The 113,319-nt window shown below is 57.9% G+C and carries 105 protein-coding genes, 1 tRNA gene and 1 pseudogene; 69 read left to right on the top strand and 38 right to left on the bottom strand.

The window, feature by feature from the left end; genetic code table 11:
* Window positions 1-292: 292 nt before the first annotated feature.
* Together dnaJ and BLS30_RS16420 are read left to right on the top strand one after the other, a co-directional pair.
* Window positions 293-1,447, top strand: a complete 1,155-nt coding sequence (gene dnaJ / locus BLS30_RS16425; protein ID WP_046476816.1) for a molecular chaperone DnaJ — start codon at window positions 293-295, stop codon at window positions 1,445-1,447.
* Window positions 1,447-2,049 carry an NADPH-dependent FMN reductase gene (locus tag BLS30_RS16420; RefSeq protein ID WP_090230456.1) on the top strand — a complete coding sequence of 201 codons (603 nt, stop codon included), beginning with the start codon at window positions 1,447-1,449 and terminating at the stop codon, window positions 2,047-2,049. The genes dnaJ and BLS30_RS16420 overlap by 1 nt, the downstream gene beginning before the upstream one ends.
* On the opposite strand, the gene BLS30_RS16415 is transcribed toward BLS30_RS16420, so the two are convergent.
* Complete coding sequence (locus BLS30_RS16415; protein WP_046476812.1) at window positions 2,046-2,984, bottom strand: AEC family transporter; 939 nt, start codon at window positions 2,982-2,984, stop codon at window positions 2,046-2,048. The genes BLS30_RS16420 and BLS30_RS16415 overlap by 4 nt on opposite strands.
* 136 nt (window positions 2,985-3,120) lie before the next feature.
* A complete protein-coding gene (locus tag BLS30_RS16410; RefSeq protein ID WP_139165388.1) occupies window positions 3,121-4,449 on the bottom strand; it encodes a penicillin-binding protein activator in 1,329 nt (442 codons plus the stop codon).
* A 270-nt stretch (window positions 4,450-4,719) separates the two neighbouring features.
* On the opposite strand from BLS30_RS16410, the gene rsmI reads away from it, so the two are divergent.
* From rsmI to BLS30_RS16385, 5 genes are all read left to right on the top strand, one after another.
* On the top strand, window positions 4,720-5,682 hold the full coding sequence (rsmI, locus tag BLS30_RS16405; RefSeq protein ID WP_244512500.1) for a 16S rRNA (cytidine(1402)-2'-O)-methyltransferase: 963 nt from the start codon (window positions 4,720-4,722) through the stop codon (window positions 5,680-5,682).
* Complete coding sequence (locus BLS30_RS16400) at window positions 5,672-6,070, top strand: YraN family protein (protein ID WP_090230450.1); 399 nt, start codon at window positions 5,672-5,674, stop codon at window positions 6,068-6,070. Before rsmI ends, BLS30_RS16400 begins: the two co-directional genes overlap by 11 nt.
* A gap of 116 nt (window positions 6,071-6,186) precedes the next feature.
* Window positions 6,187-7,137: a glutathione synthase gene (gene gshB, locus BLS30_RS16395; protein ID WP_046476808.1), complete on the top strand. Its 951-nt coding sequence runs from the start codon at window positions 6,187-6,189 to the stop codon at window positions 7,135-7,137.
* Window positions 7,138-7,228: 91 nt separating this feature from the next.
* Window positions 7,229-8,758, top strand: a complete 1,530-nt coding sequence (locus BLS30_RS16390) for a YifB family Mg chelatase-like AAA ATPase (RefSeq protein ID WP_090230447.1) — start codon at window positions 7,229-7,231, stop codon at window positions 8,756-8,758.
* 136 nt (window positions 8,759-8,894) lie between these two features.
* On the top strand, window positions 8,895-9,401 hold the full coding sequence (locus tag BLS30_RS16385; protein ID WP_197540877.1) for a GNAT family N-acetyltransferase: 507 nt from the start codon (window positions 8,895-8,897) through the stop codon (window positions 9,399-9,401).
* A 78-nt stretch (window positions 9,402-9,479) separates the two neighbouring features.
* Here the strand turns inward: BLS30_RS16385 and BLS30_RS16380 are convergent, their stop codons facing one another.
* Window positions 9,480-9,935, bottom strand: a complete 456-nt coding sequence (locus tag BLS30_RS16380; protein WP_046479923.1) for a cupin domain-containing protein — start codon at window positions 9,933-9,935, stop codon at window positions 9,480-9,482.
* A gap of 117 nt (window positions 9,936-10,052) precedes the next feature.
* Here BLS30_RS16380 and BLS30_RS16375 point away from each other — a divergent pair, with 117 nt between their 5' ends.
* Window positions 10,053-11,060: an AraC family transcriptional regulator gene (locus BLS30_RS16375; protein WP_090230445.1), complete on the top strand. Its 1,008-nt coding sequence runs from the start codon at window positions 10,053-10,055 to the stop codon at window positions 11,058-11,060.
* Between the two features lie 92 nt (window positions 11,061-11,152).
* Here BLS30_RS16375 and folD read toward each other — a convergent pair whose 3' ends face one another.
* The 3 genes from folD to BLS30_RS16360 all read right to left on the bottom strand — a co-directional run bounded on the left by folD (window position 11,153) and on the right by BLS30_RS16360 (window position 12,724).
* The gene (gene folD, locus BLS30_RS16370; RefSeq protein ID WP_046476781.1) at window positions 11,153-12,037 is read right to left on the bottom strand and encodes a bifunctional methylenetetrahydrofolate dehydrogenase/methenyltetrahydrofolate cyclohydrolase FolD; all 885 of its coding nucleotides are present in this window, start codon (window positions 12,035-12,037) and stop codon (window positions 11,153-11,155) included.
* 67 nt (window positions 12,038-12,104) lie between these two features.
* A complete protein-coding gene (locus BLS30_RS16365) occupies window positions 12,105-12,437 on the bottom strand; it encodes a DUF167 family protein (protein ID WP_046476779.1) in 333 nt (110 codons plus the stop codon).
* Window positions 12,434-12,724, bottom strand: coding sequence for a YggT family protein (locus BLS30_RS16360; protein ID WP_046476777.1), 291 nt, complete (start codon window positions 12,722-12,724; stop codon window positions 12,434-12,436). Before BLS30_RS16360 ends, BLS30_RS16365 begins: the two co-directional genes overlap by 4 nt.
* 195 nt (window positions 12,725-12,919) lie before the next feature.
* Between BLS30_RS16360 and BLS30_RS16355 the strand changes: the two genes are divergently transcribed.
* Window positions 12,920-12,995: transfer RNA gene (locus tag BLS30_RS16355), tRNA-Ala, on the top strand.
* Window positions 12,996-13,038: 43 nt separating this feature from the next.
* Window positions 13,039-13,362 (top strand): hypothetical protein, encoded by a 324-nt coding sequence (locus tag BLS30_RS18260; protein ID WP_210184059.1) that lies wholly within the window; start codon window positions 13,039-13,041, stop codon window positions 13,360-13,362.
* Between the two features lie 129 nt (window positions 13,363-13,491).
* Here the strand turns inward: BLS30_RS18260 and BLS30_RS18545 are convergent.
* The 4 genes and pseudogenes from BLS30_RS18545 to BLS30_RS16335 form a co-directional block, all read right to left on the bottom strand.
* Window positions 13,492-14,499, bottom strand: a pseudogene (locus BLS30_RS18545) (recombinase family protein); the annotation flags it as partial.
* Between the two features lie 11 nt (window positions 14,500-14,510).
* Complete coding sequence (locus BLS30_RS16345) at window positions 14,511-14,798, bottom strand: hypothetical protein (RefSeq protein ID WP_090230442.1); 288 nt, start codon at window positions 14,796-14,798, stop codon at window positions 14,511-14,513.
* A gap of 84 nt (window positions 14,799-14,882) precedes the next feature.
* Window positions 14,883-15,245 carry a hypothetical protein gene (locus BLS30_RS16340; protein WP_210184058.1) on the bottom strand — a complete coding sequence of 121 codons (363 nt, stop codon included), beginning with the start codon at window positions 15,243-15,245 and terminating at the stop codon, window positions 14,883-14,885.
* Window positions 15,211-15,684, bottom strand: coding sequence for a recombinase family protein (locus tag BLS30_RS16335; protein ID WP_090230436.1), 474 nt, complete (start codon window positions 15,682-15,684; stop codon window positions 15,211-15,213). The genes BLS30_RS16340 and BLS30_RS16335 overlap by 35 nt, the downstream gene beginning before the upstream one ends.
* A gap of 147 nt (window positions 15,685-15,831) precedes the next feature.
* Here BLS30_RS16335 and BLS30_RS16330 point away from each other — a divergent pair, with 147 nt between their 5' ends.
* Complete coding sequence (locus BLS30_RS16330) at window positions 15,832-16,167, top strand: hypothetical protein (protein ID WP_139165386.1); 336 nt, start codon at window positions 15,832-15,834, stop codon at window positions 16,165-16,167.
* 5 nt (window positions 16,168-16,172) lie between these two features.
* Here BLS30_RS16330 and BLS30_RS16325 read toward each other — a convergent pair whose 3' ends face one another.
* The gene (locus BLS30_RS16325; protein WP_090230432.1) at window positions 16,173-16,934 is read right to left on the bottom strand and encodes a hypothetical protein; all 762 of its coding nucleotides are present in this window, start codon (window positions 16,932-16,934) and stop codon (window positions 16,173-16,175) included.
* A 30-nt stretch (window positions 16,935-16,964) separates the two neighbouring features.
* A complete protein-coding gene (locus BLS30_RS16320) occupies window positions 16,965-18,392 on the bottom strand; it encodes an ankyrin repeat domain-containing protein (protein ID WP_090230430.1) in 1,428 nt (475 codons plus the stop codon).
* Between the two features lie 143 nt (window positions 18,393-18,535).
* Between BLS30_RS16320 and BLS30_RS16315 the strand changes: the two genes are divergently transcribed.
* Entirely contained in the window at window positions 18,536-18,958 is a 423-nt protein-coding gene (locus tag BLS30_RS16315) for a hypothetical protein (RefSeq protein ID WP_090230427.1), read from the top strand.
* Between the two features lie 57 nt (window positions 18,959-19,015).
* Here the strand turns inward: BLS30_RS16315 and BLS30_RS16310 are convergent, their stop codons facing one another.
* The 3 genes from BLS30_RS16310 to BLS30_RS16300 are packed head-to-tail and all read right to left on the bottom strand — an operon-like array spanning window position 19,016 to window position 20,357.
* On the bottom strand, window positions 19,016-19,510 hold the full coding sequence (locus BLS30_RS16310) for a hypothetical protein (protein WP_090230425.1): 495 nt from the start codon (window positions 19,508-19,510) through the stop codon (window positions 19,016-19,018).
* Window positions 19,507-19,731, bottom strand: coding sequence for a hypothetical protein (locus BLS30_RS16305; protein ID WP_090230422.1), 225 nt, complete (start codon window positions 19,729-19,731; stop codon window positions 19,507-19,509). Before BLS30_RS16305 ends, BLS30_RS16310 begins: the two co-directional genes overlap by 4 nt.
* Before the next feature lie 11 nt (window positions 19,732-19,742).
* Window positions 19,743-20,357, bottom strand: a complete 615-nt coding sequence (locus BLS30_RS16300) for a TRM11 family methyltransferase (RefSeq protein ID WP_090230420.1) — start codon at window positions 20,355-20,357, stop codon at window positions 19,743-19,745.
* A 757-nt stretch (window positions 20,358-21,114) separates the two neighbouring features.
* On the opposite strand from BLS30_RS16300, the gene BLS30_RS16295 reads away from it, so the two are divergent.
* A complete protein-coding gene (locus BLS30_RS16295) occupies window positions 21,115-22,107 on the top strand; it encodes a hypothetical protein (RefSeq protein ID WP_139165385.1) in 993 nt (330 codons plus the stop codon).
* Between the two features lie 89 nt (window positions 22,108-22,196).
* On the opposite strand, the gene BLS30_RS16290 is transcribed toward BLS30_RS16295, so the two are convergent.
* Entirely contained in the window at window positions 22,197-22,805 is a 609-nt protein-coding gene (locus tag BLS30_RS16290; RefSeq protein ID WP_090230416.1) for a hypothetical protein, read from the bottom strand.
* 286 nt (window positions 22,806-23,091) lie between these two features.
* On the opposite strand from BLS30_RS16290, the gene BLS30_RS16285 reads away from it, so the two are divergent.
* From BLS30_RS16285 to BLS30_RS16255, 8 genes are all read left to right on the top strand, one after another.
* A complete protein-coding gene (locus BLS30_RS16285) occupies window positions 23,092-23,442 on the top strand; it encodes a hypothetical protein (RefSeq protein WP_139165384.1) in 351 nt (116 codons plus the stop codon).
* 127 nt (window positions 23,443-23,569) lie between these two features.
* Window positions 23,570-23,854 carry a hypothetical protein gene (locus BLS30_RS16280; protein ID WP_090230411.1) on the top strand — a complete coding sequence of 95 codons (285 nt, stop codon included), beginning with the start codon at window positions 23,570-23,572 and terminating at the stop codon, window positions 23,852-23,854.
* A 29-nt stretch (window positions 23,855-23,883) separates the two neighbouring features.
* Window positions 23,884-24,015: a hypothetical protein gene (locus tag BLS30_RS18440; RefSeq protein ID WP_280140644.1), complete on the top strand. Its 132-nt coding sequence runs from the start codon at window positions 23,884-23,886 to the stop codon at window positions 24,013-24,015.
* A gap of 73 nt (window positions 24,016-24,088) precedes the next feature.
* Window positions 24,089-25,708, top strand: coding sequence for a type IV secretory system conjugative DNA transfer family protein (locus BLS30_RS16275; protein ID WP_090230408.1), 1,620 nt, complete (start codon window positions 24,089-24,091; stop codon window positions 25,706-25,708).
* A gap of 19 nt (window positions 25,709-25,727) precedes the next feature.
* The gene (locus tag BLS30_RS16270; protein WP_090230406.1) at window positions 25,728-26,039 is read left to right on the top strand and encodes a hypothetical protein; all 312 of its coding nucleotides are present in this window, start codon (window positions 25,728-25,730) and stop codon (window positions 26,037-26,039) included.
* Window positions 26,036-26,311, top strand: coding sequence for a hypothetical protein (locus BLS30_RS16265; RefSeq protein WP_090230403.1), 276 nt, complete (start codon window positions 26,036-26,038; stop codon window positions 26,309-26,311). Before BLS30_RS16270 ends, BLS30_RS16265 begins: the two co-directional genes overlap by 4 nt.
* A 39-nt stretch (window positions 26,312-26,350) precedes the next feature.
* On the top strand, window positions 26,351-26,596 hold the full coding sequence (locus tag BLS30_RS16260) for a hypothetical protein (protein ID WP_090230400.1): 246 nt from the start codon (window positions 26,351-26,353) through the stop codon (window positions 26,594-26,596).
* A gap of 82 nt (window positions 26,597-26,678) precedes the next feature.
* A complete protein-coding gene (locus BLS30_RS16255) occupies window positions 26,679-27,737 on the top strand; it encodes an FRG domain-containing protein (RefSeq protein WP_170832503.1) in 1,059 nt (352 codons plus the stop codon).
* Between the two features lie 37 nt (window positions 27,738-27,774).
* Here BLS30_RS16255 and BLS30_RS16250 read toward each other — a convergent pair whose 3' ends face one another.
* The gene (locus tag BLS30_RS16250; RefSeq protein WP_139165383.1) at window positions 27,775-28,206 is read right to left on the bottom strand and encodes a hypothetical protein; all 432 of its coding nucleotides are present in this window, start codon (window positions 28,204-28,206) and stop codon (window positions 27,775-27,777) included.
* Between the two features lie 689 nt (window positions 28,207-28,895).
* Here BLS30_RS16250 and hmpA point away from each other — a divergent pair.
* Window positions 28,896-30,101 carry an NO-inducible flavohemoprotein gene (gene hmpA, locus BLS30_RS16245; protein ID WP_090230396.1) on the top strand — a complete coding sequence of 402 codons (1,206 nt, stop codon included), beginning with the start codon at window positions 28,896-28,898 and terminating at the stop codon, window positions 30,099-30,101.
* Window positions 30,102-30,208: 107 nt separating this feature from the next.
* Here hmpA and BLS30_RS16240 read toward each other — a convergent pair whose 3' ends face one another.
* Entirely contained in the window at window positions 30,209-31,702 is a 1,494-nt protein-coding gene (locus BLS30_RS16240; protein WP_090230591.1) for a DUF1214 domain-containing protein, read from the bottom strand.
* Between the two features lie 631 nt (window positions 31,703-32,333).
* Between BLS30_RS16240 and BLS30_RS16235 the strand changes: the two genes are divergently transcribed.
* The 4 genes from BLS30_RS16235 to BLS30_RS16225 are packed head-to-tail and all read left to right on the top strand — an operon-like array spanning window position 32,334 to window position 38,652.
* Complete coding sequence (locus tag BLS30_RS16235; RefSeq protein ID WP_090230394.1) at window positions 32,334-33,047, top strand: endonuclease III domain-containing protein; 714 nt, start codon at window positions 32,334-32,336, stop codon at window positions 33,045-33,047.
* Window positions 33,037-33,918, top strand: coding sequence for an ImuA family protein (locus BLS30_RS18190; RefSeq protein ID WP_170832502.1), 882 nt, complete (start codon window positions 33,037-33,039; stop codon window positions 33,916-33,918). Before BLS30_RS16235 ends, BLS30_RS18190 begins: the two co-directional genes overlap by 11 nt.
* On the top strand, window positions 33,815-35,404 hold the full coding sequence (locus BLS30_RS16230) for a Y-family DNA polymerase (RefSeq protein ID WP_170832501.1): 1,590 nt from the start codon (window positions 33,815-33,817) through the stop codon (window positions 35,402-35,404). Before BLS30_RS18190 ends, BLS30_RS16230 begins: the two co-directional genes overlap by 104 nt.
* Window positions 35,401-38,652, top strand: a complete 3,252-nt coding sequence (locus tag BLS30_RS16225) for an error-prone DNA polymerase (RefSeq protein ID WP_090230388.1) — start codon at window positions 35,401-35,403, stop codon at window positions 38,650-38,652. Before BLS30_RS16230 ends, BLS30_RS16225 begins: the two co-directional genes overlap by 4 nt.
* Before the next feature lie 15 nt (window positions 38,653-38,667).
* Here BLS30_RS16225 and BLS30_RS16220 read toward each other — a convergent pair whose 3' ends face one another.
* Window positions 38,668-39,438 (bottom strand): enoyl-CoA hydratase-related protein, encoded by a 771-nt coding sequence (locus BLS30_RS16220; RefSeq protein ID WP_046476762.1) that lies wholly within the window; start codon window positions 39,436-39,438, stop codon window positions 38,668-38,670.
* Between the two features lie 129 nt (window positions 39,439-39,567).
* Window positions 39,568-40,467: a LysR substrate-binding domain-containing protein gene (locus BLS30_RS16215; protein WP_046479920.1), complete on the bottom strand. Its 900-nt coding sequence runs from the start codon at window positions 40,465-40,467 to the stop codon at window positions 39,568-39,570.
* A gap of 138 nt (window positions 40,468-40,605) precedes the next feature.
* On the opposite strand from BLS30_RS16215, the gene BLS30_RS16210 reads away from it, so the two are divergent.
* From BLS30_RS16210 to BLS30_RS16180, 7 genes are all read left to right on the top strand, one after another.
* Complete coding sequence (locus tag BLS30_RS16210; protein WP_210184057.1) at window positions 40,606-42,129, top strand: 3-hydroxyacyl-CoA dehydrogenase; 1,524 nt, start codon at window positions 40,606-40,608, stop codon at window positions 42,127-42,129.
* Between the two features lie 54 nt (window positions 42,130-42,183).
* On the top strand, window positions 42,184-43,380 hold the full coding sequence (locus BLS30_RS16205; protein ID WP_046476760.1) for an acetyl-CoA C-acyltransferase: 1,197 nt from the start codon (window positions 42,184-42,186) through the stop codon (window positions 43,378-43,380).
* Window positions 43,381-43,403: 23 nt separating this feature from the next.
* Window positions 43,404-44,636 (top strand): acyl-CoA dehydrogenase, encoded by a 1,233-nt coding sequence (locus BLS30_RS16200; RefSeq protein ID WP_090230386.1) that lies wholly within the window; start codon window positions 43,404-43,406, stop codon window positions 44,634-44,636.
* 47 nt (window positions 44,637-44,683) lie between these two features.
* Complete coding sequence (locus BLS30_RS16195) at window positions 44,684-46,846, top strand: acetate--CoA ligase family protein (RefSeq protein WP_090230383.1); 2,163 nt, start codon at window positions 44,684-44,686, stop codon at window positions 46,844-46,846.
* A gap of 232 nt (window positions 46,847-47,078) precedes the next feature.
* Window positions 47,079-48,065, top strand: a complete 987-nt coding sequence (locus tag BLS30_RS16190) for a TAXI family TRAP transporter solute-binding subunit (RefSeq protein WP_046479916.1) — start codon at window positions 47,079-47,081, stop codon at window positions 48,063-48,065.
* 96 nt (window positions 48,066-48,161) lie between these two features.
* Entirely contained in the window at window positions 48,162-50,096 is a 1,935-nt protein-coding gene (locus tag BLS30_RS16185; RefSeq protein WP_244512494.1) for a TRAP transporter permease, read from the top strand.
* Between the two features lie 114 nt (window positions 50,097-50,210).
* Entirely contained in the window at window positions 50,211-50,741 is a 531-nt protein-coding gene (locus BLS30_RS16180; protein ID WP_046476755.1) for a DsrE family protein, read from the top strand.
* A gap of 50 nt (window positions 50,742-50,791) precedes the next feature.
* On the opposite strand, the gene BLS30_RS16175 is transcribed toward BLS30_RS16180, so the two are convergent.
* From BLS30_RS16175 to secA, 3 genes are all read right to left on the bottom strand, one after another.
* Window positions 50,792-52,441 carry a GMC family oxidoreductase N-terminal domain-containing protein gene (locus BLS30_RS16175; RefSeq protein ID WP_052743673.1) on the bottom strand — a complete coding sequence of 550 codons (1,650 nt, stop codon included), beginning with the start codon at window positions 52,439-52,441 and terminating at the stop codon, window positions 50,792-50,794.
* Between the two features lie 3 nt (window positions 52,442-52,444).
* Entirely contained in the window at window positions 52,445-54,202 is a 1,758-nt protein-coding gene (locus BLS30_RS16170; protein ID WP_046476754.1) for a carbamoyltransferase family protein, read from the bottom strand.
* 93 nt (window positions 54,203-54,295) lie between these two features.
* Window positions 54,296-57,223: a preprotein translocase subunit SecA gene (gene secA, locus BLS30_RS16165; RefSeq protein ID WP_046476752.1), complete on the bottom strand. Its 2,928-nt coding sequence runs from the start codon at window positions 57,221-57,223 to the stop codon at window positions 54,296-54,298.
* A 458-nt stretch (window positions 57,224-57,681) separates the two neighbouring features.
* Between secA and BLS30_RS16160 the strand changes: the two genes are divergently transcribed.
* The 4 genes from BLS30_RS16160 to mutT all read left to right on the top strand — a co-directional run bounded on the left by BLS30_RS16160 (window position 57,682) and on the right by mutT (window position 61,252).
* Window positions 57,682-58,647 (top strand): peptidylprolyl isomerase, encoded by a 966-nt coding sequence (locus BLS30_RS16160; protein ID WP_244464999.1) that lies wholly within the window; start codon window positions 57,682-57,684, stop codon window positions 58,645-58,647.
* Between the two features lie 205 nt (window positions 58,648-58,852).
* Entirely contained in the window at window positions 58,853-60,100 is a 1,248-nt protein-coding gene (gene argJ / locus BLS30_RS16155) for a bifunctional glutamate N-acetyltransferase/amino-acid acetyltransferase ArgJ (RefSeq protein WP_046476750.1), read from the top strand.
* Window positions 60,101-60,149: 49 nt separating this feature from the next.
* Window positions 60,150-60,800 carry a thiopurine S-methyltransferase gene (locus BLS30_RS16150; RefSeq protein ID WP_170832500.1) on the top strand — a complete coding sequence of 217 codons (651 nt, stop codon included), beginning with the start codon at window positions 60,150-60,152 and terminating at the stop codon, window positions 60,798-60,800.
* Window positions 60,800-61,252 (top strand): 8-oxo-dGTP diphosphatase MutT, encoded by a 453-nt coding sequence (mutT, locus tag BLS30_RS16145; RefSeq protein WP_244512493.1) that lies wholly within the window; start codon window positions 60,800-60,802, stop codon window positions 61,250-61,252. Before BLS30_RS16150 ends, mutT begins: the two co-directional genes overlap by 1 nt.
* A 13-nt stretch (window positions 61,253-61,265) precedes the next feature.
* Here mutT and BLS30_RS16140 read toward each other — a convergent pair whose 3' ends face one another.
* Window positions 61,266-62,201 (bottom strand): methyltransferase domain-containing protein, encoded by a 936-nt coding sequence (locus BLS30_RS16140; protein ID WP_090230380.1) that lies wholly within the window; start codon window positions 62,199-62,201, stop codon window positions 61,266-61,268.
* 128 nt (window positions 62,202-62,329) lie between these two features.
* Between BLS30_RS16140 and BLS30_RS16135 the strand changes: the two genes are divergently transcribed.
* The 10 genes from BLS30_RS16135 to BLS30_RS16090 all read left to right on the top strand — a co-directional run bounded on the left by BLS30_RS16135 (window position 62,330) and on the right by BLS30_RS16090 (window position 71,372).
* Window positions 62,330-63,145, top strand: a complete 816-nt coding sequence (locus BLS30_RS16135) for a ComF family protein (protein ID WP_076605276.1) — start codon at window positions 62,330-62,332, stop codon at window positions 63,143-63,145.
* A gap of 96 nt (window positions 63,146-63,241) precedes the next feature.
* Complete coding sequence (gene grxC, locus BLS30_RS16130; RefSeq protein ID WP_046476741.1) at window positions 63,242-63,508, top strand: glutaredoxin 3; 267 nt, start codon at window positions 63,242-63,244, stop codon at window positions 63,506-63,508.
* Window positions 63,509-63,599: 91 nt separating this feature from the next.
* Window positions 63,600-64,472, top strand: coding sequence for a carbon-nitrogen hydrolase family protein (locus BLS30_RS16125; protein ID WP_090230378.1), 873 nt, complete (start codon window positions 63,600-63,602; stop codon window positions 64,470-64,472).
* Between the two features lie 16 nt (window positions 64,473-64,488).
* On the top strand, window positions 64,489-65,619 hold the full coding sequence (locus tag BLS30_RS16120) for a hypothetical protein (protein ID WP_090230375.1): 1,131 nt from the start codon (window positions 64,489-64,491) through the stop codon (window positions 65,617-65,619).
* A gap of 181 nt (window positions 65,620-65,800) precedes the next feature.
* A complete protein-coding gene (gene bioB / locus BLS30_RS16115) occupies window positions 65,801-66,802 on the top strand; it encodes a biotin synthase BioB (RefSeq protein WP_210184056.1) in 1,002 nt (333 codons plus the stop codon).
* Between the two features lie 41 nt (window positions 66,803-66,843).
* Window positions 66,844-68,004, top strand: coding sequence for an 8-amino-7-oxononanoate synthase (locus BLS30_RS16110; RefSeq protein WP_090230373.1), 1,161 nt, complete (start codon window positions 66,844-66,846; stop codon window positions 68,002-68,004).
* On the top strand, window positions 68,001-68,627 hold the full coding sequence (gene bioD, locus BLS30_RS16105; RefSeq protein WP_090230371.1) for a dethiobiotin synthase: 627 nt from the start codon (window positions 68,001-68,003) through the stop codon (window positions 68,625-68,627). The genes BLS30_RS16110 and bioD overlap by 4 nt, the downstream gene beginning before the upstream one ends.
* Window positions 68,624-69,895, top strand: a complete 1,272-nt coding sequence (locus BLS30_RS16100) for an adenosylmethionine--8-amino-7-oxononanoate transaminase (protein ID WP_090230368.1) — start codon at window positions 68,624-68,626, stop codon at window positions 69,893-69,895. The genes bioD and BLS30_RS16100 overlap by 4 nt, the downstream gene beginning before the upstream one ends.
* Window positions 69,892-70,896 carry a beta-ketoacyl-ACP synthase III gene (locus tag BLS30_RS16095; RefSeq protein ID WP_046476732.1) on the top strand — a complete coding sequence of 335 codons (1,005 nt, stop codon included), beginning with the start codon at window positions 69,892-69,894 and terminating at the stop codon, window positions 70,894-70,896. The genes BLS30_RS16100 and BLS30_RS16095 overlap by 4 nt, the downstream gene beginning before the upstream one ends.
* An 80-nt stretch (window positions 70,897-70,976) precedes the next feature.
* Complete coding sequence (locus BLS30_RS16090; RefSeq protein ID WP_052743670.1) at window positions 70,977-71,372, top strand: nuclear transport factor 2 family protein; 396 nt, start codon at window positions 70,977-70,979, stop codon at window positions 71,370-71,372.
* Window positions 71,373-71,401: 29 nt separating this feature from the next.
* Here BLS30_RS16090 and BLS30_RS16085 read toward each other — a convergent pair whose 3' ends face one another.
* The 8 genes from BLS30_RS16085 to BLS30_RS18345 all read right to left on the bottom strand — a co-directional run bounded on the left by BLS30_RS16085 (window position 71,402) and on the right by BLS30_RS18345 (window position 79,805).
* Complete coding sequence (locus BLS30_RS16085) at window positions 71,402-71,722, bottom strand: hypothetical protein (RefSeq protein WP_090230364.1); 321 nt, start codon at window positions 71,720-71,722, stop codon at window positions 71,402-71,404.
* 144 nt (window positions 71,723-71,866) lie between these two features.
* The gene (locus BLS30_RS18245; RefSeq protein ID WP_210184055.1) at window positions 71,867-73,066 is read right to left on the bottom strand and encodes a L,D-transpeptidase family protein; all 1,200 of its coding nucleotides are present in this window, start codon (window positions 73,064-73,066) and stop codon (window positions 71,867-71,869) included.
* 173 nt (window positions 73,067-73,239) lie between these two features.
* A complete protein-coding gene (locus BLS30_RS16075; protein ID WP_090230361.1) occupies window positions 73,240-74,133 on the bottom strand; it encodes a L,D-transpeptidase family protein in 894 nt (297 codons plus the stop codon).
* A gap of 96 nt (window positions 74,134-74,229) precedes the next feature.
* Complete coding sequence (locus tag BLS30_RS16070; RefSeq protein WP_090230359.1) at window positions 74,230-75,231, bottom strand: L,D-transpeptidase family protein; 1,002 nt, start codon at window positions 75,229-75,231, stop codon at window positions 74,230-74,232.
* A 257-nt stretch (window positions 75,232-75,488) separates the two neighbouring features.
* A complete protein-coding gene (locus BLS30_RS16065) occupies window positions 75,489-76,511 on the bottom strand; it encodes an acetyl-CoA carboxylase carboxyltransferase subunit alpha (protein ID WP_046476729.1) in 1,023 nt (340 codons plus the stop codon).
* Window positions 76,512-76,663: 152 nt separating this feature from the next.
* On the bottom strand, window positions 76,664-77,623 hold the full coding sequence (xerD, locus tag BLS30_RS16060) for a site-specific tyrosine recombinase XerD (RefSeq protein ID WP_046476727.1): 960 nt from the start codon (window positions 77,621-77,623) through the stop codon (window positions 76,664-76,666).
* A gap of 18 nt (window positions 77,624-77,641) precedes the next feature.
* Window positions 77,642-79,552 (bottom strand): hypothetical protein, encoded by a 1,911-nt coding sequence (locus BLS30_RS16055; protein ID WP_090230356.1) that lies wholly within the window; start codon window positions 79,550-79,552, stop codon window positions 77,642-77,644.
* Window positions 79,553-79,559: 7 nt separating this feature from the next.
* On the bottom strand, window positions 79,560-79,805 hold the full coding sequence (locus BLS30_RS18345; RefSeq protein ID WP_046476725.1) for a hypothetical protein: 246 nt from the start codon (window positions 79,803-79,805) through the stop codon (window positions 79,560-79,562).
* A gap of 198 nt (window positions 79,806-80,003) precedes the next feature.
* Here BLS30_RS18345 and BLS30_RS16045 point away from each other — a divergent pair, with 198 nt between their 5' ends.
* The 3 genes from BLS30_RS16045 to BLS30_RS16035 all read left to right on the top strand — a co-directional run bounded on the left by BLS30_RS16045 (window position 80,004) and on the right by BLS30_RS16035 (window position 83,322).
* Window positions 80,004-80,615 (top strand): shikimate kinase, encoded by a 612-nt coding sequence (locus BLS30_RS16045; protein WP_244464998.1) that lies wholly within the window; start codon window positions 80,004-80,006, stop codon window positions 80,613-80,615.
* A gap of 70 nt (window positions 80,616-80,685) precedes the next feature.
* Entirely contained in the window at window positions 80,686-81,843 is a 1,158-nt protein-coding gene (gene aroB / locus BLS30_RS16040) for a 3-dehydroquinate synthase (protein ID WP_046476723.1), read from the top strand.
* Window positions 81,844-81,999: 156 nt separating this feature from the next.
* Window positions 82,000-83,322 carry an HlyC/CorC family transporter gene (locus BLS30_RS16035; RefSeq protein ID WP_046476721.1) on the top strand — a complete coding sequence of 441 codons (1,323 nt, stop codon included), beginning with the start codon at window positions 82,000-82,002 and terminating at the stop codon, window positions 83,320-83,322.
* Window positions 83,323-83,346: 24 nt separating this feature from the next.
* Here the strand turns inward: BLS30_RS16035 and BLS30_RS16030 are convergent, their stop codons facing one another.
* Window positions 83,347-83,622 (bottom strand): BolA family protein, encoded by a 276-nt coding sequence (locus tag BLS30_RS16030; RefSeq protein WP_046476718.1) that lies wholly within the window; start codon window positions 83,620-83,622, stop codon window positions 83,347-83,349.
* Between the two features lie 124 nt (window positions 83,623-83,746).
* Here BLS30_RS16030 and BLS30_RS16025 point away from each other — a divergent pair, with 124 nt between their 5' ends.
* From BLS30_RS16025 to BLS30_RS16010, 4 genes are all read left to right on the top strand, one after another.
* Window positions 83,747-84,391, top strand: a complete 645-nt coding sequence (locus BLS30_RS16025; protein WP_046476716.1) for a J domain-containing protein — start codon at window positions 83,747-83,749, stop codon at window positions 84,389-84,391.
* Window positions 84,392-84,491: 100 nt separating this feature from the next.
* Window positions 84,492-85,493, top strand: coding sequence for a cobaltochelatase subunit CobS (cobS, locus tag BLS30_RS16020; protein ID WP_046476714.1), 1,002 nt, complete (start codon window positions 84,492-84,494; stop codon window positions 85,491-85,493).
* 8 nt (window positions 85,494-85,501) lie between these two features.
* Window positions 85,502-87,391 (top strand): cobaltochelatase subunit CobT, encoded by a 1,890-nt coding sequence (gene cobT, locus BLS30_RS16015; RefSeq protein WP_046476712.1) that lies wholly within the window; start codon window positions 85,502-85,504, stop codon window positions 87,389-87,391.
* 86 nt (window positions 87,392-87,477) lie between these two features.
* Window positions 87,478-88,593, top strand: a complete 1,116-nt coding sequence (locus BLS30_RS16010) for an esterase-like activity of phytase family protein (protein ID WP_052743665.1) — start codon at window positions 87,478-87,480, stop codon at window positions 88,591-88,593.
* An 86-nt stretch (window positions 88,594-88,679) separates the two neighbouring features.
* Here BLS30_RS16010 and rpmB read toward each other — a convergent pair whose 3' ends face one another.
* Entirely contained in the window at window positions 88,680-88,988 is a 309-nt protein-coding gene (rpmB, locus tag BLS30_RS16005) for a 50S ribosomal protein L28 (RefSeq protein ID WP_046479903.1), read from the bottom strand.
* Window positions 88,989-89,316: 328 nt separating this feature from the next.
* Between rpmB and BLS30_RS16000 the strand changes: the two genes are divergently transcribed.
* The 5 genes from BLS30_RS16000 (at window position 89,317) to BLS30_RS15980 (ending at window position 96,300) form a co-directional block, all read left to right on the top strand.
* Complete coding sequence (locus tag BLS30_RS16000; protein ID WP_052743664.1) at window positions 89,317-90,246, top strand: DUF3108 domain-containing protein; 930 nt, start codon at window positions 89,317-89,319, stop codon at window positions 90,244-90,246.
* A 262-nt stretch (window positions 90,247-90,508) separates the two neighbouring features.
* The gene (locus BLS30_RS15995) at window positions 90,509-93,733 is read left to right on the top strand and encodes a helicase-related protein (protein WP_090230354.1); all 3,225 of its coding nucleotides are present in this window, start codon (window positions 90,509-90,511) and stop codon (window positions 93,731-93,733) included.
* Window positions 93,730-94,179: an RNA-binding S4 domain-containing protein gene (locus tag BLS30_RS15990; protein ID WP_046476707.1), complete on the top strand. Its 450-nt coding sequence runs from the start codon at window positions 93,730-93,732 to the stop codon at window positions 94,177-94,179. Before BLS30_RS15995 ends, BLS30_RS15990 begins: the two co-directional genes overlap by 4 nt.
* 195 nt (window positions 94,180-94,374) lie before the next feature.
* Window positions 94,375-94,713 carry a ferredoxin FdxA gene (gene fdxA, locus BLS30_RS15985; protein WP_090230351.1) on the top strand — a complete coding sequence of 113 codons (339 nt, stop codon included), beginning with the start codon at window positions 94,375-94,377 and terminating at the stop codon, window positions 94,711-94,713.
* Between the two features lie 570 nt (window positions 94,714-95,283).
* On the top strand, window positions 95,284-96,300 hold the full coding sequence (locus tag BLS30_RS15980) for a CarD family transcriptional regulator (RefSeq protein WP_090230572.1): 1,017 nt from the start codon (window positions 95,284-95,286) through the stop codon (window positions 96,298-96,300).
* A gap of 111 nt (window positions 96,301-96,411) precedes the next feature.
* Here the strand turns inward: BLS30_RS15980 and BLS30_RS15975 are convergent, their stop codons facing one another.
* Window positions 96,412-97,323 carry a thermonuclease family protein gene (locus tag BLS30_RS15975; RefSeq protein ID WP_090230348.1) on the bottom strand — a complete coding sequence of 304 codons (912 nt, stop codon included), beginning with the start codon at window positions 97,321-97,323 and terminating at the stop codon, window positions 96,412-96,414.
* Window positions 97,324-97,346: 23 nt separating this feature from the next.
* Window positions 97,347-99,815: a WD40 repeat domain-containing serine/threonine protein kinase gene (locus tag BLS30_RS15970; RefSeq protein ID WP_046476704.1), complete on the bottom strand. Its 2,469-nt coding sequence runs from the start codon at window positions 99,813-99,815 to the stop codon at window positions 97,347-97,349.
* A 415-nt stretch (window positions 99,816-100,230) separates the two neighbouring features.
* Between BLS30_RS15970 and BLS30_RS15965 the strand changes: the two genes are divergently transcribed.
* From BLS30_RS15965 to BLS30_RS15950, 4 genes are all read left to right on the top strand, one after another.
* Window positions 100,231-100,821: an FHA domain-containing protein gene (locus tag BLS30_RS15965; protein WP_139165381.1), complete on the top strand. Its 591-nt coding sequence runs from the start codon at window positions 100,231-100,233 to the stop codon at window positions 100,819-100,821.
* A gap of 58 nt (window positions 100,822-100,879) precedes the next feature.
* Complete coding sequence (locus BLS30_RS15960) at window positions 100,880-101,683, top strand: FHA domain-containing protein (RefSeq protein ID WP_090230346.1); 804 nt, start codon at window positions 100,880-100,882, stop codon at window positions 101,681-101,683.
* On the top strand, window positions 101,684-102,466 hold the full coding sequence (locus tag BLS30_RS15955) for a PP2C family protein-serine/threonine phosphatase (RefSeq protein ID WP_046476702.1): 783 nt from the start codon (window positions 101,684-101,686) through the stop codon (window positions 102,464-102,466). It abuts the gene before it with no gap.
* A 162-nt stretch (window positions 102,467-102,628) separates the two neighbouring features.
* Window positions 102,629-103,609, top strand: a complete 981-nt coding sequence (locus tag BLS30_RS15950) for a DMT family transporter (RefSeq protein WP_139165380.1) — start codon at window positions 102,629-102,631, stop codon at window positions 103,607-103,609.
* A 66-nt stretch (window positions 103,610-103,675) separates the two neighbouring features.
* On the opposite strand, the gene BLS30_RS15945 is transcribed toward BLS30_RS15950, so the two are convergent.
* Together BLS30_RS15945 and BLS30_RS15940 are read right to left on the bottom strand one after the other, a co-directional pair.
* On the bottom strand, window positions 103,676-104,698 hold the full coding sequence (locus tag BLS30_RS15945; protein WP_046476696.1) for a 2-dehydropantoate 2-reductase: 1,023 nt from the start codon (window positions 104,696-104,698) through the stop codon (window positions 103,676-103,678).
* Window positions 104,699-104,867: 169 nt separating this feature from the next.
* Window positions 104,868-106,052, bottom strand: coding sequence for a succinate--CoA ligase subunit beta (locus BLS30_RS15940; protein WP_046476692.1), 1,185 nt, complete (start codon window positions 106,050-106,052; stop codon window positions 104,868-104,870).
* A gap of 347 nt (window positions 106,053-106,399) precedes the next feature.
* Between BLS30_RS15940 and BLS30_RS18240 the strand changes: the two genes are divergently transcribed.
* The 6 genes from BLS30_RS18240 to BLS30_RS15910 all read left to right on the top strand — a co-directional run bounded on the left by BLS30_RS18240 (window position 106,400) and on the right by BLS30_RS15910 (window position 113,286).
* Window positions 106,400-106,660, top strand: a complete 261-nt coding sequence (locus BLS30_RS18240; RefSeq protein ID WP_210184054.1) for a hypothetical protein — start codon at window positions 106,400-106,402, stop codon at window positions 106,658-106,660.
* Window positions 106,651-107,337, top strand: coding sequence for a GntR family transcriptional regulator (locus tag BLS30_RS15930; protein ID WP_046476689.1), 687 nt, complete (start codon window positions 106,651-106,653; stop codon window positions 107,335-107,337). The genes BLS30_RS18240 and BLS30_RS15930 overlap by 10 nt, the downstream gene beginning before the upstream one ends.
* An 81-nt stretch (window positions 107,338-107,418) precedes the next feature.
* A complete protein-coding gene (locus BLS30_RS15925; protein WP_090230340.1) occupies window positions 107,419-109,161 on the top strand; it encodes a thiamine pyrophosphate-binding protein in 1,743 nt (580 codons plus the stop codon).
* Window positions 109,162-109,248: 87 nt separating this feature from the next.
* Window positions 109,249-110,526, top strand: a complete 1,278-nt coding sequence (gene frc, locus BLS30_RS15920) for a formyl-CoA transferase (protein ID WP_046476682.1) — start codon at window positions 109,249-109,251, stop codon at window positions 110,524-110,526.
* A gap of 103 nt (window positions 110,527-110,629) precedes the next feature.
* Window positions 110,630-111,556, top strand: coding sequence for a methionyl-tRNA formyltransferase (locus tag BLS30_RS15915; RefSeq protein WP_090230569.1), 927 nt, complete (start codon window positions 110,630-110,632; stop codon window positions 111,554-111,556).
* Between the two features lie 53 nt (window positions 111,557-111,609).
* Complete coding sequence (locus BLS30_RS15910) at window positions 111,610-113,286, top strand: formate--tetrahydrofolate ligase (protein WP_046478303.1); 1,677 nt, start codon at window positions 111,610-111,612, stop codon at window positions 113,284-113,286.
* The last annotated feature ends 33 nt before the right edge of the window (window positions 113,287-113,319 follow it).

Raw genomic sequence — 113,319 nt, 5'->3', positions numbered from 1 at the left:
CGCGCTAGGTCCGCGAATCAGTGACAGTGTCCGTTGGTTATGCACGGGGACATTGATCGCGTTATCCGGATCCGAGTTGCCGGAAGGGGTTTTCGCCACACAGGGCGAACTGGTGGTAGAGGATGAGCCGCATTGGTCCGGTCCGCTATGCCAGTGAGGATATTTTCATGGAGCACTTGCGGTCATAGGCGTAGGTTCATGCGGGGTGTGCAATGCGCGGAGACGCGTACCGTGTGGGATGGGAGATCTTCTATGATTGTCTGGCTCGCAGCGAAGAAGGACGCGCGCTGAAATGAGCAAGCGCGACTTTTACGACATCTTGGGCGTGCAGCGCGGAGCACAGGATCAGGAAATCAAGTCGGCTTTTCGCAAGCTGGCGAAGAAATATCACCCTGATGCCAACGCAGATGAAGACGCCGAGCTTCGTTTCAAGGAAATCAACACCGCCTATGAGGTTCTGAAGGATCCACAGAAACGGGCTGCTTACGATCAGTTCGGACACGCAGCCTTCGATGGCAGCATGGGTGGCCGGGGTGGTCCGGGCGGTGGCTTTGGGCCGGATTTTGCTTCGTCCATGTCGGACATCTTCGACGATTTGTTCGGAGAGTTCATGGGAGGGCGTCGGGGCGGTGGTGGTCCTCGCAGCCGTACGGGCCGTGAGCGCGGTGCCGATCTTCGCTACAACATGGAGATTAGCCTTAGCGAAGCCTATACGGGCAAGACGGCTGAGATCCGCGTGCCGACGAGCGTGGCTTGCGAAACATGCTCCGGCACAGGAGCCAAGCCGAATACGAAACCCGTGGCGTGCCCGACCTGCGCAGGGCTCGGCAAAGTGCGCGCCAGCCAAGGCTTTTTCACGATTGAGCGGACGTGCCCGTCGTGCCACGGACGTGGCGAGATTATTCAGGATCCGTGTACGAGCTGCGGCGGTTCAGGACGCACCACGAAGGAGCGTACGCTGTCGGTCAATATTCCAGCCGGCGTTGAAGATGGTACGCGCATTCGTCTAGCCGGAGAAGGTGAAGCTGGATTGCGCGGCGGGCCTTCGGGTGATCTCTACATTTTCCTTTCCATCACTCCGCATGCTTTTTTCCAGCGCGACGGCGCGGACATCTTCTGTCGCGTTCCCATCTCTATGACGACTGCGGCTCTTGGCGGTCAAATCGAAGTTCCAACAGTTGCTGGCAGCAAGAAGCGGGTCAAAATCCCCGAAGGAACGGAAAGCGGTAAGCAGTTCCGGCTTAAGGGAGAAGGGATGTCCGTCCTACGTTCCAAGGTGATGGGCGACATGTACATTCAGGTTGAGGTCGAAACGCCAAAGAATTTGACCCGCCGGCAGCGTGAGCTGCTTGAAGAGTTCAGAGCGCAAAGCGGCGATGAGACGAGCCCAGAGAGCCACGGCTTTTTTGCGCGCGTGAAAGAGTTCTTCGACGGTAAGGCGGGCTGATGGGCAATCAGGCGAAATTGCTTTTTTTCGCCGGCTCAACACGGAGTGCTTCGTTCAACAAGAAGCTCGCTCGTCTCGGCGCGACGATCGCTTCGTCGGATGGCATCGACGCAACGTTCGTCGATCTCGCCGACTACGATATGCCGCTCTACAACGGTGATCTCGAACTGGACTCCGGGCAACCTGAAAATGCCAAGCGGTTTAAGAAGCTGTTTGAGCAGCACAACGGAATTATGATCGCGTGCCCCGAGTATAATTCCTCCATCACGCCGCTGTTGAAGAACACCTTGGATTGGGTGAGCCGCATCCGAGAGAATGATGGGACGGCGAAGGTCTTTAAGACACGCGTGTTTCTACTGGTGTCCGCATCATCGGGCGGTACGGGTGGACTACGTGGCCTTCATAGCGTGCGCCCGGTGCTAGAGTTGGGGCTTGGCGCTCTTGTGCTGCCGGATCAGTTCATGTTGCCGCGCGCAAATACCGCTTTCGCGGAAGACGGCAGTCTGAACGATACAGACGCGCAGGAACGTCTGAGGACGGCCATCCGCAAACTTGCACACACGGCATCCGTCTTGGATGCGGCGGGTGTGTTCCCGCGTTAGTGCTGAATTATAGCCAGCAAGATCGAGATCGTTACGGCCGACAGGACTGTGCCCAATGCGATTGCGCCCGAGGCTGAGTTGATGGCCCGGCCGCTTTTGGAGGCGAACAGAAACGCGTTGGCGCCCGTCGGTACGGACGCAAAGATCGTGATGACACCCTGCGAAACGGGGCTCAACTGGAATACCTGAGACGCCAGCAGGTAAGCGATCGTCGGCATGGCGATCAGCTTCAGCAGCACAATCGATGACAGGGTCGGCGCTTGGCCTTTGATTTCGGCTTTCACGAGAGACAGGCCGAGTGCGATCAGTGCTGCGGCGACGCCTGATTGCGCAAGCAAGGTCAACATCGTGAGAATAGGCGCAGGCAGTGTGAGGGTGGTTACGCGCCACAACGCGCCGAGAGCAATGGCTATGATAATGGGGTTGCGGCTGAGATCCCTCACGAGGTTCGAAATGAGATCGCGGGCTGATTGGTTCGCTTCGCGGTCCACCAGTCCAGCGTGAAGCGTTGCCGTCAGCCAGAGTGTTGGCGCGTGGATGGATAAAATCAGGGCGATGGTGGCGGTCGCGGCATTCCCGTACGTGGCCATCGTAAGCGGCAGGCCGAGCATGAGCAGATTGCCGAAGGCTGATGATATGGCAATCGATGGGCCGTCCTGCGCCGGGCGATGCAGGATGCGCGTTGTGGTGAGAGCGGCGAGGAGCCAAATGATGCCTACCGTGCCAAAGTAGCTTCCCCACACACCGACAACGGACAGATCGGCGAACTCGGCTGTCGCTACGGTTTTGAATAGGAGGGCGGGAATCGCCAAGGAAAAGGCAAACTCGGCGACCCCCTTTTCAGCCGCCGGGGAAAGCCAAGCCAAACGGCCAGAGAGGTAGCCTAGGATGATGAGCCCAAACACGGGGGCTACGATGGCCAATACTGCGAGCATGCGCACCGCGCCTTGTTTTAGCCGTTGATGTTGGTCTTCGATCCGGAGGTTTGATCCGGTGGCGGTGAACGCATACGGCTTTGTTGTTTCCTAGCTAAGCTCGGAGGGTTAGGCAACTAGACGAGGTGTCGGATGGTCAGTAAGCGCCGGTCCCTGGGATTGCCCAAGGCGACTCTTTCTGCTGCTGAGGGGAAAGGCCTCCGGTCGTAAGCGGTGTTGTGGGACCGCCGGGCGCGGGATCGACCACGGAGGAGCCGAACTTTTGAACTTCGAGGACTGCGAGCCCGCGCGAGGACAATCCGTCTGGCGTAAAGCGGACGATGCCGTCGACGCCGTTGAAACCAGAGGCCCGCGTTATGGCAGCTGGAGAATAGCGATTGGCGGACGGATTGGACGATAGCGTAATCGCCAAGCTCATCGCGTCATAGGCGAGGCTCGCCAGCCGTGGCGGCGCCTGTCCAAAGTTGCGTGCAAAGCGTTCTGAGAACTCCCGCCAGCCGCGCGGGTCGGGGTTCGGGTACCATCCGCCAACAAACGCTTGATCTCGCCCGATGTTGGGGAACTCCCACGCGCCTGTTCCAATGATCTTGATCTGAGATGTATCGAGGCCAGCATAGGCGATCTGCGGGCCTAGGCTCGGAAGGGTTTCTTGCCCTCCGGGGAGGAACAACGCTTCGACAGGTGAGCCCATTTGCCCAGCCTGCTTGATGATATCGAATACGCGTCGTGCGGGTTCGAGCATCTGATTTGCGCCGGGTTCGTAGCGCTCCAGTGCGACGATGGTTCCGCCCGAACGCGTCACAGTATTACGAAACGCATTTTCTATCGCTGCGCCATAGGTTCCGTTGGGGATGAGAGCGGCGAAACGGCGCTTACCCTTTGAGATTGTGTAGGTAACTATGCGCTCGACTTCAGACTCGGGAAGGTAGCTCAGAAGGTAGACGCCGTTTCCAGCGACCTTGCGATCGTTCGAGAATGCGATGATTGGCACGTTGGCTGTGCGTGCCACCGACGCAGCGCCGGTTACGGCGCTCGAGAATAATGGGCCGAGGATGATTTCGGCGCCTTCATCGATGGCTTGCTGTGCTGCGGCGCGCGCACCTTCGGGCGTGCCTTTGTCATCCTTTGCAATCAGCTGGATGGCTGGGTTATCCAACTCGAACAGGGCCATTTCGCCTGCTTGTTTCATGCTCTTGGCGACGGCGGCGGATTGGCTGAAGCCGCCGAGTGGGAGCAACATGGCGATTTTAACGGGACGGTGGCTTTTGCCGGAAGGGCCTAGCGCGGCGGCTTCGGTCGCTTGATTGGGCGTGGTCAGTCCGGGGCCGCCCAAATTCGTCGCGCACGCGGCTAGCCCCAGCGAGAGCGCGCTCAGACCGAGAATTGATAGTATGCCGGCGGGCCGGATTCGGAGCCATAGTGCTCCGATTTTTTGTATGAAGCTCGCTGCGACGGCCTTCATCATATTGTATTCGATCTCCGCGAGTAGCAGGCTTGGCCAAGGACCGCGGCAATCCGGATTGGCCAAGGGCGCCCCAGTTTGGCGCCCCGAATCGCTCGCAGCCGCCAATGCAACCCTGGATAGACGGTGATAGCACGCGTCGGAAGTCCTTTCCTGTCACTATGCAGCAAATTTGGCTACACGTTGCCCAATTCGCTGTTGAAACCAATACTTGGTGAACATGATGCTCTTGGGAAACAGCCGTACGCTTGAGCATAGGAAGGTTTTTCCAACGTGACGCGCTTGAAGGTTAATCCCGAAAGAGGCACTTCCGGCCGTGAGTCGACTCGCCACGACGGCGGTTTGGACCTTGTCGCGCCGCGTGTCGTGACTGAGCTGGAGCGGGCCTTCTCCAAGGTTACGGAGGCAGGGCTCTACCTCGTGGCGACGCCGATCGGCAATCTTTCCGATATCAGTTTGCGGGCGCTCGCCGTACTGGCGAAGGCCGATGTCATTTATGCCGAGGACAAGCGCCACAGTGGTACGTTGCTTAGCCACTTCGCGATCAAGGCGCCGTTGCGGTCCTATCATGAGCACAACGCCGAGAAAGAGCGTCCGCATATTCTCGCGGCACTCGCACACGGGGACCGGGTTGCGCTGATCAGCGACGCGGGAACGCCGTTGATCTCAGATCCGGGTTACAAGCTCGTGCGTGACGTCATTGCCGAGGGGCATGCGGTCATTAGTATTCCGGGCGCGTCTGCGCCGCTCACGGCTTTAACGGCAGCGGGTCTCCCCACGGATACATTCTTGTTTGCGGGGTTTTTGCCGACACGGAAGGATGCGCGGCGGGGGCGGATTGAGGCCCTGGCGCAGGTCCCGGCGACATTGATCTTTTTTGAAGCGCCAACGCGACTTGCGGAAAGCCTTGCCGATCTCAGTGCCTGTCTCGGGCCACGTGCCGGAGTCGTCGCGCGGGAGTTGACCAAGCTCAATGAGGATTTCGTGCGCGGGCCTCTGTCCGAACTTGCCGTTGCTTACGATGGTGAGACGGTCAAAGGGGAAATCGTCATTCTTGTCGGGCCGCCGGTTACCGAAGAGATTGCGGATACCGATATCGAGGAACGGCTGAAGGCGGCTCTCGCAGACCTTAGCTTGCGTGATGCCGCGCGTTTGATCGCCAGTGAGTTGAAGGTGGCGAAGGCGCGCGTCTATGATCTCGGACTGGCTATGAAGCGAGCGCAAGATGGCGGATGACGCGGAGGCTAGGTGCTGGAAACGTCAAAGGCGACGTCGGTATTTCAGTGGTTTGATGGCGGAGCGCGTGGCCGCAACTTGGCTGATGTTCAAGGGATACAGAGTGCTGGGCCGCCGTGTGCGAACAGCGGGTGGGGAGATTGATCTCATCGCGGTTCGTGGACGTCGTCTTGCATTCGTTGAAGTGAAACAGCGGCGGAACGTGGGCGCTGCGCAAGCGTCTATTCAGCTGCGGCAGCGACAGCGGGTGCGACGAGCCGCAGAACTCTGGCTCAGCAAACGGCGATCGTTTGAGAATCACGATGTAGGTTTTGACGTGGTGTTTCTCGTGCCGTGGCGATGGCCGCTGCATATTCAGAATGGTTTATCGGATCATGAGCTTCGGTGAACTGTCAGTACGAAAATACTGATGATTGACAAGCCCGTGGCTGGTGCCCTTCTTGTGTCGCGCAAATACCCCGGGAATTTTCCCGTTCCCTCCCTGCTTCAATGAGGAAGCCGCCGATGTCCTTGAAAATTGCTTGCCAGATGGATCCGATTGAGCGGATCGATATTGCCGGCGATTCCACTTTCGCGATCCTGATCGAGGCGCAACGGCGCGGGTACGAACTTTTTTATTATACGCCACAGAGCCTGTCGCTGCACGGCGATAAGCTCATAGCGCGCGGTGCGAGTCTCAAAGTTCAAGACAAGGCAGGTGCGCACTATCACCTGGAAGATCCGCGCACCGAGGATCTGCGCGGGCAAGACGTGGTGCTGTTGCGCCAGGATCCGCCATTCGACATGGCCTACATCACGACGACGCATCTGTTGGAGCGCATCCATCCGCAGACGTTGGTGGTCAACGATCCTGCGCATGTACGCAATGCACCGGAGAAGATTTTCGTTCTCGATTTCCTTGATCTCATGCCGCCGACGATGATTACGCGGCAGCTCGACGATGTTCTCGCGTTTCGGCGTCAGTATAAGGACATCATCGTCAAGCCGCTGTACGGCAACGGCGGGGCTTCTGTTTTCCGGTTGAAGCCGGACGACTCCAATATCGGTTCTCTCGTTGAACTCTTTCAGACGGTTTTTCGCGAGCCCTTCATGGTGCAAGAGTTCCGGCCGGAGGTTAGTGGCGGCGATAAACGGATCATCTTGGTGGATGGTGAGCCGGCGGGTGTCGTCAACCGTATTCCTGCGGAAGGTGAGACACGCTCGAACCTGCATGTTGGCGGCAAGCCCGCGGCGGTGGACCTTACAGAGCGTGACCTTGAGATCTGCGCGCGGCTCGGGCCGGAGCTGAAGCGGCGCGGGTTGTTGTTCACCGGCATCGATGTGATCGGGCCTTATCTCACTGAGATCAATGTCACGTCGCCAACGGGTATCCGGCACATTCAGGCGTTGGGCGGCCCAGACATCTCGGCGAAGATTTGGGACGCGATCGAGGCGCGGGTGAATATCGGGCAGTGAAAACCCACTTCTTGTTCCTCTTATGTTCTTGAAATGGCGTATGCGGTGCGTTAGGCTCCTTTGATCGTGAGTGTACGGATCGGGGGCTCAGATGTACGCGCAGATTTCGACGTTGGCGTTCGTGGGGATCGAGGCGCGTGCCGTTGAGGTGCAGGTTCGGATCACGCCCGGAGCCCCCGCATTTGCCATCGTTGGATTGCCGGACAAGGCGGTTGCGGAAAGCCGTGAGCGGGTCCGCAATGCCTTGCATGCCGTGGGGTTGGGGCTTCCTTACAAGCATCTCACAATCAATCTGGCTCCCGCCGATCTGCCCAAGGAAGGCAGCCACTTCGATTTGCCCATTGCCCTAGCACTGATGGCGGCCATGGGCGCGATAGCGCCGGATGCGATAGCGGATTTTGCTGCAATCGGAGAGCTTGCGCTTGATGGATCTATCCGTGATGTGCCGGGCGGCCTGCCCGCTGCGATCGGTGCGAATGCGCTGGGTAAGGGGTTGATCTGTCCAGCGGGATGCGGGGCGGAGGCAGCCTGGGCAGGCGAGGATTTTACGCTGCTGGCGCCACCGCATCTGCTTTCACTGGTCAATCACTTCAAAGGCCTTCAGACCCTGTCGCGGCCAAAGCCTAATGTCGAGGCGAACAACGAGTTGTTGCCTGATCTGCGCGATATCAAAGGGCAGGAGAGCGCCAAGCGTGCGTTGGAAATCGCCGCGGCCGGCGGGCATAATCTCCTAATGGTAGGGCCACCGGGCTCCGGCAAGTCGATGCTGGCTGCGCGCTTGCCGTCCATTCTGCCGCCGCTCGAAGTGGAAGAGATGCTAGAAGTCTCGATGGTGCATTCCCTTGCCGGAGAATTGATGGGCGGGAAGCTGGCGAGCCGGAGGCCGTTTCGCGCGCCGCATCATTCCGCGAGCATGGCGGCGTTGGTCGGTGGCGGATCGCGGCCGAAGCCGGGCGAGGTTTCTCTGGCGCATCTTGGCGTCCTCTTCCTGGATGAACTGCCGGAATTTACACCTCAGGTTCTGGACAGTCTGCGGCAGCCAATCGAGACGGGTGAAACCGTCATCGCACGGGCCAATCATCGCGTCGTTTACCCCTCGCGCTTTCAACTTGTTGCTGCGATGAATCCTTGCCGCTGTGGTGGCGGGTCTCCCGGCCAGTCGTGCAAGCGAGGGCCGCGATGCGCGAGTGACTATCAGGCGCGTGTATCCGGGCCGTTGATGGATCGCATCGACCTTCAGATCGAGGTACCTGCGGTGTCAGCGGCGGATCTCGTCCTGCCGCCACCTGTGGAAGGCAGTGCGGATGTCCGGATTCGTGTGGATGCGGCCCGTCAGCGCCAACGCGAACGTTTTCGGGCTCACGGTGCCACGCGTATTCGAACGAATGCCGAGTGTTCGGGAGAATTGCTGGAGAAGACCGCTATGCCTGACGGAGAGGGCCGGGCGCTTCTGCGACAAGCCGCAGATACCTTGGGCCTTTCCGCACGTGGTTTTCATCGAACGTTGAAGGTTGCGCGAACGCTGGCGGATCTCGACGGCGTGGAGGAGGTCGGGCAGATTCATATAGCCGAAGCTCTGTCGTACCGTGGTGAAAGCTTGCGACAGCGACAGGTTGCCTAGGACGCGTTCGTGCCGCAAACGGCTAAGGTTTGTTCTGGGTGTTGTCGGCTTCGACATGGGCGCTTTGGATGTCTCCGACTGAAGCAAGGGCCTCGCACCTGACCAGCAACCGCTCGTTTGGAGGAAAGTGGACGTGATGGACGTTTCTACGTGGCGCCCCATGACATTGGGGGACCTTGAGGGTGTCCTGACTTTGGCGGACGTCGCCTTCCCTGATCATTTCGAAGAACCGGCACGTTTTGAAGAGCGGTTGCGGCTTAGTTCTACAACCTGCTTTACGCTCATTGCCCCGCACGGCGACATCGAAGGTTACTTGATAGCCTATCCTTGGACGTATGGTAGCGCGCCACCACTCAACGGCCCGATTGGCGCAATCCCAGAGAACGCAGATGTGCTCTACATCCACGATCTCGCTCTTCTTCCCGTCGCCCGAGGCAAAGGCTATACGCGGGCGATTCTCGATCATCTGGTGGAAGCGGTACCGTTGGCTGGATGGCAAGCTGTGGCACTCGTCGCCGTCAATCAATCCGTTCCGTTCTGGGAGCGGAACGGCTTTGAAGTTCTCGCGATCCCAAGCATGAGCACGAAGCTTGCCAGCTATGGGGACGATGCGCGCTATATGGTTCGCGGGCTCAAACGCTGATTGCGAAATTGTGCGGAGCACACGCGTGTTCGCTGTCGGTCACATCGTGTGTGCTCTGCAATTATATTCGGGAAATTCTTATTCGGCGGCTTTGATGGTGGTGGTCGGCTGAGCCTCCCACAGGGCCTTGAACTCGGGAATACCGAAAACCGCGATGATGTTCAGGTCGTCGTCGAGGATTTCATAGATCGGTCCGTCGACGTTGCGATTGCTGAAGAACGCGATCACGTCCTGATCGCCTCCACCCTCGCGATGAGGCTCGCCTCCGGCTAGCGTCGACACATAACTTCCGACAGGCCTGACTTCTTTCAGCTCTCCATTGGCGCGATAGATGCGAAGTTCGCCCTGGAGCACCAACGTGATGTAAGCGGCGCCATGGCGATGCAATGCGATTTGCGAATTGGCGTCGAACTTGAACAGAATATCGACAATGCGTTTTTCTTCATCGACGGCGCAAATATGGTAGGCGACGTGAGCCAAACCTTCGAGCGTATTCCAATGGATGTTCTGAGTATCAAAAGGAAGGGTCGTCACCGTGGTTCCTTTCACTAAAATGCTCTGCGTTGAAGTGCTGGAAACCTGCCTCAGGCAGCGCAGGCCCGCTTGCCATTTTGCGCCAAGCTCCATTCGATTTTGAAGGTTGCTGGAACGATGGCGCTTCGTTTACCAGGATTTACACGTGCAAGCTCACTCGGGCCTATTCGCACATTCATGGGCGAAGGGGGCGGCTCCATTGCGCGCGTTCTTAGCGCCGTTGATCTGCCGTTCGCGATCCTTGAGCAGCGGGACATTCTCGTGCCGTTACGGGAGCAGTTTCGACTCCTGGACAGAGCCGCGCGGGAAACCGGAGATCCTCATTTCGGCGCCCGGCTTGGACAGGTGGTCAAAAGCACGGAATTGAGTGCATTCGGGGCCTGGGTCTGCGCGGCTGGGACATTGCAGCAAGCCACATGGCGTGCGCAAGTTGGCATGGACACCCTGCTGCAAACGTCTACCCCGCTGACACTTTCAGTGTGCGGGCCGATTGCGCGCTGGTCGATTGAATTTCTCGAGCCTGAAAGTGAGGGACGGCATCACAACGAGTTTCTCGCACTCGGGTACATGATAGATGTCGTGCGCGTTTACGCGGGACCGACATGGCACCCCAATGTCGTGATGAGCGCGCTTCCCCGCGGGACACCTACGCGTGAGCTCGAGGAGATCTTTGGCGCGAACATCTCTCACGGGCATGCGGTGCCGGCGATAGAGTTTTGTGCGCCGTTACTTGAGAACGCTTCGTTTGCCCATCGTTTCAATCGGCAGCTTGGGGCTCCGGTTCCAGAGCCGTCCGTGCCGCGTCCAACGGATGTGGCGGCGGCGACTGCCAGCGTCGTCGAGCTGGCTCTTCATGACGGCTATCCGCGTGTGGATTGGGTGGCGTCAAAGCTCGGGACAACCCGGCGTTCGCTTCAGAGGCGGCTGAAAGAAGAGGGGACGACGTTCAATCGCGTCGCCGAGGCGATCTTGCTACGGCGGGCCGAGCAACTTCTTCGTGAGAGCGAAGCGCCGGTGACGGACGTTGCGTTTATGCTCGGTTATGGCGACGCTGCGCACTTTACGCGGGCGTTCCGACGATGGACCGGTGTCTCACCGAGTCAATATCGCCAAAATATTCCTTAGGTTGCAGAGGGCGATCAAAAAACGCCGGGACGCTTACGATTAAGCGCCCCGGCAATTTGATGTTCTGAGATGCGGTGCCGTTTCGGCAAACGTTATGCGTCTGCGCTCAAGCCGGTCTGCATTTCGAATGCTTCGACCGTGTTCTTGAGGAGGCAGGCGATGGTCATCGGGCCGACGCCGCCGGGAACCGGCGTGATGGCGCCTGCGACCTTTGAGGCTTCGGCGAAGTTGACGTCGCCGACGAGACGACCCTTGCCGTCCGGCCCTTCGATACGGTTGATGCCGACGTCAATGACGATCGCACCCGGCTTGATCCAGTCGCCGCGAACGAACTCGGGGATACCGACGGCAGCTACGACGAGATCCGCTTTCTTGACCACGTTTTCAATGTCGCGCGTGCGCGAGTGCGCGATCGTCACCGTGCAGTTTTCGCGAAGCAGGAGGGCGGCCATCGGTTTGCCGACGATGTTGGAGCGGCCGACAACGACGGCGTCCATGCCTGACAGGTTCGGGGCGACGGATTTTGCAAGGATGACCGAGCCGGTTGGCGTGCAAGGCACCAGTGCGCGTTCGCCAATCCAAAGGCGGCCGACGTTCACGGGGTGGAAGCCATCAACGTCTTTGATCGGATCGATAGTGTTGAGAACGAGTTCGGCATCGATGTGTTTCGGAAGCGGAAGCTGAACCAGGATGCCGTTCACCTGCGGATCTTTGTTGAGAGTGTCGACAAGTGCGAGCAGTTCGTCCTGAGAGGTTTCGGCAGAAAGTTTGTGCTCGATAGAATTCATACCCACTTCGACGGTCTGAGCGCCTTTGTTGCGGACATAAACCTTGCTGGCCGGGTCCTCGCCGACGAGTACGACAGCAAGTCCGGGTACCTGACCATGCTTTGACTTGATCGCAGCCACCTTCTTTGCCATCTCGGCGCGGACTTCTGCGGCAACCGCTTTGCCGTCGATAATGCGTGGACCTGTCATTTCTTCTGTTTCCTTCCCTTCAGGTATTTAAAAAATCAAGGCTGACTGGATAGCGCGTATCTGGCGCCTATTGCGCTGCGAGGTCTTGCCACAGGCTTTCGAGGCGCGTTGCAAGTCCTTTCGGTTCGCCATGGATGGTCAAGCCCTTGACGCGAGATTTCTGGCCTTGGCTCACCGCAACGGACGTTTTGGGAACGCCGATCCATTTGGCTACGAGCTTCTCGATGGCTGCGTTGGCTGCGCCGTCAGCCGGTAGCGCGCGCACTCGGGCTTTGATGGCTGGGCCATCGGCGGTTTGTTCCAGGCCGAGGATTTCGTCGCGCGCAGCTTTCGGCGTTAGGCGGATACGCAACTCGACGCCTTCGGCGATTTGGCGCCATGGCAGGGATTTGTCCGTCACAATACCATTTTTGCAATGTTGGGCAGTACGACGCTCTGGATGAAGAAACACGCCAAGAGCAGAACAATGGGCGAAATATCGATGGCTCCGAGATCCGGTAAAATTGCACGGATGGGGCGCAACAGAGGCTCGGTCAGCGCGTTTAGAGCACGATAAATGGCCTGGACGGTGGGATTATAGCCGTTGATCACGCCGAAGCCGACGAGCCAACTCATGATCACGCTGGCGAGGATAACGTAGGTATACAGCGTGATGACATAGCTGATGAAGTTCAAGAGCTCGAGCATTCGTGCGGATCCATTTGCTTGCGGTTCGCTGACGTGTAGCGTTGCCGTGCGCTGCGGGCAAGTCGCTCTGGGTATGTATATGATGATGAAAGTCTAATGAATCCCGTGTTTATGCCAGCGGAAGGACGCGGATCACCTTACAGCTGCTTGACATGCTCGGAGTGCGGGCAGTAAATCGCCCGCACCTAATTTTCAGGGGCCGTAGCTCAGATGGGAGAGCGCCTGGATCGCACCCAGGAGGTCAGGGGTTCGATTCCCCTCGGCTCCACCATTCCTGATTTCCCGTCCTGAATCGCCTTGAGAACCCTGAAGGGATGGGTGATTCCGGCGGTTCGATAACCATCATTTTTGCGGTAGAGCATGCGGTCACCGAACATGAGTTTGGGGACCAGTCGGCGCTTCGCCAGATCGTCCGAAGCCCACTGTTTTGCTGGGTTTTCGATGAACTCCAAAGCGGTTCGATAACTCTCTTCGAAGTCGCCTGCCGCAGGGGCGGGTCCGGCGAGCTTTTCCTGCACCGCGATTCGCTGGCTGTGCAGTTTGCGGACCTGTTCCTCATACGCAGCGATGAGGGTGGCGTTGTCGGCCTCTACCAGCCTGTCCATGAGCTGAGCGGTCTTGCGTTCGATCTGGCTTAGCTCTGACTTCAGAAGCGATGTGCGGTCACCGCAGGCGCGGCGGCGCAGCTCCCACGCTGCCGTCAGCATCTCGCGCAGGGCCGCGTAGATCTCCTGGGAAGGGCGCAGCGATTCGAGCAGGTCGGTGAACTCTCCCTCCAGCTTTTCCTTGCGGATGGACTTGCGCCCTTGCTCGCAGCCTTTTGTGTGGCAGGAATAGTAGGGATAACGTCCGTTACGGCCCTTCGACCATGCCGCCGTCATCGGGCGCTCACAACAGGCGCACAGGACGATGCCCCGCAGCGGGAAGTCGTCGCGCATGTCTTTGCGCGCGATCCCGTATCGTGGGCCGTGCAGGCGCTCTAATACGCGCCGATGCGTTTCGAAAGTGATAAGTGGCTGGTGCTTACCTTGGATGCCTGTGAGCCCCCAGCTGGGCATGTCCATCACTCCGGCATAGAGTGGTCTTTCGAGAACCTCGCGCACCTTTTGCAAGCAGGACGATCTGCTACGCGCCTTGGCAAAAGCGCCATGCTGATCCATGAAGCGTTTCACTTCGGTCTGGCTGGAAAAGCGCCCTGATGCAAAGCCTTCCAGCGCTTCGCGGACGATGGATGCGGTAGGCTCATCCGGCACAAGCATCTTGCCGTGTCCGGCAACGCGTTCGTAGCGATAGCCAACCGGGCAGCTGAACACCCAATAGCCGTTCATGAACCGGGCGCGCATGCGGTTCTTCACCTGCTCGGCGTTCTTCTGGCGCTGGTGCTGGGAGACGGAGGCCAGAAGATTTTCGACAAGCACGCTGTCGGAATCCTCGCCGAATTCTATGGAGGGGCTTTCAAGCTTACCACCTGCCTGCCCGATGGCGGAGCGCAGTTCGATATGCGCTTGGAGCCCGCGCGCAAGACGGCTGATATCATCGATGATGACGCTGAGGCCGCCTGCATTCTTGTGCTGGCGAAGAAAGGCCAGCATGGCTTGCATGCCGGGCCGGTCGATCATCCCCCCGGATACGCCCTCATCCCGGAATACCTGCACGATGTCGTAGCCCTTGTGCCGCGCATACTCCCGGCAGCGCGTTTCCTGCGAAGCAAGGCCATCGCCCTCCTTAAGTTGGCGCACGCTGGATACGCGGCAATAGATGACGGCTGGGGGCATGGATGATCTGGTCATGGTCTTCTCGTGCGGGCTGATTGACCGCGCGCCTGCGCGGTTCCTTCCTCCGGTTTCCGGTTGTGTGTTGATTGCGAAGGAAAGTTTATCACATTGGAATTACACAGGGAATCATTATCGTTCGCCACCTCCGGGTGCTGTGAGGGGTGAACGCCCCATGCGAGATCGGCAACCGTCTCAGCGATGGTAATCAGCGCCTCGATCATGGCGGTTTCCTGCTCCCGCGTCAGATCGAAGTTCGCAAAGTGATGGCGGTAGTCGTCAGGGTTGAGCGGCATGATCATGTGTTTCCATATTGTCTGGAAACACCTTGCCCTGATGCGTGGCGCTGTTCGGGGGAAAGGCCGGTGGGCGGAAGTCGATGAGAACTAGCGCGTGAATTTCCCGGACCCTTGCAATCTCTGGCCCTTTACAAGTACCTCCTGACCAACTTCAAGTCGGTATGCGCCACCGAAGAAAACGGAAATCCATGCCTTCAGCGTTTTCCAATGCTGCTCAACAGAAAGCGACAACCCACCTGCGTATTGTTCCCGTAAAAAATCGTAGGCTTGGGCATCGGTGAGTCCGTCTGCTGCAAGTTCATCGATACGCTGGAATAGAGGCGTGCAGCGCAAAGTGCCGATCGCATAGGCATAAAACTGATCTTTCAAAAGGCCTTGCGGTAGGTCAAGCGCCGCGAGGTCCAGGCGAGCTGCCTTATGCGCGCTGCTTACCATGGAAGACTCGTCCATCCCGGAATAGACATCCCAAAGTCTCTCGGGCACGGGACAGGTCGATATCGCGCTGGAATTCCGCGAAGGCGGCGAAGAGATGATAGACCAGCTTGCTGCCCGGCGTGGTCGTGTTGATGCCTTCCGCCAGCGAGCAAAAATGAATGCCCTCATTCCCGAAATGCACCAGCAGGTCTGAAAGATGCTGCACCGAACGGCCCAGCCGGTCGAGCTTCAAGACCACCAGCGCGTCACCGCGCTTCAAGGTCTTGAGGGCGTTGTCCAGACCGGGGCGGCTGGCCTTGCCGCCGGAGACGCCCTGATCCTTGAATATGTGATCACACTGCGCGCTCTTAAGCGCATCCAGCTGCATGCGGAGCTTCTGGTCTTGGGTGGAAACCCGCGCATAGCCTATGCGCCTGCCCGTCACTTCGATGCTTGGGAAAAAGAGGTTCGTCATGACGTCACCTCGTCAAAATCGATCCTTTTTGCCGAGGTGCGATGCGCGCTAGTGCTAGCGCTATCAGTTGGCGGAATTCCGCCGCTTTGCAAGTGTCGTTCGATCATTCTCGTGCTAGTTTCTCCTCCTCTACAATAACGATCATTTATGTTGAGCAGAAAAGCACTAGCCCTAGCAAGCCTGTGTACCATCGTGTGCGCGCAGACAGGCACCGCCGATGAAGCGTTCAAGAGTTCGAAGTTCCTCACCTACCCGGCGGAATCGCAAACGAGCTACATCAACTCATCCGTACTGATGGCGGGGCTTGTCGCGGCTCAGAACTCTGCCGATCAAGCAAAATGCATTGGCGATTGGTCCGGCAAACATCTTTCGGGCGGATACCAGCCTGTCATCGCTGCTATGCAGCGCTTCCCGGATCACCATCCGACCGGCGTCATCATCGCCGTGTTGCAGAAGGCCTGCGGGTCGTTCAAGTACAAATAGGCTTCTTACATTGTGGGAATATCGTGTGATGTGGCAGGTCCGGCGGTCGCTAGGACCGGGGGTTGCCGGGGCATTTCTGCTTGGGCGGCTTCGGGCATGTTTTCTTGAATATCCCGCTTGAACTGCTCGATCTCCGGTGCCGATGGCGGGTTGTCGTGATCGCTCATGCGGTCGCGGATGCGGCCCAGCGTATCGATGCGATAGCCTTGAAGCGCTTCAAGGCGCGTGACTCTGTTTGTCACAGACTCACGCTCTTCCAAATACTGCTCGTAAGCGGGTTCATCGCCGCGCCATTCGATGGAGGCGGCAACCGTATCACTGACGGGTTCGCCGCGTTCGTTCCAGACTTCCCCCCGCGCATCGCGGAATACGCGCGTGCCGTCCGGCAGCTGGGCGGCGCGGGATAGGGTTTGTTCCAACTGGGCCTGCGCTTCGTCCAGTGCTGCGTGGGCTTTGGCAATGGCGCGGTCGGTGGCGTCTTCCGCATCGCCCAAGAGGGCAAACGTGTCGTTGTAGAGCTTGGCATAGGCGGCATTGCTGGCGAGAAGGGTTTGCAGGCGGGTGAAGCTCTCGCTGCGGCGGCGTTCGCCTTCGCCCGTATGTTCGGCCCGGCGTTTCTCACGGTCTTCAGCGCTGAGGAAGCGGGCCATCCTGCCGTTACTGATGCCGGAGACTTCCGCTGCGAAATCGCGCTCATCCTCGCGGCGCTCAAGCTCACGCTTGGCCTCTTTGAAAATCCCGCGCAGATCGTGCGTGTCGTAGCTCAATTCCCTTCCACACCCCGTTTTATGACTATTTTACCGCATACGGAACAACTCTGTCAAAAAACTGCGCCGTGATTTCAGAGGGTCCGCGAAGCCGGGCGGCAGGATCGCACTACGCCTCGCGGCGGCATTCCTCATAGCGCTAGATGGCTGCCAGACATCAAGGAAAGCGCCGGGCGATGCGCCAAAGAGATGGCGCGCCGTTTGCCATTCGGATTCGAACAGGCGTCGCCAGATGGTGGTCGCCACATGGTTCTCGATGGAATGGTCGGTCGATACGGGGGCAAGCGCGGAAGGAAAGCAGCCTTCGTTGTCGGTATGCAAGCAATAGCGAATTGCGCGTGCCGCGCGCCAGCGTTCGATGGCTTCGGCGTCTCCTGAATAGCGCGGGCAATAGCGCCGCAGCACGTCAGCTTCCTCTTTGATCCGGCATTCCAGTATGGACACCTTTTCAAGTGAGCCAATGGCAGCAGCCCAATGGGCAGCCGTTCGTCCTGTCGCCGGATCGACGCTGTTGATGTTGGCTCCGCTGATAAGCAAGCCTAGGACATCCTCGGCTGTACCATTCTTGGCCGCTGCAATCAGGGCCATCCCTGATGGATCGCTGCGGGGGCGCGAATACATGCTGGCATTCTGATAATCGCGATCTTCGTAAGACCATCCGGGATCGCCATTTGAGCCCGGCGGTCGCCCGGCTCCGGCCAGCGAGATATCGCGGATGTCGAAAATTTCATCGCTGTGTCCGTCTGCGCCTCTTTCGGTTTCAAGCCTGCAAAAGTGTTGCGGCTGGCCCAGATTGTTCAGGAGGGCGATCTCATTCCCCTGCACCGCGATGCGGTAGAAATTGCCGTCCCATGTTTTTTCCCTGACGCACATTTCTACGAGCGTCATGGATTGGTTCGGCATCAGGAAGATCCGGCCCTCGTAGTGCGGCGCTGGTTCCTTGGTCCTGAGAACGATAAAGGGCTGCGAGCGGCCCGGCGCTGCAATCCAAAGGCGATGCTGAGCCGAAATATCGATGTCGCCAAATTCGCCTTCAACCACGCGCCGGTATCTTTGGAGGCGCGGGTCTGAACCGGCGAGGCCTTGGAAGTGCACGCGGAGTCCGCTGTCCGGATGCTGCCCGCAGAGGACAAGCTCTCGGTCCGTCAGATATCTTTCGGCGACTAGAAATCGGGCGATCAGTTGCAGGTTTTCCGCATCCAGCACGGACGTTTTACGCGCGAGCAGGTTGTCAAGAGTGCTGAGCTTTATCGAAAAGCCGGAGTCCTGCCGTGCGCCGCTATCTGCGTCTTCATGGTAAGCGGAGTCAGTGTCCGAGTTTGCCTCGGAGAACGCTATCGCCTCAATCAGCTTGCGTAAGGAATAGGAGCGCTCGCGCGCGCGTCTCTGCGTCAGGTAACGTATCAGGCGCTCGCGGATCAGGATCGCCTGCAAGGCGTTGAATGATTGCTCTGCCACCTCGCTCCCCCCGGTCGCGGCACGCCGGTCCCATAACACATTCGCGCTGAGCCGTTCCCAACTTTAAACCCCTTGGGAGCTGGGAAGCCTCCCTCTATGCAGGCTTATCGAGAGTGTCCCCGAAGTTTTTGGAGACACGTCTCATGAGCAAGGAATTTGATGGGCTGCGCGCGAACCTTCCCGGCACAGCTGAGCCGGACGATCCGGCACGCACCGTTGTTGTGGCCTCTGATACGGCGCTCCGCAGCCTGTCCCACTTCCAGCGTCTCGCCATCGCCACGGCGGCGCTGCCCGTATCGCGCCGCGAACTTCCGAACCTGATTGCGGATACGATCTATAACTTCGAAGGCGAGATCGTCTGGCCCAACGGCACGCCCTACGGTCTGCCGGATGTAGACGATGCCTTCGGCGGAGAGGGGGCTTTCCGCTGGGTGAGCGATTTCATTCGCTTTGCGGAAGAGCCGCCGCGCCAGCACCCGCAGCGCCGCGTGCTTCAACGCCTGCGGCTGATCGATCTGTATTTCCGCATCGCGTACCCGGAGCGCGCTCGGCTCATCGCAGAGTAAGCGCCTTTAATACATAGCTGCGCCCGGCCTGAAGAGGCCGGGCGCGATTTTTTCACCCTAGAACAGCGTCAGCTGCGGCGTCCGCTCATCTTCCAGCAGCGATACCAGCTTGCTTGCCTCTACCGCCTCCGGTCTTCCGGCGGCGGCGATATGGCGGAACAGCTCCATCAGCGCGTAAAGCCCCGCGGCTCTGGCATCGTCATCGCTCAAGAAAGCAACACGGTTCCAGATGGAGGGCGAAGAACCGTTGCCGCTGGTGGCTGTCATATGGCTGGTATCCATCGCCCAGAGGCCGGACGGGGACGCAGCATAGCGGATTTCTGCGCTGCACCGCCCGGCGCGAAGGTCGATGCTCTGATAGGGCATGAACACGCCCGCATCATTGATGCACTCATGCTCCGGGCCGATGCCCCAAAGCGCCGCCACATCGCGCAGGCAATCCTTGTTCACATGGTAGGCGCGCCCATACCGGGCGCGGATGTCTTTTTGCGCGGGGCGCATGTCCAGCGCTTCAACGCCGGGCGGCACGATAATGCGGGGATGCTCTCTCATTTGGCCCCGCCTTTCCCTATTCGGTGTAGGGCAAGGATGGTTTTGCACAGCGCGGCGTGCGTTTCGAGCTGGTCCATGACGGGCAGCAACGTGCCGATAGCTTCATTGGTACGCCCGCCCTTGGCGGCATCAGAGGCTTGCCATGCGGTTTGCGATGCGGTGGTGAGGCCGTCCGCGAGATTGCCGATCATGGGGGTGAGGTTGGTTGCGTGTTTGCTCATGGTTTTTCTCCTTATTGCTGAGCTTTGTTGAAAGGGGCGGTGGACAGCCAGCGGAGCGCGGTATCTCCCTCATGGTCCTGATCCCAGATCAGCCACGCATAGCGGTGCTTGCTCGTGTGCGCGGTGGCGCGTTCGGGCTTGCCCAGCGGGAAGCACACGCATTCATCGAGCGCGTAAATTACGCTGGGCGGGCGGCGGATGAAAAAATCATGGCGCTTCGGATGGCAGAGGGAGGCGATGTTAAGCAACATCGCCACGCGCCCGCCTGTCTCAGCGGTGAATTTAAGAGCCTTCTCAACGAATCTATCCGCCATGCCCCAGCCGTAAGGCGGGTTGGTCACGATGTTGCGGGCGAAGGGCTTGTCTAATGTCAGGAAGTCATAGCCGGGATAGCCATAGCCCCAATCGGTGATGTCGGTAGCGATCACGTCATAGCCAGCATCCACAAGCGCGCGGGAAATCGCGCCGTCACCGCAAGCGGGTTCCCACACATCGCCCTCAAAGCGCTCCACCGAAAGCAGCGCCCGGATGGCTGAGGGGGGTGTCGGATAAAACTCAAACGGTGCGCGCAGCGAAGGCACGCGCGGCCTAAAGTAGGTTCGGTATTCTTGGCTCTCTAGGTTCATGGCTTGGTCCTTTCTCCCTTAAAAAAGGGGTTCGCATGAACCCTTGGCCCTCGCCGAGAGCGGGGAGCCAAGCGCAAGGAGGCTCCGCACGAGGGGACCCCGCACGAAAAAACAAAAATCAAGAACGGGCGGGGATACGGGGGGATGCCTTGCGCGCGGCAGGGGCGGACGCCCCTTAGCTCTTTCTTCGCGTCATGGGATGGAAGCCCGAAGGGCCGAGACAAGCGAACGCGATGGCTTGGCTTTAGCGACAGCCCGGCCCGAACGAAGTGAGGGAGACGCCCAAACACTGCGCTCAGCGCAGCGAGCTATGATAACTATTTATTTGTATACGGAATAAATGTATAATGGATTTAGCTGGGAATTTCCAGCCGGGGTGTCGAAACCTCGCATTTCACTCGGTTGGCATCAGCCGTTAGTTGGTGCGTCTTCCTCATAGATTATGGCGAAGCGCGCCATGGATGTCGCTTCTCGGCAGTCAGACCGGGAGGCGGCAGTGCATGTTCAGGCTCACTGCCTGCCGTCGCGCCTTATGCGCGATCAGGTGCGCGGCTAAAGACTGCCGCACCGTTTGAGTGAAATGACGGTTTCGAACTCCCGGTCACCAAGAGCTTAGGCTCTGGTGGCCGTTTCGCATTTTGACGGGGGACGTTTGCAGAGTTTCGTGCGCTATTTCGTGATTTTTGTCTTGTGCCTGCTGGTGGCTCCGCAGATAGCATCCGCAGATTGCGTTAGCCCGGTCGGCGAAGAGGGAGTGTTGCTGTACAATCCCCCGCACAAGGTTATGCAGTTCTGCGATGGTGAGAAGTGGATCTCTGCGGCGGGGGGCATATCGCAAAAGCACCTCAGTCCTGGTGTATCCCCGTGGAAAAATATGGACCTGACCGATACGGCTGATTTTGACGGTGCCTGCGAGTATCGGTTCGATATCGGCAGCGGCTGGGCTTATGCGCATACGGTTCACCCCGACTATCTGTTGTTTGATGCCTCAACTGCCGGATGGAAGTTCGGAGCCATCGAGAAGGGCGCAAAGGATCAGTACTGGCATCGGGATGATGGAAATGTTGCCGCAACCGGCGGAACCCCGATGCCGATTGCAGCCATGCAAAAGAGCTGCATGATCGATGCGGAGCCGGACGCCATCACGTTTGTTGATGTGGCGGACGCCGCGCCGGATACGCAGATAACGTCTAACGCCGTCACCCTTTCCGGCTTCAATTCCGAAGTGTTTGTAACGATAAGCGGCGATGGTGCGCCGGAGCTTTCGATTGACGGCGGGCCATGGGTGACAAGCGGAATTGTAACGAATGGTCAGACAGTGCAGCTTCGGCTTACTTCGGACAGCGGGTTCGAAGCAGCCAGAACCGCGACAGTGATATTGGGTGGCGCAAATTATAGCTGGTCCGTGACCACCGGCCCCGAACCCGGCGACTGCGCCAGCATTACTATTAACTGGTCACCCGGCTGTTCAGCTTCATCAGGCAACATGATCCATGGCGCAACCAAGAGTGTGAATAACAGCGCCTCCGGTTATTCGGGAACGCGCGATCTATCCTGCGATGATGGCACGATCAGCCAGAGTGGGGGAAGCTGTACGGCTACTGGCGGAACGTGGAAATCGCTGGCTCCTGACTATAGTTGGAATGGCTGCGGTAGCTCCGTGCCAACTCCGGGGACGCCATGCTCTCCTATCGGCAAAAAATGCACCGGCCACAATGGAAGCACGGTGCGGTCGTTTAGATGTCAATAAGAGCGCATTACACGTATTGAAGATCTGCGTCGGCACTTAATCAATCATACAGAACCGAAACCGTGATGGAGCGTCCACGGACAGACCGCTTATTGTGTCCCCAGCGGGAACTTAAGCAGATACCGCCTGTAATCCTCGTATAATCTAAGCTCAGGATGTTCGTGGGGCTTCGCGCCGGGGATGAGGTCAGCCAGTTTTTGCAGCGACTCGCGCGGGTGCAGCGCGGTGAAGGCATCACCGATTGTCGCCAGCAGACGCTCTTCAACGTCTAATCCTCTTAAATCCAGCGCGCAGAAGATGCGCACGGCTTTTTCCAGAAGAAACAGCTGCTCGCCTTCGCAAGAGGACAGGCGTGGGGCATGGCGTTTGATGTAACGGTCGAATCGGCGCGTCCGCTCGATGCTCGCAATGATCAAGCGGCCTTCGGGCGTGATCCCCATATCTCCGAACAGATAGACACCAGCATGCGCGAACCGCGCGCGCTCACGACGCGTGGCGATAGGTAGGTGCGCGCGCAGCCTGCCGTAAGTTGCGCGGATCGTTTTACCGCTCACATGGGTGGTGGGCTCCAGCGCCTGTAACGGCGTGCCGTGAGCGTAGCCGTGCAGGAGACGCAGGAACTTGTGCTCCGACATTTTAGCGCCCGCGTAATAGCGGTTGCGGCGCGGGCTGGCCCCCGCGCTTTTTTGTTTTTTCATATCCCTCAATACCCGCGCTCACATTCTATCTATGATTGCATTTGCGCGCGCGTTCTTCCCTTCGATTTTGCAGAATGCGGCGCAAAAACACTATTGTTTCGGCATGCGCGAATTAAATACTTCTACTTATGCGTGTGCATAAAGAGGGGGCGCTGCGGTTTTTCGAAACTGCCAACAAGAAAAAGAAAAGGAGACTTGAGTAATGACTTACTGCCAACGCTGCGGATGCGATGTCTGCAAACCCTGCAGCCCTAAACCCGTCAACGACAACAAGCGCACCGTTATCGTGGCGAGCGATGATGAGCTGCTGCGCCGCTCGCATTTCCAGCGCCTCGCCACTGCCACGCGTTCGCTCGGCATGTCACGCCGCGAGATCCCGAACTGGATAGCCGATACCATCTACGGCTTTCGGGGCAAGATCACATGGCCCGGCGGCAAGCCGTTCGATGTGGACGATGAGGATATCGATGCCGCCTTCAACGATGACGGATCGTTCCGCTGGCTGTCCGGCTTCATGTATTTCGATGACGTTGATCCCAAGCAGGCTCCGCAGCGGCGGATACTCACCCGCCTGCGCCTGATCGATCTCGCGTTCCGCATTTCCAACCCGGTGCGCGCGGGCTTCATTGCCAAGTAAGGCGCGAAGATTTTCCCAAGTTCGGCCCGGTCTCAATCCCGGCCTCGCATAGCTTTCCCTCAAAGTCGCCGGTTCGCATGCCTGACGCGGACCGGCAGCCAGAGAACCTTAAGAGGAAAGCGCTGCCATGCATCCCCACCGCCACCCGCATCAAAAGAGCCATGACCCGAAAGAAGGCATGACGATTGTGCTTGCCATCACGGCAGCCTTCTTCGGCGGCCCTGAGCTGTTTCATCACACCGTCGATTTCGTGTTCGCGTTCGCGCAGAGCCGCTACGGCACCGATTTGGCAGGCTTTGCCGTCATCGGCTGGGCCGTGATCATCGCGGCTTTCACCTACTACGCCGCGCGCATCACCTTCGACATCGCCCTTGTCAGCGCCCTGCTGGCGCTGGCGACCCGCTTCTTCTGAAATCCCAACCACAGATAAGGAGACCTCACATGGCAAAGTACAAGAAAGTCGGCGAAGGCAAGATCGAAGTCTACGAGAAGCAGAAGTCGGATTGGGGCAACGTGGTTGTCTGGGTCGTCATCGCCTTCTTCGCCTACGCTGCGTTCTTCGGCGGCAAGTAAGCGACAGGCAGACGGTAAGGGGCCGTGAGCAACGCGGCCCCTTTTTGCTTTTTCAGCGATCAGAGGACCCGCCATGCATTCTTCCTCCTTCAACGAGCACTACCGCTTCGGCAGCGCTGCATGGGCGGAAGCGCATCAGCTGCGCGCCGCCGGGCTGTTCGAGCCGAAGGGTCCGCAAATCGGGTTCTTTGACCGCAGAGCGATTTATCTCGCAGGCGATGCGCCGATGATCACCATCGGCGGTGCGGGCAGCGGCAAGCTGCGTGATGTGCTGGGCTATGTTGTTTGCCGCTCGCCCGGCGAGCGCATGATGTTCTTGGACCCGCGCGGGGAGCTTGCCGCCATCTCATGGCATGTCCATGCGATGTACGGCGAGCAGGCATATTTCTTCAATCCGTATGGGCTGCACTTCCTGCCGCAGCTGGCCTGCAACCCGCTCGATATTCTGGATCTGAACGGCCCCAGCTTTCATGCCGACTGCAAGTTCATCGCGCGCTCCCTCATCACTGTCACCAGCACATCGGACGGCAAGTATTTCGAGCAGCGCGGTGGCGGCTGGGTTGAGGCGCTTCTCAAGATCGATGTCGAGAAGAACGGCTTCACAAGCCTGCCGCGTCTTATGCGCCTTGTGAACCTCGCGGAGTCGGGGAGCCCGGCATGGATTGACGTGATCGAGGCGATGTCCCGTTCGCGCTTTGAGGATGTGCGCCGCACGGGCGGTGAGATGATCACCAAGCAGCAGGACAGCCCGCGTGAATTCGGCTCCATCATGGGCGAGATTTACGCCAGTCTCGGCTTTCTGGATGATCCGGTCTTGCAGGCGTCATTAGAGCGCTCCGACTTTTCGCTCTCAGCCCTCTGCGATCCTGACAAGGCCTGCAAAATATTCATCATGATGCCAGCGGAGACGCTCAAAATCGCAGCGCCGCTGCTGCGCCTGCTCTTCACCGTCACCATGCTGCACAAGGGCCGCACGCCGTTATCACCCCGCGTGAACCTCATCGTCGATGAAGCGGGGCAGCTGGGAGCCTTCGAGGATCTCCTGCGCGCCTTTACCTTCGGGCGCGGCGCGGGCATCCGCGCTTGGGCCTTCTTTCAGGATGTGGGGCAGATCATCCGTCATTACGGGGCGCCGGGTGTGCAGGGCTTTCTGGGTTCGGCGCAGATGCGCCAGTTCTTCGGCGTGCGCGATTATGAGACGGCACGGCTGGTCTCAAACATGCTGGGCACCGAGACGCTGGAATACGACGATCTCAAAGCGCAGGACGCAGCTAGGCGGCACAAGGCGCAGGCCGTTCACCGCGCGCTGTCCGGCGAAGATCTGTTCGCTGCCATGCTGGATGCCGCGCATTTCTCCCGCGCGGAAAAGCACCGCACCAAGCAGGCCCGCAAGATCATGACGGAAGATGAGATCCTCGGCCTGCCGGAGGACCGGCAGATTCTTTTCATTTCCGGCAAAAACCTGCCGCCCGTCTATGCCGCGAAATACCCGTACTACATGCAGCGCGCGATGGCAGGACTCTACCTGCCGAACCCCTATCACCCGCCGCATGACAGCGTGCGCATCGCCGGACGTTTCGGCTCCAAGTGGGCGGCGCGCGTGATCCGCGAGGCAGTGCCGGAAAACTTCGCGTCTTTCGCCCAGTATCGCGATGGAAAATGGGCATATGTGGAAGGCTACAAACCAACCTGACACTTAAGGAGATCAGACCATGAGCAACGACAACGACACCAAACGCCCCTCCCACATCGCCTATCAGGTGCGTGAGGGTGAGGAGAACAAATCCTACTTCAACCGCATCGGTTCGGTGTGGCCCCACAAGGATGGCGAGGGCTACAACATCCAGCTTGATGCGGTCCCGGTAGACGGGCGCATCACCATCCGCTCGGTGCAGGACCGCATTCAGGAAGCGAAGGATACGCCGCGCGGCGGTGACCGCCGTGACGAGCGCCGCAGCGAGACGAATCGTTCCGGCAGGGAGGATCGTCAGCCCCGCGATAACGCTCCCCGTTACGAGCGATGACCAAAGAGTTCGGTCGTGCTGCCGCCGGATTAGTCACGAAGGCGGAACGCGACCAACGCATCGCAGCTCGGCCCAAGCCGCGGGCCGAGCTGCACCTTACCCCGAACGGGTGGGAAGCAAACGAAGTACGGCGGCAGATCGATCAAGAATCGGAACGCCGCATCCGCCATATCGATGAGCGCCTCAAGACCGCGCGCGACAATTTCAAGAACAATCACAACCGCGCGCTGAGCCGGGGCCGCGCCAAACAGGATTTTGACCGGGGCCGGTAACGCCGCCCCGGCTCCTTCAATCAGATCACGCGGGGCCCCATGAGCAAATTCACAAAGCTGGATGCCATCCGAAAACATCTCCGCCTGATACCACCACCGGAGCCGCACGCACCGGCCCGCAAACCCGCGCCCGCTCCCGCAACCAGCAAGCGCGTGCAGAAGAACCTCTCCATTCTTGAAAGCGATGCAGAGCGCCTCAAGGCGCTCGCCAAGCGTGACGGTATCAGTCAGGCACAATTGATCTCAGCCGCGTTGGATGCGTATGCGTCTGACGGAGTGGATTGATCTGTCCGCCGCTATTGGAAGGACGGGAGCAGATGTGTACGCTAGTCAGTATTGATGGGTAATGGATTTGCTGAGGGCTTGATTGGCTATTGACTGGGGCGATGCGGAGCGCGGCATCCAAACCGCTGTTGCAGCGGACGCGCAAGAATTCATTGACGCACTAAGGCGGTCCAATCCGCACTGGTGGGAGGATGAATCCTGCCCGTGGGTTTTTCGCGGTCATGCCCAAGCGGACTGGCCTCTACTGCCATCTGCTTGGCGGCCCGGAAACCCGATCATCGAGAATGCTACCTTGGAAGCTACCCGGCGTTTCGAAGCCGTAGCGCCGAACCAAGAACTGAAGTGGATGTGGGGCAATTTTGTTTCGGGGGCAGCGGAGTTCGGCCCGAACGATCAGGAACTAAGTAAGCGCCTTTCGATAGCAACAACTACCGAGTACCTGCCGCTTTGGGAGTTTACCGCGCGGTGCGATGCTCTTGGTATGCCCGTTCCCCTGATGGGCGGGCCAGGTCCGGACCCCGATCAAGATCCTGATTGGCTGGCTGACGCTCAGATCCCATTGGTGGGCGATGAACTGCTGCGCTTTTCGGATCTGCCCAATGCCTTGGCGCTCGCTCAGCACCACGGACTTCCTACCCGTTTGCTAGACTGGACGTCTGATCCTATTGCGTCTGCATTTTTCGCAGTCGAGGCGCTGAACGAGCCTGAAGCAGAGCACGATCTGGTCGTGTGGGCGCTACACAAGCGCCGTGCAAGGGACACAACGACAGAGGGCATAACGTTTCCGAATGGTCTGGACGGCGCAGGGCCGGTGACGCCTCGGATCGCGGTGTTCAGACCATTAAGCCGGGATAATCCCTATCTTGCAGCTCAGTCGGGGCTATTCACAACAATCGCGGCTTCGGGTGTCTATTATCTGAAGCACAATGGCGAGCGTCCCAGCCTTGAGACGTTTGTCCACAACGCGAACCCGGCTCAGCCAGTGCTACGCCGCCTTCTGCTCAGCCACGAGCATGCGCCGGACCTAATCAACATTCTCCAACGAGAGCGTGTTTCCCGCTCCGCTCTGATGCCCACGATGGACAACGTCGCCGCTGACGTGCTCCGGAAATGGCGGCAGTTTAAGCTTGTCGATCCCTGAGCGGGTATTTCTGTGCGGCGGCAATTGATGCGTGTGACTAGTACAATAATTCATCATCGTCATCATAGCCTTGTATGCCGCGCCGCACGCACCAGAATTCATGCTTGATGAACCATGCGTGCGCGGTGCGGCGGCTGATGCCGAACTGCTTGGCGAAGTTCTCGAACTGGGTATGGCAGAGCATGCGAGGCTCCATGCCGAAGCGCTCAGCCACGTCCTTTCGGATCACGGCCATCACGGCGGGCGGCAGGATACCTGTGTCCGTCAGATCCAGTATTTCTTCGTAGTAGCGGTAAGCCGTCACGACCCACGGCATGCTGATATCGGCAATGCGGAAGACCTTCTTTTCTTCCGGGGTGATCTCACACCAGTCAGTCCCCTCGTAGTTGACCGTGCGCTTTACGTCCCTGCGATATGCCTCGTGCAATGCCTGCCATGCTGCTTCCGTGCTGATTTTGGTTTCGCTCATCGGCCTCACCTGCTGCATCGGTTTGTCAGTCCCTCATATTTGCGGCAGCAAGCCGGATAGGCTGGGGGGATCTCGGCGGCGCGGGTAGCGCGAATGTTCCCCCAGCCCTGCCGCCAATTCGTGGTCCCATAACCACCCTCTGCAAAGGAAGGTGGTTGGAACGTGCAGGCTCTGATTTCGATGGCGGGGTCCGCCGCCGCGCTCGTGCTCTGCGCGGTATCGGCGGCGATGAATTACCTCAGATCTCGGGGGAAACATCACCAGCACTAGCGCAATTCCGAGATGGGATTGCCTAACAGGCTTTGCTCCCTAAGAGTTCGGTTTGCCACCTGGCCGGACACCAATCGCATCATCGCGATGTGGTGCCGTCAATCTGTCGTGTGACCGGTTACCTTGCCGACGTCTATTCGAATGTGCGGTCCGCATTTCGGGTCCAAAGATTTGTAACTGCGGTATCCGGCCCAGCGTTCCAACTGAACATGCTCGAGGTCGTCGCCTCCTTATACCTATCCTAGCCCATTCGGCATGCGGCTCCTGCTTCGCAGAGGCCGTGCTCTTCATCACAAGCAACAGAGCTTTACGTCCGAAGCGTGGGGGATGCGGCAGCGCGCCGCTTTGTCTTTTAAGATGCATATCTTGTACATCTTTTGCTGGCAGGTCGCCCTAAGCTCAATGGAGAACATAAGAAAATGTCTGCTCAGCTCGCACCTGAGACTATTCAATTGGTCAAAGCCACCGTCCCGGCCTTACGTCAGCATGGGTTGGCAATCACGCAGAAGATGTACGAACATCTCTTCAAGAATGAAGAGATCCGGGATCTCTTCAATCAGTCTCATCAGGGTGCAAACGGTTCCCAACCCAAGGCTCTCGCGCAGGCGATCCTTGCGTACGCGGAGAACATTGAAAATTTGGGCGCACTAGCGCTTGCAGTGGAGCGGATTGCTCAAAAGCATGCAGGGCTCAACATTCTTCCGGAACACTACCCGTTTGTCGCAAATGCTTTGCTCCAAGCGATCAGCGATATTTTGGGCGATGCGGCATCGGACGATATCTTGAAAGCTTGGGGAGAAGCTTACTGGTTTCTGGCAAATATTCTGATTGGCCGTGAGGCGGAGATTTATCGGGAAACGGCCACGGTGCCAGGTGGTTGGGCCGGATGGCGGCCGTTTGTGATCGAAAAGGTTGAGCCCGAAAGCTCCGTCATCTGCTCCTTCTATTTGCGGCCGCAGGATGGGGGAGCAGTTATCTCCCATAAGCCCGGTCAATATCTGACAGTGCTGTTACAGGGGGATGGGTTGCCACCTCTGAAGCGTAACTACACGATCTCCTGTGCCCCTAATGGCAGATATTACCGCATCACCGTAAAGCGAGAGGGGCGGGCTTCCACTTGGCTTCATGAACATGCGGCGGCTGGTACGGTGTTGGAGGTCTCACCTCCTGCGGGCGATTTCCATCTCGATGTTGGTCAAAGTGAACCCATCGTGCTGGTTAGCGGCGGGGTTGGACTGACGCCTATGGTCAGCATGCTTGAGACTGTTGCTGAAAAGCGGCCGGATCTCCCAACCTGGTACGTGCATGGCGCATTGAATGGGGCTGTTCATGCGATGGGGAGCCACGTGCGGGGCCTTGCGCAAAGGTCACCGAACATTGATGTGAAGGTGTTTTATGCGGACGCCACGAGCGCTGTTGGAGAGGCTGGCGGTTGTGACGAGGAGGGGTTGATTTCGGCTGATTGGCTGCATCGAAATACGCCATCCGATCGTGCGACGTATTTCCTCTGTGGGCCAAAGCCGTTTCTACGGGATATCGCGGTTGGGCTCAGAGACGCTGGCGTTTCGCCGGATCGGATTCGCTATGAGTTTTTCGGTCCAGCCGATGATCTTTTAGCTGCCTAAGGTCGGCACGGAGTGAGACGGCGCCAAGCAAAAGTTAAGGCGCCGTCTTTTTTCACTGCAGAATGCTGTGGTGCCCCAAAAAACGATCAGCTTTTAGCTGTACTTTTTCATTGGATGGCCATGCTTGGTGTCAGCTCGATTTTTTGGAAGTCAGGCAATCCCCAGGACTTGTCGAAAAACGGCTCGGTTGGACCATAGAACCGGAAGTAGGCGAACCAGCCCTTGTCCGGATTGGTCTGTACCCAGTTCGTTTCCTTGCCTTTCGGCGCGCTGGGGCCGAAGTAGACATCCACAGAGCCATCGCTGTTTTTCGCAATGTCTGACTTGCGCGAGGAGATGTCAGGGCGCCCTTGCTCGGTGACGGGCATCTGTCGCGTATTCTCGTCGTACGCGGTGACGGACCAGAATTGCTTGGCCGGAGGATTAGGAGGAACGTGCAGCTTGTAGGTGTTGCTGCCGTTGAGCCAATTGCCGTCAGAGTCTTTGTAGGACGCGATGTACCTTTGCCCAACACCAGGGGTCTGCGTCAGCATGGCTTTGGAGATAACCACCGCCTCATAGAACCATGCGGCGCGTTCGTCGAGCTGGTCGTAAGTCAGGGCTCTCTGGTCGGTGGAAACGACCAACGCGTGCTTCCAGTGAGTACCCTCCCAGAACGGCGGCTCTACCCGTTTGTCGGTCGTGTTAGCCTTCGCCATCGCCTCGCCCACGACAACGCCGTCCTCAAGCAGCTTCGTCTGCCGTTCGTCGGGCTTGTAAGGTTTTCCTCTCTCAATGCCGAGGAATTTTAGCTGCGCCAGGATGAACCGGTCGCGCTCGTCGACGGGGTTACGCTGGATGACCTCGTTGAGACTGTCCCAATAAGCCATGCCACGTGGCGGCATCTGGCTCCACTTCTTGTCGCCTGCGTCACGCGCGGGCATCGCCTCTCCGGTGCCTGCAACCGTCCATCGATATGTCTTGATTTGCGGAACCAGCTCCGCAATCGCCTTTTCCTTGTCGGCGCCCAGCAGTCTGAACCCGGCCAGGACATCACGACTCGTCGCTTCCACAACGTAATAGCCTTCGGCTTCTACGGGCCCGTATCCCGGCGGCATGATCAGGTATTTTCCGCCTTGCCCCTTGTCAGGTCCGACAACACCTAAATCAGCTAGAACGCGTTGCCAGTTGTCGAGGATCATGCCTGCGATCAGTCCCGCGGGGACTTCGACGACAAAGGGGCCAGTTTCCTTCAAATCGATGAACGTCGCGATGTAGGGTGTTGTGTAGTTTGGAGTCAAAATGCCCAGCTTTTCGGTGAAGTCGAAATAGTTCAGCATCTCGCCGCTTTTTCCACTGAAGACGTTGTAATGAGCCCGGCGCCACTCGTTGAGCCCGACCGCGGGGATGCCCCAGATGTACGCCTGAGCTGCGCGCTGGAAGTCCATTTCGTCATAGAGCTTCTTCACCGTTTCTTTTGACGGATAGCCGCTTTCGAACGTGAGCTTGCCAATGCGGGTGTTGATGGTCTCTTGCGCAAGGGCAGGCGATGACACGGGGTAAAATGCGAGACTAGATAGAAGTATTAGTGAGGGCGTTGAGAACCGGCTTTTCCTTCTCAATTTCAGTGAGTGCTTTGGTTTGCTGAGGCGCAAAGTCATGCTCGCTACTCCATGATGAAATTTGTCGGGGGGAATGTCTCGTTACCTCGCGTTGCACCGGGCTCATGCCCACAGCAAAAGCCGAACGTTGTCGGACACGTTTCGTAGATTTTTGCGCAGATTGACTTTGAAGGGTGGGCTCCGAATTGGGAGCCAACTTCGGCTCGGTGGTGCAGCCGCAAGCGTTGATACCCAAGGGCATCGATAGAGAAATGTCTGAAACTTCGCGATTTTCAGAATGCGGGCTATGCCGTCTGAAAGACGAAGCGAAGGCAACATGTTGCCCTCGGGAAATAACCACCCCGGCCATCGTGGACTTGCTCCTTCAGAGAAGTCCCTCAGCCACCCGTCGTGACAAAGCGATGCTATTGGCTTCTCATCTCAATCACAACCTTAAAATTATTCAATACGTCATTGATTGAATTGCTTTTATTTCTTTTTTTTAATCAGGTTTCGGCCAGTGGTATGTATTAACGGAAACCGGTCCAGCAAGAATACAGCTTTTTCTATTGCGGTCGGAGAATTGACGGGTGGTTATGCTCTCCGCCTCGTACCTCTTGCGTATGTTCACTTTTTGTTCTAGCATTCCAAAATGCAGTTTGACCTCGCATTTATGGAGCCAAATCCCTTGGTGGAAGTCCATTTCCGCCTGCTGAAAGCGCATGTGAGAACGTATGGTCCGCTGGGTCGATGGATCACCTTCGATCCCATAACGCAGATGGTTCATGCGGTTCTCGATGGGCGAACGCGTGAGGACATCTCCAAGCGGGCCTTCCGCAAACTTTGTTGGCGTTTCACCAGTTGGGACGACCTGCGTCACGTCTCACCTGACGCGATTGCGTATCTTATTCAGCCTGTCACCTTTGCGGACAACAAGGCTGCGCAGATCTCCGCAGCACTTCATAGAATTCATTATCTTCGTGGGGCCTTGAGCCTCGACTTTCTCGCCGGCTATTCCGTGGAAGCGGCGCGTGCGTGGCTTGAAGCTTTGCCTGGTGTTGGCCCTAAGGTGAGCGCAGCAGTCGTCAACTTCAGCACGCTAGGGATGCCGGCTCTGGTCGTTGATAGTCACTATCAGCGCATTGCTAAACGTCTTGGGGTTGTGGCGTCAAAAGCTAGCGACAGGGCGGTAGACAGGTCGCTCGCTCGTCTGGTTCCGGGTTGGATGACAACGGACGATCTGCAACAGAACTATTTTCTTGTGAAGCGACATGGGCAGACGGTCTGCCATCATTCTCCGAACTGCCGCGTCTGCGTCCTAAAAGATCTTTGCCTTTTTGGCAGGAGGCGGTGCGATGGGTTCTGAGCTTTCACCCAAAGACGTTCTTCTGCGTGACAGGTTTCAGCACGCCGCAGAGACGTCTTCGAAGATCACGGCTTTGCGCGGTTTGATCGCGGCTACCGAGCGGCACGCGACCCGAAAATACGTTCACCCTGAAAGGGAGGCCCGCCTTCCTTCATCAATCTGGTGTACCGGGGTGCCGGATATCGACGGAGCTTTGCCGGAAGGTGGTTTAAGCCGGGAGGGCGTGCATGAATTTTCGGGTGAGAAGTATGCCGACATGCCTGTGGCATCAGCCTATCTTCTTGCGGTTCTCAGGAGGTTTGCGGATTTAGAGCCGGCGTCTCCATCTCGATATGTCCTCTGGTGTCAGACTGTGAGGACTGAGCGTGAATTCGGTGCGCCTTACGGAGCAGGATTGAGGGAATTTGGGTTTGATCCGCAGCGTTTCCTCTTCGTCAGTTCGGCTAAAAATAACGATGTGCTTTGGGCGCTTGAAGAAGGTGCGCGTGCTGGCAGTCTTCTCGCTGTTATTGGCGAAGTCGACACGATTTCGTTCACACAAACTCGTCGCCTGTCGCTAGCAGCAGCGGCGGCTGGCACGCCGGTCCTCTTGCTCAGATCCGATCAGGATCGCGCAGCTAGCGCGGCTGAGACTCGTTGGCGTGTGCAGGCGGCTTCGGGTGTCAGTGACCGTCTTGTGTCGACGGTTCCGGGGCATGCACGCTGGCAGATCGCCCTCAACCGTTGTCACGGAGGACGGCCGGGCAATTGGACTGTGGAGTGGGAGAATGAAGCGCATTGTTTCCGTTTGGTTGAAGACCTTTGCGCTCGATCATCTGAAATGGCAGAGGCGCAGTTCCCGAGGCCCTGCATGCGACTTGCATCCGGTTGAGGCCGATCCTTTTGCGCTTGTCTGCAAGGACGCAAGTGGTGTCCGGATCAGCGCGCCGAATGCGATTGCCCGTAAGGGCGGTGTGTCAGAAGGCATGCGCCTTACGGATGCGCGCGCGCTCCTGCCTACACTCGTAACAGAAATCAGAGATTTTGAAGCTGAGGCGCGCGCCTTGCAGGGTTTGGCTAACTGGTGCCGACGTTATGCGCCGGTTGTCAGTGTTGATGGCGTTGATGGCCTTTGGATCGATATCACGGGTGCGGCGCATCTTTGCGGGGGTGAGGATGCCCTGCTCTCCGATCTTGGCAAGAGACTGCGCACCATTGGTTTTGCGAGCAGGCTCGGGTTGGCTGATACTCCAGGAGCGGCGTGGGCGATTGCCAGATTTCACGGGGTTCGCGAGGCTCAGAGCGTGCCGTCGGGGGATGTGAAGACAGCCCTTTCTCTGTTGCCTTTGGCGGCGCTCCGTCTCGATCCGGATGTCCTGCTTCTCCTCAGGCGATTTGGCTTCAAAACGATTGGCGCCCTGTGTGAAATTCCACGTGCCAGTCTCTATCGCCGGTTTCCAGCGGGTGAGGCTGGAGAAGCGGTTTTACATCGCCTCGATCAGGTTCTTGGGCTGGCTTCGGAACCTATCGTCCCTCTTCAAGCCGCGCCGGATTATTTCGAGCGTATTTCCTTTCCAGATCCGATCCTCGCAACAGAGAGTTTTTATCGTGGCCTCCACGAACTTCTGTGCCGGCTGTGCCGCCGTATGGAAATGGATCACAAGGGGGCAACGCGTCTGACGTTTGCCGCCTACCATGCGGATGGCGGCGTTTCGCAAGTCAGCATTGCGACGGCACGGCCTTCGCGAGATGCCAAACATTTGGAGCTTCTTTTCCGAGACCGGATCGAGACGCTTAATCCCGGTTTCGGAGTCGATGTTCTCATTTTATCGGCAGATGCCGTCGCTCGGCTTGGCACAGACCAGTTGTCGCTTTCGCGCGGTGCAGCCATGGAGCGCGCACGGGTGGATGTGTCGTCATTGGTCGACCGCCTGTCGAACCGTTTGGGAGCTGGAAGCGTGCAGCGGATACTCCTTCACGAGAGTCATATTCCGGAGCGGGCGGAGATACGCGTGCCGGCTCTCCGCGGGGGGGCTTCTGCGGTGACGCGGTGCCCCTCAAAACCGCCTCGGCCCTTCCGTCTTCTGGCGCGGCCTGAGGTGGTTCAGGTCCTTGCGGAAGTTCCAGAGGGGCCGCCTCTGCGGTTTACGTGGCGGCGTGTTGCACACCGCGTCGTTCGCGCCGAAGGACCGGAGCGGATTGGCCCGGAATGGTGGGATCAATCATTCGGGCCAGTTCATCGCACACGTGACTACTACCGTGTCGAGGACGATAGGGGACGGCGGTTCTGGTTGTTCCGCGAGGGGCTTTATCGCGATCAGGGAAGTTCAAAGGAAGAGCCTCTGCCGACCTGGCATATGCATGGGCTATTCGCATGAGTGGCGTACTATCCTTCTCTCCGCGTTATGCTGAGCTGCAGGTGTCGAGCAATTTCTCGTTTCTGCGCGGAGCGTCGCATCCGCAAGAGTTGGTGGCAACGGCGCGAGAGCTGGGACTTTCGGCTGTTGCGTTGACTGACCGTAATACTCTTGCCGGAGTGGTGCGCGCGCATACTGCGGCTAAGGACGCTGACATTCCTTTTATCGTGGGGTGCCGGCTCGATCTCGTCGATGGTGTAAGCCTTCTTTGCTATCCGATGGATCGTGCTGCTTATGGACGCTTGTCGCGGCTTTTAACGCGCGGCAAGCGTTTCGCCGACAAGGGTGACTGCCACCTCACTCTTGAAGATGTTTACGTTCATGCCAAAGGGCAGATTTTTGTTTTCCTGCCACCGGAGCGTTGGGAGCACGATGTGCTCGTCCGAGACGTGGCGACGATTTCAGACCGGCTCGGAGCTCCATGTTTTTTAGCCGCGCATTACACGTATCGCGGTGATGATCGGCGTCGCATTGCGGAACTGAATGCGATTGCTGAGAAGACTGGGGCGCCGCTCGTGGCGACGGGGGATGTGCTCTATCACCGTCCGGAACGCCGCCCGCTTCAGGATCTCGTCGCTTGCATTCGGGAGCATTGCACCATTCAGGAGGCTGGATTTCGCCTGGCGGCGAATGCCGAGCGGCATCTTAAATCCCCCGCAGAAATGGTCCGGCTTTTTAATGGGTATGAGGCCGCGATTGCGCGCAGCCAGGAGATTGCTCAGAGTTGCCGTTTCTCTCTTGATGATCTGCGCTACAACTATCCTCGTGAGCCGGTGCCCCTCGGAAAGACGCCTCAGCAGTATCTCGAGGATTTGACTTGGGAGGGAGCGCATCAGCGGTATCCGGAGGGCATTCCGGATAAGGTGCGAGAGGCGTTGCGAAAAGAACTCGTGCTTATCGCCGAGTTGAACTTTCCGCTCTATTTTCTCACGGTGCACGATATCGTTCGCTGGGCACGCAGTCAGGATATCCTGTGTCAGGGGCGAGGCTCTGCAGCTAACTCGGCTGTTTGTTATTGCCTCCACATAACCTCCGTAAATCCCACTGAGATCAATCTGCTATTTGAGCGCTTTATTTCGCGGGAGCGTAAGGAGCCGCCGGATATCGACGTGGATTTCGAGCACGAGAGGCGGGAAGAGGTGATGCAGTACATCTATGCCCGCTATGGGCGCGAGCATGCCGGCATCGCTGCAACGGTTATCAGCTACCGTTCCAGGAGCGCTATCCGCGAGGTTGGAAAGGTGATGGGGCTTTCCGAGGATGTGACGTCTGCGCTCTCCGGTACGGTGTGGGGGACTTCCAATAAAGGAATTGCTGAAAAGCGGGTGCGCGAAGCAGGGCTAGATCCGACCGATCCGCAGCTTTATCGAACGCTGGAGCTTGCCACGGAATTGATTGGCTTTCCGCGGCATCTGTCTCAGCATGTGGGCGGGTTCGTGCTGACTGAAGACCCGCTTTGCGAGGTTGTTCCCATCGGGAATGCTGCCATGGAGGATCGCACCTTCGTTGAGTGGGACAAAGACGATCTCGATGCGCTCGGGATACTCAAGGTCGATGTGCTTGCGCTTGGCATGCTGACCTGCATTCGCAAATGTCTCGACCTTTTGAAACGTCACTACGGTCAAGAGCGGGATCTCGCGAGCTTTTTTCCAGCTGATGACATTCCCACCTTTGAGATGATCCAGGAAGCCGACACGCTCGGTGTTTTTCAGATCGAGAGCCGGGCGCAAATGAGCATGCTACCGCGTCTCAAGCCGGCAAACTTTTATGATCTTGTTATCGAGATCGCAATCGTACGGCCCGGCCCAATCCAAGGTGGAATGGTGCATCCCTATCTGCGCCGCCGGAAGGGGCTGGATAAGGTTCAGATTCCGTCACCTGATCCGAAATATGGGGATCGCGACGAGCTTAAGGACATTCTCGGTAAAACGCTTGGCGTGCCTCTGTTTCAGGAGCAGGCCATGAGCCTTGCGATGAAGGCGGCGCAGTTCACGTCTTCGGAACTCAATGGATTGCGTCGAGCGATGGCAACGTTTCGGCGTTCCGGCACCATCCATGTTTTCGAAGACAAGATGGTGTCGCGCATGGTGGCGCGGGGGTATGACGAGACGTTCGCGCGCCAGTGCTTCAGTCAGATCAAAGGGTTTGCTGAATACGGTTTTCCCGAAAGCCATTCGGCGAGTTTCGCGCTTCTGGCTTATGTATCGTCTTGGCTGAAATGTCATCGTCCTGAGGTGTTTGCCTGCGGGCTGCTCAACTCGCAACCGATGGGATTTTATGCCCCGGCGCAAATCGTGCGCGATGCGCGTGACCACGGTGTCGAGGTGCGCCCGGTCGATGTCAACATGAGCGAGTGGGACAATACGCTTGAGCCTGCCGAGGAAGATCGATGCGCTTTGCGGCTCGGAATGCGTCAAGTGGACGGCCTGCGCGAGGAGCATGCAAATAAGATCGTTGAAGCCCGCGAGCTTCCTTATGAAGACATGGAACAAATTAGATTGCTATCCGGCGTTCCTGTGGGTGGCCTTCAGAAACTAGCGGAAGCGGATGCATTCCGATCTCTCGGACTCGATCGCAGGGCGGCGTTGTGGAACGTGCGGGGACTCGCTCAGGCAAAGCCGTTGCCGTTGTTTGCCCATGCTCACACCAGCGCCGCTGGGCCAGATCCCGATATCAGACTGCCGGAGATGCCGCTATCGGAGCATGTTATCGCCGACTATCAAACGCTCCGTCTTTCGCTCAAAGCGCATCCGATGGCTCTTTTGCGTGCGCACTTCACGGAAGCTCGATGCGTGACGACGGAACGATATCGGGACTTAAAGGATGGAACGCGTGTTTCGGTGGCTGGTGTCGTGCTTGTCCGGCAACGTCCTGGAACGGCTAAGGGCGTGATGTTTATGACGCTTGAAGACGAGACGGGCATCGCGAACGCGGTCGTCTGGCCGAAGACGTTTGAAGCTTATCGCAAGGTCGCAATGGGGAGCCGGCTCGTTGTAATACGTGGGCGCATCCAGTCGCACGATGGCGTTGTTCACCTAGTTGCGCAACGGCTTGAGGATCATTCGGCCAAGCTGGGTCTCCTCTCCGATTCCGATGTCAAATTACCGCTTAGTTCGGCGGACGAGGTGATGCATCCAAATTATGAACGCTCACCTCGCCGTCATCCCCGGACAGTCCGCATCATTCCTAATTCGCGGGACTTTCATTGAGGTGCAGAACGTCTTCTAGCGGCCCGCGAAATCTGGTTTACGCTTTTCAATGAAGGCATTCATGCCTTCCTTCTGGTCGGCCGTGGCGAACATCATTTCGAACAGGCGCCGTTCCATCAGGAGGCCCGTGTCCAGTGCTGCGTCGGCCCCTGCCAACGTGACTTCCTTCGTCAGGCGTATGGAAATCGGTGGTAAGCTCGCGATCTTGCGAGCCATCTCTAACGCGCGATCCAAGACCGCATCATCGGGCACGACTTCGCTAGCTAGTCCCATGGTGAAGGCGTCCCGCCCTGAAATCGGTTCTCCAGTCAGAACGAGTTTCATCGTTTGGTATTTGCCGATAGCGCGGACTAGACGCTGCGTGCCGCCGCCGCCCGGCATGACGCCGACACAGACTTCCGGCTGGGCGAACCGCGCGTTCTCGCCGGCTACGATGATATCTGCGTGCAATGCAAGCTCGCAGCCTCCGCCGAGTGCAACGCCGCGGACTGCAGCGATGACCGGTACCGGGCATGATGAGATGACGTTCCAGAAGCGTCTCACATTCCGGTTCATAATTTCTACCGGCGTGTCGTCGACGATCTCCTTGAGGTCGGCACCCGCCGCGAAGGCTTTGTCATCTCCGGTGATAACGATGCAACGCGCGGTCTCGTCGGAGCTGAGTTCCTGGAAATGGCTTGCGAGTTCTTTTCTCAGCGCAGTGTTGAGCGCGTTTCGTGCATCCGGGCGGTTCAGCCGCAGCAGCTTCACACCTTCGGATGGTTCTTCGCGTAGCACGAGCGCCATAGTTTATTGCCTCCCAGCTTATGATTTATCGTGATGATATCGCTTTCGGGCGAGGCTATCGGTCCAATTTTTATTCAGCCAGTGGATTTGCCGAATATTGTCCATTCGATTTGGTGATGATGCGGGAAATTAAAGCCTCTGGCAGAGATCGAGCAGGGACTGCCGCAGCCATTGGTGGCCGGGGTCCTTCTCCATATTTTTGCTCCAGATCAGGAAGATCGGGATCTTGGGGAAGTCTATTGGCGATTTGAGAACTTTGACCCGGAAGTGCTCCATGTAGAGCATGGCCATCCGGCGCGGCAGGGTGCAGATGAAGTCCGTGCTTTTCACGATCAGCGGCATCGAGATGAAGTGTGGGACGTGCAAGGCGCGATTGCGGGTCAGGCCGCGCACGGCAAGCTCCCGGTCCACCATCGGGGATTTCTGTTCAAGGACCACGTGGGGCAGCGAGATGTACTGTTCCAAGGATAGCGTGTCACGAATGGTTGGGTGATCGACCCGGACCATGGACACCAGTTCGTCCGTCATAAGATGCTGATTTGTAAAACTATTGTCCCTGATCCGGAAGTAGTCGATCACGAGGTCGATCCGTCCATCGCGCAGTTCGTCCTGCAGGGCCAGGCTCTGTTTGAGCCGCACATGCGCCTTGGTATTTGGTGCGACGCCAGTCAGCCAGTCCATGAAGCGCGGGGTGATGACGGCTTCCCCATAGTCCTCAGCAGCGATTGTGAAGACGCGGTCTGATTGGGCGTAGTCGAATTGCTCAGGGCGGTCGCGTAGTGCGCTTGTGATGAGGTCGAGGGCTTGGCGCACCTCCTGGATCATCTGCCGGGCACGTAGCGTTGGGGTCATCCCTCGCGGGGTCCGGAGGAAGAGTTGATCATCAAGAGTGGCGCGCAGCCGGGCCAATGCGTTGCTTACGGCAGGCTGACTCATCGCCAGCTTATCTGCAGCGCGCGTCAGATTTCCTTCGCTGTAGATGACCTCGAAGACGAGCAGAAGGTTCAGGTCGATCGCTCTTAAATTCATGTGCTGAATAATGGTGATTATGGAGTTCAATTAGATTTATAGCATGGCCGCTCCTACGCTCCTTTTCAACCGACAAAAATATGTCGTCCCAGCCAAAAGAAAACGCGGGCGACGCAAAGGGATGAAGGGAGGGTTGGCGTGGCGGAAGCGATTTCGGCTGTAGGTGTCGTTGGTGCGGGGGCCATGGGCCGGGGCATCGCGCAGGTCGCTGCAGTCGGCGGCTACGAAGTTATCCTGATTGACTCCAAGCCGGGCGTTGCGGAAGACGCCAAAGGTTTCATTGCGAAGCTTCTCGCGCGGAGCGTCGAGAAGGGCCGGATGGAGCAGAAAGATGCCGAGATCGTGGTTGGACGGATCACGACCGCGGAGAGCCTTTCCCAATTGAACGGCTGCGATCTCGTCGTTGAGGCGGTGATCGAAGACCTAGATGTGAAGCAGGCGCTGTTGGCTGAATTGGAGGGGATCGTTCGCAGTGACTGCATCCTCGCGAGCAACACTTCGTCTCTATCTATCGCAGCGATTGCCGCTAAGGCCAAGGCGCCTGAGAGAATTGCGGGCTTCCACTTCTTCAACCCTGTTCCGCTCATGCGCCTTGTGGAGGTCATTGACGGCATTCGCACCGCGCCATGGGTTTGCGAAGCGCTGATGGAAGTCGGCCGGCGGATGGGGCGTGAGCCGGTACGGGTGAAAGATGCGCCGGGCTTTCTCGTCAACCAGATTGGGCGTGGATACACCATTGAGGCAGCGCATGTGGTTGATGAGAGCATCGCGACGACCGAAGATGTTGATCGGGTCATGCGCGATCTCGTCGGCTTCAGGATGGGCCCGTTTGAGTTGATGGATCTGACCGGGCTGGATGTAACGCATCCGGCGACCGAGCTGATCCACCAGCAGTTCTTCTTCGAACCGCGGTACCGTCCTTCGCTATTGATGGCGCAGCGCACGGCGGCCGGCATTCTCGGACGTAAATCGAATGGTGGCTTCTATCTCTACAAAGATGGCCAGCCCATTGGACAGGACGAGCCGGCCGCGCCATCGACGCTCCCTTCCAGCGTCTGGATCAGTCAAGCCAACCCGGATGGTGCGCGTGCGATTTTGGGCGCACTCGAAGCAAGTGGCGTTAAGGTTGAAGCTGGAGAGCGTCCCAGCGATAGCGCGCTGTGTCTGGTTGCGCCACTTGGTGATGATGCCACGACAACCGCTCTTAAAGAAAACCTCGATCCGGCCCGGACCGTTGCGGTCGAAACGCTGTTTGCGATGGGTCGCCGGCGCGTCATCATGCCAACACCCGCAACGACAGCAGAGATGCTGGAGGCAGCTCAGGCCGTGCTTGCAGCCGGCGGGATATCAGTGACCGTTCTTCGTGATAGTCCGGGTTTTGTCGCACAGCGCATCGTGGCGATGATCATCAACATCTGCTGTGCGATTGCGCAATCAGGCGGCGCTTCTCCTGAGGATGTCGATAAGGCGCCGACCCTTGCGCTCAACTATCCGGCTGGTCCGCTCAGTCTTGGTGACCGGATCGGGCCTCAGAAGGTCCATCAGATTCTGAGTGCGTTGTTCGCGACCTATGGCGATCCGCGTTATCGCCCGAGCCCTTGGCTGACACGCAGGGCGCGGCTCGGCCTCTCATTGAAAGCACCGGAACGGATGCCCGTCTAAACGACGGCGAGAATAGCTGACTGATTGAAACAGGGAACGACCCAGGAAACGACTATGCTGGATGCCTATTTATACGACGGATTGCGGACCCCTTTTGGACGCCATGGTGGAGGTCTTGCTCCTGTCCGACCTGATGATCTTCTAGCGGGCGTGATCCGCGATCTTGCTGAGCGCAATAACGGTGCTGTCTCCAAAGTGGAAGACGTTGTCGTCGGGTGCGCTAATCAGGCGGGCGAAGACAGCCGGTGCGTTGCGCGCCATGCGTTGTTGCTTGCTGGATTGCCGATCGAAGTAGGTGGCACTGTCTTGCAGCGCAATTGCGGGAGCGGGCTTGGTGCTATTGCAAGTGCCGCTCATGCGATCACTGCTGGAGAGGGTGACCTTTTGTTGAGCGGTGGCGTTGAGAGCATGAGCCGTGCTGCATTCGTCATGAGCAAGGCCGATTCTGCTTACAGCCGGAACATTCAAATCTTTGATTCAGGTGTCGGTGCGCGGTTTCCGAACAAAGTGATCGAAAAGACCTTCGGCGCGGATAGCATGCCGCAGACGGCGGATAATCTCGCGGAAGAGCATCAGATCTCGCGCGAGCAATGCGATCGCTTCGCGCTTCAATCGCAACAGAACTATGCGCGCGCAGAGGCTGAGGGATACTTCGAGGGCGAAATCGCGCCCGTAAAGATTCCACAAAGGCGCGGAGATCCCAAGATTGTCGCCAAGGATGAACATCCGCGTGAGACGACGATGGAAGGGCTGCAAAAGCTCAATGCGATACATGCTGGAGGCGTTACGACTGCCGGCAATGCCTCGGGCATCAACGATGGCGCGGTGGCCTTGTTGTTGGGGAGCCGGGACGCGGGCGAGAAGCTGGGGCTTACGCCGAAAGCGCGCATTCTCTCGTCAGCTGTTGCCGGCGTCGCTCCACGGATTATGGGGTATGGTCCCGTGCCAGCGTCAAAGAAGGCGCTCGAGCGCGCGGGTCTCACCATCAACGATATGGATGTCATTGAAGTCAACGAGGCGTTTTCCGCTCAGGTGCTGGCATGTCTCGCCGGCCTCGGCGTGGACTTTGAAGACAAGCGTGTCAATCCGAACGGTGGCGCGATTGCGCTGGGACATCCGCTCGGTGCATCGGGACCGCGCATTCTTCTGACTGCGGCACGTCAGCTTGAACGTACCGGTGGCCGGTACGGCCTCATCTCCATGTGCATCGGCGTCGGTCAGGGCATTGCCGTCGTTATTGAGCGCACCTGACGCCGATACCGGGAGGATCGACCATGACAGTGACGGACGCCGTAAAGCCCGAAGCCTCAGAGAATTTCTCCGAGTTCACCAATCTTGGGGCAGCATTTCAGTGGGAAGACCCCTTCCGACTAGACGAAGAGCTTAATGACGAAGAACGCTTAGCTCGCGACAGTGCTCGGCAATACGCGCAGAAGTCGCTGATGCCGCGCATTCTGGAAGCCAACAGGACTGAGACCTTTGATGTTTCCGTCATGCGGGAGATGGGCGAACTCGGATTTCTCGGCGCGCCTATCGACGGCTACGGATGTGCGGGTGTGAGCTACGTCACGTATGGCTTGATCATGCGAGAACTGGAGCGTGTGGACACTGCTTTTCGCTCCGCGTGCGGGGTGCAGACCACGCTCTCTATGACGCCGATTTACGCCTATGGCAGTGAAGCGCAGCGGCGGAAGTATCTGCCGAAGATGGCGACTGGCGAATTGCTCGGCTGTTTTGGATTGACGGAGCCCGATCACGGCTCGGATCCGGGCAGCATGAAGAGCAGGGCGAAAAAGGTCGCCGGCGGATATAGGCTCAGCGGCAGCAAGATCTGGATCACACACTCTCCGATTGCGGATTTGATGGTGGTGTGGGCTAAGGACGATGACGGCGAGATTGGCGGCTTTATTCTCGAACGCGGCATGACCGGGCTCACGACGCCGAAGATTGAAGGCAAATTCTCGGTTCGCGCATCGCCGACAGGCGAGATCGCGATGGACGATGTTTTCGTTCCGGATGAAAACCGCTTGCCCTACGCCAAGGGGCTCAATGCGCCGTTCGGCTGTCTCAACAATGCAAGATTCGGAATCTGCTGGGGCTCGATGGGGGCTGCCGAGTTTTGCTGGCATGCTGCCCGAAGCTACGTGCTGGACCGCAAGCAGTTCGGGCGTCCGCTGGCGGCCAATCAACTCGTACAGAAAAAGCTCGCCGACATGCAGACGGAGATCACGCTCGGTCTCTTGGCGTGCCTTCATTTGAGCCGGTTGCGCGACCGTAAGCTGGCATCACCCGAAATGCTTTCGCTGCTCAAGCGCAATTGCGCCGGGAAGGCCCTGGAAATCGCGCGGGTGGCGCGTGACATGCACGGCGGAAACGGCATTTCGGACGAATACCACGTCATCCGGCACGTCATGAATATGGAGACTGTCAACACGCTCGAGGGCACGCACGATATCCATGCCTTGGTGCTGGGTCGGGCGCAAACCGGCATTCAAGCCTTTCGCTGAAGAGAAACAGCAATACTGACCGTTGGTCCACAACCGGCAGGGGAAACATGAAGACGTCATTGAAGCCGTTGGTGAAGCCAAACGCGATTGCCGTGGTCGGCGCTTCCTCGGATTTTCGCAAGGTGAGCGGCCGGCCCGTCAAATGGCTGATCGAGAAGGGCTACAAGGGGAAGATTTATCCGGTTAATCCGAAGGCGCAGGAGATCGGCGGGCTTCCGGCGATCGCGTCGATCGATGACTTGCCGGATGGTGTTGACCTTGCTGTCGTTGTGTTGCCGGCTAGCGGTGTCGTGCAAGCGATCCGCGATCTCGGACGAAAGGGCGTTCCTGCTGCGGTCGTCTTCGCCTCTGGGTTTTCCGAGATTGGGGAAGAGGGCTGCAAGCTTGAGGCCGAGCTACGTGAAGCGGCGCGGGCCTCCGGCGTCAGGATCTGTGGTCCCAACTGCCTTGGTCTCTTCAATGCTTTCGAGCGCGTGATTGCATCCTTCAGCCAGTACGTGAATGGCGAAGTTCCGGCTGGTCCGATCGCGTTCGTTTCGCAGTCGGGTGCGTTTGGTACGGCGATTTCCGCATTGGCACGCTCGCGCGGTTTGGGGCTTGGGTATTTTGTCAACACGGGCAATGAAGTCGATGTGACCTTTGTCGATGCAATGCGCGAGGTGATCGAAGATGAACGTATTCGCGTCGGTGCGGGATATATCGAGGGACTGAAAGATGGTCCCGGGCTATGTGATCTTGCCGATCGCGCGATGGAGCTCGGTAAGCCGCTCGTGCTGACGAAAGTGGGCCGCACGGGAGCTGGCGCGCGAGCGGCGGCCTCACATACGGGATCTCTTGCGGGCGAAGACATCGTTTTCGATGGTGTTGTTCGTCAGAAGGGAATAATCCGTGCGCGCAACGAAGAGCATATGCTCGATCTTGTCGAGGTGCTCTCTTGCTGCGACCTGCCCGAAGGGGCGGGTATCGGTATTGCTACCCAGTCCGGTGGTGCCGGTGTGCTAATGGCTGATCGTATCGAGGAGCTGGGGCTTTCCGTTCCGCGCCTCAGCGATGCGACCCAGGCGAAGATACAAGAATGCATTCCTGGCTTTGGTGCGACAGCCAACCCTGTCGATGTGACTGGGCAGTTTGTTGCCGATCCCAAGATCCTGAGTGAAAGCGTCCTGCATATGCTGGACGATCCGGACGTTGATGTCGGTATCGTGTGGCTCCAGCTTATGGAAGGGTTTGCCGATACGTTGGTCTCGCTGTTCGAAGATATCAAAGCGCGTGCGACCAAGCCCTTCATTGTGGCGTGGGTTGCGGCACCGGATGAGGCTGTGAAGGCTTTACGCAAACGCGGGATCGCCGTGCTGCGTGGTGCGGAGCCGGCTGTTGATGCCGTTGTCGGTTTGATCCGTTTTGCTGAAGCGCGACGTCAGTGGTCTGCGGATCGTGAGGTGCGGGCGAAGCAGCAGCTTGCGCAGGTGGTTATTCCCTCGGGGGATGGTCCTTTGTCGACCGTCGATGCCGTTCGCGTTCTGAAATCTGCCGGTGTTTCGATTGTTCCCACCGAGTTCGCAGCGAGTGCGGAAGAGGCGGTGCATGCAGCGGAAAGTGTCGGCTTTCCGGTCGTTATGAAAATCGAGTCTGCAGACATCCTGCACAAAACGGAAGTCGATGGCATTCGTCTGGGGCTCAAGACGGCGGAGGATGTGCGTAGCTGCTTTGCGGATCTGGTTTCGTCGGTTGCACAGAAGCGCCCCGATGCAAGTATCGATGGCGTGGTCGTGCAGCCGATGTTCAAGGGCGACGTCGAGGTCGTTATCGGTCTGCAAGATGATCCCGTCTTTGGAAACGTCATCATGGTTGGTCTTGGTGGCGTGCTCGTTGAGGTGCTCAAGGATGTGGCGTTCCGCAAGTGTCCGCTCACGCCTCGCGATGCTTCCAACATGATCGATAGCCTGATGGGCGCGGCGATGTTCGGCGCGTTTCGTGGACGCCAGGGGATCGACCGGGATGCGCTCGTCGCGATGCTCTGCCGCGTTTCCGAGCTGGGTGCGGCGACGGAAGGCGTTCTGCGGGAGTTAGACCTTAATCCGGTGATGCTGACAGGCGAGGCTGCTGCCGCCGTGGATGTCGTGATGGTGCGCCATCCTCGCCAAGTGACTTCAGTGTCGGATAGCAAAGCATCGTCTGGGCTTTCCGCCGCCGCTTTGATGGAGAAATGACGCAAGCTGCTTGGCCAATGAGGTCGAGGATGCTTAGGGCTCACTTTATGTGGCTGCACTATTCATCAATTGCATGAGGCAGATATCGATTATCGATTAGACCAATGATGTGACCAATTTTATGGTTGGATGTAATCTTATAGAATTGGAGGTTTTTACACGGACGCGCTGAAATCTTTCACACAATAGGAGATTGGACGAAGAAGCCAAAATCTCCACGGAGGAAACCCAAATGACGAATGCAATTAAGACAATGATTGCGGCTGGTGCTCTTTTATTGGGCGCAAATGCAGTCCAAGCAGAGAATTACAGTCTGATCTCCGCGCCATTTGGCAGTGGCTCTTATATCCTAGGCTCCGCTCTCGAGCAGATTGTCAGTAAAAACCATCCAACAATTCGCATTAGTCACAGCGAGAGCCCAGGCTTTGCGTTTAATCACGTGAAGCTGCAGAAAGAGCCTGATCTCCGTAAAACCATGATCATTGGATCAGGACGTGGCGTCAGTACACTGGCTGTGCGTGGTGAAGAGCCGTTTAAAGAAACGCTTCCGCCCGTCAAAGCTATCGCGAACTACAATCTGGGCAGCTATTTCCTCGCCACTCTCAATCCCGATATCAAGTCGGTGGCCGACCTGAAGGGAAAGCGGGTCGCTCTGGGCCGCAAACCGCAGATCAACTGGACCATTCAGCCTGAGCGGTTGATGCGCGTCGGTTGGGGTTTGGGTAAGGACGTTCAGATTGAGTATCTAGGTGTGCAGGAAGCCGCCGCCGCGCTGCTCGATGGACAGGTGGAAGCGGCTATCGTTGGTGGCTATTTCGATCCGCTCACGAATACTATGGTTCTTTCTCCGCAAACGACCGAGTTCCTCGCTTCGGGACGCAAGGTCTATTTCCTTCCGTGGGGTGGGGATGCTGTGAAGAAGGCACAGGATTCCGGGATGCCCATGGTGGCTGTGACTATCCCAGCGGAAGCTCTGCCTGGTCGCGATGAGCCGCTTGACGGTTTTGCTGACACGATTTCCTGGACAGCTTCGGAAGAGTTTCCTGAGGAAGCGATTTACCAGATTACGAAGCTGATCATCAATCATGTCGGGGAGTTCAAGAACTACCACGCACTCGGCAAGCTGATGTCGCCAAAGGCTCTCATGTATGGCTGGGAGCCGAGCGAACTGCATCCTGGTGCGCTGCGGGCTTACAAAGAAGCCGGACTGATCGACTGAAGCGCTTCTGATGGGTTGGACCCGGCAATAAGCCCCGCCGGGTCCAGTTGATTAGCCTTCGCCCATTCCGCTCACCTTCGCCGAAAGGGCAAGCTGATGAGCATGTCAAAAATACTCGACTACATCATCGTCGCCGTAGGGATTGCCGCGTTCGGCTATCACATGCTGACGACGCAGGTGCTGATGGTTGGCTCCTATGAGCATCAGACAATCCATCTGATGTTTGTGGTGACGCTTATTTTTCTCGGTGCCGTGCGATTGTCGACATCAGTATCGGCGCGGCTCTGGTATTTGAGCATGCTCGGATTGGGGTTGTTTGCGACGGCCTACATCTATTTGAATTTGTCTCACCTGGAAATGGTGATCGGATTTCCAGAAACAATAGACGTGATCGTCGGCGTCATATTGATGTTGGTGGTTTTGGAAGGGACGCGTCAAGCGTGGGGAAACATTATGCCCTGCGTGATTGTTTTCTTTGTTGCCTATTTCTTCCTCGGTCAGTATTTGCCCGAGCCGTTTTATCATCGTCCGTTTAATTTCAGCTATGTCGTCTCTTATTTGAGTGTTGGTCTTTCTGGTATCTACGGGAATTTTTTATCTATTTCCGCAAACTATGTTTTTCTTTTTGTTATTTTCGGAGCGCTGCTGGAGATTCTCCGAGTTCATGGCCTGTTTCGCGAACTGGGGCAGGCCGCCGGACGCGTATTCCGGGGCGGGCCTGGCCAGACCGCGGTGATATCGAGTGCCATGGTTGGCACGGTCACCGGCGCGGCCGTGGCGAACGTCGCGATCACGGGCGCCTTCACGATCCCTTATATGAAACAGACGGGCTATAAGCCCCACATTGCGGCAGCGATTGAGGCCACGGCGTCAACCGGCGGCCAGCTCATGCCTCCCGTGATGGGCGCTGCGGCGTTTCTGATGGCCTCGTTTATCGGCGTGTCCTACGCAAGCGTGATGGCAGCCTCGCTTATTCCAGCGTTGCTCTATTTCTGGGGTTGTATGCTGAGTGTGCAGCTCATTGCTGTCCGCGAAAATATCCGTGCTCCGCGCGCACCGATCGACGTGCGGCTCATCTTTCGACGGTTACCGCTATTCTTAATCCCTCTCGGCGTTCTTGTCGTTATGCTGCTTATGCAGTACTCGGCAAACCTCGCCGCGTTTTGGGCCATCATCGTTGCCGTTGTGTTGAGCTATATCTCGAGCGACACGCGTCCGACCTTCAAGGAGCTAGCGGAGTGTCTGTCGCGAGGTGCTGTAATCGGCGCGCAAATTGGTATTGCGCTAGCGGGCGTCGGCATGATGGCGCAAGCGCTTATCACGACCGGCATGGGCACCAAAGTTGCGAGTGTGGTCGAAATGTTGAGTGGCGGGAGCCTCGCGCTCGCCCTGGTCATCACGATGATCGTGTCTATTATTCTCGGACTCGGTATTCCAACCAGCGCAGCTTACGCGCTTGTTGCGATTGTGGTTGTGCCCGTGCTGATCGAGATGGGAGTAACCCCCATCAGTGCGCACTTCTTTGCGTTCTACTTCGCGGTCGTATCTGCCATTACGCCACCTGTTGCGCTGGCATCGTTGGCTGGTGCGGGCATAGCGGGGGCCGACTATGTGAAGACGTCGCTCTACGCGTTTATGATTGCCCTGGCGGGATTCATCATTCCGTTTCTGGTGGTCTATAATCCCGTGCTCGTTCTTGAGCCGGATGATTGGGCGCACGGTGTATTTGCCCTGATCGCTGTGCCGATTGGTATGTCGACATTGGCCATGGCCATCTTTAATTGTGCGCTTACGATGTTCAGTTTGTACGAGCGCGTGTTGGCCATCGTCTCAACGGCCCTGATCGTAGCATTCCTGGTTCTTCGCCACGACAGCGGTTTGCCGTTCGAGTATCCAGTGCTTGGGATTGGCTTGTTAATTTTTGCTGTCCTCATGATGGGGCAGATGCGAAAAAGGAAAGCTGAGACCACTGCTTTGCCAAAAGCGCAGCCTATCGGTCAATCTTATGCAGAGCCTGATCCCACACGGTAGACGGTACAACGAAGTTCGTACCGCTAAGGCTATAGACAGACACGTGTTTCTTGCGTTGAGATGGGCGACATACGGGGAAACCTGTTGCCCTCTCTCTTAACGTGGAGCTTTTCTATGAGACTTGTGTTCGCTGCCGCCGTCGCGCTGTCATTGGTTCTGGGTGTGACGCAAAATGTATTCGCTGCTGACGATGAGCTTTCTCCGTACGGAAGTTCGAAGAGTGATATGCATGAGTATCCTATGATCAATGCGGTGTTTGATGCCAACTACACCGATCCCAACAATCTCAACATGCTCTATGCCTTCGTGAAGAACACGATGAAGCCGCTCAAGGGCAAGATGGTCGTCGTGACTCACGGTCCCGAACTCCGGGCGTTCGCTAAAGAGAACTACATCAAGTATCAGGGCCTTATGGATAAGATGAAGGAGCTCGCCGACGCGGGTGTCGAGTTCCGTATGTGCAGCAACGCACTAAAGGCAGCAGGCTACAAGCCAGAAGATTTCCATGGGTTTGTGACCGTTGTTCCGGCCGGTTTTCCTGAAATCGCTTTGCTGCAATCAGAAGGCTACCGCTACATCAATCCGCTTCCCTATTCGCCCAGGGACGTTCGGTATCTTGATCACCCCGAAGCGAAAGCACAATGAGTGCGGATTGATGCCTGGTGCGCTTCGTACCGGGCATCATCCTAAATTACTTATGAAGCTTTGGCTGGTTCCGCGCTGAAGGACAGGTCGTGGTCGGTGGCGAAATGAGCCATCGCCCGTTCGGCCAGCGCTGTAATGGTCAGGAGCGGGTTGACGCCTAACGAGCGGGGAATAATCGATCCATCGATGACGTAGAGCCCCCGATGGACGTCGGTTGAGCCACTTGCTCCTGCGTCGAAGACTTGCCCCTTGTGATTTACGACGCCTGTGGTGCAATCCTCCGCCATTGAGCATCCCCCAAGGGGATGTGCCGTCGCCGGCTGGTGGCCCATGACTGTGCCTGCCAAAGGATTCTTTACGTATGATCCCCCGGCGTCGCCCACGATTTGCGCGAGCGCGGCATCGATGCGGGTGTAGACGGGTTCATCCTTTGCGCCAGGCCACGAGAGGCTCAGGCGATCAGAGTCCAGGATAAAGCGGCCGGAAGCGCTGTCATGCGATACGGCGAATATTGTCTGTAGGTGCGCGAAGGGACCTCGATATACTCCGCTGACCAAGCTTTTCAACGCGCCGAGGATGCGGCCATTCGGAACGAACATCACGGGTAGGATTGGAGCTAGCGCTGATGGCAGGGCTCCGTCCTGAACTGTGAGTTCGTTTTCGAGGGTTTCAGCGTCGCGGACTTCAAGCTGCCCGGTTACGGATGGTCCGACGGCAAAGTCCTCAAGCTTGGGGGGATGGCCAATCCCCACGGCATTTACTTTCGCCTTCAGCCCATAGCCAAAGGCGATGATGTCGCCATTCGCCGAGAAGCGGTGACCCAGGCGGTCTGACACGGCGAGGCCTTTGGCTGCTGCACGGAGTAGAATTTCTGTAGAGCCTAGAGTGCCGGCTGCAAGGATGATGACCGGGGCTGAAAGTTTGAAGCCTTCCTTCTGTCCGTCCTTGCGAAGGTCTTCGACATGCAGTTGCCAAGTGCCGTCTGACTGCTTTTCCAGGCTACTAACCTTGGCGTGCGTAAAGAGTTCGGCGCCATGCGCGACGGCGTCTGGTAGATATGTGACGGCCACAGTCGTTTTGGCGCCAACATTGCAGCCCGCGCAGCAGTCGCCGCATGACGTGCAGGCGGCTTGCGTTCGTCCCGCAGCGTTGATGGTTTCTGAGAAACTCACAGCGACCGGTGTCTCCACCATCGCGTGCCCGAGGCGGTCTGCGGCGGTTTTGAGTGCGTTGAATTTGGTCATGCTTGCGGCGCGAGGATCTTTGGCTGGGCGCAGCCAGTTTTGTGCGCGGACATAGCCCTCCTGCAGCCAGCCGTCCTGCCGAAGCTCTTCGGGCCATGCGTGATCTTCGAAGACACGCGCGGTTGGGCGCAGGGCGACGCCCGCGTTGACAAGGGAACCGCCGCCGAGGCCGCATCCCACAAGTATGTGCATGTGCTCGCCGAGGCGCACGTCATAGAGGCCCGTCGGCGAGCCCGTGCGCACACTTTTACCGGTGACTTGGAGTTCGTTTTTTAGGTCGGGAAATCGGTTGGGAAATTCCCCCGTCAGCACTTCGCGTCCGCGTTCCAGAACGGCGACGCGCTTTCCTGTACGGGCTAAACGGGAGGCCGAGACGCCACCCCCGTAACCGGAGCCGACGATGATGACATCGTAGCAGGGTTTGATTTCGCTGAGGGGTTTGGAAAGACGTGTCATTCGTCAAATTGGTCCTGGTCGGAAGAGCGACTTGGCGCGCGAAACCGCCGCCTTAGGACGCTCATTCACATAGTGTTTGCCTATTGCGAGAACATCCATCCCGGTGCGTAGGAAGCAAGAGATGGCATGTTCAGGCCGTGCAACAATGGGCTCGTGCCGGTTGAAGCTGGTGTTGAGCAGAACGGGTACGCCTGTGATCCGTTTGAAGGCATCGATCACGCGATAAAAATGGGGGTTGTCTGTGGCGGAGACGGTCTGGATACGCGCTGTGCCGTCAACGTGAACGGCAGCGGGGATGATGTCGAGCTTTTCTTCGCGGACCCATGGCGCCATCGTCATGAATGGGTCGGGTTGATCGATGTGGAAGTACTCTGATGCGTGCTCTTCCAAAACTGCGGGTGCGAATGGACGGAAAGGTTCGCGGTGTTTTATTTTCCCGTTGATGACAGCCTTTATCTCTGCACGCCGAGGATCGGCCAGGATTGAACGATTGCCGAGGGCGCGGGGGCCGAGTTCGAATCGTCCTTGAAAGAAGCCGATGATTTTACCGTCGGCGAGATCGCGGGCGAGGCGTTCGTAAAGCTCGGTTTCTTCCATGATCTCGGAGGGCACGCCCGCCTCTTCGAGTTCGTGGGCGATATCGGCGTCGGCATATTCCATACCGAGTGATGCGTGGCGTAATTCGTAAGAACGCGGTTTTCCAAGTGTTTGGTGGTAGTGCCACAGAGCGCTGCCGAGGGGAGCGCCGGTATCCGACGCGCAGGGTGGAACCCAAACGCGCTTCATTTCCGTATGTTCGAGGATGCGGGCGTTGGCGACACAGTTGAGCGCAAGGCCGCCTGTAAAAACCAGGTTGCGCGAAGGGAAGCGCTTTTCCATCTCGCGTACGACATGGATGATCGCTTCTTCAGTTACGGTTTGTAGCGCATGGGCAATCGCCAGGTGGCGGTCTTCCAGTAGTTCGCCGGTTTTGCGCGGTGGGCCGAAGACATCAAAGAAGCGCTGCTTGAATGGTTTCAGCTCGCCGAACGTTCGATAGCTGAAATAGTCGAAGTTGACGCTATAACGTCCGTCCGGTTTCAGGTGGATGACGTCGCGAAAACGCTCCACGTAGCTGTCGTCGCCGCAGGCTGCGAGCGCCATTACCTTGCCTTCGTCGGAAAAGCCACCGAAGCCCAGGTATTGGGTCAGAAACGTGTAGACGAGGCCCAGCGAATTGGCCATCGGCTCATGCCAATGACGCTCAATGTTATTGTTCCGTCCAGTGAATATCGTCGTGGCAGCGTCATCGCCGAAGCCATCCATAACGAGGATGCTCGCCTCTTCGAACGGTGAAACGAAAAAGGTCGCCGCGTGCGACTCATGGTGGCCAACGCCGATAATCGGCGGCAAGGGAATGCGGTCTTGTGTGAGCCGTTTGAGCTTGCGACGGAGAACGGCAGAGACGCGCACGATTTCATTACGCTGGGGCGTATGAGAACGCTCTAGCAACAGTGCTAGGCTCATAGGAAGATGGCTGGTGATGGCGCGTGCAAATGTTCTGCGCAGGCGCTGTTCATCCCAGGGCGTTGTGATGACGTCGATGCTGCGGAGATCGGCGATATCATCGCCAAGAGCTTCAACAAGAGCGTGCCGTGGAAAAGCTTTCGTGTGCTTTTCGCGGTTGAATCGTTCTTCCTCGACGACAAGCAATGGCTTGCCATCCTCGATCAGGGCGAGGCCGGTGTCGTGAGTTGCTGCAACTAGCCCCAGGATTCGCAAGCCGCTGTCACACCGTCGTTCACATGGTTTCCCGGTGCCGGATGTTGGAGCGTTTCACTATGCTCGCGTCCGGCTGCCGGCGAAACGAGCTTCTCAATCGTGCTTACCGTGGCAGTGCTTGTACTTTTTGCCCGAACCGCATGGGCACGGTGCGTTTCTTGCGACGCGTCCCCACGTTGCAGGATCGGACGGATCAATATCGCGCGAGCCTCGGCGTGTTTGTAAGGGCGCGCGACGTTCTTCTTCGCCGTATCCATCCCGGCCACCAGCTTCGATCGCGGCATCGGCCATTGCGAACTCGTCCAGGCCAGTCGTTGCATCGATATGATGAGCGTGCATGGGTGGTAGTTCTGTTGGCTGCAGGTACTCGTCCTCAGCTTCCTGAGCGAGCTCGATGTGCATGAGCTGACCGGTTACGGCTTCACGCAATCTCGACAACAGGGCTTCGAATAGAACAAAGGCTTCGGACTTGTATTCATTCAGTGGGTCGCGTTGCCCGTAAGCTCGGAAGCCGATGACCTGACGCAGATGCTCAAGCGTCACAAGGTGTTCACGCCAGAGATGATCCAGCGTCTGAAGGAGCACCATCTTTTCGATCTGACGGAACAGGTCGCTTCCGATGTCGGCGGCTTTGTAGGCGGCCTTTTCTTCGACGGCCTTCGAAAGGCGCTCGCGAATTTCTTCGTCGGCGATGCCTTCTTCGTTGGCCCAGTCGGCAATCGGCAAATCGAGGCCGAAGGTGTTGGAAACCGCTTCGGTCAGGCCGGCAACGTCCCATTGTTCCGCATAAGCGTTTTCAGGAATATGTTTCGTAATCAGCTCGTCGATGACCTGGTTGCGCATCTCCTGGATGATTTCAGAGACGTCGTCTTCGCCCATGATTTCAAGGCGTTGCTCGAAGATGACCTTACGCTGGTCGTTCATCACGTCGTCGTATTTGAGAACGTGCTTACGGGCATCGAAGTTGCGCGCTTCAACTTTGCGCTGCGCCATTTCGAGTGATTTGTTCATCCAGCGATGGGTGATCGCCTCGCCTTCTTGAAGGCCGAGAGACTTCAACACGCTCTCCATGCGATCGGACCCAAAGATCCGCATGAGGTCATCGTCAAGAGCGAGGTAAAACTTTGAGCGTCCGGGGTCACCCTGGCGGCCGGAGCGGCCACGCAGCTGGTTATCGATACGACGGCTTTCGTGGCGTTCGGTTGCAATAACGAAAAGGCCACCGGCATCGAGCGCACGTTGCTTGTCTTTGGCGACCCGCGCTTCGATTTCCTCGAATTTCTTCTTCTTTTCGGTCTCTGTCGGCTCGCGACCAGCTTTGGCTTCTTCTGCCAGCCAGTCCTTGAGTTGATACTCGGCGTTGCCGCCCAACTGAATATCGGTACCGCGGCCTGCCATGTTGGTCGCGATGGTGATCGCGCCGGGAATACCCGCTTGGGCGATGATGCTCGCTTCCTGCTCGTGATAGCGGGCATTCAAGACATTGTGCGGAATGACAGCCTCGGAGCCCTTTGCGTTGCGGGCGCGGTCGATGAGGAAGTTTCCAATATCTGTCAGGTAGTTTTTGAGTTCGCTCTCCTTCTCCTTGAGGGGCTTTGCCTGCTCAATGAGTTTATGGCCGAGTTCGGAGATCAACTTCTTGTCTTTGAGCAACTCCGAGAGCTGTTCGGATTTCTCAATGGATACCGTACCGACAAGTGTCGGCTGTCCGCGTCGTACGCTGTCGGCAATGGTTGTTACGATGGCAGAGAGTTTTTCTCGCTGCGTACGATAAACCTCATCATCTTCGTCAATGCGCGCGATGGTTTTGTTGGTCGGGATCTCGATGACATCGAGCCCGTAAATGTCCATGAATTCCGAGGCTTCAGTAAGCGCCGTACCGGTCATGCCGGCCAACTTTTTGTAGAGCCGGAAGTAATTCTGGAAGGTGATCGAGGCCAGCGTCTGGTTTTCAGGCTGGATCTCGACGTGTTCTTTGGCTTCGAGCGCCTGATGCAGGCCTTCCGAGTAGCGACGTCCAGCCATCATACGGCCGGTGAACTCGTCGATAATGACGACCTGGCCACCTTTAACAATGTAGTCCCGGTCGCGCTGGAACAGCTTGTGAGCTTTTAGCGCCTGATTGACGTGGTGGACTACGGTGACGTTATCGATGTCATAAAGCGAGCTGCCCTTAAGCATTCCGGCGGCTTCGAGCAGCTGCTCGATGTGCTCGTTGCCGACATCGGTCAGCGAGACCTGTCGTTGCTTTTCATCGAGTTCATAATCTTCCGCGTTCAATTGCGGCATGAAGCTGTCGATGGCGTTATAAAGTTCGGCGCGGTCGTCAAGCGGACCAGAGATAATGAGTGGCGTGCGGGCTTCGTCGACCAGGATTGAGTCGACCTCGTCGACGATCGCAAAGAAATGATCGCGTTGGACCATTTCATCGCGGCTCATCTTCATGTTGTCGCGTAGATAATCGAAGCCCAGCTCGTTATTGGTGGCGTACGTTACATCACAATTGTAAGCGTCTTTGCGTGCATCATCATCGAGTTCATGGACGATGCAACCGACAGTTAGGCCTAGGAAACGATAGATCTGGCCCATCCAGTCGGCGTCGCGTTGGGCGAGATAGTCGTTGACCGTAACGACGTGGACGCCTTTGCCAGCCAATGCGTTGAGGTAGACGGGTAGTGTCGCCACAAGCGTCTTACCTTCACCGGTCTTCATTTCGGCGATATTGCCACCGTGCAGGACCATGCCGCCGATCAACTGGACGTCGAAGTGACGCTGGCCTAGAGTTCGCTTTGCGGCCTCGCGCACGGTTGCGAAAGCAGGAACCAAAAGGTCGTCGAGTTTGGCCCCTTCTTTGATCTGGCGGCGGAACTCTTCGGTCCGGGCTCGCAGGGCGTCATCCGATAGGGCCTCGATTTCCGGTTCCAGAGCGTTTATTGCCTGAACGCGGGGGCGGTAGCTCTTTACGCGCCTCGCATTGGACGAGCCGAAAATCTTGGTTGCCAGCGTGGCGATTGGGAGCATTCGGTCCTCAAACGTTTTTCAAACGGGAGCCCCTCCGGACATCCCAAAAATTCTCAGCCCCGCTGCCGTCATACGCATCGCAAGCCCGTTCACGCGATGCTCACACCGGTGGTTGGGCGCGATCTTCAACCTTGGGTGGAAGAACGGCCGAGAGTGCGAAGCCGACACGACAAAGTGCGGCCAGACGAACCGGTCCATGCCGTTAGAGGCAGAAATAAGGACCGGCAAGCGTAAATGTCAACGGATCGCCGTGGCTGAGACGGGTCGAAACGCGATCAGCGGTTGACCAATCTATCGAAATCTTCACTTGGCAGCGTCGCATGGGCTGGTCTATCGATGCCGGCAACACATTGAGTTTTAACACTCCTACGATGGCCGGGCCGGTTCAAAAGTCACAACTAAGAGCCGTGGCGGTAGAAGCCAATCGACCGGGAAAGGAACAACGCGTGAAAGTTTCCATGACATCCAAGTCCACAATGAATTTACTCGCGGCGGCCATGCTTGGCGCCCTCGTCTGGCTGCCTGCTGGGCCAATCGCCGCCGAAGATGCACCGCTGGCAACCGTCAATGGCAAGCCCGTTACGGATCGGGATCTGCAACTAGCAGAATCTGAAATCGGCTCCGACCTCGGCAATCTGCCGGAGTCCACGCGACGTCGCGTTTTAGTTGAATACATTATCGAAACGCAACTTATGGCGGATGCCGCGCTTGGCGAAAAGATGGATCAGGCGCCGGGCTTCGATGAGCGGATGGCCTACTACAAGCGCAAAGCGCTACGCGAGGCCTACTTCGATAGCAAAATCAAGGACTCTGTGGGTGAAGCGGCCGCTAAGGCATTTTACGACGACCAGATCAAAGGCATGAAGCCGGAGGAAGAGGTCAAAGCGCGTCACATTCTGGTGAAAACAGAAGAAGAGGCGCGTGATATCAAGGAAAAGATCGCTCGCGGAGCCGACTTTGCGGAGATGGCTAAGGAATTCTCTCAGGACCCTGGGACGAAGGACAACGGTGGGCTTCTTGGCTTCTTCTCGCGCGGTCAGATGGTTCCACAGTTCGAGGAGCCTGCGTTCATGCTAGAGCCGGGCGATATTTCCGATCCGGTCGAGAGCCGGTTCGGCTGGCACCTGATCAAGGTCGAGGAGCGCCGCAAGAAGCCGCTGCCGACATTCGACGAGGTCAAGGACCGCATTCTTAACTCAATGATCCATCGCAAGGCTCAGTCCGTCGCGGAGGATCTCCGTAAAAACGCGAAGATTGAATACGTCGATCCGGAGATCAAAAAGGAAGTGGCGGCGCAAGAGGCTCAAGCCGAGCAGCAGCGCCAAATGATCGAGCAGCAAATCAAGCAGCTTGAGGCGAAAGAAAAGGCAGGCGAGGCGGACAAGAAAGATGCCGAACCGGCTGAGGGCAAGAAAGCCGAATAAGCCGGCGCTCGCTCTAATCTTTGCTGATGTCTCGGGCCGCTTGTTTTTTTGCGGCCCGAACTGTTTTCTGTGCCGGGGTTTCAGTCCTTTCACCTTTTGTTGAATCGCGGAGCCCCCCTTAGCTCTTTGTTTGGTTGTGCTTCTTATCGGAAAGCCGGTTTCCACTTTTCCGGATGCACGCCACCTTCTCATTCGGAGATCCGAGATGGGTTCACCACCACCGCTTTCGCCGTTCGCCCCCAAATCATTGCCGCAGGCTGCTCCGGTGGAAGGCGTGCGTTTGGCGGTCGCTGAAGCGGGTATTCGCTATAAGGGCCGAAAGGATTTGATGGTGGCAGTACTGGACCCTGGCACGGTGGTGGCCGGCGTCCTCACGCAGTCCAAAACAAGATCTGCGCCTGTCGATTGGTGCGCGGCTCAATTGCGTCACGGATGCGCGCGGGCATTGGTGGTCAATTCCGGTAATGCGAATGCTTTTACGGGTAAGCGCGGGCAGGAAGCTGTCGAGATCACGGCAGCCGCAGCGGCGGAGGCGGTTGGGTGTGCTCCAGAAGAGGTGATGCTGGCTTCGACGGGTGTCATCGGAGAGCCGATGGACGCCGGTGCGTTTTCACACCTGCTGAAAGGGCTTGCTACTGAAGCGGCGCCTGATGCGCTGTTGCCGGCGGCGCAGGCTATCATGACGACGGACACCTATCCCAAGCTCGTGTCAGTGAGCGTTGATTTGGATGGGGTGCCGGTGCGCATTGCTGGTTTCGCCAAGGGGGCAGGCATGATCGCGCCCGACATGGCGACGATGCTGAGCTTTATTTTTACCGATGCTCCGATCGCACACCCGGTCCTGCAAGCTCTCGTTTCAGAGCTCGCTGATCAAACCTTCAATTGCATCACCGTGGATGGCGATACTTCGACTAGCGATACGGTTCTTGTGTTCGCAACGGGTAAAGCTGCGGAGCGCGGTGCGGCGGAGATTGCGGACGCAATGGATCCTCGCGTTCCGGCGTTTTCTGCTGCGCTCAAGGGCGTGATGCATGACCTCGCGATGGCGATCGTTAAAGACGGCGAGGGATTGAGCAAGTTCGTGGAAATCGAGGTGACGGGTGCTGAGAGTGACAAGGCAGCCCGAACAATCGCTTTTTCTATTGCCAATTCACCAATCATGAAGGCCGCGATCGCCGGTGAAGATCCGAACTGGGGACGCGTCGTCATGGCGGTGGGCAAATCCGGAGAGGCTGCTGACCGCGACCGGCTTTCGATCTGGTTCGGGCCGCATCTCGTCGCGAAAGAGGGGGAGCGCGCGCCGGAGTATGTCGAACAGACCGTGGCTCAATATATGAAGAACGCTGAGATTAAGATCTGCGTCGACGTTGGTATCGGCGGCGGTCACGCACGTGTGTGGACTTGCGATTTGACGCACGCGTACATTTCTATCAATGCGGATTATCGCAGCTAGAAACAAACGAGAGGGATGCTGCACGCATCTCCGCGATGAGGTGAGAGCGATGGAACCAGAATTCTGGATCAAGCGCTGGGAAACGGGTGACATCGGCTTTCATCGTGACGAGGTGCAGGCGGGGCTATCCGAATTCTGGCCGCAGATCGCCCAGAACACTGAAACCCGTGTTTTTGTGCCTCTGTGCGGTAAAAGTCTCGATATGCGTTGGCTTGCGGCGCGCGGGCATTCCGTGCTCGGCGTGGAACTCAGTGCACAGGCGGTTGAAGCCTTCTTTGAGAATGAGCGGCTTGAGCCTGAGGTGCGCCGGGAAGAAAGTTTCTCGGTTTATTCTGCGGGGCCATTTGATATCTGGTGCGGCGATCTGTTTCAATTGCCCGAAGGCGTCCTTGCAAATGTCTCTTATTTTTATGACCGGGCGAGCCTTGTGGCACTCCCTCCCGACATGCGGGCCAAGTATGCGCGGAGGCTGGGGGAGGTGTTGAAGCCTGAGGTCAGTGGGTTGCTCGTTTCGCTTTCCTATAATCCTGCCGAAATGTCTGGCCCGCCTTTTTCGGTGTCGAAGGTCGAAGTGGAAAAGCTGTTTGGCGACCGTTTCGCGATAGATCTACTATCTGAGCGTGATGCTCTTGCAGGAAATGCCAATCTCATAAAACGTGGCCTGACGGGTCTCGTTGAAACTTGTTACAGGCTGCGCTGATGGCTCTTACTACTTTACGTCCTTCATCCGAGGGAGATGCGGCACCGCAGTCCAAAATGCTGCTTGTTGTGGCCGCTGCGCTTGTCGATCCGAACAACCATGTGCTTATCGCGCGACGTCCTGCAGGCAAAAATCTCGCTGGTCTGTGGGAGTTTCCCGGCGGCAAGGTGCACGTCGGGGAAACGCCCGAGGCGGCTCTCGTGCGCGAATTGCGTGAGGAACTGGACATCGAGGTCTGTGAAAGCTGCCTCGCACCGTTCACCTTCGCCAGCCACACTTACGAGCAGTTTCATTTGCTGATGCCCCTTTACCTCTGTCGGAAATGGGATGGGGACATCGTCGCGCGGGAAGGCCAGGAGTTGGCTTGGGTGCGTGCCAGTCGACTCGGCAAGTATCCGATGCCGCCAGCAGACATTCCGCTTGTCCCCATGCTGAGGGACCTGCTCGGCTGATCAAGTGGTCCGACTAGTCTCGACGTTTTGAATTGCCGACTTGGTCCGGTTTTTCTCCGGTGGAATGTTCCGTCGTGCCTAGGGCGTCTGCCAGACGATGTTGTGCGGAGCCTGGACGCAAGGGCTTCTGCTGACTTTCGTGCGGTGCCCATGCCGTCATCGTGATCAATTCAAAGGTAGCGGGTATCCTTCCGTCAGAGGTTGCGAAGGTGTCTATATAAACCTCGCATGCGCGCGCCAGCAGATGACGCGTGACGGGATGTCTGTGCCGCCCTGATAGAGCATTTGCGGCGCCCATTTTCTTGAGTTCCCTCATCAGTGCGAGGGGGGAATCATAGGTCACTGTCAGCGTTTCGGAATCGACGACGGGAAGTGCAAAGCCCGCTCGCTGCAAAAGAGCCCCTACCTCGCGGACATCGGCAAAAGGTGCCACGCGCGGCGAGACACCACCGGAAACTTCGGACTCAGCAACCAGCCAAGCATGACGCAGTTCTCTCAACGTGGCGCCGCCTAGCAATGTGGCCAGGAGCAGACCGTCAGGCCGCAAAGCCTTGCGGATCTGAATGAGGGTGCCGGGCAAATCGTTGACGAACTGGAACGCTAAGCCAGAGACGACCAGATCAAGGCTTTCGGAAGCAAACGGGAGGGCCTCTTCATCGGCGAGGACGCGGGGGCCCGTGCATTGCATGAGGAGGTTGAGCGATGCGTCGGCGTCTATCACCACGCCGACGTTGTCGAGTTCTCTAATTCTACGGCTTAGCAGACCGTGGTGGGCTCCAAGATTGAGCGTTGCCGGAAATGATCGCGTGACGATGGATAGGCGGTCAACGAGGTCGTCACTCACATAAGCCAGCAGGAAGTCGTGATCGGCGGCACCACCCGCGGCGCGGTTGCGCTGACGGCGAAGCTGGGCACGGTCAAAAACGATATTTGAGGTCTCGGATGCCATTCCTGATTCCGTGGCTTTGCAGGCCTGGGCGATATGAATAGAGGCGTGCACTTCGTTCTACATAGGTCGCGCTGGCTCTCGCCGATTCAAGCTGAGCAGGTTATCCTCGTGTACGGAGGAATTTGCTTATGGTTGTTTCAGGCAAGGGCGAAAGTAACGGCGCAGAGCCGCAGACACGCTCAGCTTTTAGCGCATTTTTTGTCAATGCGCGCGCCCTTGCCGGTCGCCTCGCCGACACCATTGTTCCGCCTGTCTGTCTCGCGTGCCAGGCTCCCTTATCCGTACATCATGCGCTTTGCCCGGAATGTTGGTGCCAAATAGATTTTATTCGTGCGCCTTTGTGTGACCGGCTCGGTTTGCCTCTGCCGTTTGATACGGGTGGGGTCATGATTTCGGCGGCGGCCGCGGTGCGCGTGCCGCTCTATCATCGGGCGCGTGCGGTCGCGAGTTATGACGGCGTTATGCGTCAGCTTATCCATCGCTTCAAATATCACGATCGCCACGATATTCGGCGGCTATTCGGTGGTTGGCTGCTGCAGGCGGGGCACGAATTGCTAGATACCGCTGATGTCATTGTCCCCGTTCCGCTCAATCGCTTACGGCTGCTCAAGCGCCGATTCAATCAAGCGGCCATCCTGGGCGGGGAGCTCAGCCGACGGTCGGGGGTAAAGCACTCACCTATGGTCCTGCACCGCGTGCGGGCGACCCGGAGCCAAGTCGGTTTGACCCATGCGCAACGGAGGCAGAATGTGCGGGGGGCGTTTGTTATCGCACCTATGGGGCGGTCCATTGTGCAGGGACGCCGCGTTCTTCTTGTTGACGATGTCGTTACGACCGGCGCCACGGTGGAGGCTTGTGCCAAGGTCTTGCTGGATGCCGGTGCGGTGGCAGTTGATGTTCTGGCCTTGGCGTTGGTCACGGAGCCCGAACGCATGACGACGTAACGTCGCGGTTGTTGAAAGTGCATGGTTAGGGCTTTGCCATGAACACCTGCTATCGCTAGCTTTTCGGGTTGATCCGGCAGCGTGTGAGACGAGGGAATGGCGCACATAACCATCTACACAACACTGTTGTGTCCATACTGCCATATGGCCACAAACCTGCTCCGCAAAAAGAATGCCCCGTTTGAGGAAATTGATGTTACGGCGCGCGCTGATTTGCGGGAGGCCATGCGTGCGAAGGCGGCGGGTCGCAATACGGTGCCGCAGATCTTTATCGGTGATGAGCATGTTGGCGGCTGGGACGATCTGTTCGCCCTTGAAACGACAGGCCGTCTCGACGCTAAGCTGACCCCCCGGAGTGATTGAGCAGTTTTCGGGGTTTCTCTCGATAGCCGAGCGGCGTATTCCTTTTTGTTAGCGTGGTCAGCGAAGCATATTCGAATACAACGGGCGGCACATGACTAATAACACTATTGCAGGTGAAAAATTTCGGGCGGGCCTCGTACAAATGTGCTCGGGCCGTACGGTCGACGCCAATGTGACGGCAGCGGTTGCGTTGATCCGTGAGGCGGCAGCGGGAGGCGCGCAGTATGTTCAGACGCCCGAAGTCACGACGCTGATGGAGCTCGATCGCGAACGTTTGTTTGCCGCTTGTCAGCCGGAGGAAGGAAATGAGGCGTTAGCGGCGTTTCAGTCGGTTGCGCACGCGCTTGGGATTTGGCTGCACATCGGATCGATCCCCGTGCGGGTAACGCCGGACAAGCTGGCGAACAGGTCTTTCCTGATTTCACCCGCTGGCGAGATCGCCGCGCGCTATGACAAGATCCATATGTTCGACGTCGAGCTTGCCAATGGTGAGAGTTACCGCGAAAGCGAGAACTATAAGGCCGGAGAAGAAGCCGTGATCGCGGCCACACCTTGGGGCGGCCTCGGTTTGACGATCTGCTACGACCTACGTTTTCCCTATCTTTTCCGGGCGTTGGCTCATGGCGGGGCTTCGTTGTTAGCCGTGCCTGCGGCGTTCACGCGTACGACGGGTGAGGCGCACTGGCATACCTTGTTGCGTTCGCGGGCGATCGAGGCACAGTGTTTCGTGCTTGCGGCGGCGCAGGGTGGTCAGCATGAGCATGGCCGTTCAACCTATGGTCATAGCGTCATCATTTCACCTTGGGGTGAAGTTCTGGCCGAAGGCGGGACGGAACCGGGCGTCGTTTTTGCTGACCTCGATTTGGGGCAAGTTGCTCAAGTCCGTGCGCGTGTTCCGTCTTTGCGGCATGACCGTTCCTTCACGGTAACGACGCAGGCGATGACGGCGCCGATGGAGAGCTGAGGGAACCCTGCTCCGCATGACGGACGAGGTACGAGCGCTGGAAGTGGGGCGGGGCCGCGAACCGGAGCGCTCGTGCGCGCGGGAGTTGAAGACAGGTTTCAATTGGTCGGGCCATGCGCGGATACTGCTGCTGACGTTCGCCGTTTCGGCTGTGGCCCTTGTTCTGATTGTGGCGGCGTTGAATCCGTACGGCAATCTGCCGTGGAGTTTCACCGGATCTCATGTCGTCATGGACGACAATCAGCGCTTTCAGTATCCGGCGCTGGTGCGGGAAAAGGACTACGATTCGGTTGTCGTCGGAACGTCAACGTCACGCTTGTTGGATCCAGAGCTTCTTGATGCCCAGTTTGGCGGCCGATTTCTGAACCTAGCGCTCAATGATGGGCGGGCCTGGGAGCAGAGCCAATTCATGCACCTCGTGCAGTCTGAAGGGGCAAAACTCCATACCCTTATTGTCGGCCTTGATGTGGTGTGGTGCGATCAGCGTGCCGATGAGCGGCGTATCACAAAGCGGGGCTTTCCCGATTGGATGTACGACGCCAATCCCTGGAACGATTTCCCGTTCATGCTAAATGGAAAGGCCGTTGAAATCGCCGGCCGGAAGCTTGCTTATCATTTGGGGCTCACAGAGGCTCGCATATCCTCACGCGGGTTCGAGGTCTTTGTTCCGCCGGATGCGAGCTATGACGCTGAAAAGGCCAAACGTAAGATTTGGGGAAATCGCGGGCATCGACGCACTGCTGCCTCAAAACCTTACGTAGCTTCGGATGAAGAGCGGAAGGGATGGGATTTTCCAGCCTTGAAGTGGCTGGACGCCGATTTGGGTGCGCTCGCTGCTCAGCGGGTGATCCTGGTTTTTATGCCGGTTCATATTGCTGCCCAGCCGCGTCTTGGTAGCGACGTTGCCGCCGTCGAAACGGAATGTAAGTCCCGCATCGCGGGCTTAGCACGTCGGCACGACGCCTATCTTATTGATTTTCGGCGCCATTCTCAGCTTACGACCCGCGACGAGAATTATTGGGACAATTTGCACTATCGGCTACCGATAGCCGGACAAATCATCGATAGCCTCGGCGAAGCTCTTAAAACGGGTGGCGCCGCCGCAGACGGAACATGGCATGTTCTGGCGCAACCTGCAGGCAAATAGCCGCAGAATGCTGGGATACCAGGGTGATTTGGGCCTCGTGGAAAGTACAACCGCTGACAAGGGCTTGCCGGAGCGGGCTCGGCGGTGCACAAAATGCGGCCAAACAAGGCGGTAAGTGTTCGCCGCGGCTGGTTCAGTTAAAGAGCCGACACCTCCACGGGATAGCAAGGAGAGATAATTCATGCTCACCGACACGGTTGCAATGGCGCGCGCCGAGACGGCGAAGCGGAGCGATGTGCGTCATGACTGGACACGTGTCGAAGCGCTCGAACTCTATCGGCGCCCGTTTAACGATCTGCTTTTTGAGGCGCACACGGTTCATCGTCGCTACTTCGACGCCAACGCCGTCCAGAAGAGCCAGCTGATTTCGATCAAGACGGGCGGGTGCCCGGAGGATTGCGGATATTGCAGCCAGTCCGCGAAATACGATTCCGGCTTGAAGGCTTCAAAGCTGATGGCGGTCCAGGAGGTGCTCGAAGGCGCGCGTGCGGCCAAGGCTTCGGGCGCTACGCGCTACTGCATGGGGGCAGCATGGCGGAGCCCGAAGGCGCGTGACATGGACACGATCGTGGCCATGGTCGAGGGCGTGAAAGAATTGGGCCTTGAGACGTGCATGACGCTGGGCATGCTCACGGACGATGATGTCGGCCGGCTCAAGGACGCCGGGCTCGACTACTACAACCACAACATCGATACATCGGAGCGCTATTACTCCGAGATCATCACAACGCGCAGCTTTGAAAGCCGTATCGACACGATCAATCGGGTGCGGGAAGCGGGCATCAAGGTTTGCTGCGGCGGCATTCTCGGTATGGGCGAGGATAGTCAGGACCGGGTGGACATGCTGGTCACGCTGGCTAATCTCGAACAGCATCCGGAAAGTGTCCCGATCAACATGCTCATACCGATTCCGGGGACGCCGTTGGCGTCGACGGAGAGGATCGATGGTATCGACTTCGTACGCACCATTGCAGTTGCGCGCATCATGATGCCGAAGTCAGTCGTTCGCTTGTCCGCCGGGCGCACGGAGATGAGCGACGAGCTTCAAGCTCTATGCTTCTTTGCCGGAGCGAATTCGATCTTTGTCGGCGAGACATTGCTCACGGCGGACAATCCTGGCGAAGACGCGGATGATGTGCTGTTCGACAAGCTCGGTCTTCAAGGTATGGCACCCGGAACCTGAAGGGGTTCGTTAGCCGGATGACCTGAAAGGCGAAAGGCTCCATGAACGACGCGCGGGCGAAAAGCAGGCACGCAGCTCAGGCGCGCGGTCTTGAAGCGCTGGCCCGTCGCAATCGGTTGCGGCAGCTTTCACCGCGCGCAGGGCTCGACTTTGCCTCAAACGATTATCTCGGCTTGGCTTCGGCTCCTGAGTTGCGGGAAGCGGCGATGGTTGCTTTGGAACAGGGGGCAAGTATCGGCTCTGGAGGATCGCGTCTCCTACGAGGGAACGATGCTGAACACGAGGCGCTTGAGGCGGAAGCGGCCACGTTCTTCGGAGCTGAGGCTGCGCTCTTCTTCGGCGGCGGATTTGTTGCGAACTACGCACTGTTTTCTACGCTGCCGCAGCGCGAAGACCTTATCGTCCATGATGAACTGATCCACGCCAGTGTGCACGATGGCATGAAGGCTTCGCGCGCTCCGCATGTTGCCGTTCCGCATAACGACGTGCAGGCGTTCGGGGATGCCATCGCGAAGTGGCGGTCTCAGGGGCATACGGGACGAGCCTGGATTGCGGTGGAAAGTCTCTACAGCATGGATGGGGACATCGCGCCGCTGGAAGACCTGATGAGCGTCGCGCGCCGGCATGATGCGATACTGGTTGCCGATGAGGCCCATGCGACGGGCGTCTTTGGTCCTCAAGGCCGGGGGCTCTCGGCGAGGTTCGAGGCGACCGAGAATTTCATCGCGCTTCATACCTGTGGCAAAGCGCTGGGCGTTATGGGCGGGATTATTACGGCGCCCAAGGTCTTGTGTGATTTCATCGTCAATCGGGGGCGTCCATTTATTTATGCGACGGCGCCATCGCCTCTGCTTGCGGCGGTGGTGCGGGCAAGTCTTCGGCTCATCGCGCAGGGCGACGAGCGCCGGGCGCAGTTGAGCCACCTCGTTCGGCGTGTCGGGCGGGCACTTGAAGAGAAATGTGGTATCCAGCCCACGGGCACACAGATCCAGCCGGTGATTGTCGGAAGTGATGCTGAGGCCGTGCGACTTGCGGCGGCGATGCAAGCGCGCGGGTATGATATCCGTGCGATCCGCCCACCTACGGTGCCGGAAGGAACCGCGCGGCTGAGGCTGTCGCTTAATCTGAATGTGAGCGAGGATGAGGCTTTGGCCATGGTTGATGACCTCGCGGAAGAACAGGCGCAACGGCTGGCATCATGACATCGGGTTTCATTGTTGCCGGAACCGACACGGGGATCGGAAAAACCGTCTTTTGTGCAGCGCTCACACGTGCGCTCGGCTTCAACTACTGGAAGCCCGTTCAAGCGGGGACGCAGGAGGAGACCGATACGCAGGTCGTGCAGCGGCTTTCAGGTTTGCCTGCGGATCACTTCCTTGAACCGCGATACAGTTTGCGCACGCCCTGTTCCCCTCATCTCGCGGCGGAGATTGACAAGGTACAAATCGAGCGGTCGCAGCTAGGTCTGCCTGAGACGGTGCGCCCCTTCGTTGTCGAGCTTGCCGGGGGGCTGCTGGTGCCGCTCACACGCGACCTGCTCCAGATCGATGTCATCGGAGATTGGGCGCTTCCGATTATTCTCTGCGCGCGGACGTCGCTGGGTACGATCAACCATACTTTGCTCTCGATCGACGTGTTGAAGACGCGAGGTCTCAACATTCACGGGATCACTTTCATTGGTGAGGAGAACATCGATACGGAACGCACGATATGCGATTTCGCGATGACACGGCGTCTGGGGCGTTTGCCCTTGTTGGCGTCGCTCGATGCGGTAACTCTGCATGCGGCATTCGACGCGCACTTTCGTCGTGAGGTTTTCCAATGAGCGTGCAATCAGAATCGCCCGTTTGGCATCCTTTCACGCAACATGCGCTGCAGGCAGAGTTTCCGGAAATTGCGCGTGCTAAGGGTGCGATCCTGCAAACGGCTTCAGGCCGGAAGATCCTCGATGCCATTTCGTCGTGGTGGGTTGTTACCCACGGTCATCGGCATCCGCACATCATGGACGCGATAAAGCGTCAGTGCGATGTGCTGGATCATGTCATCTTCGCTGGCTTTACGCATGAGCCTGCGGAGCGGCTGGCGCAGGAACTCATCCGTCTTGCTCCCGCAGGCTTGTCGCATGTGTTTTATTCCGATTCCGGATCGACCGCCGTTGAAGTTGGTCTGAAGATGGCGCTCGGGTATTGGCACAACAGAGGGGAACCGCGTTCACGCATCCTTGCGCTGGAGCACGCCTATCATGGCGACACTGTCGGAACGATGTCGGCAGGTGCGCGGGGCGTTTTTAACGAGGCCTATGGTCCTTTGTTGTTCGATGTTGAGCGGTTGCCGTTTCCTGTGTCGGGGAGCGAGCAGGGCACGCTCGATGCGCTTGAAGCGGCATGCCGTGATCAGGCGGTGGCTGCGCTCATCGTGGAACCATTGATCCTCGGGGCCGGAGGTATGCTGACCTGGCCGGCAGAGACGCTCACAGAGATGAAACGCATCTGTGAGCGGTTTGATGTGCTGTTGATTGCCGACGAGGTCATGACCGGATGGGGGCGGACGGGCACGTTGTTTGCGTGTGAACAGGCAGGCATCACGCCTGATATTCTGTGTCTGGCAAAGGGGATCACGGGGGGAAGCATGCCGCTAGCGGCGACGTTGGCGACGGCGCCGATATTTGAAGCGCACTATTCTCAAGATCGCACGCGGACCTTTTATCATTCGAGTTCGTATACGGCGAACCCGATCGCCTGCGCCGCTGCGTTGGCCAACGTCGGAATCTGGCAAAGCGAGCCGGTGGGCCAACGTATCTCGACCTTGAGCACGCTACAGTCCGAACGGCTCAACCGGTTTTCCGGTGACCAACGTTTTTCATCCCTGCGTCAGTGCGGGACGATTGCAGCTATGGATCTGGCTTGCGGGGATCCTGGCTATCTCGCCGGGGTAGGGCCTCGCCTTTATGACTTCTTCCTCGAAAGGGACGTTCTGTTGCGACCGTTGGGCTCCACGATCTATGTGCTTCCGCCGTACTGTGTGACGGCGCAGGATCTCGACAAAATTTATGATGCGATTTCTGATGCCGCCGAGTTGGTTAATGCCGCATGAGTGTCGCGGGCAGTAGGAATAGCATTGGTGTCGAGATCGCTGGGCTTGGGCATTATGCGCCGGAGCGGATCGTTACCAATGCCGAAATCGAGCAGCAGCTTGGGCTCGAAGCTGGGTGGATCGAGCGACGGACGGGAATCCGGTCCCGCCGATGGGCGCATGATGATCAGGCACTTTCGGACATCGCAATTGCTGCAGGGGAGCGGGCGCTAGAGCGGGCGGGACTCGCACGCAAGGACGTCGGGCTTTTGTTGCTCGCGACGTCTACACCGGATCATTTGTTGCCGCCGTCGGCTCCGCTCGTGGCGCATCGCCTGGGGTTGAGCCGGGCCGGGGGCATTGACATGGCAGGCGCCTGCGCCGGTTTCGTTTATGCTTTGAGCTTGGCGGATTCCTTCGTGAGAACAAGGCGCGTTCCAGTTCTTGTCATCGCTGGCAATATTCTGTCGCGGCGCATAAATCCGGAAGAGCGTGCGAGCGCGATCCTTTTTGCCGATGCTGCAGGCGCCGTTTTGCTGGCTCCGAGTTCCAGAGAAAATGCAGGCGTTATCGGTTGCGAACTGGCGAGTGAGGGTGATGGATACGATCTCATCAAAATCCCGTCAGGAGGAAGCCGGCAGCCATTCCGCATGGGGCTGGATCCAATTGAAACGCTGATGTCGTTGTCTGACGGGCGGGCCGTGTTTCAGAAGGCGGTGGCCATGATGACAGATACAAGTCGTGCAGCTTTGACGCAGGCAGGACTGAGTATTTCGGACATCGACCATTGGATTCCACACCAGGCAAATGCCCGCATTATTGAGGCCGTTCGCGGGCGTTTGGGGTGTTCAGCCGACCAAGTTATTTCGACAGTGCCAGACTACGCGAATAGCTCCGCCGCCTCGATTCCGTTCACGCTATCGAAAGGTGCGGAAGCTCGCGACTATCGTTCCTCGCAAGTCGTGCTATTCTCGGCAGCAGGCGCTGGTCTGACAGGTGGCGCGGTCGTCTTCCGTCTCTAGGGAACTGGAAGGCGGGAAGTGCGTCACCTCCGTGACATGCGCTTGCGTGAAGACCGGTTCCAGGGAGATGGAGGAACGTCATGGATCAGGACATGGAGCAGACTGAAGTCATCGCCGCCAACGATCGCTTCTACGCCGCGATCCGCTCAGGTGATTTCGCAACAATGGATGCTCTGTGGTCGGCTCGCGATGTTGTTTCCGTGTACCATCCCAATTGGCCGGGTATCACAGGACGCGAAGAGGTGATGGCCTCCTGGCACGACGTTCTGGTTTTAGCAGAGCCGCCGGAGATCTTTCCGAAGGAGGTAACCGTCATCCGTACGGAGCGGATGGCGTTCGTACTCTGCGTCGAGGAAGTCGGCGGGGCACGGATGACGGCGAGCAACGTCTTCGTGAAGGAGGCCGGCGGATGGCGTCTGACCTGTCATCACGCGCGACCTCTCCCTGTCGGAGCGGAAAGTAAAAAGAGCCGCTGAAGCAGCTTCGCTTTCCTAGCGGGCGCTGATTATCTGCGCCGGCCGTGATCGCCAAAGTTGGTGTAGGGTGCGCAGATATCCTGAACGCGCGTGTCATGTCCGACTAGTCTGCAGACTTCTTCCTTCTTACTCGGGTTGTTACGGATTGCGCGGGCTGAGACGCGGCTACCGTAACTCTGGGCGACCGACGCGAGATAATTATCGCCGCAGTAGGGTGTTGCGATCAGCGACCCGTTGACAATCTGATACGCGCCGTCACATCGGATCTTTGCGGCAGCAGGTGTCGCCGCTGCAAAGATCGGCAGCGTTGCCGCGCATGCCAGTACGAGTGTGGATTTCCAAATTTGCATTACCTGTTCCTCTTCGGGAGCGAAACCTTGTGTCTGATATTCAGATATAAGGTCACGTGCGCCGGTTGGTTCAGTTTCCTAAGGAACACAATTGCTTTTCACTGAATATTGATGCGCCATATTTTCGGTTTCTACCGCCTCGTCCTAGTTGCGATTTGAACGCGCCGTTGCGACACCTGTTTTGCCCTTGGTGGTGCGCGCTTGGTAGCTTCGTTGCTGCAAAGCCAGGAAACGGCGACAGCTCGCCAAGCCCAGATTGCACTGAAGACGGGGAAGGGGGGGGCCGGCGGCCACCGCACGCGGAGGACGCGATTTCGTATTGGTAGATTTAGCGGCTAAGTGCTGGGCGGCTATCGTCTCGATCGGTAACGGCAGCAGTGCGACCAGCTTCTGTTCCTCCACGGACAACGCTTTCCAACGGGAGGGCTGGTGGACAATATTTTGTAATGTCTCCTCTGCCTGAAGAACTGCGGCTGTCTCGCCGCACACGGCTAAAGGGGGGTGAGCGCCCCCCTCCCCGGGGGCGGCATCGAGAATGCTGTAGCGACCATTGCACACGCTGATCCGTGGGGGGAGCCGCGTGCGCTCAAAGGAATCGTAGCCTTCCTTCAAGTTGATCCAAAAGTCACGCCACTCACTCTCAACGTGACTTGCGAGATTCTCGTTGGTCATGCGGAAGGGAAAGACATGAACCGGCACGTAGTCCTGTCCCGCCTTTATGGCGTCGTACACAAGACCGAAGATTTCGGTCATGACCGCGTCGGTCATGGCGTAGCAGCCAACAGAGGAACAGCCTCCGTGAATGAGCAAGTAAGACCCCGTCCGCAGCAGCGAACGGTCTAAAACGTTGGGAAAGCCCAGATTGAAAGACCGCGGCCAGCGTCCGCTGCGGTGGAGGCGCTTGCGGGTTATGGTGTAAAAACCTTCAGGACTTTGCTTGTCGCCTTCCACAAGTTTCGGCCCGAGGTCACCGGACCAATGGCAAATGGGATACGTTGCGAAGTGGACGTAGCGATTGTCCTTCTTCATCCATATTTCGAATTCGGACTCGTCCTTGAAGATGCGCAAGAGGACGGGGTTTCCGCGTGTCAATTGCTTGTTCGCGAGTCGTTCGTCTAGCTTCCCTACATTAGGTGTCGACGGGAGGGGGAGGTCGCCGTTGGCAGCTTGGCGTTGCCGCTCGATGCGGTCAGGCGCTGCACCTTTGAGCTCGATTGAAATTGCGTAAGCGCGCGGTATTGCGCCTAAGAGGATCAGGATGGCGACAGACAAGCCGACCAAGCCGACAGCCAGAGGTTTGACTGAACGCGCATAAGCGAAGCAGGACCATGTGGATCTAGACACTGCCTGTTCCTTCTCATGCCGGTCTGCGCGTAAGGCGGCGTCCGGCGCTATCAAGGGTACTGCCAAGTGCACACCAAATGCTGAAGCATTGTGACGATTTCATTGAACAATGCTTAACGAAGCCGCCGGTTCAATCTATGCGGGCTTCCACAAAGATGCAGCGGGCATGGCGTTCAATTGGTAACGACCGCGTTCTGCGTTGCGCAGGATTCGCCGATCGTGGCTGATCCATCGGAGCGCTCGACGCCGGGTGTGGCGACGTAGCGTTTACGGCAGATGGCCACGCGTGGCGGGATTTGCGTCTTCTCGAAGAGGTCGTGGGCGTGTTTCAAATCACGCCAGAACGGTGCCCATTTGTGATCGGCGCGTGCTTCGATTGCTTCTGAAGTCATACGGAAAGGAAAAATCTGCACCTGGAAGCGCGGTTGACCGCTTTTCAGCGCCGAGGTGACGATCTCCCAGATCTCATCAATCACATCGTTGGTCATTGCGTAGCATCCGATCGAAGAACATCCGCCGTGGACCATCAGAAAGGTGCCTGTGCGGTCGTGACTGCGATCGAACGCATTGGGAAAGCCGAGGTTGAAGGAGCGATGCCAACGGCTCGCCGGATTAAGCTGACCCGAGGAAACCGTATAGATGCCTTCGGGTGACTGGTGGTCGCCTTGCTTCAGTTTTGGTCCGAGCTGTCCGGAGTATCGGCAGATGGGATATGTGGCGAAGCGCTGAAACTTGCCGTCTCGCTGGATCCAGATTTCGAGCAGAAACTCACGCTTGAAGATCCGCATAAAAATTGGATCGCCGAGTTTTAATCCGGCATCTTGAAGGCGGGCCTCGAGCGAATTCAGGTCCGGGGTTCTCGGGAGCGGTAGCCCGAAGCGGGCAAACGCTTTGCGCCAGAGGCGTTCTCCTTGAAGAACAACGTCGTCGTGATAAGCGGAGAGCGTGGTCCAATGCTGGCGCACGAAAACGGCACCTAGCAATATAAGGATGGTACCAAGGACGAACAGTGCCGCTCCGGGGCGGCGACGGCGCCGTGGTTCTCGATTTTCGGACTTGCGGGTCATCTCTCGAGGAAACCTCGCGGGAATACTCGTCCGCAAAAGAAACATCCCACCCAGGGTAGGTCAAATGACCCTGGGTGGGATTGCGTTGCGAGCGGCTTACTGGTTGAAGCCTAGCGCCGCGGAGGGCGGTGATTGCGTATAGCCACTGGATGCGATGCCAAGGCCAAATTTTGGGCCTGTGCCGATGGCTCCCGTTGCAATTGGCGATTGCGTTTCCGAAGCTACGGTGCGCATGCGCTGGCCGGGTGCGGTGTACCGTTCCAGCGCGATTTGCTGTTCCGTGGAGCTTCTCGGGACAAACGGCTCAATCTGCGGCCGCATGAAGCGTGGGCAGTGACCGATGGGATCAATCCTGCTGTTTTGGGGCAGGTGAACATTGACGATATAGTTGCGATTACAAACGGCGACCGTCGGCGGGATGCGATGCACTTCGAAGTGGTCGTATCCTTCCTTCAGCGTCCTCCAGAACTTGTACCACTTGTTATCGCGGTGAAGTTCCATGTTGGCGTCGGTCATGCGGAATGGAAACGCGTGAACCTCAATCCTCTCCTGACCTCCGCGGAATGCTTCGCGGGCTAGGGCGTAGATTTCCTCAATCAGCGCGTCTGTCATGGCGTAACAGCCTGCTGAACGGCACTTGCCGTGGACCATGAGGAAGTCTCCGGTCCGGTTGTGAGCGCGGTCGTAGGCGTTGGGGTAACCTAGATTGAACGCGATGTGGAAGCTCGAGTTCGGGTTCATCTGGCCGCTGGCTACGGTGTAGAAGCCCTCCGGCGCTTGTTTGTCGCCCTGCTTCACCTTCGGCCCCAGTTCGCCGGACCAATTACATATTGGGTAAGTTTTGTAATGGTAGAACCGGCCGTCATCGCGGGCCTTCCAGACCTCAAGTTCGGATTCCTGCTTAAAGATCCGAATAAAGATCGGTGAGCCCACTTCCATGCCCTTGTGTCCCATCAACATCATGGCGGGACGTGACAATGGCTGTTCGGCGGGTGGGATTTGAGGTGCATTTGCGCACGCAGCCAACAATAAGCCGCATGCTGCGACGAGCGTGATAGCGCGCAACATTTTCAACATATCAGTGATGATCAGACTCATGACGCAGTGCCCCTGGCGCACGCCGATCACCTTCGATTCGTAACGGTTAACAAAATGTTAACGCGCATGAGATTAGCGATGATTGGGCGGATGCGCAATGATTCGTTCCCTGCTCAGAAATGAGCTTAGGAATGCGGCGGTCTGTAGGCGGAATTGGGGTCAACCCATCACGTAACGCTTTGTAACTTATGAGAATAAGCTACCTCTGGAGGCGCGTTGCTGCAGCTGTTTCGCCTCAGGTAAGGGTATTGTGCGGACTACAGGTTGCGGCCCATTTGCAAGAAGCGGTCGCGACGGTGCCGACGGATCTGGTCGGGCGTCATGGTCTCAAAGCCCGCCAGGGCCAGCGCAATTGCCGTTCCTGTTGCGTCGATGACCCCTTTGGGGTCGCGATGCGCGCCGCCTACGGGTTCGGCAATGATACCGTCGATCACGCCGAGTTCCTCAAGGTCCTGAGCTGTGATTTTCATTGCAGTGGCGGCTTCTTCCTTCTTTTCGGCGTCTCGCCAAATGATTGAAGCGGCACCCTCTGGTGAAATCACCGAGTAAATGGCGTGTTCGAGCATAAGTATGGTGTTGGCCGTCGCGATCGCCACAGCACCGCCGGATCCGCCTTCGCCGATAACGACGCTGACAATCGGAACGCCGAGTTTCAGGCAACAATCGGTGGACCGGGCAATGGCTTCGGCCTGACCGCGCTCTTCCGCCCCGATGCCGGGATAGGCACCGGCTGTGTCCACGAGCGTGATGATGGGAAGCGAGAACTGGTCAGCCATTTCCATTAAGCGGACGGCTTTGCGGTAGCCTTCCGGCATGGCCATGCCGAAATTGTGTTTGATCCGGCTTTCTGTATCCGAGCCCTTTTCGTGGCCCATGACCATGACGGAACGGCCGCGGAAGGTGCCTACGCCACCAACGATTGCTTCGTCTTCCGCGAAGTATCGATCGCCTGCTAGCGGCGTGAAATCTTCGATAAGGCCGTTGATATAGTCGAGGCAGTGTGGCCGCTCGGTGTAGCGGGCCACGAGAGTCTTCTGCCAAGGCGTAAGCTTGGCGTAAGTTTCAGCGAGGGCCGTGCGCGCTTTTTCCTCCAGTTTCTCGATTTCTCCGCGCATAGACTCGTTCGTATCATCCCCGATCAACGTCTTGAGTTCGTGGATCTTTTTATCGAGTTCTGCGATCGGCTTTTCGAAGTCGAGATACGTGCGGACAGGCGAGCTGTTTTCCAACGGAACGGACCTTTCAATGACGTCGCGGAGCCTCAGTTCAGGCTCGCTCATCGTACTTGTGTGTGGGCAGATACACTTTTGTCCGGGGTTGGTGTCAAGACCGAGACCCCGTGAGTGCCGCAACCATTGACATGATAGCATTCGTGCGGCGCAGCATCAGCTTTCTGCGGCGGTGATTTCGACCATGGTAAATCGACTGACCGTCAGGGTTCGCGGCGGGCCAACGGATGGTGTTCCTTGACCAGTTTCTTCAAACGTTCTTCGAGAACGTGGGTGTAGATCTCGGTTGTTGAAATGTCTGCGTGTCCAAGAAGTTGCTGAACGGCGCGCAGATCGGCCCCGCGATCCAGGAGATGGCTGGCGAAGGCGTGGCGTAGAACATGGGGGCTGACGCTCTCGGGCGCCAATCCGGCCGCCACTGCCAGCTCTTTCAAATCTTGAGCGAACCGTTGGCGCGTCAAATGGCCCGTGTCGCTTTTTGATGGAAACAGCCAGCGCGTTGCGACCGTCGCTGAGAGAGCCGCGTGCTCCTCCTCGCCGATGGACAAATAGCGTTGAAGCGCGGTGCGAGCCCCGGAATTCAAAGGCACGAGACGTTCACGGCCGCCTTTGCCCTTGATCGTCAGCATCCGATCATCGCCGCGCAAAACTGTACGCGGAAGTGAGACAAGCTCGCTAACGCGAAGTCCAGTGGCGTACAGCAGTTCGATCAGACAGTGTAACCGCAGAGCGCGCATGCGTTCGATGCCGGATGTGCCTTCCGTTCGACGGCGCGCTGCGTCGATCAGGCCATCGACTTCTTCGACGGTGAGCGTTTTGGGAAGGCGGCGGCCCGATTTGGGGGCGGCAACGCCGTGACTTGGGTCTTCCGGGACCCTGCCTTCCGCCGTCAGGAAGCGAAACAACTGGCGCAACGACGACAGTCGCCGCGCTCTGGAGGCTGGCGATAGCCCTGCAGCTGAAAGGGACGTCAGGTAGGCGCGGATGTTGTCTGGTGAGACTGAGACGAGCCTGCAGTTGTTGGCTGCGAAAAAGTGGCAGGCATCATGCAAGTCGCGCTGGTAGGCGGCCAGGGTGTTTGCTGCAGCCCCACGTTCGGCTGACAGCATTTGCAAAAATTCATCGATCTGGCCGCGGTCTTCAGCGGATATGGGCGCAGTCATTGAGCGCTTCTCCGCAGCCTAGCCGCTGACCTGGCGTGGCCAAGCCGGAAACAGCGCTTCAAAGCCGAGACGGCGGGCTTCAGCCTCCAAGCCCGCACTTTTGAGGGCACGGATGGCATCACCAAGCGCGATCATATGTGCTCCTTCGGCTCCCTTGGGGCCGAGGGCGTTCATAGTTAGGAGTACGGTCCGGCCGAATTCCTTAGCTTTCGCGGCGTTCTGGAGCCTGGAAAGTACGCCGGTTTCGGGTAGATGGCCTGTTGACGGCTGAGGTGTGCGGCTCGCCGCTTCCCAGAGTGGAATGGGGATCTGGTAGTCCAGGGCGTCGAGGACTGTGGCAATACGATGCAACTGATCGGGAACAAAAACGCCGCGTAAAGCGAGATGCTCAAGTGCTGCCAAGCTTTGGCCGTGGCGGGCGCCATTCACGTCTGAAATATCGATCAAGGCGCGCCAATGATTGAGCTGGCCTGCCGCGCGTGGGTCCGCCGGATCGCTCAAGTTCAGCCATGATCGGGCGACTTGAGGTTCATTGCTCGCCAATAGGACTTCAATGGCGGTTTCAGAGAACCAGCTGATTTCCGGCACGGGCCGCATCGATTGGACGGCCGGCCCCATCGTTTGGAGAGCCGGGATATAAAGATTGGCGCGGCGGGCTTCGTCCAGGTACGTGCGGATCGCGCGCACCTTGCGGAATGGCGTCTGCTCTGTTTCCGCCTGCAGGAAGAGTATGGCGCGATAAACTGGCGTTCCGGCCGCAACATGAGGGTTTTGAGAGCCGAACCCTCCACCTGCGGCTTGCGGAGTGGCCTGGGCCGTTGTTGCCGCCGACATCGCGGCTCTGCGGTAAATCGCGCTGAGCTCTTCAGCCGTTATTGCGTTGAGCCGGGCCGCAGCCTCGCCGGCTGACAGATGCACGTCTGAAGAGGCTTGCGGATCGCGCGTGAGGGCGACGAGCAGGGCCGGGGAAGCGCCTGGCAATAGACCGGAGATGTCAGTGTAACCGGCTTTCGCAAGCAGCTTGTAATCAATCAGCGAAACAGGGTGACCAGATTTCAGCTTTGGCTTGCCGCCGTGGGCGATCGCGTCGAGGGCGGCCAGTCCCGCTCCTTCCTCAACGCCTTGTTCGCGGGCAAAACCTGCGGCTACGCCAGCCGCGCTGGAATTGCCTGAGCGGGTCACACAATAGCCTGAGATCATCACCGCTTCGCCGGCAAGCATCCGCGGCATGCGTCCCAGGTCGCGCAAAAAGCCCTGCGTCTGGCTGCAGGCTTCGTCATCATTGCCGTCAGCGATGGCGGCGCGGGCCAAGAGCACGGAGATAGCCGGGCTTGGTGTGCTTGTTGCGGATGATTGCATGAGGCGCTGCATGTCTGCGGTCAGGCCCGAGCGATAGAGCGCTTCCAAACGTATGGCTTCAAATCTCTCTCTTTCGCCTGCTCCGGTGGCGCGAATTTCCGCTGTCATCAACCGGCGCCAGAGGCCGTGGAGTGCGTTTGACCGGGGGGGGATCTCTATGTCTGCGAGCAGCTTTTCGAAGGTTGCTGAATCGAGTTTGTTCCAAAGTTCATAAGGTAAGCCCGAACCATCGCCCGCCATTACCGGTGCCAGATCGGAACTTTCGACTGTGACAGGGGGGCGGAATGCCGGACCTTCTTGATAACTCGCCGGCGGGCGCTGTGAGGGCCCACGTTGTGTTTCGGCAGGTGCCTGCCAGCCGCTGTTGGGCGGTTCTGTCCCCGTCGGCTTCATATACGGAGTGTCGTAATCGGGAACTGTTGGACGTTCCGCAGGCGCGCGTTGACGGTCATATCGCGGCTCGTTCTGCCATGGCCAGCCTTCTTGAGCCTGGGCCGGCAGCACAAATGCGGAAAGAGCTATAAGAGTAAGAACAGAAAGGTTTTTGGGGCCGGCCAGTGACGAATGCACGGTGGTGCTACTCCGTTTGCGCAGGGGGGGGAGTTCCGGCATCCTTTGCACCCTCGTTCTGGTTTGCCGCTCCGGTATTGTCCGCAGACGGCGACTCCCGCGTCGGCATGGGCCCGTTCGTCTTGACGTCCTGGAGACGGTAGACCGTATGGCGTGGTTCGGGCTCGAAGCGGGTCGCCAGAATATAAAGCCCGGCAAACACGGCGGCGACGAGCGTTCCCGTGACGAACAAAAATCGAAAAAGAGTGGGCATTGGATTAGTCTGCTCCCGATCAATTTCTTGTCGGTTTATATTGGCTGCAGTATGGCGCGCCGTCGCGATGGTGGGTTACCATCTTCGGCTGGTGGCGATGAAGAGCCGATCAGCAACAGTTAGGATAGCAATTATGTATTGTCGGTTCGATTCTCGCAAACAGGGCAGCTTAGCATCCGTGCAAGGGGCCAGGATTCGATGATCCGAATCGGTCTGCAGCGACGGGCGAAGCGAATGGATGCGGCGCAAATCGAGAAACTGCGCGTGGCGCTCGGTGAGCGGTCGATCGTGATGGTTGGCATGATGGGATGCGGCAAGACGGCAATTGGCCGCCGTCTGGCTCAGCGGCTCGGTTTGCCTTTTGCTGATGCCGACGACGAAATCGAAAAGGCAGCAGGCAAGAGCATCTCGGAGATATTTCAAGATCACGGTGAAGAGCACTTCCGTGAAGGAGAGCGTAAGGTCATCGCCCGCCTTCTGAGTGGTGGACCCCAGGTGCTTGCAACGGGTGGTGGGGCATTCATGAATGCCCAGACGCGGGATGCCATCCGTGAAAATGGGGTTTCGGTCTGGCTCAAGGCCGATTTACCAGTGCTTTTGCGCCGTGTCGGACGCCGCGACAGCCGACCGCTTCTGCGTGGTGACAACCCGGAAGCTGTTATGAAGCGGCTGCTTAAGGAGCGGTCCCCGATCTATGCCGAGGCGGATCTTGTCGCCGAAAGTCGTGATGAGCCGCATGATCAGATCGTGACCCAGATCATCAATTTACTGCTGAAATCGCCTATTCTGGCAGCGCAGCCCGGTGTCTGATAGGAACAGCTGCCTTATCTCCCTAACTTAAGCTGGTGCCGCTCTGTCGCCAGCCAACTCGGAAACTTTTATGCCGACTGTCGTCAATTCACTCGCTGCAACTCAGAACGTTTCACGGACGGTGAGCGTCGCGCTGCCAGGACGCGCCTATGATATTTTGCTCGGGCCCGGCCAGCTGGGGCAGGGTGGTCGACTGATCGCAGGCCGGCTCGGTAAGGGGCGTTGTGGCATCGTGACCGATGCAAATGTCGCCGCGTACCATCTGGGTGAACTCGAGGCGAGCCTTAAGGCTGAAGGTCGGTGGAAGGGCTCGATCGTCTTGCCGGCCGGTGAGGCGTCGAAGAGTTTCTCGCAATTGGCTCCGCTGTGCGAGCAGCTTCTGGAAATGGAGCTTGAGCGGGGCGATATGGTGGTTGCGCTGGGCGGTGGCGTGATCGGCGATCTCGCTGGTTTCGCTGCTTCTATCCTGCGGCGCGGCGTACGTTTTGTGCAGGTTCCCACCTCTCTGCTTGCCCAGGTCGATTCATCGGTTGGCGGAAAGACCGGGATCAATACGCCGCAGGGCAAGAATCTGATCGGTACGTTTCATCAACCCAGCCTCGTGATCATTGACACCGATGTTTTAGAAACGTTGCCGGATCGAGAGCTTCGCGCAGGTTATGCCGAAGTTGCCAAGTACGGTCTCTTGGGCAACGCGGATTTCTTCGACTGGCTTGAAGCGAATGCGTCAAAGCTGTTCGACGGTGACTTGCCAGCGCGTCTGCATGCGATCGAGACAAGCGTTGCTATGAAGGCGCGTATCGTTATTGCGGATGAACGCGAAGCGGGCGAGCGGGCCTTGCTCAACCTCGGGCACACATTCGGACATGCTTTGGAAGCGTGGACGGGATATTCTGATCGCCTGCTTCATGGCGAAGGCGTTTCGATTGGAATGTGCCTCGCGTTCCGTTTGTCGGAGAAACTGAAGCTTTGTGCTCCAGGAACGGCAGCACGTGTTACTGCGCACCTTGCGGCGGCTGGGTTACCGACGCGGATAAGCGATATTCCCGGTGGGGAGATGCCGACGCCAGCGCGGCTCCTGCAACTCATGGAGCAGGACAAGAAAGTACAAGATGGACTTTTGACATTCGTACTTGTCCGGGGCATCGGCCAAGCGTTCGTTACGCGAGATGTCGGACGTGACGACGTAGCGGCATTCCTGGATGAGAATATCGGGGCACAGGCTTGAACGGCTCTGAGATGTTTGCGGTTCTCAAGGGGCAGACGTCTTCTTTTTCCGGGGCGTAAGCTTGCGAGTTCCGTGCGTGGACCTTACGTCAGTCCGCTACGTACGAATATCGATTATCGCCGACTTTAAACGCATCATGCAAACCCATAAAGAGACATGGCCATAGAACTCCTCCTCACCCTTCTTGCCATATTTCTTCTGTTGGCGCTCTCGGCCTTCTTTTCAGGTTCTGAGACAGCCCTGACGACAGCGTCGCGCGCGCGCATGCATGCTTTGGAGAGCGAAGGTAATGTACGGGCGCAGATGATCAATCAGATGCTGGCTGCACCGGAACGCATCATCGGGACGGTGTTGCTCAGCAATAACCTCGTCAACATTCTTGCTTCGGCGTTGGCGACAAGCCTGCTCATTAATCTGTTCGGGGAAGTAGGCGTCGCTTATGCGACGCTTGCGATCACGTTGCTCGTCGTCATTTTTTCAGAGGTGCTGCCGAAAACGTACGCGCTCGTTTACGCTGACCGTATCTCGCTGGCTGTAGCACCGATCATGAAATTTTTGATCGTGGCTCTCTGGCCTTTTACACGGGCGGTGGAACTTGTTGTCAGCGCTATTCTCTCGCTCACTCCAACACGGGAGGACGACGACGCTAACATTCTTTCGGCGCACCAAGAGATCCGAGGCACGATTCAGCTCCAGACCAAGGGAGGTGCTGTCGCCAAGGGCGATGCTCATATGCTTGGCGGTATCCTTGATCTCAGCAGCTTGCAAGTGGCCGATATCATGATCCATCGGACAAAGATGGAAATGGTAAATGCGGACGATCCGCCGGAAAAGATCGTCGAAGAAGTGGTGAAGGCGCAGTACTCACGCGTTCCTATATGGAAGGATGAGCCCGAGAATATCGTCGGCATTCTGCATACGAAAGATCTTTTGACGGCGCTAAGCGAGGTCGACTGGGATGTCACGAAACTCAATCTTCTGAGTTTCGCTTCGCAGCCCTGGTTTGTTCCCGATACGACGACGCTTAAGGAGCAACTCAATCAGTTCCTGAAACAAAAGTTACAGATGTCTTTGGTCGTGGATGAGTACGGTGAAGTTCAAGGTCTCATTACGCTCGAAGATATTCTTGAGGAGATTGTCGGACAGATCGTTGATGAACACGACGCGCCGGAGATGGGCATTCGCCCGCAAGCCGATGATACCGTCAACGTCGATGGCTCTGTGCCAATCCGCGATCTCAACCGGTTTATGGACTGGGATCTGCCCGACGATGAGGCGACCACGGTTGCTGGACTTGTGATTCACGAGGCGCAGACCATTCCGGAGCCGGGACAAGTTTTCACGTTCTACGGTTATCGCTTCGAAATTCTGCGCAAGAATCGCAACCGGATCGCGGCGCTCAGGGTGAAGCCGCTTGAGTCGGATGCCGGAGCGGTCGGTGGAGCTGAAGCTTCGGTTGAGCCGCCTGCCGCGCGGTAGGCGGCTCAAAGCTTTGCATAAATGTCAGGTGAGCTGTTCGCCCGGCGCATAGGTTTTCATAGCGAGGGCGTGGACGCTGCCGGCGAGTTCATCGGCTAAAATCGTGTTTACTAGACGATGTCGATCAACGCGGCTTTTACCAGCGAAGACGGGGGAGACAATGAGTAGGCGAAAATGGCTGTTTCCGGTGCCTGGTGATGAGCGGTGACCGGCATGCAGTTCGCTCTCGTTTATGATATCTAATCGCGTTGGTTCCAAAGCGATCAACAGCTTCTCACGCATCTGACTTTCGATGCTCATTCTTGTCCTCTTAGTTGTTGTGTAGGAATTACGCGGTCTGAATGCATTTCAGGCACTTACTTCGTCGCTGGGTGTCGCCCCTGTAACCTTGTGCACCCCCTAACGAAAGATCATACTTCGGTCCATGAAGCTCGGTTCGAAATACTTCGATTCAATCCGCGTCGCACCCAAGCGTAGCAGGTCGGCGAACGATCCTGTGCAGCATACTGCCGGGGCCCCGACGTGCCAATGGAAGGGCTGCGACAAGGCCGGCCGCCATCGTGCGCCGATGGGGCGTGGCCGCGACGGTGAATACTATCTCTTCTGCGTCGATCATGTGCGCCAATACAACGCATCATACAACTACTTTGACGGAATGTCGGACACCGAAGTAGCCAAATTCCAGAAGGATGCGATGACAGGCCATCGCCCGACCTGGAAGATGGGCGACAACCCGGCATTTGAAGGGAATGGTGAGCGGGAAGCCGAGCACGCGCCTGAGAGCGCGGAGAGCCGAGCCCGTGATCCGCATGGCTTTTTTGCCTGGCGCGCACAACAAGCGCGCAAGGAGGCACCCGAGCGCCGGCGTAAGCTGAAGCCGATGGAAAAGAAGTCTCTTGATGCTCTGCACCTGACGCAATCTGCAACGAAGGAAGAGATCAAGGCGAAGTTCAAGGCCCTGGTTAAAGAGCACCACCCTGATGCTAATGGCGGAGACCGTCGCTCAGAGGACAAGTTGCGTGAGATCATTCAAGCCTATAACTACTTGAAACAGGTCGGTCTTGTTTAGAGCGCCGTGATGGCTGCCCACGCTCAGGGCCTTCAAACTCAATCTGTCAAGACTTCTCCTTGCCAGTCCCGGAAAACAAACTGGATCGAGCTAATCAATTATGCCCGTGCAATCATTAGATACGAGTTCAGCAGATACACTCTTGCCCGATATGACGGTTTCGGCGCGTCAGGTCTTCGGGATCGATAGCGATCTTGAGGTCCCCGCGTACGCGAAGTCGAATGAACACGTTCCTGACGTTGACGCAGACTATGTCTTCAATCGCGACGTGACGCTCGCCATTCTGGCAGGCTTCAAACACAATCGGCGCGTGATGATCCAGGGCTATCACGGTACGGGTAAGTCTACGCACATCGAGCAGGTTGCGGCACGCCTTAACTGGCCTTGCATCCGGGTGAATCTGGATAGCCATGTTTCGCGTATCGATCTTGTCGGTAAGGATGCGATTGTCCTTAAGGACGGCAAACAAATCACTGAGTTTCGCGAAGGCATCCTGCCGTATGCGCTGCAGTCGAATACGGCTTTGGTCTTCGATGAATACGATGCCGGCCGGCCAGATGTTATGTTCGTTATTCAGCGTGTTTTGGAAGTGTCCGGCAAGCTGACGCTCCTAGATCAGTCGAAAGTGATCCGGCCGCATCCGGCGTTCCGACTGTTCTCGACGACAAACACGATCGGGCTTGGTGACACCTCGGGTCTCTATCACGGTACGCAGCAGATCAACCAAGGTCAGATGGACCGTTGGTCGATCGTTGTCACGTTGAACTATCTGCCGCATGACGATGAGGTCGCGATCATCCTATCGAAGGTCAAGTCGATGGCCAAGTCGGCTGAGTCGCGTAAGACGATCAGCAACATGGTGCGCGTCGCCGATCTCACACGCCAGGCGTTCATCAACGGTGACCTGTCGACGGTGATGAGTCCGCGTACTGTTATCACGTGGGCTGAGAATGCTGAGATCTTCAATGATGTCGGCTTTGCGTTCCGGCTCTCATTCCTGAACAAATGCGACGAGTTGGAACGTCCTGTGGTGGCTGAATTCTATCAGCGTTCGTTCGGTGAAGACCTGCCGGAAAGCGCCGCCAACGTAGCTTTGGGCTGAGGCGCCAGATGGCAGGCCGCTCGAACAAAAAGCAGGCCCCTGTCGAGCCGCTGAAACGCGCTGTCGCGACGTGCGCGCGTGCGGTTGCGGGGAAGCGCGATATCGGGGTGGATTTTGGTCCGGGTGGGCCGCAGATCACGGAAACCTCGATTAAGCTGCCTGAGCCGTCGCGTTTGCCCGACAAGCGTGAAATCGCGGTTATGCGTGGTTGGGCGGACTCGCTAGCGCTCCAAGCAGCGTGCCACGATCAGCGTTTGCATCTCAAACTCGCGCCGACCCAGGGTGATGCACGGGCCGTCTTTGAGGCTGTGGAACAGGCCCGCGTCGAGGCAGTCGGTGCATCCCGCATGCCCGGTATGGCCAATAATCTCGCCGCCAAGATTGAAGACTTTTATTCGCATGGGCGTTTTGCGGTGCTGCAAAGCCGCGAGGATGGGCCGCTTGATCAAGCGTTGGCGCTGATCGTACGTGAGCGTTTGACAGGTCGTGCACCTCCGGAAAGTACCCGCGGTCTCGTAGAGGCGTGGCGGCCTTGGGTTGAAGGACGCGCTGGGACCGTTCTTGATCGCATGAATGAGCTGGTCGAGGATCAGGAGAATTTTGCGCAGGTGATGCTCGATCTCCTGGAGGCGCTCGATATCGCGGACAACGCTTCGCAATTACAAAGCGAAACGGAAGAGCAGGAAGAGGCTCGCGATAATTCCGAGGGTGGTGAGGAGCAGGACCAGGAGTCTGGGGAAGAAGGCGACGGCCAGGACGAAGCGACACCGCAGCAGCATTCCGACAACGATGTCGGTGACATGCAGGAAAGCGGCGAGCAATCGGCTGCTGAAGAATTCGATGGCGAGTTCGATAGCGAAGAGGAAGCTGATACACCTGACTCGTGGCGTCCGAACGTCTCTGTTCTCGATGATCCGGAATGGTTCGGCTACAAGGTCTTTACGCGCGAGTTCGATGAGGAAGTCGCCGCTGATACCTTGTCGAGCCCGGAAGAGCTCGATCGCCTGAGAGGGTTTCTCGATAAAGAGCTGCGGAGTTTGTCGAGCGTCGTGGCGCGGCTTGCGAACCGTTTGCAACGTCGGCTTCTGGCGCAGCAGAACCGGGCTTGGAACTTTGACCTCGAAGAAGGGGTGCTTGATGTCGCGCGGCTAACGCGCGTTGTCGTGGATCCGATGTTCCCCCTTTCGTTCAAACAGGAAAGCGACACCGAGTTCCGCGACACGGTTGTGACGCTGCTGCTCGACAATTCCGGGTCGATGCGTGGCCGGCCGATCATGGTTGCGGCGATGTGTGCCGACATCCTAGCGCGGACGTTGGAACGGTGTGGGGTCAAAGTCGAAATTCTGGGCTTTACAACGCGAGCCTGGAAGGGTGGTCAGTCGCGTGAGCAATGGTTGAATGATGGCAAACCGGCCAACCCCGGACGTCTCAACGACTTGCGCCATATCGTCTACAAGAAGGCTGATGCTCCGTGGCGGCGCTCAAAGAGAGCGCTCGCGCTGATGATGCGTGAAGGACTTCTCAAGGAAAATATTGACGGTGAAGCGCTGGCCTGGGCGCATAAACGTCTGTTAGCGCGGCCGGAACAACGCCGCATTCTGATGATGATCTCTGACGGTGCGCCGGTTGATGACTCTACGTTGTCCGTGAATGCCGGACAGTATCTGGAGATGCATCTTCGGCGCGTGATCGAGGAGATCGAGACCAAGAGTCCGGTTCAGTTGATCGCTATTGGCATCGGGCATGATGTGACGCGCTATTATCGTCGCGCTGTGACGATTACCGATCCCAGTGAGTTGGCGGGTGCCATGACGGACAAGCTGGTTGAACTCTTTGAAGAAACAGCAGAGAGGCCTTCGCAAGGCTCGCGCGGTTCGCGGCAGCGCACAGGGACCTGAAAAAGGCCGAGGCAGCTGCCCGGTTTCTAAAGAATTGCGCGGGCGTATCCCGACTTGACGGCGTGACGAAGAGGTGATGGCAGCTGATGGCTGACTACGCTGAATGCGCAGGCAAGAAGCCTGTAAGGCCAAGGCTGTTATTGAGTGCCATCATCGCAGGAATGCTTGCTGCTGGTGTGCAATTTGCTGGCATCGGGCGTGTTTCTGCATCTCCCAAGCCCGATACTTTAAAGCTGAGCGTGCGTCCCATGGCTGTGCGCGCCGTGCCGATATCAAGCTTTGATGCCATCGACATAGGCCGGCGGACGTTCGGCAAACTGGAATGGATTGGCGGGCTGCGCCTGATCAGCGAGGACAAGTTGTTCGGGGGCTGGTCCGGGATTGCATTGAATGCTGATGGAAAAGGGTTTGTTGCGGTTTCCGATTCCGGATCATGGATGACGGGACGGATTGGATACCGCGAAGGTGTTCCTCACGGGTTGGAGGACGTTCGCGTCGGTCCGCTCAAGGCGCTTGATGGATCGAACTTACGTCGCAACAGAGACCGCGATGCCGAGGCTGTGACGCTTGTCAGTGGCACAGCGAAACGCGGACAACTTCTCATCGCTTTCGAACAGAACCACCGGATCGGCCGCTTTCAGATCGGCCCGAACGGTGTGTCGGCCCCCACATCATATATTCGGCCAGATACGAGCCGTGGACGGATGCCGTCTTTGAAGGGCTTTGAGGCCATTGCTGTGCTTAGAGCAGGCAAATTCAAAGGGGCGCTCGTGGCAATTGGCGAGCGTATGCATGACGAGAAGGGGCGACATACGGGCTGGCTTTGGACGGGGGGCAAGGCGCGTGCGTTTGCGCTCACGGATATCGGTGGCTTCGACATAACCGATGCTGTGAGTTTGCCGGATGGTGATCTTTTGGTTCTCGAACGGCGATTTCGCTGGACCGAGGGCGTCAAAATGAGAATTCGACGGATCGCGTCTGGCGAGCTGGCTCCTGGCGCTGCCATTGAAGGAGAGGTTCTCCTTGAGGCGACCATGGCTCAAGTCATCGATAATATGGAGGGAATCGGCGTGCATCGGGACGCGCGAGGCGACACGATCATCACCGTTATTTCCGATGACAACTTCAATCGCGGTTTGCAGAAGACCGTTTTAATACAGTTTCGGCTGCCAGATACCGCTGTGAAATCTACTGCGCGCTGACAATAAGAAATCCGAGAGCAGGCCCAAAAAGGGAAAGGCCAAGCTCGGGGGGAGCTTGGCCCCTTAGGAGAAAAGCTCAGCCCGCTTTAAGCAGCGACGGCTTCGCCTTCGGCGCTTTTCTTTGCCTTTTTGATTTCACGCTTGAGCTTCAGACAGCGGTCTGACAGCTCTTCGTCACGTGCCTTCATCAGGAAGGCGTCCAGGCCACCACGGTGCTCCACGGACTTAAGCGCATGTGCGCTGACCTTAAGGCGGAAGCTGCGGCCCAAAACGTCGCTGATGAGGGTGACCCTGCATAGGTTCGGGCGGAACTTGCGCTTCGTCTTATTTTCGGCGTGGCTGCGGAGCTGCCCCGAAAGCGGAAGCTTGCCCGTCAGCTCGCATTGCCTGGTCATCTTAAAAAGCTCCTTCACTGCGGCAGCCACCCTAGTGTGCTGGGGGCGCGCAGTCTTATTCGTCGCTGCGATTTGGCGAAATTCTTTGGCCCGCGCGGCGAACCGGCGGAACATGACGGGCTCGTATACCGGAGGTGGGGCAATTCCGTCAAGTCGCCTTGTGACGCGGAACGGCGTTAGCCTCACGCAGTTTTAGCTCCGAAATGACGCGTGCGTCAGAGCTTTCTTAATAAGTCTGGGCGAAAATCGAGCATCAAACAGTCGCCGTAAACCCTCGCTACCTATGGTTAGTGGTCGTGAGGCCCGCGTTCGATGGGAAGAACGAGTCATGTTTAAAAGCGTTTCGTGCCGTGCCGCAGGTGGTGCGTTGAGAGTTGTAAGCAAGCGTGATGGTGGCCGATTGTCGGTTGCTACCAAGGGCTTGATCGCCGCAGGGTTCGTTTTTGGCCTGTATGCTCTGCCGCTGGGATCGGTGACCTCCGAACCTGCTAAGGCCACGGGCGGGGAATGGCCCGCCCAGGTGAACGCCGACTACAATATCACCTTCAATGGTTTCGATATCGGCAGTTTTAAATTTCAGTCGGCGATCAGTGGTCGCGGCTATGTGCTCGACGGAGACGCTGAGCTTTCCGCGTTGCTTGGGGCTTTCAAGTGGCGTGGTTTAACCCGGGCGTCGGGGAAGGTTAGTAGCCGCAACCCGCAGCCCGCTGGCTATACATTCACATTCAAAAGCTCTTCCCGATCGGGGTCGGTTAAGCTTGGTTTCAATAAGGATCGGGTGTCCAATGTGTCGTTGGTCCCGCCCATTCCTGATCAGGCAGATACGGTTCCGGTCGAGAAAAAGCATCTTAAGGGCGCGCTTGATCCCTTGACCGCAGTTATGGCGCTGACCCGTCCGGTTGGCGATAAGGGCCCTTGCGAGCGCGTGATCCCCGTTTTCGACGGCAAGCAGCGCTTCGATCTGCGACTTAGCTATCGCCGGCAGGAGCTGATACGCGAAAACCGACGGTCGGGGCAGCCCGGCGTCGCAATCGTGTGCAATGTCCGCTATGTTCCAATCGCGGGCTATAGCCCCAGCGAAGCGGAGCAAATGGCTGAGAATACGGGTATCGAAGTCACCCTGCGCCCGGTGCCAAGTGCTAACCTGTATGTGCCTTATGAGATCCGTATTCCTACGATTGCCGGCTCTGTGACACTTTCATCCAACCGGATCGATATCCGGATTTCGGATAGGGAACGGATCGCGCTGGGGCACTAAAATACGCTTCGTAATCACTTCAGCATTGTGATTGTCCTCAACGAATGGCAGCCTTGGAGGCTGCCATTGCCATGTTGCTGACGCGGTTTGTAACTTAATTCTTCGCACTAGACAGTACGGGCAGAGACGGAACACCTACTGCGGAATGCGCCGTCTCATGATAGGTAGTTCTTGATCTTGACGCGTCCGTGATGCAATGCCACTCGGACCGGCCCGTTTCACGACGCTGTTTCTTCGGGCTCGATCCAGGAGGGCCCTTGCTATGGGCAGCAACCTCGAAACTCGAATCCGCCATGTTACGGCGGTTTTGGGACCGACCAATACGGGTAAGACCCACCTCGCCATTGAACGGATGCTTGGCCATGCTAGTGGCATGATCGGGCTTCCGCTGCGGCTGCTTGCGCGCGAGGTCTACGATAAAATAGGCCATCGTATTGGCTTCCAGAACGTCGCGTTGATCACGGGCGAAGAGAAGATCAAGCCCGAACGCGCGCGCTATTGGGTTTCCACGGTGGAAGCCATGCCGCGTGATATCGACGTTGATTTTTTGGCGATTGACGAAATTCAGCTCGCTGCCGACCCTGAGCGTGGGCATGTTTTCACCGACCGGCTGCTGCATGCGCGGGGCCGCCAAGAGACGCTGCTATTGGGCGCGCAAACTATGCGTGACTGCATTCAGGATCTCATCGACGGTGCCAATTTTATCTCCCGGCCACGCCTGTCAAAGCTCACTTATGCAGGTGAAAAGAAAATTACCCGCTTGCCAACTCGTTCGGCGGTGGTGGCGTTTTCGGCCAGCGAAGTTTATTCGATCGCGGAGTTGATCCGGCGGCAACGTGGGGGCGCGGCGGTCGTTCTCGGTGCTCTTTCGCCGCGTACGCGTAATGCGCAAGTGGAACTCTATCAGTCTGGCGATGTGGATTTCCTGGTGGCGACCGATGCTATCGGTATGGGTCTCAACCTGGACGTCGATCACGTTGCGTTTGCCTCCGTGCGCAAGTTTGACGGTCAAAACCACCGTAATCTGACGCCATCGGAGCTGGCTCAGATCGCCGGTCGCGCCGGCCGGCATATGAATGACGGTACTTTTGGCGTCACGGCCGGGGTTGAACCGTTCGATGCGGACGTTATTGAGCGTCTCGAGTCCCACACCTTCGATCCCGTAAAGGTTCTGCAGTGGCGGACGCGCAATCTCGACTATGGAAGCGTTGATCGATTGCGCGATAGCTTACGAGAGGTGCCAGGCGAACGGCGTCTCACGCGGGCCCGTATGGCTGACGATGTCGAAGCTCTTGAGGCAGTTGCCAACGACCGGGAAGTCGTGGCGCTCGCTCAGGCGCCGGCTGCCGTTGCGAAGCTCTGGGATGTTTGCCAAGTTCCAGATTACCGCAAAATCTCCAGTAGCAGTCACGCTGAATTGGTAGGCGTCATCTATAAGCATTTGATGGGGCCGGGTGAAAAAATCCCCGAAGACTGGTTTGCCAAGCAAGTTCAGTTTGCTGATCGCACAGACGGTGATATCGACACGTTGGCCAACCGGATTGCACATATCCGGACTTGGACGTTCGTTTCCAATCGCTCGGACTGGTTGAAAGACCCTGCGCACTGGCAGGGGCGGACGCGCGAGATCGAGGACAAGCTGTCGGACGCACTACATGAATGTCTGACGCAACGTTTTGTCGATCGGCGAACGAGTGCATTGATGAAGGGTATGCGGGATAAAGACGAGTTGAACGCCGAGATTGCTGAAGACGGCACTATTAAAGTCGAAGATCATTATGTCGGACGCCTCGTTGGCTTCCGCTTTTCTCCTGAGACGCAGGTTGACGGCATCCATGCCAAGGCGACTCGGCATGCTGCTGCGCAGGTTCTGGCCCGTGAGCTCGGGATGCGCGCGCGCCGTGTGGCAGCTGCTAAGCCTGATGCTTTCACGCTCTCGCCCGACGGCAGGATCTTGTGGCGGGATCAAGAAGTCGCGGTGATCGAAGCGGCGGAAGATCAGTTGCGCCCGACCGTCAATCTGCTGGTCGATGAGCATCTGAGTGCGCCGGATAAGGAGAAGATCCAGGCGCGTCTTGATACGTGGATCAGCGAGCATGTACGCGAGAAGCTGAAGCCCCTCGTCGAAATGGCGGAAGCTGAGGATATCACCGGGCTCGCGCGCGGTATCGCGTTCCAGCTCAAGGAGAACTTCGGCATTCTCAAGCGCGAGCTTGTGGCTGATGAGGTCAAAGCCCTTGATCAGACCTCTCGCGCACAATTGCGCCGCCACGGCGTGCGCTTCGGTGCCTTCAACATATATATGCCGCTGCTCTTGAAGCCGGCCGCAGCAGAATTGGCGGCCACTCTTTGGGTTCTGAAAAGCGGTGACGCGCATGGCATCACCCGTTCGAATTTGCCGGTAGCGCCACGTGCCGGTTTGACCTCGATTCCGACCGATGCTGCGACGCCTGAGCCTTTCTATCGGGCTTATGGTTTCCATGTGTGCGGTCCTCGCGCCGTGCGGCTTGATATACTTGAGCGGCTCGCGGATCAGATCCGTCCTCTCCTGGCTTGGCGTAACAAAGCTGAGGAAGCCGTGCCGGATCGTACCCCGCCGAAGGGGGCGACTGGCGACGGTGGTTTCACGGTGACGCCAGAGATGATGTCCATCCTTGGGTGTTCGCCGGATGAACTCGGGAATGTGCTGAAGGCCCTAGGTTTCCGTTCCGAACGGCGGGAAGTCAAACGCGCGAGCGTTGCAGCTGAGATTGAATCGGATTCTGCGTCACCGACGGTGCAGACGTCGCCAGAAGCTGATGCGGCTGAGGCGACGCATGTCGCGGATGCCTCCTTGGAATCGGTCGCGACGCCTGCTTCAGAAATCGACGCATCGCCGGATTCTGCGGAGACCAGCGCAGAATTGGTCGCCTCTACGACGGAGAATGCTGCAGAGGTTGCTGCGGAAGCGGTGCAAACTGAACCGAGCCAGGAGGATACACCATCGGAGTCCGCCACAGAGGCGCCGGTTTCCGAAGCTTCGGGAGAGCCGGAGTTCATCGAGATCTGGCGGCCCAAGCGGCATCATCGGAGCCATGATGGTGGCCATCGTGACCGGCGACGTGGCCGCGGGCGGCATCGTTCCGGCGGCGAGGGCGCGCATGATGCCACCTCCTCTACGGGGGGCGCTGCTAATGGTGCGGGGGCGCAGCATGCAGGGGCTAATTCCGACAAGCCGAAAAGTGGCGAACATGGCGATCGGCGCGGCTCGAGCGACGGTAAAAAGTCTCATGGGCGTGAGGGGCAGGCACGCGGAGACGGGCGCGGGCGCGGGCCCAAGCGTGGCAAATGGGAAGGCGGACGTGGCCGTGAGGATCGCCGCAGGCCAGAAGTTCATTCATCGAGCCCACGAGGTAAAGGCGGCTCGGTCGATCCGGATTCTCCGTTTGCGGCACTGGTCGCGCTTAAGGAGGCTTTGCAGAAGCAGGGAGATGAGCCGAACACATGAGCGGGCCGGACACAGCCGATACGCCTTCGGCTGCTGCCTTACCGGGGCAGAGGCTCGATAAGTGGCTGTGGTTTGCGCGGGTTACAAAGTCGCGCACGCTTGCAGCCACGCTCATTGAAGGCGGGAAAGTCCGAGTTAATCGAGCGAAGACAGATAAGCCCAGCTACCAGGTTCGCGTGGGAGATGTGATTACCGCGACGGTGCATCGGAAGGTTCGTATTCTCAAGGTTCTGGAGCCGGGTTTGCGGCGTGGCCCTGCGACCGAGGCACGCACTCTTTATGAAGAGTTGACGCCGCAGTCTGGCAGCGCGATTTCTTCGGAGAGCAAAACTGGAGCTAGTCCGGTGGATTTTGAACCAAGCCCCGTTGAGAGGACGCCCGGTGCGGGGCGGCCTACAAAAAGAGAACGACGGCAGCTAGACAGATTTAAAGGTGGAGAATCTTGATCTCGGTGGGATGAGCGCTTTTAACAGAGCAGCATTCATCCTCTGAAACCCGCCGCCTTGTCCATACGGATCGAGTGGGTTAAGAGCGGGGCATCGCGGTGCCGGATTTGATCCAGCGAAGCATTCGGTTAAGTGAATTCTGATATTCAGACGCGCGCAACACGACAAACGACCATACGGAGCACGATCACTCGCATGACTTACGTTGTTAATGAGAGCTGCATCAAATGCAAGTTCACGGATTGCGTGGAGGTTTGCCCGGTAGACTGCTTCTATGAAGGGGAAAATATGCTCGTCATTCACCCTGACGAGTGCATTGATTGTGGTGTGTGCGAACCGGAATGCCCCGTCGACGCGATCAAGCCCGACACGGAGCCTAACTTGGAGAAATGGCTCGAGGTCAATCGGGAATACGCTGACAAATGGCCGAACATCACTTCCAAAAAGGATGCGCTTCCGGAAGCGGAGGAGCATCGGGATGAGGATGGCAAGTTCGAGAAGTACTTCTCTTCGGAGCCCGGTGACGGCGATTGATGCCGCTTATGGTTGTTCTTGGTGCTCGGTCGGTGTTTTGCGCGCTCGTTGACGAGGCGTGAGCCGTTGATAGATCCATCTTCTACTGGCCCTTAAAGCCTTACTGGCTAGGTCGGGGATCTTATTGTTCCAGCATAATTCCTTAGTTAAAACAGGGCCTTAAGACTATCGTTTGGCCTTCGTTGACCAACAGTAATGTTCGGGCCCTTCTATTTCCGTGAAGATTGTGTTACATTATCTATCGAGTGGCGTAGCTGAACAAAACTGGAACCGTAGCGAACATATAGTGTCCATGCATCGTTAAGAGGCGATTTTCTGGACAAATGCGAACATCGACAACGCGATCGCTGCGAGACACAACCCCGTACAGCAGGGCCATGGTGTCCGACAGGCTGATGAGTAGCCCCGCAAGTGGCTAGTATCTGCCCCTATTGATTTGCCTGGAGTTCGATTTTGAACAATCGAGCGCCGGGGCTTGTTTGCGGCGCCTTATATCAAGGGCGCTGTCCAATACCGTCCGTGTGGTTTCTTGGACGGCTCGTGTGTGTGGCAAAAAGTGAGACGATGCAAATGGCTAAAAAGACCAAAGTCGAGGTCAAGGCGACACCCGCAAAAAGTAAGGCCAAGAGTGCAACGAAGTCGATCAGCAAGTCAACTCCCGTGAGCCCAAAGTCGACCCGCGGTTCGACGGCTGCTTCCGCCTCCAAGAAATCGACAGCTAAGGCTGCCGCGCCTACTGCAAAGAGCAAGTCTGCAATGGCCGCAAAGCCACGCGCTACCGTTGCGCCGACCAATAAGGCTGCTGCGGCTCGTGTGAGCCCGACAGCGTCGAGCAAGGGTCGTGTTTCGGCCGCTGTTGCTTCTACCAAGAAGGCATCATCAGCGAGCCCTGTGAGCGTTACCCGCAGCGTGGCCGCCTCGGTTGCCGAGAAGGCAGCAAAGAAGATCAGCGCTCCTGTGAAGCCGGCGGCTCCGAAAGAGGCGCCTGTGCAGACGGCTGCGCGCGTGAGTGATCAGCAGAAGAAGTCTGTGAGCCAGCGCCATGGCTTTAAGACGAACGAATACGTCGTCTATCCAGCGCATGGTGTGGGCTGCATCATTGGCATCGAAGAGCAGGAAATTGCCGGCATTGCTCTCGAACTCTTCGTCATCAACTTCGAGAAGGAGAAGCTGACGTTGCGGGTGCCGACTGGCAAGCTTGAATCTGTTGGCATGCGTAAGCTTTCGGATGATGGCATCGTCAAACGCGCGATGGAGATCCTGAAGGGCCGTGCGCGCGTCAAACGTACGATGTGGAGCCGCCGTGCTCAGGAGTATGTCGCCAAGATCAACTCAGGCGACCTCGTTTCTATCGCTGAGGTTGTGCGCGACCTTTATCGGTCGGAAGCGCAGCCCGAGCAGTCGTATTCAGAGCGTCAGCTTTATGAAGATGCTCTCGACCGTATGGCACGTGAAATTGCGGCGGTTGAGAAACTCGATGAGCGCGGCGCAGTTCAGCGCATCACTGACGTGCTAAGCAAGAGCGCACGTAGCCGTCGCGCGGCTGCTGAGGAAGAAGCTGCCGATGCGGAAACTCGTGCGGCCTAAGTTAGGTTGCGGTCGCTTCGTTGATATTCAAGAAGGCGCCGAACGTGAAAGACGTTCGGCGCCTTTTGTTTTTTGGGGACCGCTGAGGCCAGACCTTGTCCTCCCGATCTGTCACGATTGATCTTTTTTCAGGAGTTCGATCTGGTTCGGGTGCGTGACCTCAATGTGCGGGCCGTTGTGAATCTCGATCCAGCCGCGTACTCGGATGCGGCGACCCTTTAGAGTTTTGAGGTCCTTGGCCCAGTCGCGTTGGCCGGTTAGTGATGCGCGTGCAATGAATGCCGTGAAGGCAAAGCGACGATTTCGACCGAAGTTGAGATAAACGTTGCCGCGAGAGCTTCCTACGCCTGTTATGCGTCCCTCAACGAGTTGGAATGTTCCCTTGAGCCGTCGTAGATGCTCAGTGCGCGATGAAGCAATGGGGCGGTAGGCTGCGAGAGACCAAAGTCCAAGCCCGGCGTTTCGTGCCCGGTTCTCGGCCTCAGCGAGTGCATCAACACATTCGGCATTCCCCGGTATCACGTAGGTGCGCGCGTGGCCGTTGGTGACGAGATGCCTTTGGACCCACGTGCGTCCCTGTGAGCTGTCTTCTCGAACCACATGGGCCAGGGTCCGTCCGTATCGGTCGCGATCAATCGCGGGATAATAAAGACGTACGCTGTGACCGAGTACGAGTTCGGTGAGAGCTCTTGCGGCACGCTCTTGGAGTGTTTCTCGATATCCGGCGGCGGTGCTGGACGGGGCCGGTGTTCGTGCTCCTATCAGTCGGACGAGACGGCCATCATCGAGGCGGATGGTTTCTGCATCAACGACATCGGTAACGGTATGGAGCGCACCGCGTTTAAGACGACAGGGTGGGGAGAAGCCCGTCTGATCAATGTCGTAGCCTGGGGTATTGCTCTCCGTTGATCCTGAGGCGGAGGTGGCGAGATGAAAAGACAACGCCAGCACCGCTAAAGTGCAGGTCCGTATTGCCGATTGTGCTGCAGGTTTTCGAAGCCGATTCACACGAGGCGCCTGCATTCATTCGGCCTCCTAAAAGCGGCTTACCGTTGCGCTGTTCTGCGGGGGACCATCCAAACGCGGATTTTGCCATCGTCGCCGGCACTGATCAGGCGGCTTCCGTCGGGTGAAAAGTCGACGGCTGTCACTTCGCCGGGGTGGCTTGCAAAGGTCTTTACTGTTCTTGAGCGTTCGACGTCCCAGAGGCGGACGGTTCCATCTGCGCTGGAGGAGGCTAGTAGACCGCCGGAGCCGCTAAACGCCAACGCCGTGACGCTATCTTTGTGACCACGCAGCCGCCGGTAGGTCCTCTGGGAGGAGGTCGACCAGAGGCGTATGTCTCCGTTGAGCGTCGCGGACGCAACCCTTGATGCGTCGGGAGAGAACTTGACGGCCGTTACGAAGTCAGGGTGCCGCCTGTAGGTGCGTACGAGATCGAGCGTATTGAGGTTCCACAGTTTGACCGTTCGGTCGGCGCCGCCGGAGGCGAGAAAGGGGCCTTGGGGTGCGAAGGCGATGGCCTGCACCGCGTTTTCGTGTCCTTCGAAGATGTGGACGGGACTACTTGGAGCGCGCAGATCCCATAGGGCAACTTTCCAATCGTGTGCTGCTGCGAGCAGGCGACCAGGCACGTTCGTAAACGCGAGCGACCAAATGCTCGCTTCATTCCGCTGCAAGTCAGCAACCTTGTGGCCCGAGGTTTTGTCCCAGACCGCAACGTATCCGTCCGCGTGTCCGGTCGCGATGTACTCGCCCTGTAACGCAATTGATGTGGCGGCTCCATGGTCCATCGGAATGATACGGGAGAGGCTGCCGTTGCTGGCATTCCAAATTCGGACCGTCGCGTCGGCACCCGCAGATACGATGCTGTAGCCGCCGGGGGAGTACGCTAACGCTGTGACAGCGCCGGTGTGGCCCACGAGCTGTTGGAGCAACGGGTTCGCCGGGCCATCGTCTTCGGCAGGGCGCTGTTGAAGGGATGCTGTCGTCTCAGGTCGTTGTCGCGGCTTTGGGAGAGTGCTGCTTTTTGTTGTTGCCGCGCTGTGTTCGCCCATGGACGGCAGGTACGCCGCGACGTCGATTTCCGGAAACTGATCGCGTGCCGCAATCACGCCTGTTCCGAGCCCGCCAACCAAAATGAGCTTGAGGAAGAGCGAGACCCATCCCGAGCGGCCCGCACGATTGGCGCGGGGACGCGCGGGTTTGCGTGTTTCCACTGGCACAGGAAGTGCGGCGGCTTTGCGCTCCTTGCGCTGCCGACTGCTTGCTGCGCCTTTTTGTGGCGCCGCCTTCTTCGCTTTCTTTGCGAACAGCGGGGGCGGTGCCGTGTTCAGCTTTACTGTTTTGGCAAGAGGCGATTGAGCCGCTTCTTCGTTTGCATTTATTTCGGCTGGAGCGGCATCGGCTTCATCGGCAGCAGGGTTGTCGGCCTCGACATTCGCCAACGCCTCAGCTAGCGGCTTGCGCTTCAAGCCGTCTACGAAATCAAGGATACCACCATGCGGTCCTGGGGCGTCCGGAGGTGGAGGCATTCCGGGATCGGGTGTTACCACGTCAAAGGCCCGTTCGGCTGCTTCCTCTTTCGATTGTGCGGCGCGACCCCGCGAGAGCCAGCTACCCCGCTGAGCAGGAGGGGTATCGGGCGCGAGAAGTTCGCCGCGCCAAGCTGCGATCGAACGTGGCCGAGCATCGATATTGAGGGCCATTGCGGCATCGATCGCGCGGAGAAAACGTGTGCGATAGGAGCTAAGTGCGGCCTGACGTGCAGGAATATACTCGTCGTTGACCATGCGCGAAGGCGCGTCCGGAGGCCGCTTTCCTGTAACGGCATGGTAGAGAGTGGCGCCGAGGGCGTAGATATCCGTCCAAGGGCCCTGCTGTCTGCTTGTCTCAGCATATTGCTCATAGGGACTGTAGCCCGGCTTTACGAGAGCGGAGACCGTCTTCGAATGACTCGCGATTTCGCCGCGCGCTGAGCCAAAGTCTATGAGAACCGGGTTGCCATCCTTGCGGATGATAATGTTGTCCGGCGCGATGTCGCGATGGAGAAAATCCGCCTTGTGAATGAGTTCGAGCGCTTGGAGCAACGGCTCCAGAATGCGATCCAGCTCTTTCTGGCGAGGTGCGCGCCCGAGGCCTTTGAGCCAGTTTTTAAGGCTTTGGCCCTCCTCGAAATGGAGAACCATGTAGGCAGTGTTGTTCGCGCGGAAATAACGGTACACGCGCACAATGTGCGGGTGGTTGAATTTTGCGAGCGTCTGGGCCTCTTCGATGAAGCGGTCCAGCCCCCAACGGTAATCGCCATCGCAATCTTGCGAGCGCGGGCTCGCGTTGATGCTATTGGCGCGGGCGGCAAAATCCGAGGGGAAATATTCCTTGATGGTTACGCGACGCTCAAGCGCAAGCTCGTCGGCAAGATAGGTGATGCCGAAGCCGCCGGCTCCGAGCACACGTTCTATCCTGTAGTCACCGACAAGCTCAGTGCCATCTGGAAGCGCTATCAGGTTGGTCATCGTCCCCGTTAAGTCCAGTCTACCGATATTGGCGATGCCATAATCGTCTTACATGACACGCGCCGATTCTTTCACCAGTTTTCCGAGGCGTAAAACCTTGCTCATGCCATCTTTGCAGCACGATTGTGGCGTTCGCGCGTGCGCGCATGCATGTAGCACGGATAAAGTTTGACACTGACGCGATTGGGCGGAAAGGCCAAGAGGGGACGGGGACGTGCGGGGCGGAATTGCGTATGAAGTCGGAGTGAATGCCACAGTGGCAGGGGATCGTTGCCGCCGTTTGACGGCTATACCGACATTTTTGAGGTTCCGACGATCGTTGTTGTGGATAAACAAGACGGCGTGGCAGTGCTCAGTGATCGCTTTGAGCGCTAGATTGCTGGCGGCTGATTCGGCTCTAGCCAACGAGGTTTCAATGCCAATCTGGGATATCGCCGCCGATTGGCAGGGTGATTTGCTGAGCTGGTGGCAGCGCGTGACTTCCGACTTTGGTGATCTTCTTGGTCAGGGCTATGGACAGGCTCCAGCGTTGCTGTTGGGATTGAGCCTTGTGGTCATTGTGCCGCTGTTCGTTGCTGCGGGTTTGATTTTGCGGCGGTCCGGGAGTGTCATCGAGCCCGACCGAACGGTGCGATATCCGGCGGCGCAAAAGCTGCCGACGACTAACCCACCGCCCTATTCACACAGGGTGATCGTCCCAGGAGATGCGTTTGTGCAGATTCAGGAGACGTCTGACGCGGAGGTTTCGGAGTTCCGATTCAGCGGTGCGCTGATGGTTCGGATTGGCCGGGAGGAGGATAACGACGTGCGACTAACCGATCCTACCGTGCATCGTTACCATGCGGTCATAAGTCGGTCCGCAGATGTTGGTTATGTCGTTTCTGATTTATCCAGTTCGGATGGTAATGGCGTCATCGTCAACGGAGAGAGGATTCGGCGGCAACGCTTGAAGGACGGCGACGTCATCACCCTGGGGACGGCGAAATTGACGTTTCGACTGCAATAGATAGTCAGCGCCGGATGCTGGCGCGGAGGAGACAAGTGGCGAAGAGGAGCGACGCGATATGGCCAACGAATCGAAGCCGGTAGCCGGTGGGAAATCTGGTTTTTTGGGAACATTGAAAGATGCGTTGGTGGCGGCGAGCCGAGACGAAACCGGTAAACCGCAAAAGCCTGCAGAAAGCGCCGCCCCTGAGGCAAGTCCGGCGACCATAGCTTTGCCACCGCCTGTTGCGCCCTCGGAGCCTGCGCCTGCCGCTGAGCCTCCTCCTGTCACCACCCGTGTAAAAGACGGCAATACGGGATTGAGTGCAGCGGAAGCCGCGCGCGAAGCGCGCACCCGTGGCCCGCAGCATGCAACGCCTCCTGATGCGCATGTGGAAGCCGATGCACCGCCTACGACGCGGGTCGTGAAGACGCCGAGTGCGCCGAAGGCTGAAGAGAACTCCGAGCGCACCCAGCTGGTACGCGGTCGCCAGCAGGTCAAACGCGGTGAATTTGAGCGTGATCCGGTGGTGGGGTGGCTAGTCGTTGTAGGCGGCCCTGGGATCGGTTCATACCGGCCGGTGTTCGAGGGAAACAATACGCTGGGACGCTCGCCCAACCAACGCATTCCGCTCGACTTCGGTGATGATGCGATTTCGTCGGAAGAGCAGGCTTACATTCGCTACGATTCCAGCGACCGGTCTTTCCTGTTCGTGCCAAATCTTGCTAAGACAAATGTGGTTTCGGTGAACGATAAGCGCCCGACTGGCGCCGTTGAACTCACCGCAATGGATGTCATTACGGTCGGTCGCACGCAGCTTGTCTTCGTGCCCTTCTGTGGGCCAGAATTCGATTGGTCTGAACTTGCCGAAAACAAGGATTGAATGAACGCCTTTGAACACGCCTGGCAGACAACGCGCGGGGCCAGGGAGTATCAAGAAGACAGCGCTGCCGTCGCAAACGGATCGAGCCCGGCTGGAGGTGTGCCTCTCGTAGCTGTGCTGGCCGATGGAATGGGTGGTCACACTGGCGGCGCGTTGGCCAGCCGCGTTTGCTGCGAGCAATTTCTCGAAGCCTTCACGAAGCGTAACGGGCCGGTGCCGGACCGGTTGCGCGATGCGTTGGATGCAGCCAATGGCGCGGTAGCGCAAACGGTGATCTCAAATCCGGTGCTATCAGGGATGGGTTCGACGCTGATCGGCGTGGCCTTCTCCGAGGGCGGTGTCGAGTGGGTCAGTGTCGGAGACAGTCCCTTGTGGCTGTTCCGCCGGGGCGAAATTGCTCTGCTCAACGAGGATCACTCGTTAGCCCCGGAGCTGGACCGGTTGGCTGAGATTGGACGGATGACCGTCGAAGAGGCGCGTTCTGATCCGCGTAGGCATATGCTGCGTTCGGCGGTGACGGGCGATGAACTTGATCTTGTCGACCAATCTCAACGACCTTTGACGCTGGAAGATGGCGATTACATTATTCTGGCGAGTGACGGTTTGCAGACTCTTGAAGAGAGTGAGGTCGAACGCATTATCGCGGCCTACGCGGAGGATGGACCGGACGCAGTGGCGAGCGCGCTTATCCGTGCTGTTGAGGCTGTCCGTGATCCGCATCAAGACAATGCCACGGTCGTCGCTGTGCGTGTTGTGGCCGCTGAACAAATCGGCTCCGTTTAACGCCGTAAGCGCGTGCGGAGATTGCATGGGTTTGCGCCATCACCCTGCAGGGCGGTGAACTCGGTCGTTGGCACAGCGTTGTTTCCTCGCGTTTCACAGAGCTTGAAACTAGGCTCGGGTGATGCTCGTGAGCTTGCGTGTGTGGCGTATCGGGAGACTAACTTGACCGGTTTAAATGAAGGGCAGCAAGTCAGGGCCGACGGTGGTGCTGGCGGCTGGCGCGCCGGTCTCAAGGCAAGTGGGCGGCCCGGGGCTGCCAACGATCCTCTCCTCGGGGCGATTTTCGTTATTATCGCCATGGCTTTGTTGGCGGGCCTTCTCTCGTTGGGCCGGTACTTAGCATTGCAGGGTATGGATCCGCTGCAGGTTCTTTTTTTTCGCAATGCGTTCTGTGTCGTATGGATGCTGCCGCTGCTTGCTTGGCGTGGGCCCTCGCTATTCCAGACCAAGCAACCGAAACTCTACGGCGCGCGTGTTGTGCTGAGTTTCATCTCGATGATGGCCATGTTCCAGGCCGTGGCTTTGATCCCCATCGGCGAGGTGACGGCAATCGGATTTCTGTCACCACTGTTCGGCACGGCCGTCGCAATAATGGTTCTCGGCGAACGCGTCCATTTCCGCCGCTGGGCGGCTCTGGGGATCGGGTTTCTTGGCGCCATGATTATCCTTCGGCCAGGGCTTTCCGAACCGGGCTGGGGGCAGTGGGCGGCGCTGGTCTCCGCTCTCGCGGTCGGTGGCATCGGACCTCTCGTCAAACAGCTGACTCAAAAGGACGATGCTGATCGCGTGGTTTTCATCACCAATGCGATCATGACGCCGTTGGCACTCGTGCCGGCGTTGTTTGTTTGGCAGTGGCCATCACTGGACCTGTGGCCGTATCTGGCAGCTATGGGGCTTTGCGCGGTGCTTGGGCATATGGCGCTCGTACGAGGCTACGCTGTGGCGGAGGCGTCTTTGGTCATGACGTTCAAGTTCGTACGTTTGCCGTTCGCGGTCGCGATCGGGTTTCTCGCATTCGGAGAGGCGATTGACGCTTTAACGTGGGTGGGCGGGCTCATCATTTTTGCAGCTTCGGCTTACGTTACGCGGCGGGAGGCGCAGTTGAAACTCAGGGCGTCATCGCGGCCAGCGGCGGGGCTCTAAGGGAAACGGCCGCGCTTTGGGCGCGGCCGCATTGTGCGTTTAATTCTTCCAGACCAACGCGTCGTATCAGTCGACCGAGTTGGTGGCCTCTTCCGGTGCCGCGTCTGGGAAGACTGGGTAGACGTTGGCTACGCGACCCATCTGTTGCGTGAGGGCGAGGACAGTGTCGATGGTCGGTGTGTTCACATCGACCAGGCGACCCATTTCCTGGACCACCGTCAGCAAGGCGTCGAGCTCGATTGGCCGGCCGCGTTCAAGATCCTGCAGCATGCTCGTGCGGTGTGCACCAACCGACGCTGCTCCGTTGATGCGGCGCTCGATGTCGACGCGGAAATGCGCACCAATTCTACGCGCGATGGTTTCAGCTTCTTCCATCATCCGGCGTGCGACTGAGCGTGTGCCGGGATCTGTGGCTACGATATCGAGCGTGGCGTGGGTCAGGGCCGAGATTGGGTTGAAGCAGAGGTTGCCCCACAACTTAAGCCAGATATCGTTCCGGATTTCGGGATAGATCTTCGGCTTCAGACCTGCGGCTTCAAAGGCACCGGCCAGAGCTTTGACGCGGTCTGTTTCTTTGCGTGTCGGTTCGCCCAGGCCATAGCGATCGCCGTAGGTGTGCTTGACGACGCCCGGCTCTACGATTTCGGCGGCGGGATAAACCGTGCACCCGATGGCGCGTTGGGGCCCGATCGCGTTCCACTGCCGTCCGCCGGGGTCGACACTTTCGAGCTGGAGGTTCGCGTACTGGCCTTCGAAGCCATAGAAGTACCACCAAGGGATGCCATTTTGTGCGGTGACGACCGCTGTATCGGGTCCTAGGAGAGGTGCCATCTGTTCGGCGACTTCCCACGCTTGGTGTGTCTTGAGCGCGATGATCACATAGTCTTGAGGCCCCAGGTCGGCAGGGTTCTTGCTCGCCGGCATACGGGCGACCTTTTCCTCGCCGTTGATAAGTAGCTTGAGGCCATTGTTTTGGATCGCTTCCAGGTGCGCGCCACGCGCGATCAACGAAACATCAACGCCGGCAAGTTTCAAAAGAACGCCGATATGGGCGCCGATGGCACCCGCTCCGTAGATACAAACTTTCATTTATTCCTCCCGGAATGTGTTGGGCACGCGCTGCTCTTTTTTGCAGCTTTGCGATCGTGATCTTGGTCCACGTAGGGTTGGTCCGATCTGGTATACCAAGTCAAGGGGGTCTGGGTGCGACCATCAGGACGCGGTAAACTGCCTGACCCCGTCGTTTTCGCAAAATTGGTCAGGCGGCTGCCGATTTGAGAGCAGCGGTTAGCTTTTGGATCGCATCCTTCATGTCGGTGGCATCGATAAATTCGATGCCAGAACCGGCGAGCCGCGTGCGCGCGAAATCAGCGTTGTTGCCCGCGAGACGGACGACGAGAGGAACGCGTCGTGTGGTTTGCCGCATTGCAATGGCGATACCCTCGGCGATCGTATCGCATCGCTGCATGCCGCCGCCGTGGACGTTCACGAGCATGGCCTGCGTCCTGGGATTGTTGAGTACGAGGCCCATCCCGTGGGCGATGTCGAGGCTGGATGCTGTCGTGCGGACGTCCATGAAGTTGGCGGGCCGACAGCCAGCTTCGCGGAGCATGTCGAGTGTCGCGAGCGCGAGGCCGGCACCGTTGACGACGACCCCGATATCACCATCTAGAGCGGTGTAATTGAGCTGGTGGCGGTCGGCGGCCAGTTCGTGTGGGTCACCATCCTCGAGTTCCAGCGCTTGGCGGAATGCCGCAAGGGCAGGGTGGCGAAACAGAGCGTGAGTATCGAGCTCAAGTTTGGCGTCGAGGGCCCGGAACTGACCGGTTGCAGTTATTGCCAGAGGGTTGATCTCGACCTGGGTGGCGTCGAGTTCGACGGCGAGGCGCGCCATTTGGCGAAAGATGCGTGCCGCCTCTTCGGCTGCCGCCCCTTTAAGTTCAATTGCTTCGGCGGCGCTTTTGAAATCGGCAGAGGGACCGTCGCTTGTCAGGTCTATAGGCGTTTGCCGGATCAACTCGGGCTCGGCCGCAATGCGCGCCTCGATACCCGTACCGGCTACCCGGCTGGTCAGCAATTTCAGCCGGCCGGCGCTCCCGTCGAGCACAACGGCGGCATAAACTTGCTGTACGGCCGCGACGGATTCCTCGACGAGCAGCCAACGAGCTTTTTCGCCGTCGGGACGTGTTTGGTTTGTTGTGAAGATCTGGCCAATAAGCTGTTCGGCCGTCGCCTCCACGCCCTCCTTCGAAGCTGCAAATCGGATAGCGCCAACGTCTATACGATTGCCCGATAGAATCTGCGCCTTCACCGCATAACGGGCGCATTGCAGTCGTGCCGCGGCGCGACCCGCTCCGGCGACATCGTCAACAACCCGCCCGGCGGGAACCGGAATTTCGTAGCGCTGGAGAAGTTCCTTAGCCTGAAATTCGTACAAGCGCATTGCGGGTGTCCAAGTCTCTTGATCTCGTTGTCCGTGGGCATGTCGCGCGTCAGGGCGCTTTCCCCGTTTGAACGACTTGCTGTCTCTTTTTGAGATGTAGCAGAGTCGTAGAGGGAGACCTCATAGGCGACACTCAAAAAACGAGCGTTATCCTGCAATATGCCGATTGCGTAGCGCGATTATTTGGCATATTGTATGCCATGCAAGGCGCAAGCAAGGATCCTCTCCGATCACCGGATTTGGACCCAGAAGAAGACGCCACAGAATTCTTGGGGTCAACGGGCTCTCGCCGGCTTGCTGACCTTCGGATAAGCGGCAGGAAACGTGGGCAATGACAGAACCAACCCATGACATCACTTGAAGGGAGCACTATAGTTCGGTATCTGGTATACCAGATGCCGGAGGTTTGTTGGGTTCACCTACCAATGGTCATGGTCGCCGCAGGCGACATCGAGCGGCCAAACGATGGTGCAGCCACGCTCTTGAAGGCGAATGTCATGGCGTTCGTTTTACGTCATTTTGCAACAACATCCGTTTCCGGAGGGCAAGGATCGATGACCGCATCTGAAACCTTTTCCGGACGGCGCCCAGGTATTTTATGGCTGTGACTTCCATCAAAATCGATCTCATCGGCGAGAATCAAAGTCTCAAAGCGAGAGCTTATGAGGCGCTGAAATCCGCCATTACGAATATGAACATTTACGATGCTGATGCCCAACTAAAGCTCGATGAACGCGATCTTTCCGCGCGCTTCGGCATCAGCCGAACGCCGTTGCGGGAGGCCTTGGCTCAGCTTGATCAAGAAGGCCTCGTCAAGGTCGTCGCGCGGCGCGGTATCTTTATCGTGCGCAAGACTAAGGCCGAAGTGCTCGACATGATCACGGTTTGGGCAGCGTTGGAGGGTATGGCCGCGCGGCTTGCGTGCTCGGCGGCCAGCGCCGACGACATCGCCGCATTGCATCGTCTCGTCGATGACTACGGACAAGACGAAGTGGCCATGCGGCTCGGCGAATATTCAGACGCCAATATCACGTTCCATCAGGCAATTCTCAGTCTCAGTGGAAACCCTCTGATTCAGGGCATCGCCGACAGTCTTTTCCTGCACGTTCGCGCGATCAGGAACCGGACGATTATCGAGCAGGATCGGGCCAAACGGTCCGTCGCAGACCACAAGGAGATCATTGAGGCGCTTGAAGCACGAGATCCGGACCGGGCTGAACGCTTGGTGCGGGAACACACGATGAAGCTGCGAGATCACGTCGAACGCTTTGTGGACATCGACTGAAGAAGCCACAGAGCCAACAGCCACAACCATATGACCGGGGGATATTCTCCAAAGCCGGTCGAACTCGAAGGGAGCTGAGACATGGCGACACCGGCGATAGCGAACACGGCCGACGACACTCTGGCCAAAAAGAGTTCGGATCCAAACATTGTTTCGGGTGGGCGCCTCGTCGCCAAAGCACTCAAGAATGAAGGCGTCGATACGATCTTTACGCTGTGTGGTGGGCACATCATCGACATCTATGATGGGTGCATCGATGAAGGTATTCGCATCATCGACGTACGCCACGAGCAAGTGGCAGCCCACGCCGCTGATGGTTATGCACGCCAAACCGGTAAGCTCGGCTGTGTGGTTACGACTGCGGGGCCAGGTTGCACGAATGCCGTAACCGGCGTCGCGACGGCATTACGTTCTGAGAGCCCCATTTTGCACATTGGTGGCCAGGGAGCATTAACGCAGCACCGTATGGGGTCGCTACAGGATCTGCCGCACGTCGATATGATGCGTCCGATTACGAAGTTTGCGGAATCGGTTCGTTCGACGGAACGGATCGCTGACATGATTTCGATGGCCGCACGTGAAAGCTTCTCGGGCGCTTACGGTCCTTCGTATCTCGAAATTCCGCGCGATGTTCTCGATCGCGAAGTGCATATCGACAATGCGGTTATTCCGAAGTCAGGTCACTACCGTGCGTCGGTCAAATCGATCGGAGATCCCAGGGATATCGAAAAGCTCGCAGATCTGCTCGTGAAGGCGGAGCGTCCGGCTATTCTTTATGGTCAGCAGGTCTGGAGTTCGCGTGGGCATAATGAGGCCATTGCACTGCTGCGCGGTCTCGATATTCCCGGATACTTCAACGGTGCGAGCCGCGGTCTCTTGCCGCCGGGCGATGAGCACCACTTCGACCGTACGCGGTCGCTGGCGTTTAAGAATGCGGACGTCATCGTCGTTGTGGGTACGCCATTTGATTTCCGCATGGGCTATGGCAAGCGCATCTCCAACGAACTCACTCTTGTGCAGATAGACCAGGACTACCGGACGGTCGGTAAGAACCGCGATATCTCGCTTGGGCTCGTCGGTGATCCAGGTGCGATCCTCGGTGCTGTTCTTGATGCGGCCTCCGCCCAGATCGACAACGGCAAGCGCCAAGCGCGTAAGCAGTGGATGGAGAAGCTTCGCGAGGCCGAGCAAATGGCGCTTGAAAAGCTAATGCCGCTGTTCACATCGGACCAGTCGCCTATTCACCCCTTCCGGGTTGCTTGGGAACTGAATGAATTCCTTGGTGATGACACCATCTACATCGGTGACGGTGGTGACGTTGTCACGATCTCAGCGCAAGCGGTGCGTCCGCGCGCGCCTGGGCAGTGGATGGATCCGGGTGCGCTGGGCTCCTTGGGTGTCGGTACAGGCTTTGCCATGGCGGCCAAGCTCGCCAATCCCGATAAGGAAGTCATGTGCTACTACGGCGATGGGTCGTTCGGCATGACGGGCTTCGATATGGAAACGGCAAATCGCTTCGGCGCGCCTTATCTGGCGGTCATCGGGAACAATTCCGCGATGAACCAGATCCGTTACGGCCAGATCTCGAAGTACGGCGAACAGCGGGGCAATGTTGGCAACCTACTTGGCGACATTCCATTCTCGCAGTTTGCACAGATGCTCGGTGGATATGGCGAAGAAGTTCGCGAAGCGTCGGATATTCAGCCGGCTCTGCAGCGGGCGCGCGAGGCCATCCAGAAGACCGGGCGTTCGGCAATCGTCAATATCTGGGTCGATCCGCGCGAATATGCGCCGGGCACCAAAAACCAGACGATGTACAAGTAAAACTTGATGCGTCCCGCGTGGGCCCTCGCGCGGGACGCACGCATAATCAACACCGGTATCATCCGGGATAAATAAAGAGAGACAGACATGGTGAAGGCACTGGAAGGCGTAAAGGTTTTGGATTTCACGCACGTGCAATCGGGGCCGACTTGCACGCAGCTGTTGGCTTGGTTCGGCGCAGACGTGATCAAGGTCGAAAGGCCGGGCGTTGGTGATGCGACGCGCAAGCAACTCGTCGACGTCGACGGTGCTGACAGCCTCTACTTCACGATGCTCAACCACAATAAGCGCTCGATTACTCTCGATACTAAGAATCCAAAAGGCAAAGAGGTGCTTGAGCGGCTGGTCAAGGCTTGCGACGTGTTGGTCGAAAACTTTGCGCCAGGCGCTTTGGACCGGATGGGCTTTACGTGGGAGCGTATCCAGGAGCTCAATCCGCGCATGATCATGGCGTCGGTTAAAGGTTTTGGTCCCGGACCGTTCGAAGATAGCAAGGTCTACGAGAACATTGCGCAGTGTGCGGGTGGTTCAGCTTCTACGACCGGTTTTCTCGATGGACCGCCGACGGTCACTGGTGCTCAGATTGGCGATAGCGGTACGGGATTGCACTTGGCGCTGGGCATCATGACGGCGCTTTTCCAGCGCGAGAAGACTGGCCGCGGTCAGAAAGTTCTGGCGCCGATGCAGGATGGTGTTCTCAACCTGTGCCGCGTGAAGCTGCGCGACCAGCAGCGCCTCGAGCGCGGTCCTCTCACGGAATACTCTCAATACGGCGAAGACATTCCGTTTGGGGATGCGGTTCCTCGGGCTGGAAATGACTCAGGTGGTGGTCAGCCCGGCCGTATTTTGAAGTGCAAAGGGTGGGAAACCGATCCTAACGCTTACACCTATTTCATCACACAGGCTCCGGTGTGGGAGAAGATCTGCGATGTGATCAATAAGCCTGAGTGGAAGGAAGATCCTGAGTATAAAACGCCGAAGGCACGCCTCAACAAGTTGTCACATATCTTCAATACGATTGAGGAGTGGACCATGACCAAGACGAAGTTCGAGGTCATGGAAATCTGCAATCCGCTCGACATTCCTGTTGGTCCGATCCTTTCCATGAAGGAGTTGGCTGAGGATCAAGCTCTTCGGGCTGCGGGCACGATTGTCGAGGTGGACCATCCCGAGCGCGGGAAATATCTGACGGTCGGCTGCCCGATCAAGCTCTCTGACAGTCCGGTGGAGGTGCGTCGTTCTCCGCTGCTCGGTGAGCATACGGATCAGATTTTGTCCGATGTTCTGGGATATTCCGCTGCAGAAGTTGAAGAACTGAAGAATGCAGGGGCGACCGAGCCTGCTAAGAAAATGGCCGCTGAATAGTCTGACGCGGTGGCCTTTCAGTTCGGTCTTTCGCGTCCATAAATTCTTACCTTAACACTTGGAGCGGCTGGCGGTGACACCGCGCCAGCCGAAGGGAGGGATCATGCGTATCGTCGTTCATGGCCAACAGGCATTCGGCAAGGCTGTACTGGAACGATTGCTGGAGCGCGGCGAAGATGTTGTCGCGGTTTGCTGTGCGCCAACAAAGGAAGGCAAGCCAGAAGACCCATTAGCTGAACTGGCTCGTGAACGGGGGTTGCCGCTTTATCAGCCCAGTTCATGGAAAACGCCTGAAGCGCTTGAGCTCATGAAGTCTTTCGACGCGGATGTATGCATGATGGCATATGTCTTGTTGTTTGTGCCGAAGGACGTTCGGGATGCGCCACGGTACGGGACGTTCCAGTATCACCCCTCCTTATGTCCGATGCATCGCGGACCATCCTCAATTAACTGGCCCATCGCGATGGGTGAAAAGCGTACAGGGTTGACGATTTTCTGGCCTGACGATGGTCTCGACGAAGGACCGATCATGTTGCAAAAGACATGTGAAATCGGACCGGACGAGACCATTGGCGATGTGTACTTCAACAAATTATTCCCGATGGGCGTCGATGCGATGATGGAAGGCCTCGATTTGGTCAAGGCCGGCATCATTCTCAAGCACTCACAGGATTTGGCGGCGGGTTCTTACGAGGGGTGGTTTAAGAAAGAGATCGCGCGAATTGATTGGTCTAAGCCGGTCGATGAGGTCTACAACCTGATACGCGCGGCGAATCCCGCTCCGGGTGCATGGACGGAAATCGACGGCCAACGGCTGGATATCTTTGACGTCGCCAAGTCGGATGGAAGCGGCGAACCGGGAGAAGTCGTAGAGGTCTCGAAAGAAGGCATCACCATTGCGGCGCAAGGTGGAACGATTCTCGTTAAACGTGTCCGAGCCGGTAAAGCGCCCAAAGTCGCAGCGTCAGAATTTGCGGAAACGGCAGGCTTGAAGGCTGGTAATAGGTTCACGCTTCAGGCCGCGGAATGAATCATAACCGGTGTTAACAAAAAAAGCCGCTAGGCGGCGGAGGAAGACAACGCATGACCGTCAAGTCAGACATTGAGATCGCACGCGAAGCCAAGATGAAGCCGATCTCTCAGGTGGGCGAGAAGATCGCGGTGCCGGGTGACGCGCTGCTCAACTACGGACCTTACAAGGCGAAGATCTCGGCCGAGTTCATCAACAGCGTCAAAGATCGCCCCGATGGCAAGCTCATTCTGGTGACTGCGATTTCGCCAACGCCGGCTGGCGAAGGCAAGACGACGACGACGGTCGGTCTGGGCGATGGTCTGAACCGCATCGGCAAGAAGGCGATGAGCTGCCTGCGCGAACCCTCACTCGGGCCCTGCTTCGGCGTGAAGGGTGGCGCGGCCGGCGGCGGCTATGCCCAGGTCGTGCCGATGGAAGACATCAACCTGCATTTCACCGGCGACTTCCACGCCATCACGTCGGCGAACAACCTGCTCGCCGCGATGATCGACAACCACATCTACTGGGGCAACAAGCTCGGCCTTGACGAGCGCCGCATCACCTGGCGCCGCGTCATCGACATGAACGACCGGGCGCTGCGCTCGATCGTCAACTCGCTCGGTGGCGTTTCCAACGGCTTCCCGCGTCAGGACGGCTTCGACATCACGGTGGCCTCGGAAGTGATGGCGATCCTGTGCCTTGCCAGCGACCTCAAAGATCTGCAGCGCCGCCTCGGCAACATCGTCGTCGGCTATACGCGCGACAAGAAGGCGGTGCTGGCGCGGGATCTGAAGGCGGACGGCGCTATGACCGTGCTGCTCAAGGACGCGCTGATGCCGAACCTGGTGCAGACCTTAGAGAACAACCCCGTGTTCATCCACGGCGGTCCGTTCGCCAACATCGCGCACGGCTGCAACTCGGTGCTGGCCACCAAGACGGCCTTGAAGCTCGCCGACTATGTCGTGACCGAAGCCGGCTTCGGCGCGGACCTCGGCGCTGAGAAGTTCCTCGACATCAAGTGCCGCATGGCCGGTCTGAAGCCGGATGCCGCCGTCATCGTGACGACGGTGCGCGCCATGAAGATGCATGGCGGCGTCGCCAAGAACGATCTCAAGGGCGAGAACGTCGCGGCGGTCGCGAAGGGTTGCGAGAACCTCAAGCGTCACATCGAAAACATGCGCAAGTTCGGTCTGCCGCCGGTGGTTGCCATCAACCAGTTCATCACGGACACGGATGCGGAAATCGATGCGGTCCGGGAAGCGGCTGAATCGGTCGGCGCCAAGGCGTTCCTGTGCTCGCACTGGGCAAACGGCGGCGCCGGTATCGAGGACCTGGCCCGCTACGTCGCGGAGCTGGCGGATTCGGGCCAGGCGGACTTCAAGCCGCTTTACCCCGACGACATGCCGCTGTGGGACAAGATGAACACCATCGCCACGGAAATTTACCGGGCTTCGGGCATTACCGCCTCGGCGTCGGTCAAGGCGCAGTTCAAGGATCTGCAGGACGCCGGTTACGGCCATCTGCCGATCTGCGTGGCCAAGACCCAGTACTCGTTCTCGACCGATCCCAACCTGCGCGGTGCGCCAACGGGCCACGAAGTGCCCGTGCGTGAAGTGATCCTGGCGGCGGGTGCGGAATTCATCGTCGCGGTCGCGGGTGACATCATGCGCATGCCCGGCCTGCCGAGCGTGCCCTCAGCGGAAGCCATCCGCCTCAATGATCAGGGCCATATCGAGAACCTGAGCTAACCCAAAGCCGGGGAGGGGCGCAGCAGCGCCTCT

It is taken from the genome of Filomicrobium insigne, from assembly GCF_900104305.1.
Lineage (GTDB): Bacteria > Pseudomonadota > Alphaproteobacteria > Rhizobiales > Hyphomicrobiaceae > Filomicrobium > Filomicrobium insigne.
The sequence above is the reverse complement of the archived record's forward strand: the minus strand, read 5'-3'. Positions and strand labels throughout refer to the sequence as shown.

What these genes read in the sequence shown, in the direction of transcription:
- dnaJ (WP_046476816.1), top strand. Translation starts at nt 293, where the DNA reads ATGAGCAAGCGCGACTTTTACGACATCTTGGGCGTGCAGCGCGGAGCA.
- BLS30_RS16420 (WP_090230456.1), top strand. Translation starts at nt 1,447, where the DNA reads ATGGGCAATCAGGCGAAATTGCTTTTTTTCGCCGGCTCAACACGGAGT.
- BLS30_RS16415 (WP_046476812.1), bottom strand. Translation starts at nt 2,984, where the DNA reads ATGCTCGCAGTATTGGCCATCGTAGCCCCCGTGTTTGGGCTCATCATC.
- BLS30_RS16410 (WP_139165388.1), bottom strand. Translation starts at nt 4,449, where the DNA reads ATGATGAAGGCCGTCGCAGCGAGCTTCATACAAAAAATCGGAGCACTA.
- BLS30_RS16400 (WP_090230450.1), top strand. Translation starts at nt 5,672, where the DNA reads ATGGCGGATGACGCGGAGGCTAGGTGCTGGAAACGTCAAAGGCGACGT.
- gshB (WP_046476808.1), top strand. Translation starts at nt 6,187, where the DNA reads ATGTCCTTGAAAATTGCTTGCCAGATGGATCCGATTGAGCGGATCGAT.
- BLS30_RS16390 (WP_090230447.1), top strand. Translation starts at nt 7,229, where the DNA reads ATGTACGCGCAGATTTCGACGTTGGCGTTCGTGGGGATCGAGGCGCGT.
- BLS30_RS16385 (WP_197540877.1), top strand. Translation starts at nt 8,895, where the DNA reads ATGGACGTTTCTACGTGGCGCCCCATGACATTGGGGGACCTTGAGGGT.
- BLS30_RS16375 (WP_090230445.1), top strand. Translation starts at nt 10,053, where the DNA reads ATGGCGCTTCGTTTACCAGGATTTACACGTGCAAGCTCACTCGGGCCT.
- folD (WP_046476781.1), bottom strand. Translation starts at nt 12,037, where the DNA reads ATGACAGGTCCACGCATTATCGACGGCAAAGCGGTTGCCGCAGAAGTC.
- BLS30_RS16360 (WP_046476777.1), bottom strand. Translation starts at nt 12,724, where the DNA reads ATGCTCGAGCTCTTGAACTTCATCAGCTATGTCATCACGCTGTATACC.
- BLS30_RS18260 (WP_210184059.1), top strand. Translation starts at nt 13,039, where the DNA reads ATGGGTGATTCCGGCGGTTCGATAACCATCATTTTTGCGGTAGAGCAT.
- BLS30_RS16345 (WP_090230442.1), bottom strand. Translation starts at nt 14,798, where the DNA reads ATGATCATGCCGCTCAACCCTGACGACTACCGCCATCACTTTGCGAAC.
- BLS30_RS16340 (WP_210184058.1), bottom strand. Translation starts at nt 15,245, where the DNA reads ATGGACGAGTCTTCCATGGTAAGCAGCGCGCATAAGGCAGCTCGCCTG.
- BLS30_RS16335 (WP_090230436.1), bottom strand. Translation starts at nt 15,684, where the DNA reads ATGACGAACCTCTTTTTCCCAAGCATCGAAGTGACGGGCAGGCGCATA.
- BLS30_RS16330 (WP_139165386.1), top strand. Translation starts at nt 15,832, where the DNA reads ATGTTGAGCAGAAAAGCACTAGCCCTAGCAAGCCTGTGTACCATCGTG.
- BLS30_RS16315 (WP_090230427.1), top strand. Translation starts at nt 18,536, where the DNA reads ATGAGCAAGGAATTTGATGGGCTGCGCGCGAACCTTCCCGGCACAGCT.
- BLS30_RS16310 (WP_090230425.1), bottom strand. Translation starts at nt 19,510, where the DNA reads ATGAGAGAGCATCCCCGCATTATCGTGCCGCCCGGCGTTGAAGCGCTG.
- BLS30_RS16305 (WP_090230422.1), bottom strand. Translation starts at nt 19,731, where the DNA reads ATGAGCAAACACGCAACCAACCTCACCCCCATGATCGGCAATCTCGCG.
- BLS30_RS16300 (WP_090230420.1), bottom strand. Translation starts at nt 20,357, where the DNA reads ATGAACCTAGAGAGCCAAGAATACCGAACCTACTTTAGGCCGCGCGTG.
- BLS30_RS16290 (WP_090230416.1), bottom strand. Translation starts at nt 22,805, where the DNA reads ATGAAAAAACAAAAAAGCGCGGGGGCCAGCCCGCGCCGCAACCGCTAT.
- BLS30_RS16280 (WP_090230411.1), top strand. Translation starts at nt 23,570, where the DNA reads ATGCATCCCCACCGCCACCCGCATCAAAAGAGCCATGACCCGAAAGAA.
- BLS30_RS18440 (WP_280140644.1), top strand. Translation starts at nt 23,884, where the DNA reads ATGGCAAAGTACAAGAAAGTCGGCGAAGGCAAGATCGAAGTCTACGAG.
- BLS30_RS16275 (WP_090230408.1), top strand. Translation starts at nt 24,089, where the DNA reads ATGCATTCTTCCTCCTTCAACGAGCACTACCGCTTCGGCAGCGCTGCA.
- BLS30_RS16270 (WP_090230406.1), top strand. Translation starts at nt 25,728, where the DNA reads ATGAGCAACGACAACGACACCAAACGCCCCTCCCACATCGCCTATCAG.
- BLS30_RS16265 (WP_090230403.1), top strand. Translation starts at nt 26,036, where the DNA reads ATGACCAAAGAGTTCGGTCGTGCTGCCGCCGGATTAGTCACGAAGGCG.
- BLS30_RS16260 (WP_090230400.1), top strand. Translation starts at nt 26,351, where the DNA reads ATGAGCAAATTCACAAAGCTGGATGCCATCCGAAAACATCTCCGCCTG.
- BLS30_RS16250 (WP_139165383.1), bottom strand. Translation starts at nt 28,206, where the DNA reads ATGAGCGAAACCAAAATCAGCACGGAAGCAGCATGGCAGGCATTGCAC.
- hmpA (WP_090230396.1), top strand. Translation starts at nt 28,896, where the DNA reads ATGTCTGCTCAGCTCGCACCTGAGACTATTCAATTGGTCAAAGCCACC.
- BLS30_RS16235 (WP_090230394.1), top strand. Translation starts at nt 32,334, where the DNA reads ATGCAGTTTGACCTCGCATTTATGGAGCCAAATCCCTTGGTGGAAGTC.
- BLS30_RS18190 (WP_170832502.1), top strand. Translation starts at nt 33,037, where the DNA reads ATGGGTTCTGAGCTTTCACCCAAAGACGTTCTTCTGCGTGACAGGTTT.
- BLS30_RS16230 (WP_170832501.1), top strand. Translation starts at nt 33,815, where the DNA reads ATGAAGCGCATTGTTTCCGTTTGGTTGAAGACCTTTGCGCTCGATCAT.
- BLS30_RS16225 (WP_090230388.1), top strand. Translation starts at nt 35,401, where the DNA reads ATGAGTGGCGTACTATCCTTCTCTCCGCGTTATGCTGAGCTGCAGGTG.
- BLS30_RS16220 (WP_046476762.1), bottom strand. Translation starts at nt 39,438, where the DNA reads ATGGCGCTCGTGCTACGCGAAGAACCATCCGAAGGTGTGAAGCTGCTG.
- BLS30_RS16215 (WP_046479920.1), bottom strand. Translation starts at nt 40,467, where the DNA reads ATGAATTTAAGAGCGATCGACCTGAACCTTCTGCTCGTCTTCGAGGTC.
- BLS30_RS16205 (WP_046476760.1), top strand. Translation starts at nt 42,184, where the DNA reads ATGCTGGATGCCTATTTATACGACGGATTGCGGACCCCTTTTGGACGC.
- BLS30_RS16200 (WP_090230386.1), top strand. Translation starts at nt 43,404, where the DNA reads ATGACAGTGACGGACGCCGTAAAGCCCGAAGCCTCAGAGAATTTCTCC.
- BLS30_RS16195 (WP_090230383.1), top strand. Translation starts at nt 44,684, where the DNA reads ATGAAGACGTCATTGAAGCCGTTGGTGAAGCCAAACGCGATTGCCGTG.
- BLS30_RS16190 (WP_046479916.1), top strand. Translation starts at nt 47,079, where the DNA reads ATGACGAATGCAATTAAGACAATGATTGCGGCTGGTGCTCTTTTATTG.
- BLS30_RS16185 (WP_244512494.1), top strand. Translation starts at nt 48,162, where the DNA reads ATGAGCATGTCAAAAATACTCGACTACATCATCGTCGCCGTAGGGATT.
- BLS30_RS16180 (WP_046476755.1), top strand. Translation starts at nt 50,211, where the DNA reads ATGAGACTTGTGTTCGCTGCCGCCGTCGCGCTGTCATTGGTTCTGGGT.
- BLS30_RS16175 (WP_052743673.1), bottom strand. Translation starts at nt 52,441, where the DNA reads ATGACACGTCTTTCCAAACCCCTCAGCGAAATCAAACCCTGCTACGAT.
- secA (WP_046476752.1), bottom strand. Translation starts at nt 57,223, where the DNA reads ATGCTCCCAATCGCCACGCTGGCAACCAAGATTTTCGGCTCGTCCAAT.
- BLS30_RS16160 (WP_244464999.1), top strand. Translation starts at nt 57,682, where the DNA reads ATGACATCCAAGTCCACAATGAATTTACTCGCGGCGGCCATGCTTGGC.
- argJ (WP_046476750.1), top strand. Translation starts at nt 58,853, where the DNA reads ATGGGTTCACCACCACCGCTTTCGCCGTTCGCCCCCAAATCATTGCCG.
- BLS30_RS16150 (WP_170832500.1), top strand. Translation starts at nt 60,150, where the DNA reads ATGGAACCAGAATTCTGGATCAAGCGCTGGGAAACGGGTGACATCGGC.
- mutT (WP_244512493.1), top strand. Translation starts at nt 60,800, where the DNA reads ATGGCTCTTACTACTTTACGTCCTTCATCCGAGGGAGATGCGGCACCG.
- BLS30_RS16140 (WP_090230380.1), bottom strand. Translation starts at nt 62,201, where the DNA reads ATGGCATCCGAGACCTCAAATATCGTTTTTGACCGTGCCCAGCTTCGC.
- BLS30_RS16135 (WP_076605276.1), top strand. Translation starts at nt 62,330, where the DNA reads ATGGTTGTTTCAGGCAAGGGCGAAAGTAACGGCGCAGAGCCGCAGACA.
- grxC (WP_046476741.1), top strand. Translation starts at nt 63,242, where the DNA reads ATGGCGCACATAACCATCTACACAACACTGTTGTGTCCATACTGCCAT.
- BLS30_RS16125 (WP_090230378.1), top strand. Translation starts at nt 63,600, where the DNA reads ATGACTAATAACACTATTGCAGGTGAAAAATTTCGGGCGGGCCTCGTA.
- BLS30_RS16120 (WP_090230375.1), top strand. Translation starts at nt 64,489, where the DNA reads ATGACGGACGAGGTACGAGCGCTGGAAGTGGGGCGGGGCCGCGAACCG.
- bioB (WP_210184056.1), top strand. Translation starts at nt 65,801, where the DNA reads ATGCTCACCGACACGGTTGCAATGGCGCGCGCCGAGACGGCGAAGCGG.
- BLS30_RS16110 (WP_090230373.1), top strand. Translation starts at nt 66,844, where the DNA reads ATGAACGACGCGCGGGCGAAAAGCAGGCACGCAGCTCAGGCGCGCGGT.
- bioD (WP_090230371.1), top strand. Translation starts at nt 68,001, where the DNA reads ATGACATCGGGTTTCATTGTTGCCGGAACCGACACGGGGATCGGAAAA.
- BLS30_RS16100 (WP_090230368.1), top strand. Translation starts at nt 68,624, where the DNA reads ATGAGCGTGCAATCAGAATCGCCCGTTTGGCATCCTTTCACGCAACAT.
- BLS30_RS16095 (WP_046476732.1), top strand. Translation starts at nt 69,892, where the DNA reads ATGAGTGTCGCGGGCAGTAGGAATAGCATTGGTGTCGAGATCGCTGGG.
- BLS30_RS16090 (WP_052743670.1), top strand. Translation starts at nt 70,977, where the DNA reads ATGGATCAGGACATGGAGCAGACTGAAGTCATCGCCGCCAACGATCGC.
- BLS30_RS16085 (WP_090230364.1), bottom strand. Translation starts at nt 71,722, where the DNA reads ATGCAAATTTGGAAATCCACACTCGTACTGGCATGCGCGGCAACGCTG.
- BLS30_RS16075 (WP_090230361.1), bottom strand. Translation starts at nt 74,133, where the DNA reads ATGACCCGCAAGTCCGAAAATCGAGAACCACGGCGCCGTCGCCGCCCC.
- BLS30_RS16070 (WP_090230359.1), bottom strand. Translation starts at nt 75,231, where the DNA reads ATGAGTCTGATCATCACTGATATGTTGAAAATGTTGCGCGCTATCACG.
- BLS30_RS16065 (WP_046476729.1), bottom strand. Translation starts at nt 76,511, where the DNA reads ATGAGCGAGCCTGAACTGAGGCTCCGCGACGTCATTGAAAGGTCCGTT.
- xerD (WP_046476727.1), bottom strand. Translation starts at nt 77,623, where the DNA reads ATGACTGCGCCCATATCCGCTGAAGACCGCGGCCAGATCGATGAATTT.
- BLS30_RS18345 (WP_046476725.1), bottom strand. Translation starts at nt 79,805, where the DNA reads ATGCCCACTCTTTTTCGATTTTTGTTCGTCACGGGAACGCTCGTCGCC.
- BLS30_RS16045 (WP_244464998.1), top strand. Translation starts at nt 80,004, where the DNA reads ATGATCCGAATCGGTCTGCAGCGACGGGCGAAGCGAATGGATGCGGCG.
- aroB (WP_046476723.1), top strand. Translation starts at nt 80,686, where the DNA reads ATGCCGACTGTCGTCAATTCACTCGCTGCAACTCAGAACGTTTCACGG.
- BLS30_RS16035 (WP_046476721.1), top strand. Translation starts at nt 82,000, where the DNA reads ATGGCCATAGAACTCCTCCTCACCCTTCTTGCCATATTTCTTCTGTTG.
- BLS30_RS16030 (WP_046476718.1), bottom strand. Translation starts at nt 83,622, where the DNA reads ATGAGCATCGAAAGTCAGATGCGTGAGAAGCTGTTGATCGCTTTGGAA.
- BLS30_RS16025 (WP_046476716.1), top strand. Translation starts at nt 83,747, where the DNA reads ATGAAGCTCGGTTCGAAATACTTCGATTCAATCCGCGTCGCACCCAAG.
- cobS (WP_046476714.1), top strand. Translation starts at nt 84,492, where the DNA reads ATGCCCGTGCAATCATTAGATACGAGTTCAGCAGATACACTCTTGCCC.
- cobT (WP_046476712.1), top strand. Translation starts at nt 85,502, where the DNA reads ATGGCAGGCCGCTCGAACAAAAAGCAGGCCCCTGTCGAGCCGCTGAAA.
- BLS30_RS16010 (WP_052743665.1), top strand. Translation starts at nt 87,478, where the DNA reads ATGGCTGACTACGCTGAATGCGCAGGCAAGAAGCCTGTAAGGCCAAGG.
- rpmB (WP_046479903.1), bottom strand. Translation starts at nt 88,988, where the DNA reads ATGACCAGGCAATGCGAGCTGACGGGCAAGCTTCCGCTTTCGGGGCAG.
- BLS30_RS16000 (WP_052743664.1), top strand. Translation starts at nt 89,317, where the DNA reads ATGTTTAAAAGCGTTTCGTGCCGTGCCGCAGGTGGTGCGTTGAGAGTT.
- BLS30_RS15995 (WP_090230354.1), top strand. Translation starts at nt 90,509, where the DNA reads ATGGGCAGCAACCTCGAAACTCGAATCCGCCATGTTACGGCGGTTTTG.
- BLS30_RS15990 (WP_046476707.1), top strand. Translation starts at nt 93,730, where the DNA reads ATGAGCGGGCCGGACACAGCCGATACGCCTTCGGCTGCTGCCTTACCG.
- fdxA (WP_090230351.1), top strand. Translation starts at nt 94,375, where the DNA reads ATGACTTACGTTGTTAATGAGAGCTGCATCAAATGCAAGTTCACGGAT.
- BLS30_RS15980 (WP_090230572.1), top strand. Translation starts at nt 95,284, where the DNA reads ATGGCTAAAAAGACCAAAGTCGAGGTCAAGGCGACACCCGCAAAAAGT.
- BLS30_RS15975 (WP_090230348.1), bottom strand. Translation starts at nt 97,323, where the DNA reads ATGCAGGCGCCTCGTGTGAATCGGCTTCGAAAACCTGCAGCACAATCG.
- BLS30_RS15970 (WP_046476704.1), bottom strand. Translation starts at nt 99,815, where the DNA reads ATGACCAACCTGATAGCGCTTCCAGATGGCACTGAGCTTGTCGGTGAC.
- BLS30_RS15965 (WP_139165381.1), top strand. Translation starts at nt 100,231, where the DNA reads ATGCCAATCTGGGATATCGCCGCCGATTGGCAGGGTGATTTGCTGAGC.
- BLS30_RS15960 (WP_090230346.1), top strand. Translation starts at nt 100,880, where the DNA reads ATGGCCAACGAATCGAAGCCGGTAGCCGGTGGGAAATCTGGTTTTTTG.
- BLS30_RS15955 (WP_046476702.1), top strand. Translation starts at nt 101,684, where the DNA reads ATGAACGCCTTTGAACACGCCTGGCAGACAACGCGCGGGGCCAGGGAG.
- BLS30_RS15945 (WP_046476696.1), bottom strand. Translation starts at nt 104,698, where the DNA reads ATGAAAGTTTGTATCTACGGAGCGGGTGCCATCGGCGCCCATATCGGC.
- BLS30_RS15940 (WP_046476692.1), bottom strand. Translation starts at nt 106,052, where the DNA reads ATGCGCTTGTACGAATTTCAGGCTAAGGAACTTCTCCAGCGCTACGAA.
- BLS30_RS18240 (WP_210184054.1), top strand. Translation starts at nt 106,400, where the DNA reads ATGACATCACTTGAAGGGAGCACTATAGTTCGGTATCTGGTATACCAG.
- BLS30_RS15930 (WP_046476689.1), top strand. Translation starts at nt 106,651, where the DNA reads ATGGCTGTGACTTCCATCAAAATCGATCTCATCGGCGAGAATCAAAGT.
- BLS30_RS15925 (WP_090230340.1), top strand. Translation starts at nt 107,419, where the DNA reads ATGGCGACACCGGCGATAGCGAACACGGCCGACGACACTCTGGCCAAA.
- frc (WP_046476682.1), top strand. Translation starts at nt 109,249, where the DNA reads ATGGTGAAGGCACTGGAAGGCGTAAAGGTTTTGGATTTCACGCACGTG.
- BLS30_RS15915 (WP_090230569.1), top strand. Translation starts at nt 110,630, where the DNA reads ATGCGTATCGTCGTTCATGGCCAACAGGCATTCGGCAAGGCTGTACTG.
- BLS30_RS15910 (WP_046478303.1), top strand. Translation starts at nt 111,610, where the DNA reads ATGACCGTCAAGTCAGACATTGAGATCGCACGCGAAGCCAAGATGAAG.